The following is a 115,343-nucleotide window of genomic DNA, read 5'->3' as shown; positions in this document are numbered from 1 at the left end:
GTTAGAGAGTTGATTAGAACTGTCCTTGGTGTTTTGGTTGATGAAAAATTGACTACCGTTGGAATTTGGATTGGAAGAACGAGCCATGGCTAATGCACCACGGATATTGTAGAGATAAGACGAAATCTCTGTTTTAAAGCCACTTCCAGAGTCGATCTTAGAGTTTTTGCCTTTCCAAATGGACTCACCACCAGTCCCGTCTCCTTTAGGATCTCCTGTTTGAATCATGAAATCCTTAATGACACGGTGGAAAGTTACGCCGTTATAATAACCTTCTTTAGTGTGCGTTAAGAAATTTTCAACTGCAAGTGGAGCATATTTTGGAAAGAGCTTCAAGGAGATAATACCTTCAGTTGTGGTTATTTTCACTTCCGCTTCATCGTCAGCGACCTTGTCAGACAACTGTGGGAAATGAGCATTTTTATCGGTCAAAGCAGCTTTTTGCTCTTCTTTTTGTTTTTCAGCTGCTTTTGAGCTGGATTCGGAAGCAAGACTTGAGTCTACATAGTCATTTCCTCTGATAGCTCTTTGTAAATTGGTACAACCTGTCAAAAATAAACCAGCAGCCAGTCCTAAAATAAGTAATTTTTTCATAGATTTCCTTTCTGAATGTTGATCTATTCACATTTTACTATAAGTAAAAGCCTTTTTCAAATCTTTTGAGAGGTTGTCTCTGCTAACTGAAAGGCACTATCGGGCTATCTTTTTGATGTAAAGATAGCTCAATCGTTTTGAGTATGAAAACATTTTCTTATGAAAAGTTTTGTAAATTCGCTTACGAGAAAAAATTTTTTGTGCTAAAATAGCGTTTATCAACAAAGAAATGGAGTTTTTATGCCGAAGAATTTTAAGGAATTATTATTTTTTACAGCCCTTATGTGTAGCATGACGGTATTTGGAATGAGCATTTGGAACCTGTCCGTTGTAGGATATTTTTCATGGGCTCATCTAGCAATGGGATATGTTCCTGGATTGATTACCGCTTTTCTCTTAGACCTTCTTGTGGCAGGACCAGTTGTGAAGGGAGTTGCTTTTAAATTTTTAACAGAACGCCATAAACCTTGGCAGAAGATCCTCGTTGTTTCAGGCGTTATGGTTCTGATTATGGTTTCACTGATGTCTCTTTATGGTATGCTTTTTAACGGCGTGCCGCTTTCAGTAACCAATTACCTTGGAGCTTGGTTGACCAATTTTATTGTAGCTTTTCCCTTGAATTTTCTGATTGTTGGACCAATTTCTCGCTTTATTTTGGGTCAACTGCAACAGCAACTTTTTTAATCTTGCTGACGATGAATGTTTGACAATTGGTTCATGGAAATTCTTTATGATATTTATTTAATGGTAAAAAATTTATGTTATAATAGATTTATAAAGGAGGGACAGAGAATGGCTAAACGATTGACAAGAGATGTGCGAAATAAGAAAATTGCGGGTGTCTGTGCAGGTATAGCAAATTATTTTGACATTGATCCTACCATTGTACGACTGATCTGGGGAGTAGCATTTTTTGTATATGGAATCGGTCTAATCCCTTATTTGATTTTGTGGTTTGTCTTGCCAGAAGATGATGGGAATGATGATGTGATATGGAAGTAAGCAATGTTGTTTCAAAAGTGGAAGCATGGAGCTTCTGCTTTTTTCTTGCATTGGATTAGTGTTCAATTTGTGGTATAATAAAATTTATGGCAAGTAAGAAAAATAGTAAAAAAGGTCGGACAACGAGACGACCTACAAAAGCAGAAATGGAGCGGCAAAAAGCCATTCGGAGGATGCTTGCAACTTTCGGTATCGCTTTTTTGCTTCTTTTTGCAGCATTAAAATGGGGTGCCGTTGGAATCACTCTATATAACCTTATTCGATTGTTAGTAGGAAGTTTAGCCTATATGGCTATTATAGCCAGTCTCATTTATCTTTTCTTTTTTAAGTGGGTCAATAAGCATGAAGGGTATAAATCAGGCTTTTTCAGTATTTTTATTGGCTTGCTGCTTATGTTTCAAGCTTATTTTGTAAATGTTTTAAATTTAAAAGGACAGGTTCTAAGTACAACCTTGTCACGGATTTTAACGGATTTGACAGCTGTTAAAGTCAGTGCTTTTGCTGGTGGCGGTTTATTAGGAGCGACACTCTATACTCCTATAGCCTTTTTATTTTCAAATATTGGCACCTACTTTATCGGACTCCTCTTAATATTGCTAGGGGCGCTACTCATCAGTCCATATTCGATTTATGATATTTTTGAAAAATTAAGTGAAATCTATCATGCTTGGAGTGAGAAGCGAGAAGCAAAGCGTCAGCAACGTTTTATCGAAAAAGAAGAAAAAGCTGCGCAAGCAGCGATGAATGCTATTCAGGTAGAGCAAGACGAGCCACAAATTGATTCTGAAACGGGAGAAATTTTAGATGATGAGGTCTTAGCTCATACGCCGATTCAGTTTGAAGAAGCAGAGCCAGAAATTTATGATTATGATGAGAGTTTGTCTGAGAAACAACACAAAGAAGAGCAGCAAGATAACACAGATGAAGATGTTGAGGTTAATTTCACACCCAAAGAAAGTTTAGATTACAAACTTCCAACAATCAATTTGTTTGCGCCAGACAAGCCTAAAAATCAATCCAAAGAAAAGAAAATTGTCCGCGAAAATATCAAGATTTTGGAAGAAACATTTGCTAGTTTTGGCATTCGTGCTAGCGTTGAACGTGCTGAAATCGGACCGTCTGTGACTAAGTACGAGGTCAAGCCAGCTGTCGGAGTGCGGGTCAATCGCATTTCCAATCTGGCTGACGATTTAGCTCTGGCTTTGGCTGCCAAAGATGTGCGAATTGAGGCACCTATTCCGGGCAAATCTTTAGTCGGAATTGAAGTTCCGAATTCCGAGATTGCGACGGTTACTTTCCGTGAGCTTTGGGAGCAGTCTAAGACAGACGACAAGAAATTACTTGAAATTCCTTTAGGAAAAGCTGTCAATGGCTCTGTTCGGACATTTGATTTGGCAAAGATGCCTCATTTGCTGGTGGCAGGCTCGACTGGTTCTGGAAAATCCGTTGCAGTCAACGGCATTATTGCTAGTATTCTCATGAAAGCACGACCAGATGAAGTCAAGTTCATGATGGTTGATCCAAAAATGGTTGAATTGTCTATCTATAATGATATTCCTCACTTGCTGATCCCTGTTGTGACTAATCCGCGCAAGGCGAGCCGAGCTTTGCAAAAAGTGGTAGATGAAATGGAAAATCGCTATGAGCTATTTTCTAAGGTCGGTGCTCGCAATATTGCAGGTTACAATGCCAAAGTAGCCGAGTACAATGCCAGTCAACCAGAATATAAACAAATTCCTCTTCCCTTGATTGTGGTCATTGTGGATGAGTTGGCAGACCTTATGATGGTAGCCAGCAAAGAAGTGGAAGATGCCATTATTCGCTTGGGACAAAAAGCTCGAGCAGCTGGTATTCATATGATTTTGGCCACTCAGCGACCGTCTGTTGATGTTATCTCTGGGCTCATCAAGGCCAATGTTCCTTCGCGGATTGCTTTTGCTGTCTCTAGCGGAACTGATAGCCGAACGATTCTAGATGAAAATGGTGCCGAGAAACTCTTGGGACGTGGGGATATGCTCTTTAAGCCGATTGATGAAAATCATCCTGTCCGTCTGCAAGGATCATTTATTTCCGATGAAGATGTAGAGCGCATTGTCACTTTTGTTAAGAATCAAGCCGAAGCAGATTATGATGATAATTTTGACCCAGGCGAAGTATCTGAGAATGACATGGATTCAGGTAGTGAGAGTGAACAAGGAGATCCACTCTTTGAAGAAGCCAAGGCTTTAGTCATCGAGACGCAAAAAGCGAGTGCTTCAATGCTCCAACGTCGATTGTCTGTCGGGTTTAATCGTGCGACTCGGCTCATGGAAGAGCTAGAAGCTGCGGGTGTCATCGGTCCAGCAGAAGGCACCAAGCCAAGAAAAGTTTTATTGAATAACTAAAACTAAATAGGTGTGGTTTAAAAAATGTAACATCCTTTCCCAACAAATTTCTGTTGGGATTTTTTTGTAGCTGTTCTATTTTAAAGTTTTGTAGAAAAGGTATGAAAAATCTCATGTTTTCCAGTTTTATGACTTTTCTATGACCTAAGGATAACTTTTTTGATAGAATACTAATATGATTTGTGAATGGAGGCTATATGTCAGAACAGATATACACAGGGCTTAGCCAACAAGAGGTTGAAGAACGAATTCAAAAAGGCTTAGTCAATAAAGTAACAGTTAGCACGAAAAAAACAACTTGGCAAATCATTCAGTCGAATGTGTTTACTTATTTTAATTTTATATTTTTTGTCCTTGCTATGTTGCTAGTTATTGTACAATCATGGAATAATTTACTTTTTTTACCTATTGTTATTATCAATTCTTTGATTGGAATTGTTCAAGAGCTTAGAGCGCGCAAAATATTGAGCAACATGCAGTTACTTCATCACTATACAGCGATTGCAGTGCGAGACGGTAAAGAAATCCAACTAGAGACAAAAGATTTAGTACAAGATGATATCGTTCTTTTCTCGGCAGGGGACCAAATCTATGCAGATGCTAAGATTGTATCAGGTGAATTGAAAGTCAATGAATCACAGTTGACAGGAGAAGCGGATGAAATAGCAAAGCAAATAAGTGATACAGTTATGTCAGGCAGTTTTGTAGTATCTGGTAAAGCCTATGCTCGCTTGGAAAAAGTAGGTGATGAATCCTATATCAATCAACTGACGTTGAAAGCAAAAGAAGTCTCTGGAAAAGAAGAATCTGAAATGGTACGTTCGGTCAATAATTTGGTTAAAGTGATTGGATTTTTGATTATTCCTTTAGGGCTTCTTCTATTTTTCCAAAGTTATGTGACCAATCACGAAAGTTTTCAAGTTAGTATTGTCTCCACGGTAGGAGCTATTATTGGGATGATTCCAGAAGGGCTTTATCTTTTGATGACTCTAGCGCTGGCTTTGGGAGCAGCTAGTCTAGCAAGACAGCAGGTTCTATTAAACAGTATGAAGGGGATTGAGTCTCTTTCTCGTGTAGATGTTTTGTGTGTAGATAAGACAGGAACCATTACGGAAAATACGATGAAAGTTGCACAAGTACTCTCTGTTCAGCAAGACAAGAATGCTTCGCAGGAAGCTCTTAAACAATATCTGGCAGCAAGTCCAGATGAAAATGAAACGATTGCAGCGATTCGAGACTTTTTTGTTTCAGAAGTAGTAGAAAAGGCTTGGACCGTAGTGAAGACCCTTCCGTTTAGTTCAAAGACCAAGTTTGGTGCTATTTCTTTCAAAGAAGGCAATTTTATTTTAGGTGCTCCAGAGTTTGTATTAAAAGAAAAGCTGGAAGAATATCGCAGCTATTTTCAACAATATGCAGAAAGTGGATCAAGGGTTCTTGTTTTTGCTGAATCAAAAGATCAGCCATTTACAGGTGATTTGACTCAAACAGTAGAACCCCTACTCTTCATCTTATTAGAAAATCCAATTCGAGAAAATGCAGCCGAGACCTTTTCATATTTTGATGTTCAAGGTGTGGAAGTCAAAGTTATTTCAGGAGATAATCCTGTCACAGTTGCTGCAGTGGCTACCAAAGCAGAGATTCCTCATGCTGAAAATTATGTAGATGCGCAAAACTTGGATACTGATGAAAAAATCACTCAAGCAGTTGAAAAATATACGGTCTTTGGTCGAGTGACCCCTCAACAGAAACAAAAATTAGTTCAAGCACTTCAAGCTAATCAACATAAAGTTGCAATGACAGGTGACGGTGTAAATGATATTTTAGCAATGAAGACTGCAGATTGCAGCATTGCTATGGAGTCAGGCAACGGTGCTACCAAACAGATTGCACAAGTTGTTTTGCTGGATTCTGACTTTTCGCATATGCCGCATATTGTGACAGAAGGACGTAGGGTTGTCAATAACATTCAGCGTTCCGCTAGTTTATTTCTTGTGAAAAATATCTTTTCCATTTCACTAGCTATTTTGTCCAGTTTGTTTGCTTTTACCTATCCTTTGCAAGCATCACAAGTTTCCTTGATTAGTGCGTTCACTATTGGTATACCAGGATTTATGTTAGCTTTGGAGCCCAACAAGCAGCGCATTCGAGGGCGTTTCATCAGAACGGTTTTACAGAATGCGATACCAGCAGCTTTTGTTGATTTATTGGCCGTTTTGATTGTCATGGCTTGTGGTCGGATTTTTCGATTATCCACGCAAGAAGTTGCGACATCATCTGTTATCTTATTAGCAGTGGTTGGTTTCATTATCATCATCAAGCTTATTCAGCCGCTCAATCGAATGAAAACCATTGTCGTACTCTTTAACATCATCGGCTTGGTGATTTCGGGCTTGTTATTTCACTCTATCTTTTTGTTATCCAAAATCTCACCGATTACCATTATCCTCACAGTCATTCTTTCCTTAATGTTAGAATCACTCATGAGATTGTTTCAATTCATAACAAATAAGTTATTTGCTCTATTTGATAAGTTCTCAACAAAATATTAAATATAAAAATATCGGAAGCAGATGAGTCTGTCCGATATTTTTTATTATTTTGTTAAAAATAAGCCAATCGCCATGGCGAGGTAGAGAAAGAAGGTCAAAATAAAACCAGCTCGCCAGAAAAATTTAAAGAACTTAGGATAGTAAAAACTGCGTTTAACTCGAAGAAAGTAGACAGTAATGGCAATTGCTAAGGCAGAAAGGGCTAATGCTAATTCTGGCAAGAAACTGTGGTAGAAAGCTCTATCAGAGATGACATAGAATTCTAACACAAAAAGTGGAAAAGCCAAATCTGCAAAATTCAAGCCAAATCGTTTCAAGCGAAATAATTTAGTAATAATAATGGTTAAAATAATAGTTAAAAAGATAAATAAAATAGATGCGATTTTTAATAATGTCATACACATATTTTACCACAAAAATCGAGAAAAATAGAGAATTTTTTTAGTATTTTTTCTTGCAATTTAGTCGTTTTAGTGTATAATAGAAAGGTATGCAAGAAGCATACTTGTGGGAGGTAAAAATCTTATATTACCGCCAAAACCACAAAGGAGGATTTAAAGATGGCTAAAAAAGTCGAAAAACTTGTAAAATTGCAAATCCCTGCTGGTAAAGCTACTCCAGCTCCACCAGTTGGTCCTGCGCTTGGTCAAGCCGGTATCAACATCATGGGATTCACGAAAGAGTTCAACGCTCGTACAGCTGATCAAGCTGGTATGATTATCCCAGTTGTTATCTCAGTATATGAAGACAAATCATTTACTTTCGTAACAAAGACACCACCAGCTGCTGTTCTTTTGAAAAAAGCTGCAGGTGTTGAAAAAGGATCAGGTACACCAAACAAAACAAAAGTTGCAACAGTTACTCGTGCACAAGTACAAGAAATTGCTGAAACTAAGATGCCAGATTTGAACGCTGCAAACCTTGAGTCTGCAATGCGTATGATCGAAGGTACTGCTCGTTCTATGGGATTCACTGTTGTTGACTAATCAATAACACCCAAACCCGCAAGACTTCATCATTTCGAGAAGGACGTGGGAGATGAAAATCGATTGAACCACTTACAAGGAGAATAGAAAATGGCTAAAAAAAGCAAACAACTTCGTGCTGCTCTTGAAAAAATCGACAGCACAAAAGCATACAGTGTAGAAGAAGCTGTAGCACTTGCAAAAGAAACAAACTTTGCAAAATTTGACGCAACTGTAGAAGTTGCTTATAACTTGAACATTGATGTGAAAAAAGCGGATCAACAAATCCGTGGTGCAATGGTTCTTCCAAACGGAACTGGTAAAACTCAACGTGTGCTTGTTTTTGCACGTGGTGCAAAAGCAGAAGAAGCAAAAGCTGCTGGTGCAGACTTCGTTGGTGAAGATGACCTCGTTGCAAAAATCAACGGTGGCTGGCTTGACTTTGATGTTGTAATTGCTACACCTGATATGATGGCACTTGTCGGACGTCTTGGACGTATCCTTGGACCACGTAACTTGATGCCAAACCCTAAAACTGGTACTGTAACAATGGATGTTGCAAAAGCAGTTGAAGAGTCTAAAGGTGGTAAAATTACTTACCGTGCAGATCGTGCAGGTAACGTACAAGCTATCATTGGTAAAGTTTCATTTGACGCTGATAAGTTGGTTGAAAACTTCAAAGCATTCCACGATGTGATTGCAAAAGCTAAACCAGCTACAGTAAAAGGAACTTACATAACAAATCTTACTATCACCACTACTCAAGGTGTGGGTATTAAGGTTGATGTTAACTCACTTTAATTTAGAATCTAAAACTCTATCTTCGGATGGAGTTTTTCTTTTGCAAAATCAAAAGCGTTGGATTGATGAAATTCATCGCTTTTTTATGCTTTGGATTTTTTGGCGAATACATATGTGAAATAGTAAACGAAAACCGGTAATGTTATATTTTCTTACATATTTTTATAAAAACTATTGCATGAATTTTTGTAAAATTGTATAATATAAAATAATTATTCCTAGTGGGAGGTTTCTCATGCTAACATATAAATCTATATTATATCAAGATAAGCGAGAATATAGCTATATTGATCTCGAAAAAGCTGCATTAGATATGGGTGGAGACTTAGACAATCTTCCTTATTCTATTCGCATATTATTAGAAAGTCTTTTGCGAAAAGAAGATGGCGATGTTGTAAGAAAACATCACATAGAGAATCTAATGCACTATCAAGCTGTTAAACCGAGAGGTGAAGTGCCCTTTAAACCAAGTCGTGTTATTTTACAGGATTTTACGGGAGTACCAGTTGTTGTTGACTTGGCAAGTATGCGCGATGCAGTTGTAACAAATGGGGGAGATCCAGAACTTATCAATCCTGAAATTCCTGTGGATTTAGTCATTGACCATAGTGTGCAAGTTGATTGTTATGGCTGTGAGACTGCTTTAGAAGAAAATATAACAAAAGAATTTTCACGTAATAATGAGCGGTATGAATTTTTGAAATGGGCTGAGCAATCTTTTGATAATTATCGTGCAGTTCCACCTGCAACTGGGATTATTCACCAAGTTAATATTGAATTCCTTAGTGATGTTGTTATTGAAAAAGACGGCATGCTTTATCCAGATTCAATGTTTGGAACAGACAGTCATACAACAATGATCAATGGAATAGGGGTTCTTGGCTGGGGAGTTGGAGGAATTGAAGCAGAGGCTGCTATGTTGGGAGAAGCTTCTTATTTTCCAGTTCCAGAAGTGATTGGTGTACGCTTAGTTGGGAAATTGCCTAAGATTGCAACGGCAACTGACTTAGCTTTAAAAGTCACGCAACGATTACGACAAGAAAATGTAGTTGGAAAATTTGTAGAATACTTTGGGGAAGGACTAGCAACACTTAGTTTGGCAGACCGCGCAACAGTTTCAAATATGGCGCCAGAATATGGAGCAACTTGCGGTTACTTTCCTATTGATGAAGAGACCCTTCGTTATATGCGATTAACAAATCGGAAAGAAGAACATATTGCGTTAACGAGCCTCTATGCTCAAAAGAATCATCTATTTTATGATGAAAAAGTGGAGCCAATTTATTCAAAAATTGTTGAGATTGATTTGTCCACCATTGTTCCAAGTATTTCTGGTCCCAAACGGCCACAGGATTTAATTGAATTGACAAATGCTAAGCAAGAATTTCAAGCGAGTCTTATCCGAGAAGCTGGTGTTCGAGGTTTTGGTTTGCCAAGAGAGGAATTGAGGAAGACAGCGACGGTATTGTTTGATGATTATGAAGAAGAGATTAAAACGGGTCATGTCGCTATTGCAGCAATTACTAGTTGTACCAATACCTCCAACCCATATGTCTTAATGGCGGCAGGCTTAGTAGCTAAACATGCTGTGGAAAAAGGATTGCGTGTTTCAAAGACAGTCAAAACATCACTTGCACCAGGCAGTAAGGTTGTTACGGCCTATTTGAAGGAGAGTGGTCTCCAAGTCTATCTGGACAAATTAGGTTTTAATGTTGTTGGATATGGCTGCACCACTTGCATTGGCAATTCTGGAAATTTGTTACCAGAAGTGGCAAAAGCAATTACGGATACGGATTTACTTGCTAGTGCTGTCCTATCAGGTAATCGGAATTTTGAAGGACGAATCAATCCTTTGGTTAAAGCAAATTTTTTAGCTAGTCCGCCACTGGTGGTCGCTTATGCTTTAGCTGGGAATACAAATATTGATTTAACAAGTGAACCGCTTGGATATGATAGGAATGGACTACCTGTTTACTTCATGGATCTTATGCCAAATCATGATTTGGTAGCAGACTATGTACAAAAATACGTTACCAGTAGTTTGTTTAAAAAAGAGTATGAGCATGTTTTTACTGATAGTGAAAAATGGAATCAAATTCCAACAACAAAGTCGAAAATCTATCACTGGAATCAAGCCTCTACTTATATACAAAATCCTCCTTACTTTGATGGCTTGGAAGATGATACAAACATTCAACCGTTGAAAAATCTAGCTGTTTTAGCAAAATTTGGAGATACGATTACGACAGATCATATTTCTCCAGCAGGAAATATTGCTAGAAATAGTCCAGCAGCATCATATCTAGAGGAACATGGTGTAAGCTATCAAGACTTTAATTCTTATGGTAGTCGTCGTGGGAATCATGAAGTAATGATGAGAGGCACCTTTGCCAATATTCGGATAAAAAATGAACTAGCAGCTGGAAAACTTGGTGGTTATACAAAATATAAGGGTGAATTGATACCGATTTATGAAGCTGCTATGTGTTATAAGAAAGAAAAAGTGGATACGATTATTTTGGCAGGTCGCGATTATGGTATGGGTTCTAGTCGTGATTGGGCAGCTAAAGGAGCAAATCTTTTGGGTGTTAAAGTGGTTTTAGCTGAAAGTTTTGAAAGAATTCATCGTTCCAATTTAGTCATGATGGGCATTCTTCCTCTTCAATATTTGGACGGCGAAAATGCTCAAAATCTTGGATTAACTGGAAAAGAAACGTTTGATATTCAATTGCCGAAAGAGCCACAGGTAGGACAAGTCATAACGGTTATTGCAAAAGAAGGCGATCGAATTGCACGATTTAAAGCACGTCTTCGTTTTGATGCAGACGCGGATATTCGTTATTATGAAAATGGGGGAATTTTACCAATGGTGGTTAGAAAGAAATTGCAAGAGGTAAAACAATGACACAAAGCAATGGTTTAAAAGATACGATTGCCTGTGAGACTCGTATCAGTCAGATTATAGATGATACTCTTTCTTATGCAGGCTATAATATTTCCGAATTGATGGAGAATAATGCAAGTTTTGAAGAAGTTATTTACCTACTTTGGAATTTGCATTTACCAACTCAGATTGAATTGAAACATTTTGTGAACGATTTACGTGCCAACTATGCCATTAGTGATGCGGTGGAACAATGTATTCTCATCCAGTCGCGCAAGCATCTGCATCCAATGAGTGTATTGCGTTCTACAGTTAGTCTTTTAGGAGTCTATAATATCCATGCTGAAGAGACGTCTCTAGAAGCAACTTATGAACAAAGTATTCAATTGATGGCTAAGATTCCAACGATTATTGCAACATTTACAAGGTTGAGATCGGGGCAAACTCCGATTGAACCGAGAAAAGATTTAGGATTTGCAGCGAACTTTTTATATATGTTAAATGGGCAGGAACCATCAGAATTAGAAATTCGAGCTTTCAATCGTGCTTTGGTTCTTCATGCAGATCACGAGTTAAATGCTTCAACTTTTGCAGCGCGGGTCTGTGCTTCCACTTTAACCGATATTTATTCTTGTGTGACGGCGGCAATCGGCGCTTTAAAAGGGTCACTTCATGGAGGTGCCAATGAATGCGTCTTTGACATGTTAAAGGAAATTAAAGCAGAGGGAGATACGAATGCATATTTGGATCGAAAATTAGCCTCACATGAAAAAATCATGGGCTTTGGTCATCGTGTTTATAAAACACAGGATCCTCGTGAAAAATATTTGCGAGAAATGGCAGAGGAATTGACAAAAGGAACAGAAAAAGAAATTTGGTACCAGATTTCAGAAGAAATCGAACGTTATATGAAGCACACCAAGCATTTAATACCGAATGTAGATTTTTACTCAGCAACGGTTTATCATGTTTTAGGTATTGACAGTAGTATCTATACATTGATTTTTGCAATGAGTCGGGTGTCTGGCTGGATTGCCCACATTCAAGAACAGCGCAAAAATAATAAGTTGATTAGACCTCGCTCTCATTATGTTGGCGCTCAAAATTTACATTATATTCCTATTGGGAGGAGATAAAATGGCAGAAAGAATTCGTCTTGTGAATAAGAAGTTGCTAGTTCCAGATAATCCCATTATCCCTTATATCGAAGGTGATGGAATTGGGCATGACATTTGGAAAAATGCACAGCTTGTCTTGGATAAAGCGGTGGAGATAGCTTGTGGAAGCAGTAGAAAGATTTTTTGGAAAGAGATATTGGCGGGAGAAAAAGCCTTTCGTTTGACAGGAAAATGGTTGCCAGAAGAGACTTTAACGACAATCCAGCATCATTTAGTTGCGATTAAAGGTCCTCTTACAACTCCTGTTGGTGGTGGCATTCGGTCTTTAAATGTTGCCTTGCGTCAAGAACTAGATCTCTACGCTTGTGTACGTCCCGTAAGGTATTTTGCGGGCGTTCCTAGCCCACTACGACATCCTGAAAAGACGAATATGACAATTTTTCGTGAAAATACCGAAGATATTTATGCAGGAATTGAATGGGAAGGTGAGTCTGATGAGGCTCAACAAGTGATACAATTTTTACAAAAGGAAATGGGAATTGATAAAATTCGTTTTCCGAAGACGAGTGCTATTGGCATTAAACCAATTTCACGCCAAGGAAGTGAACGGTTGATTCGTGCAGCGATTCATTATGCTCTATCTGCCAATGTAAAAAACGTAACTCTGGTTCATAAAGGGAATATCCAAAAATTTACAGAAGGTGGTTTCAGAAAATGGGGCTATGAGCTTGCCGAGAAGGAGTTTGCAAAGGAATTAGCAGCTGGGCAATTGATTGTGACAGATGTGATTGCAGATAATTTTTTACAACAAATTCTATTAAATCCTGAAAAATTTCAAGTAGTAGCTTTGACAAATTTGAATGGGGATTATGTTAGTGATGCTCTGGCTGCTCAAGTCGGCGGAATTGGTATTGCTCCTGGAGCTAATATCAATTATGAAACAGGTCATGCTATTTTTGAAGCAACGCATGGAACGGCTCCTGACATTGCAGATCAAAATAAAGCAAATCCTTGTTCACTTTTGTTGTCTGCCTGCATGATGTTTGATTACATTGGGTGGTCCGAAGCTGCGCAAGTTATTATAAAAGCGATTGAAAAAGCGTTAGCACTTCAAAAGATGACAGATGATTTTGCTAGTCAGATAGAAGGTGTTCCTGCGCTTTCAACGAGTGATTTCACTCAGGTTTTATTAGATTTTTTAGCTTAGGTTCTGATTTTTACATATGAAACAAACGGCAAAGAAGCTGAGACAAAAGTTTCTGATTTCAATATTCGTTGCATAATGAATGAACGACACCATAGCTGGTTGCTCAAATAGCATAGCAAACTATCTTCTCCCTTTTATCGAAATTTTTATTTTTTAAAGAATTTGACTATATAAAAATCTCAAAATATGGTAAAATAGTACAGATAAAATAAGGAGAATAAAAATGGTAGCCCCGAAATATAAACGTATTTTAATCAAATTATCAGGTGAAGCTCTTGCTGGTGAGAAAGGTATTGGAATTAACATTTCAACCGTTCAAAAAATGGCAGAGGAAATCAAGGAAGTACATGATTTGGGTATTGAAATTGCCCTTGTTATCGGCGGTGGGAATCTCTGGCGTGGAGAGCCTGCGGCAGAAGCAGGAATGGATCGTGTGCAGGCTGATTACACAGGAATGTTAGGAACAGTCATGAATGCCTTGGTCATGGCGGATTCACTTCAACAAGTGGGTGTGGATACGCGAGTACAAACAGCGATTGCGATGCAGCAAGTAGCAGAACCTTATATTCGTGGACGCGCTCTGCGACACTTGGAAAAAGGACGTATCGTTATTTTCGGTGCTGGAGTTGGTTCTCCCTACTTCTCAACAGATACAACAGCTGCCCTTCGTGCGGCTGAGATTGAAGCTGATGCGATTCTTATGGCAAAAAATGGTGTAGACGGCGTTTATAACGCTGATCCGAAGAAAGATAAGACTGCGGTGAAATTTGATGAATTAACCCACCGTGACGTGATTAACAAAGGTCTTCGTATCATGGATTCAACGGCTTCAACTCTTTCAATGGATAATGACATTGACCTTGTTGTCTTTAATATGAACGAACCTGGTAATATCAAACGCGTTGTCTTTGGTGAGCAAATCGGAACAACCGTTTCAAATAATGTAGAAAAAGAAGAGGAATGATTTATGGCAAATGCAATTGTAGAAAAAGCGAAAGAAAGAATGACACAGTCACACCAAAGTTTGGCGCGTGAATTTGGCAGCATTCGTGCTGGTCGTGCGAACGCCAGCCTTTTGGATAGGATTTCAGTTGAGTACTACGGAGTGGAAACTCCGCTCAATCAAATCGCGTCTATCACGATTCCTGAAGCGCGTGTTCTTTTGGTGACGCCATTTGACAAATCTTCTATCAAAGATATTGAGCGCGCACTCAACGCTTCTGATCTTGGTATCACCCCTGCAAGCGATGGTACGGTTATTCGTTTGGTCATTCCTGCTTTGACAGAAGAAACTCGCCGTGACCTTGCTAAGGAAGTGAAGAAGGTCGGCGAAAATGCTAAAATTGCTATTCGTAATATCCGCCGTGACGCTATGGATGAAGCTAAAAAGCAAGAAAAAGCAAAAGAAATTACTGAAGATGAATTGAAAACACTTGAAAAAGATATTCAAAAAGTGACAGATGAGGCTGTTAAGCATATTGATGATATGACTGCCAGCAAGGAAAAAGAATTGATTGAAGTGTAAGCTTTTCTCTGTATGTAGTAAAAAATAGAAAGCAAGGAGGGGGGACGAAATCAGTCGTTTCCTAGAAACTTGATTTCGTCCCACTTCCGCAAAGTTGAGTAGGGCTGTAAAAGTTGATTGATTAACGAGTTAGAGCCCACTCAGCAGTGATTGATTAGGCACTAAAGTGCCAAATAATTGTGCATGGGAAACTCTAATTGACTAAAGTCAACATAGTTTCTCCAAATCACTGCGTCTTAGAATGATAACTATATAAACAAAGGAAGCTGAACACTTTTGTTCCAGCTTCTTCTTTTGAAGTAGGAAGAAAGTTTCATATCGGCTTCGAACGATAGAAAGATAAAAAATGAATACAAATCTTGCAACATTTATAACAGGTCTTGTAACCGATGAAAATGATCGTTTTTACTTTGTCCAAAAAGACGGGCAGACGTATGCTTTAGCTAAAAAAGAGGGGGAGCATCAGCTGGGCGAATCGGTCAAGGGCTTTGCTTACAGCGACATGAAGCAGAAACTTCGCTTGACGACTCTTGATGTAACAGCGACCCAGACGACTTTTGGCTGGGGAGCAGTGACGGATGTTCGTAAGGACTTAGGTGTTTTTGTTGATACAGGACTTCCAGATAAGCAAATTGTAGTGTCTCTCGACATTTTGCCAGAAATAAAAGAACTTTGGCCTAAAAAAGGCGACCGCCTCTATATTCGTTTGGATGTAGACAAAAAAGACCGCATTTGGGGGCTTTTGGCCTACCAAGAAGATTTCCAGGAATTAGCTCGTCCAGCCTATAATAACATGCAAAATCAAAATTGGCCGGCTATTGTTTATCGTTTGAAGTTATCTGGAACCTTTGTCTATTTGCCTGAAAATAACATGCTGGGCTTTATCCATCCCAGCGAGCGCTATGCTGAGCCGCGTCTGGGCCAGGTATTGGATGTGCGTGTCATTGGTTTTCGTGAGGTGGATAGGACTTTGAACCTTTCGCTCAAACCACGCTCTTTTGAAATGCTGGAAAATGATGCTCAGATGATCCTGACTTATCTGGAGACTAACGGTGGCTTCATGACCTTGAATGATAAGTCAGCTCCAGAGGATATTAAGGCGACTTTCGGCATTTCCAAGGGACAGTTTAAAAAAGCCCTGGGTGGCCTCATGAAAGCTGGTAAGATTAAACAGAACGCAACTGGGACGGAGTTGATTTGAGATACCAATTTGCTTTGCTTTCGAGATTTTTGGTAAAATAAAAAATATGAATCAAATAAACCTCATAAAAGGAGGCCGTTGTGTTAGCGATTGAAGAGATTAAAACAGTAAATCTGACAAATTTACCTAATCTGACAATTTTGACTGGTGATGATACAGGACAATTTGAATGGATGAAATCACAATTTTTACGTCAAATTCAATACGATGCTGCAGATTTAAATATGACTTACTTTGATATGAAAGAAGCCGTTTATCCAGATGTGGAGATTGATCTAGTGAGTTTGCCCTTCTTTTCTGAAGAGAAGATCGTCATTTTGGATCATTTTTTGGATGTGACAACAGCTAAAAAATGCTATTTGACGGATGATGAGCTAAAATCTTTTGAGCAATATTTGGAAAATCCTGCAGATACGACAAAATTAGTCATTTTTGCAGAAGGGAAGTTAGACAGTAAACGGCGAATTGTAAAATTGCTCAAGCGAGATGGTAAAATTTTTGAAGCAAGTGAGCCAAAAGAGCAGGAGCTGCGGGCATACTTTAGTAAGTTGGCTCAGGAACAAGGATTAGAATTTAGTTCACCAGTTTTCGAGGAATTGTTTGTCAAATCCGGCTTTGATTTTAGTGAAATTAGTAAAAACTTAGCTTTTTTAAAGGATTATAAAAAAGATGGCATCATTACAAGCGATGACATTGCTGAAGCAATTCCAAAAACTTTACAGGATAATATTTTTGATCTTACCCAGATGATTTTGCATCAAAAGGTAGATGCGGCAAGAAGCCTGGTGCGAGACTTGACATTGCAAGGTGAAGATGAAATCAAGCTGATTGCGATTATGTTGGGCCAGTTTCGTATATTTGCACAAGTGAAAATCCTCTTTGAAAATGGACGTAATGAAAGTCAGATTGTAGCAGACTTGTCCAGTTATTTAGGACGAAAGGTGAATCCTTTTCAAATCAAATATGCCTTACGTGACATGCACTCATTATCTTTAGAATTTTTGAAAAAGTCTCTATCTTGCTTGATTGAAACAGATTACCAAATCAAGTCTGGAGTTTATGAGAAGGGCTACCTCTTTGACTTGGCTTTATTAAAGATTGCTACCCACAACTTATAAGCAAATAAGTTGAAAATTTTGTAGGTCTACGTTATCATTTTCATATAAAATGAAAAAGGGGAACAAACCAATGGCAATTATTTTACCTGATTTACCTTATTCTTACGACGCTTTGGAACCATATATTGATGAAGAAACGATGCATTTACATCATGACAAACACCACAATACTTATGTCAATAATGTAAATGCGGCTCTGGCAAAACACCCTGAAATCGGTGAGGATTTGGAGCAACTTTTGTCAGATGTAGAAACCATTCCAGCGGATATTCGTCAAGCTGTTATCAATAACGGTGGTGGTCATCTCAACCACGCGCTTTTCTGGGAATTGATGACGCCAGAAAAGACAGAGCCGTCAGCAGCATTAGCAGCAGACCTTGAAGCAACATTTGGTTCATTTGAGGATTTCAAAGCAGCATTTACAACAGCTGCGACAAGTCGCTTTGGTTCAGGTTGGGCTTGGCTCGTGGTCAATCCAGACGGCAAATTGGAAGTTATGTCAACTGCTAACCAAGATACACCAATCTCTGAAGGAAAAACACCAATTTTGGGAATTGATGTTTGGGAACATGCCTACTATGTGAAATATCGTAATGTTCGCCCAGATTACATCAAAGCCTTCTTCTCAGTTATCAACTGGAATAAGGTTAATGAATTGTACGCAGCAGCAAAATAAGGTGTGCAATGAGATAGAAAAAACGAATCTGCTAAGGTTCGTTTTTTCTGTTATAGTAAAATAACCTATAAATTTCTTCCAAATAAAACCAGATTTGTTGTTTAAGGAATTTCAGAGAATGATCATTGGTTCGATCAATGACACCGAAAACAAGATAGTGATTTCTAAACAGCAGTTCATAATCAATATGCTCTCCAATAAGGATAATTTTTCCCATTTTATCATATTTCCGGATTGTTTCAATTCTTTTGGTGGCATCTTCAAATGAGAAAAATTTGGATTGTACTACAAAATAAGTAGTCGGGCGAAAAGTTCGCTGCGCAGGATGCGTCAATCGCAGCTTTATTTTAAAGAATTGATGGATTGTTCGAAGATAGAGAGCCGTAAAATAGAGAGAAATAGAGCTAATAAAAGAATAAGGTTGAATTTGAATCATTATTTTTCCTCCTGGTTTATATCCTACCATATCAAATGAAAGATAACTGAGCAAATCCTGAACGGTATGTATAATGTCCTGAACAGCATTTTTGAACCATTCAGGCCATTATACATACCGTTTAAGATTTTTGTAATTTATTTAAAAATATTTTGGGATAATCATATTATAACGATGAAAGGGCTTATTCTATCAGATGATTATTTTAGATAAATTTTTCAGTCCGTCAGCGACAGTGCTATTAAGACTAGAAAAATTTCAAAATTGGGGAAATAGCAATGCCACAGCACTGTTTATTCTTTTTTTATCACTCAGCTATTTATTTATCCATTCTATTCCCATATTAAGTATTCTACTAACCAGCTTTGCTTTTAGTATGATGATAAGTTATGTTTTAATAGATGTTTATCTCAAATTACGTGTCTACTATTACCTACGTAAAAAATAATCCGAGTTTATTTTAGAAAGGAAATCATTGTTGTGAATGTTAAGAAAACATTTGTTCCTCAAATAGATGCAAGAGATTGCGGTGTCGCTGCGCTTGCTTCCATTGCAAAATACTATGGTTCAGACTACTCTCTTGCACATCTGAGAGAACTTGCTAAGACAAGTAAAGAAGGGACAACGGCTCTTGGAATTGTTCAAGCAGCGCAAGAAATAGGTTTTGAGACACGACCGATTCAAGGGGATATGTCTTTGTTTGATATGGAAGCTATTCCCTATCCTTTTATCGTTCATGTTCAGAAAAAAGGTAAACTCCCACATTATTATGTTATCTATAAAAATACGAAAAAAGGTCTGCTAGTTGGAGATCCTGATCCAAGTGTAAAAATAACCAAGATCTCAAAAGAAACATTTGCAACAGAATGGACTGGTGTTGCTATTTTTTTAGCACCAGAACCTAGCTATAAACCACATAAGGATAAGAAAAATGGTTTGATAAGCTTAATTCCTCTTATTTTTAAACAGAAAATGCTGGTCACCTATATTGTTTTAGCTAGTTTGCTTGTGACACTCATCAATATTGTTGGATCTTACTACCTACAAGGAATTTTAGACGAATACATTCCAAATCAAATGAGATCAACTCTTGGAATAGTGTCTATTGGTCTGATTATTACTTATATTTTGCAGCAAATGATGAGTTTTTCCAGAGATTACTTATTGATTGTACTTAGTCAGCGGCTGACCATCGATGTGATTTTATCATATATTCGACACATTTTTGAATTACCGATGTCTTTTTTTGCTACGAGACGCACTGGAGAGATTATTTCTCGTTTTACAGATGCTAATTCCATTATTGATGCTCTCGCTTCTACAATACTTTCACTCTTTCTTGACCTTTCTATTTTGATAATAGTAGGAGGGGTATTATTATTACAGAATACCAACCTTTTCTTCCTCACTCTGCTTGCTATTCCTATCTATACGGTGATTATTTTTGCTTTTATAAAGCCTTTTGAAAAAATGAATCATGACGTCATGCAAAGCAATTCTATGGTAAATTCTGCTATTATCGAAGATATTAATGGCATTGAAACGATTAAATCTTTAACCAGCGAAGAAACTCGTTACCAAAAGATAGACAGCGAATTTGTAAATTATTTAGATAAATCTTTTACGCTTAGTAAATATTCCATTATGCAGACAGCTCTCAAACAAGGAGCACAATTTATTTTGAATGTTGTTATTCTATGGGTTGGAGCATCTCTGGCTATGTCTCAAAAAATTTCGATTGGACAGCTGATTACTTTTAATGCACTCCTTTCGTATTTTACAAGTCCACTTGAAAGTATCATCAATCTGCAAACTAAGCTGCAGTCGGCTAAGGTTGCTAACAAGCGGTTGAATGAAGTTTATCTGGTAGAATCCGAATTCAAAACCAAACAAGTCATTACAGAGAAAAATTTCTTGGCTGGTGACATTACTTTTCATGATGTTTCTTATAAATATGGCTTCGGACGAGATACGTTATCGGATATTAACTTAACAATAAAAACAGGAGATAAGGTGAGCTTAGTCGGCATCAGTGGTTCGGGAAAGACAACACTTGCCAAAATGATGGTTCATTTTTATGAGCCTTATAAAGGGCAAATCCGTCTTAATGGAAATGATCTTAAAATGATTGATAAGAAGACGCTTCGTCAATATATCAATTATTTACCACAACAAGCCTATATTTTTAGTGGTTTCATCTTAGCAAATCTTACATTAGGGACGAATCAAATATTTTCTCAAGAAGAGATTATTCGCGCTTGTGAAATTGCAGAAATTCGTTCGGATATTGAACAAATGCCTATGGGATATCAAACAGAATTGTCCGATGGAGCTGGTCTATCAGGTGGACAAAAGCAAAGAATTGCTCTAGCACGCGCCCTCTTAACAAAGTCACCAATTCTTATTCTTGATGAGGCAACGAGCGGATTGGATGTTTTAACTGAGAAAAAGGTCATTGACAATCTGATGGGCTTAAAAGACAAAACGATTATTTTTGTTGCTCATCGTCTCAGCATTTCAAAGCGGACAAATCAAGTGATTGTTCTTGATAAAGGACAGATTATTGAAACTGGTTCCCACACTAAATTGATGGAAAGAAAAGGTTTTTATCATCATTTATTTAGCAAATAAGGAGTGAATTATGAATCCCAATCTGTTTAAAAGTGCAGAATTTTATCATCGAAGATACCATAACTTTGCGACCGTTCTTATTCTTCCTTTGGTATTGTTCGTTCTATTTCTGGTTCTTTTTTCTTTTATCGGTCAAAAGGAAGTGACTATCAAATCTATCGGTGAAATTACACCAACGAAAGTCATTGCTATGATCCAATCAAGCAGCAATAATACGATTTTGATTAACCATTTAGCCGAAAATAAGGCAGTCGTAAAAGGAGAGTTGTTGATTCAATATGCAAAAAATATGGAAGTCTCTCAACAAACAGCTATTAAAACTCAACTTGCAACTTATCAACGACAAAAAGTTGGCATAGAAACACTCAAATCGAGTTTGCATCAAGGGATAAATCTTTTTTCGGGTGAAGATGAATTTGGCTATGCTAATACTTTTAACAATTTTATCAAGCAATCGCAGGATCTATCATTAGGAATTTCAAAAAGCAATATCGAAGTCAGTAAACAAGCTTCTTTGGCTCATAACACAATTGCTGCGATTGATCAGCAAATCAATGATTTAACAAAACAGATAAATGATTATCGTGAACTGCATCAGGTCATCTCGGAGAATGCTTCACATTTACCAAAGAGTAATCCACATCAGACAACATTCAACATGTATAAGAAACAGTATCAAGCTAATCCAGATACTTCCCTCACAAATCAGTATTTGTCTCAAATTGATACCAATATATCCAATTTAAACTCTTCCATTGCGAATCTAAAGATTCAAAAAGCTGGTACTGGAACTGCGGCGACTTATGACAATAGTCTTTCTACGAAAATCGAAGTACTCCGCACACAATTTATCCAAACGGCTGACCAACAGTTAGCAACCCTTATGACCCAAATCACTGATTTACAGAATCAATTGAATCAAGCAAATGTCCAGCTTCAAAACAATAGATTAGTCGCTCCCGAAACAGGTGTTCTGCATATTAGTGAAAAGTTAAAAGGGAACAACTTATTACCTAAAGGAACTGAAATTGCCCAAATCTATCCAGATATCACCAAAACAAACGAAGTCCTTATCGCTTATTATGTGCCTTCGACCTATATGACCAATTTAAAAAAAGGACAAACCACTCGTCTAACTTTAGAAAAAATTGGAAAGCAGTCCATCACCATTATCGGAAATATCAATAAAATTGATACTTCCGCTACTGAAACAAAACAAGGAAACCTTTTTAAAGTAACTGCCAAGGCTAAAATTTCTAAGTCCAATGGACAAGTGATCAAGTATGGTCTACAAGGAAGAGTAACTATTGTCATTGCGAAAAAATCATTCTTTGATTACTACAAAGACAAACTGTTGAACAATGTCGAATGACCGTTTAGGACGAAATCACTACCGTTTAAGATTTAACGATTCATTATTCAACAGTTGGGTTATAATAAATATATCAAAAAGGAGGTTCTATTATGGATAAAAAACAAACATTGGATCATTTTCATACACTTACAAGTCAAGAACTCGAACAAGTTGTCGGTGGCGGCTGGTTGGAAGACTTATTTAGTCCTTATTTAAAAAAGTATAAATTAGGCAAACTTGGACAACCTGATTTAGGATAACATAAAAACCATTACTGTACTTGATATTACAGCAATGGTTTTCTTTAATTCAGATGAATCTCAAGGACATGCTGGAAACGATAATTTTGACTAGCGCTAGTAAGAGAAACATTTGGATATCGATCCAGAATTGCTAAGACATTTGATAATCCAATTCCTCGCCCAGATCCTTTAGAACTAACTCCCGCATCAAAAATATAAGACATGTCTATATGCTCTTCTTTTATAGCATTTTCAATGGAGAATACCTGCTTGTTTTCTGACAAAACATAAGCAATCGTCATAGTTGGAGTGGCAGCTTCAATCGCATTATCACACAAAATGGAGACAATGGTGATAAAGTCAACTAATTCCATTCCTTGTGGACAAATATCTTCTGGAACCTCCAATGAAACGGATACATTATGCTCTTGAGCTTGTGCAAATTTAGCAGCTAGCAGGCTTTTTAAGGCATCGTTTTTGATATGGACTAACCGTCCAATATCATACTTGGGATTGCGAAAACGCTTATTGGAATCTTTCAAAACAGAATGATAGACATTCTTTACAATACCTATATCATTTTGCTCAATTCCTAATTTCAAGGTTGTTAAAATATTAGCGTAATCATGCCGAAAGCTCCGAACTTCTGTGTACAATTCCTCAATGTGATGACTGTAGTTTTCCAAGTTTTTTAACTGTAAATCTTTTTGAAGTATTAAATCACTTTGGATTCTCTCCCGTAAATGACGGTCTAAATAATTGGCAACACTCACAAAAAGGATAAGATAAAGAACTACTAAACTTTCTCTAAAATTTAGTGTCTGTAAGTTATTCTCATTTTCTAAATAAGATAGAACTTGAACAATAAGATGATAAATAATCATGCTGATATTTACAAAGATGATAATTTTCTTATCGTTGTGATTAATTTTTTGAGATTTTAATGTCTTAAAATTATATTGAATTAAACGCAAAAAAAGTAATACTATCAGCGTCGCCATAATTGAGGTGACAATCGGACCAAATAAACTTTTATTGAGTCTTTCTACACTAAAACTAAATAAAGGAGATATGAAAAAAATAATCAAGCGTTGAATTAAATTCCATAGTGTGATTGGAAAAAGTCCGTAAAAAATTTTTAACGTTTTGTTGTAAGATTTTCCAACAATCCAAGAAAAAATTAAAAAATAAGTTGGACCTATCAGATAAGAAAATAAATTATTTGGAATAAAAGAAAAAATTATACTATAAAATAAGTTAGCTAGAATTGCTATTAGATATGTTCTAGTTATTAATTTTTGTCCACTAATGTAGGAAAAAAGAAACAACAATAAAAACATGTCTACGATAATCAATGATAATTGCACCATAATATCATTCCCTCCGGTGCAGGGCTGCAATAGCTTCTGTTAGCCCTTTTATTTTTGATCTAGAAACAAGACAAGTAGCACCATTCTGGAAGTGAAGGATATGATTTACTTTATCCACTTGATGGACATTAGCTGGGTTAACAACAAAGGAACGATGACATTGGTAGAACCGTTTTTCTTTTTTTAACATATCTGAAAGATTGGCAGTAAATTCCGTACGCCCTCTATGTGTGTAAAGTACTAAACGGTGAGGGCGAGAGGAAGTTTCGATGTAAAGAATATCTTTAAACGGCACTTGTATTTGTGTATGAGGTGTTTCAAAGAGAAGAGAATCGTCTGCCAGGCCTTTGCCTGTTAGGTTTTCAGTATGTAGCAGCGCAGTTTCGATCCGTTTTTTAAAAGTTTCTTTTGATAACGATTTGTTAAGATAGTCAAGGGCGCCGACTTGCAGTTTAAACGCTGCCGGCATCAATTCAGAGTGACTGGTTACAAAGACAATAATGGCATAAGGATCTATCTCGCGTATCTTTTTGGCGACGTCTAAGCCCTTTTTTTCTTCAGTTTTGATTTCAATATCCAAAAAGAAAACCTGATGGCTTCCTTTCTCAGATATGGCTTCTAGTAATTGTTTAGGTTTTCCAAAAACTTCAAAATGGTGATATTGAAGACGATGTTTTTCGATAATTTTTTCAACAATAGTCTCCATATAATATTGTTGAGTAAGATCATCTTCTAAAATAAAAATATTCATTTTCATAATGTTCCCGATTGATAAAATATGTAAGAATTATGTGTAATTCTAGTATTCATTATATAAAAAGGATTGGAAGTTCACAAGAACAAAATATAAAAATATTCGATAGATTCAAAAAATAAACAAACTGATAACACTTTATAGCTATCAGCTTGTTTTTGCTTACTAAAAAAAGAAATGAAAATAAATCCAATTATAAATGATATACCAGATAGAGGCTATGAAAGTATATAAATTCCACAATACATGAAAGAGCATCTGAAGTCGGATGTTTTGACTATAACGGTAAAATAGAGATAATGCCAATCCACTTAAAAAGTAAAAACTGAGATTGACCCAGTCTCTCTGAAGTAAGATCATGTGTCCTAACGTAAATAGACTAGCAGAAAGCAAGACGTCTAAATAATAGTTTGAATTGGTAAAGAACCGAGACATGACATACCCTCGATAAAAAAGTTCTTCTATAATTGGACTAATCAATACCGTTATGAGAATACTACAAATATCAAAAATTTTTCCTCCACTCCAGATACCAACCTTACTGTAAAGTTTGGCATTCATAGTCGTTCGCGCCATATATTGCACCAAGTCTTTCCTTATGTCTGCCAATAAGAAAAAGATGAACAGTAAAGCAAGAAAAGCTACAATGTCGCGTTTATGGATTTTCTTCCTTTTAAAAATAGAGTGTAAATTTGCTCGTTTCAAGAGATAAAGAATGAAGAACAGCATTAATATCTCTTGAATCAACACCATAACACCAACTGCTGCCAAATTCCACTGAAACAAAATAGCAATATGAAGGGCTAAAGTTTCTGGAAAACCTGCCAGTAAAATAGTAAAAAGTATTATAAAAATGAGTGAAAATGCTAATTTCTTCATCGTATCTCCTATTTTGAGGTAACCTTATATTCTTATTCTACAAAATTTTTATAAAAGATTTCATTGAAATCCCAAATGATAGCTTTGGTGTCCTAAATGGTTAAAAATACGATTCAGGATGTCAGAAGTACCATTCAGGATTTATAAATTTATAAAATATATTATATGCTATACTAAATTTGTCAGGTTGCAACAGGACAAAAATATGAAAATAAAAAGGAGGTATTCATCATGAATACAAAATCACTCGAAAAATTTGAAGTACTGAACTCTGAAATGCTGGCAAGTGTTGAAGGGGGGGAAATAGGAGCTGGGGAAGCAGCACAGGCATTGGCTGTTTGCACAGTAGCAGGTGGAACGATAGGTAGTGTTTTTCCTGGAGTTGGAACTGCTGTAGGTGCTATTTTAGGGGCACAGTATTGTACAGGAGCTTGGGCAATTATTCGAGCTCATTAAGGAGGTTAAAAAGGAACAAATATGAAGAATACACAGAGAGTAATAATAACAATGCTGATATCTATTATATTAATTACTATAGTAGGAATGTATTTTAAGATTAGAGCGATTAACATACTAAAGCTTAGTCTTTCTAGTTTGGTATTAGAAATATTAATTCATTATTTTGCATACAAACAGAATAGACCTGAAATTACTTTATCAAAAACTTTTGATTTATACAAAAAGTTTGTTAAAAAAACATTGCTGATGTTTATTGTTATAATTACATTTGTTGGTTATAAAATTTTCTTCTCAGATATTCCTAATATTTTGTCCTTTTTCTATTGTCATATTATTGTTGTATTTTATACTGTTGGTTATATTTTGTATTTAAATAATAATATATTAAAAAATGAAAGAGAGTGAGAATTTTATGTTAAATCTAAAAGGTGAAGTTGTAAATGAGCTATCAGATGTTCAGCTTTCTGAAATTAGTGGTGGAGGTTCAGGATATTGTAAGCCTGTTATGGTAGGAGCAAACGGTTATGCATGTCGCTATAGTAATGGCCGATGGGATTATAAAGTTACTAAAGGAATATTTCAAGCAACTACAGATGTTATTGTTAAAGGCTGGGCAGAATATGGTCCGTGGATTCCAAGACATTAACAAGTCTTTTAAAAGCGAATATAAAAATTAGATTGTTTTAGGAGTAATATTATGGGAACTTTAAGATGGTTTGCTGGTGGGCAGGAAAGAAGAGAACGAGCAATTTTTCTTATCAACCAAATGTTTTCTGAATTTGATAGTAAAAACGCGAATCCACTATATCAAGTGCTGGATTCTTATCGAACAGAATTGAAGTTTGATGGAACATCTACACCTTATATATTGAATCGTATGAATATTGATATTTCTAAAGTACTTTTAAACAATAATATACGACTGTCAAGTACTGAATCAAGTCAGTTAAAGGAGCTGAGGGCTTTGTCTCATATTAGAATAATCTAGGTATTTGTGTGGATTGATAATTAGCTTCTATATAAGACCACTGAAAAGATTGGTACTGGACATGGTATAATAAAAGTGGACACAAAATTGTGTGGAAAATAGGATAGTAGCATATCAAGAAAGATTTTCGATAACATCTGGGAGGGTGTAAATGAAAGCGATTTATAAAAATAAAATAGCTGATGTTTGGAAAATTAGCAGAGAAGCTGAACAACCTGATTGGGTGAAAGAAGCGTTTGCTAAAAATTACTTGTATTGGTTGGATGATCATCTTCGGATTTTAATGGCTGGTCTGAATCCTTCTACTGTGGAGAATTTAAAAATTGGTACAGTTGGAACAATAGGCGGTGGATTTGCAGGTTATGGTATGTATGTGTTGGGCTATATTGGTGATTATTTGGATATAAGCAATCATCGGGTAGTTTCTCAAAAAACATTTGAAAAAGAATACCGTATTCTAGAGAGTTTGTAGATAAATAAATTGATTTTTCTGACCACTTTTATAGCATTTCTAAAAAGGCTCTAAGTTATAATTCACTTAGAGTCTTTGATTTTTAGCAGACTAATTTGGAACAATCACTATTCAAGACGTCAGAAGTACCATTCAGGATTTGCAGATTTATAAAATATGTCGTGTGCTATACTAAGTTTATTAAGTTGCAACAGGTTGAAATTATTAAAATAAAAAACAGGTATTCATCATGAAAACAAAAACATTGGAAAAATTTGAAGTACTGAACTCTGAAATGCTGGCACGTGTTGAAGGGGGAGGTTGTAATTGGGGTGATTTTGCAAAATCGGGTATTGCTGGTGGTGCGGGTAATGGATTGAGATTAGGAATCAAGACCATAACATGGCAAGGAGTAGTTGCAGGAGCTGTTGGGGGAGCTATTATTGGTAAAGTTGGTTATGGAGCTACTTGTTGGTGGTAAGTGAAATGGGGGAATAAATGTTTGATATAAAAAGTTTCGCACTAGGTTTTATCACTATGATGATATTAACTTGGTTAGATAAACCAATTATTTACTTTCTGGATAAATGTAAGAAAATCTCAAAAAAATAAGATGATGATAAAATTTTTACTAATTAGTTTATTATATTTACTGGTTCTCTTGATAATATATTTTGTAACTTCACATAAGAAATTTATTATCATTCTTTCATTTCTATCAGTATCCTATTTGTGGTATATTTTCGTTCATATTTTAAATATTTAAGAAAATTTATCATTTGATATTGAAAATTATCGACAGGAAGACAGCGCGTTTGATTTCCTGTTTCTTACTTTTTACCATTCAGGCTATCAGAGCTACCTTTTAGGATTTTCGAAGATGAAACTGAAATAGTTACCTTATACTGTAAATAGAACATAAAGGAGTTTAAAATGATGAAAAAACAATTATTAAAATCACTTTTATTTAGTTCGGTGTTATTGCTTGCTTTTGGAAATAACATAGTTTTTGCTGATGGGGTTCATAAAGAGGAACATCAACGCACAGCTATAACTGAAATAGTGTCTGAAGGTTCGACAGGAGCTGTTGTTAAAAATGACACAAATCAAGACTCAATTGCGACAGATACGAAACCTGTAAGGATGCCAGCGTCAAAGGAAGATACAGCTGTAGAAAAGGAAAACTTGACAAAGAATAAATCTGCTTCTACTTCAAACAAAACTTCTGCAGCAAATGGCATTCCAAATTCTCAAGACTCAAAAGAGGTTGATGTTGCTACTTATCGTGAGAATATAGCTGAACTTCCCAAGGCTACGATAAAAGATGTTTATTCAGCTTTTACTTCGGATAATAAAGAACATACGATTTATGTAGGACGGGAAACTTGTTATTTTTGTCGACAATTTTCTCCTGAACTAAAAAAGTTTAATCAATTAACAGGTGGAAAATTAGAATACTATAATACAGATGGTGAAGATTTTGATGAACATGCAAAAGAATTTTTATTTAATACAGTTGGTATTCCTGGTACCCCAACGATACTCTATCTTAAAAATGGTACATTAACTTCCGGTTGGGTCGGTGGAGGTATCACTGCTCAAGAACTCTATGATTATCTGTATTTTCATAAAGCACCGGCAGGCAAAAAGCAAGAAGATAACCCTCAACATCAAGAGAATAAAAATGATAAAAAAGTTAAACAAAGCCAAGCACCAGCTTCTATTGACTTAAAAAACAATGAGGAATCCTTACCAAAAGACGTTAGTGTCAGTTCAGAGTCAAATAAAGAAGATGCTAGGAATCAAAATTTAACGCCATTAACAAATAGGCAAATTAAATATACTCAAAATAACATGCAATTATCCAAAACTGGCATCAAAAAGAGTAAAGGATTATTCCGATTTGGGTTGGCAATGGCTCTTCTTACATTATCATTTTATCTAGGGATGAGAAAAGGATTGAATGATAGAAAATGCTATTGAATCATCATTAGTAAGAATTAAAAACGGATGATGATTCTGTGCACTCCATCTTGTCAAATGTTCATTCTTCCTATATAATGAGGTATATAAGTTAGGAGGAGTGCGTGAGTAGAAAGACAATGATTCTTTGTTTGATTGGTTGCTTTATAATGTGTGGTGTATTAGTATCAAGTGCTGTATACTTTGGCCAAGCTAGAAAGGCACATCCTACGAAAGTAGCTGCAAATTATCCTACCAGTCAAGAAAAGCCAAAAAATTCGTCAAAAGAGTCTAAATTAGTCACTCGTGTTTCGTCAAAGAGTATAGAAGAAAAGCAGAAAGTCATGGAATCTGATTTGCCTGTAATGGAAGCCTATGGTTTGTATTATGATTATGCTAATCTAAATTTGGTTCAAGTTGTAAAGGCTTATCTAGATGAGATGGGAATAGAGCATTCGCAGGTTGCATTTTCTTATAAGGACTTAACGAGTGGACAAATCTACGCTATGAATGAAACGCAACCGATGACAGCGGGCTCGACTTACAAATTGCCATTAAATATGTTGGTCGTTGATGAGGTAGAAAAAGGAAATTTATCAATGACCGAGCGGTTTGATATTACCCATACTCGCTATGAGTATATCGGTGAACATAATAACTATGTAGCAGCATTTAATGGGACCATGAGCATCCCTGAAATGCAGGAGTATTCCCTTCTTTATTCTGAAAATACGCCAGCTTATGCCTTAGCTGAGCGCTTAGGTGGCTTGGATAAAGCCTATACAATGTATCAGCGCTATGGAAAAGGCAAGGGGGAAGTTGAGACGATCAACCAACAAAATCAAACCACGACTGACTATTATATTCAGGTTTTGGATTACCTTTGGAAACATCAGGAAAAGTATAAAGATCTTTTGTATTATATCGGTGAATCTTTTCCAAACGAATACTATAAACGATATGTAAGAGACATTCCAATCTACCAAAAGCCAGGTTATGTTGCAGAGGCATTAAATGTAGATGCAGTTGTGTGTGAGGAAAAGCCTTATTTGATTGCCCTTTATACAGCAGGACTGGGAGGAACGACTTCAGAGAGTGATGAAATCAGTGGTGTTGGTATTACGCAAGTTGGACAATTGGCCTATGTCATCAATGAATGGCATCGAGTGAATATGAATTAAGATACGTATATTTATAGGGCGAAGGACACGTTGTAAAAAGAACAAATTTCAGAAAAATGTAAGGGCTCTCTTTAAGATTGAAGCCCTTTTGTGTTATAATAAGAGCAGAATGTAAAAAAAGGACCACAAGGATATCATGATTAACAAAGAGCATTATCGTTACATTAGAGAACATCCTGCTTTTAAAAATTTGCCAGTTGAATATTTTGATAAAATAGCTGTTGAGATTCAATTTCGCAAAGTGCCAAAAGGGCAAATTATTTTCTTTTCTGGAGATAAGCGAGAGCGACTTTTTTTGATTTATAAGGGCTATGTTCGGATTGAGCAGTATGATCAGACAGATTCGTTTAATTACATTGATTATGTGAAAGAAAATACCATGTTTCCTTATGGTGGCATGTTTGAAGATAAAGATTATCATTATTCTGGGATTTCTGTGACGGATTTAGAATACTTTTCGATTCCTGTTGACTTGTATGAATACTATTCCAAACAAATTATAGAGCAAATGTTATTCATTACGCATAAGTTATCAAATATTTTGCGTTTCCATGAATTACGCTTGCGAAATTCCGTTTTAGCGAGTGCGACAGAGCGAGTTATCCAAGCGATTTCAATTTTATGTATTGATTTTTGTCAAGATAGAGATGATATTCCTTTTGCCCTTAGTATGAAAGAATTAGCCAAGTTGGGGGCGACCACTCGTGAAACAGTTAATCAAGTGTTGAAAAAATTAACAGAAGAAAACATTATTCAATATAATCGAAAGAAACTCGTCTTTTTGAATAAAGAATACTTTTTAAAGTATTTTGAAGATATGTAGAAAAGAAGGACAGAATTGCAGTCCAAAAAGCAATTTTTGGTCCTTTTTTAATTTAGAAACCTAAACATTTAAAAATATCCTCAAAAACTTCATTTGTTTCTAAAAAATAATTATTCATAAAACCAATAAAATGCATAAAATATTTATAGAAAGCGTTTTATTTTGAAATAATATTAGAATTTATTTTAAAAAAAGCAAAGGATTTGGCATTTTAAATGTATAATTGATTGTGAAAGCGCAAACAAAAGATATTACAATATAACATGTAAATAGAACTTAAGGAAACTTAAGTCACAAAGAAAAAAGAGGAGGACATAAGATGTCTACACATCCTATTCATGTTTTCTCAGAAATAGGAAAACTGAAAAAAGTTATGCTACATCGTCCTGGTAAAGAGTTGGAAAACTTGATGCCAGACCATTTGGAACGTCTACTTTTTGACGATATTCCATTTTTGGAAGATGCTCAAAAAGAACACGATGCATTCGCAGACGCTCTACGTAAAGAAGGTATTGAAGTTCTTTACCTCGAAAAATTGACTGCTGAATCATTGACTTCTCCAGAAATTCGTAATGAATTTATTGAAGAATATCTGAATGAAGCAAATATTCGCGGAGCACAAACAAAAGTTGCTATCCGTGATATTCTTCATGGTATAGAAGATAATCTTGAATTGGTTGAAAAGACAATGGCTGGTTTCCAAAAAGCTGAACTGCCAGAAATTCCAGCAGACGCCAAAGGTTTGACGGATTTGGTAGAATCTGACTATCCATTTGCCATTGATCCAATGCCAAACCTTTACTTCACTCGTGACCCATTTGCAACAATTGGGAATGCTGTCTCACTGAATCACATGTATTCAGATACACGTAATCGTGAAACACTTTATGGTAAATACATTTTTAAACACCATCCAGTATATGGTGGCAATGTTGAATTGGTTTATAACCGTGAAGAAACAACTCGTATCGAAGGTGGAGATGAACTCGTTCTTTCTAAAGATGTTCTTGCAGTAGGTATTTCACAACGTACAGACGCAGCATCTATTGAAAAACTCTTGGTCAATATCTTTAAGAAGAATGTTGGCTTTAAGAAAGTGATTGCATTTGAATTTGCTAATAATCGTAAATTCATGCACTTAGATACGGTCTTCACAATGGTTGATTATGATAAATTCACTATTCATCCAGAAATTGAAGGCGATCTTCGCGTTTACTCTGTTACTTATGAAAATGAAAAACTTCATATTGCAGAAGAAAAAGGCGATTTGGCTGAATTGTTAGCTAAGAATCTTGGTATTGACAAAGTTCATTTGATTCGTTGCGGTGGCGGAAATGCTGTTGCAGCTGCTCGTGAACAATGGAACGACGGTTCAAACACCCTTACGATTGCACCAGGTGTAGTAGTGGTATATGACCGTAACGTTGTTACAAATAAGATTCTTGAAGAATACGGACTTCGTTTGATTAAGATTCGCGGAAGTGAATTGGTTCGCGGTCGTGGTGGACCTCGTTGTATGTCAATGCCGTTTGAACGTGAAGAACTTTAAGATTAGAAAGAGGAAATAATAGAATGACAAACTCAGTGTTCCAAGGACGCAGCTTCTTGGCAGAAAAAGATTTTACACGTGCAGAATTAGAATACCTTATTGGTTTAGCAGCTCACTTGAAAGATTTGAAGAAACGCAATATTGAACATCACTACTTAGCAGGTAAAAATATTGCTCTCTTGTTTGAAAAAACTTCAACTCGTACTCGTGCAGCTTTCACAACAGCAGCGATTGATCTTGGCGCTCATCCAGAATATTTAGGAGCTAATGACATTCAGCTTGGTAAGAAAGAATCTACTGAAGATACTGCTAAAGTATTGGGACGTATGTTTGACGGGATTGAATTCCGCGGATTCAGCCAACGCATGGTAGAAGAATTAGCAGAATTCTCAGGTGTTCCTGTATGGAATGGTTTGACAGACGAATGGCATCCAACTCAAATGTTAGCTGACTATTTGACAGTTCAAGAAAACTTTGGTCGTTTGGAAGGCTTGACTCTTGTCTATTGTGGTGATGGACGTAACAACGTTGCAAACAGCCTTCTTGTAACAGGTGCTATCCTCGGTGTGAATGTGCACATCTTCTCTCCAAAAGAACTCTTCCCTGCTGAAGAGATTGTGAAATTGGCAGAAGGATATGCAAAAGAAAGTGGCGCACATGTCTTAATCACTGACAATGCAGATGAAGCTGTTAAAGGTGCAGATGTCCTTTACACAGACGTTTGGGTATCTATGGGTGAAGAAGACAAATTTGCAGAACGTGTAGCCCTTTTGAAACCTTACCAAGTAAATATGGACTTGGTTAAGAAAGCTGACAATGAAGATTTGATTTTCTTACACTGCTTACCAGCTTTCCATGATACAAATACTGTCTATGGTAAAGACGTTGCTGAAAAATTCGGCGTTGAAGAAATGGAAGTAACTGACGAAGTATTCCGCAGCAAATACGCTCGCCAATTTGACCAAGCTGAAAACCGTATGCATACTATTAAAGCAGTTATGGCAGCAACTCTTGGTAACCTTTATATTCCAAAAGTATAATTTAAAACCAAAACCGTTTACCAACAGCTATGAGGGCTGCGACTAATAGCTTTAGTCCAGTCCTCATTTTTGATAGTGCTCGTGTTCATTTTAGTATGATGTTAATAGAGGAAAAAGGCGATAGAACAAACAACCATAATTACTGATGCAGTCACTCTCAGAGAAATGTAGTCTGAGACAATGCTATTCTAACCTCATTCCTACGTTTGTTGCAGCTGGATTCTATCTTGGACTACTAAAATGAAATTGAAACACTATAATGAGAAAACTCTAAGGAGGCTAATTATTTATGGCAAATCGGAAAATCGTTGTGGCTTTGGGAGGAAATGCCATCCTTTCATCTGATCCATCAGCTAAAGCACAACAAGAAGCATTAGCAGAAACAGCAAGTCATCTTGTAAAATTGATTAAAAATGGTGATGACTTGATTATCACTCATGGAAATGGACCGCAAGTTGGAAATCTTTTATTGCAACATTTAGCAGCAGATTCTGAAAAAAATCCAGCATTCCCGCTTGATTCGCTCGTTGCGATGACAGAAGGAAGTATCGGCTACTGGTTGCAAAATGCTCTTCAAAATGCTTTACGTGAAGAAGGGATTGAAAAAGAAGTTGCTTCTGTTGTGACACAAGTCGTGGTTGACAAAAACGACCCAGCTTTCACAAATTTGAGCAAACCAATCGGACCATTCTACACAGAGGAAGAAGCAAAAGCAGAAGCTGAAAAGAGTGGAGCTACTTTCAAAGAAGATGCTGGACGTGGCTGGAGAAAAGTAGTTGCTTCACCAAAACCAGTTGGAATCAAAGAAATTGAAACTATTCGTACACTCATCAATGCAGGACATGTCGTTGTGGCTGCTGGTGGTGGCGGCATTCCTGTTATCAAGGAAGACAATGGTCATCTTGCCGGCGTAGAAGCAGTAATTGACAAAGACTTTGCTTCACAATGTCTGGCTGAATTGGTCGAAGCAGATCTTTTCATTGTCTTGACAGGTGTTGACTATGTTTATGTGAACTACAATAAACCAGATCAAGCTAAGTTAGAGCGTGTTAATGTAGCTCAGCTTGAAGAATACATCAAGCAAGAACAGTTTGCACCAGGAAGTATGTTACCTAAAGTGCAAGCAGCTATTGCCTTTGTAAATGATCGACCAGAAGGCGAAGCTGTCATTACTTCTCTTGAAAACTTAGGTGCTTTAATTGAGTCTGAAAGCGGAACGATTATTGAAAAAGGATAACAGAGTGTTATCATTTATAAGTTTAAGACTGTAATAAAACTTTTTAAAACAATGTCGGTGTTTCCTATTTTTAGATTTGCTTTCTTTAAGTCTATTTTACTGTTGTAAAATGATAATTTTTTTGAAAATGACTAGTATTTTTCATTTGAATATGTTAAAATATAGTCAAAGGAAGCGCTTTCTGAAAATGGGATTCGGTTAAATTTTTACAATTTGTTACATTTAGGAGGAAAACAAATGAGTGAAAAAGCAAAAAAAGGGTTTAAGATGCCGTCATCTTATACCGTTTTGATGATTATCATTGCCATTATGGCAGTATTGACCTGGATTATTCCAGCTGGTCAATATGATGCTGATAAGTCTGGTAATCTAATTACAGGAACCTATAAGACTGTTGCTCAAAATCCACAAGGGATTTGGGATGTCTTAATGGCTCCGATTCGTGCTATGCTTGGGAAAGAACCAACATCAGCAGCAATTGATGTTGCCTTCTTTATTCTGATGGTTGGTGGTTTCCTTGGTGTTGTCAATGAAACAGGTGCCCTTGATGTAGGGATTGCTTCTATCGTGAAGAAGTACAAAGGCCGCGAAAAGATGTTGATTTTAGTCTTGATGCCTCTGTTTGCTCTTGGCGGATCCACTTATGGTATGGGTGAAGAAACCATGGCTTTCTATCCACTTCTTGTGCCAGTTATGATGGCAGTAGGATTTGATAGTTTGACCGCGGTAGCCATTATCCTTCTTGGTTCTCAAATTGGATGTTTGGCTTCTACTCTAAACCCATTTGCTACAGGTATAGCTTCTGCGACAGCAGGTGTAGGTACTGGTGACGGTATCGTTCTTCGGTTAATCTTCTTTGTTGTAATGACAGCACTTGGTACGTATTTCGTTTATCGTTATGCGGATAAGATTCAAAAAGATCCGACAAAATCTTTGGTTTACAGTCATCGTGAAGAAGATTTGAAGCACTTTAATGTAGATGCAGTTGCTAATGTAGAATCTACTCTTAGCAAGAAACAAAAACAAGTGTTGGTACTCTTTGTCTTGACCTTTGTTCTCATGATTATGAGTTTCATTCCATGGACAGACTTGAAGGTAACTATTTTTGAAAGTTTCAATAAATGGTTGATTGGACTTCCGTTCATTGGTAAGATTGTTGGTAGTTCAACATCTGCTTTGGGTACCTGGTACTTCCCAGAAGGGGCAATGCTCTTTATGGTAATGGGTATCATCATTGGTTTTGTTTACCGCATGAAAGAAAGCCGCTTTATCACTGTCTTTATCAATGGTGCGGCTGATCTTCTAAGTGTTGCGCTTATCGTAGCTGTTGCGCGTGGTATTCAAGTTATCATGAACGATGGTATGATTACGGCCACAATCCTTCACTGGGGTGAAGTAGGACTGAAAGGTCTATCATCTCAAGTATTTATCGTATTGACTTACATTTTCTATCTGCCAATGTCATTCCTTATCCCATCAACATCTGGTCTTGCCAGTGCAACAATGGGTATCATGGCACCTCTTGGAAAATTCGTCAACGTTCCAGCAAGCTTGATTATCACCGCTTACCAATCTGCTTCTGGTCTTTTGAACCTTGTTACTCCAACATCTGGTATCGTTATGGGGGCACTTGCTCTTGGACGTATTGATTTGGGTACTTGGTGGAAATTCGTTGCAAAATTGGTTGCAGGAATCTTTGTAGTAAGTATTCTACTTCTTATTTTAGGAACTTTCTTATAATAAGAAATTAATGAGGTGTTCTCTATGAAACAATTTTTAACCGAAAAAATTAAGTCTGATTATTTAGAATCGCTGAAAACGATCGTTTCCTACCCGTCAGTTCTTAATGAAGGGGAAAATGGAACACCTTTCGGACAATCTATTCAAAACGTCTTAGAAAAAACGCTAGAGATCACTAGGAGTTTAGGTTTTAAAACTTACATTGATCCTAAAGGCTATTATGGATATGCAGAAATCGGTCAGGGAGAAGAACTCCTGGCCGTTCTCTGCCATTTAGACGTTGTTCCAGCGGGAGATTTGTCCGATTGGGAAACTCCTCCATTTGAAGCAACTATAAAAGATGGTTGGATACATGGACGTGGGGTGCAAGATGATAAAGGTCCGTCCCTAGCTGCACTTTATGCTGTTAAAGCATTGATGGATGCAGGTGTGACATTTAACAAGCGGATTCGTTTCATCTATGGTACAGACGAAGAAACTCTGTGGCGCTGTATGGCTCGTTACAATGAGCTGGAGGAAACAGCGACGCTTGGTTTTGCACCGGATTCTTCTTTCCCGCTGACTTATGCTGAAAAAGGTTTGCTGCAGATTAAGTTACATGGTTCAGGTTCGCAAGAACTTGCTATTGAAGCAGGAGAAGCCTTTAATGTTGTACCTGCAAAAGCAAGCTATACGGGAAATTTAGCAGATTCATTAGAAGCTGAATTGAAAAAACAGGCTTTTGAATACGAACGAACTGCAGATACAGTAACAGTCATTGGTGTCCCTAAGCATTCAAAAGATGCAGCTGAGGGAGTGAATGCTATTGTACGTTTGGCAACAGGGCTAAATCCGCTTATTCAACACTCTGCCATTCAATTTATCGCTGAAGCAGTTAGGGAAGATGCTACAGGCAGCCGCTTGTTTGGTGAAATTTCAGATGAGCCTTCAGGAACCTTGTCCTTCAATATCTCTGGATTAACCATAAATCCAGACAAGTCTGAAATTCGGATTGACATGCGGATTCCAGTTCTTGCAGACAAAGATAAATTAGTACAGGAATTAAGCCAACTTGCTGAAGAATATCAATTGCGTTATGAAGAATTTGACTATCTTGCACCATTATATGTGCCGCTTGATAGTGAATTGGTCAGCACGTTAATGGCTGTCTATAAAGAAAAAACAAATGATAATAGTCCTGCTGTGTCCTCTGGTGGTGCTACATTTGCTCGCACCATGCCAAATTGCGTGGCCTTTGGCGCACTTTTCCCTGGTGCTTTGCAAACAGAACATCAAGCGAATGAACGAACTGTGATTGAGAATTTGTATAAAGCCATGGACATCTATGCTGAAACGATTTATCGCTTAGCTGGAAAATAGTTAGAAGAAAAAAGCTGAGAGTGGACAAAAATGTCCATTCTCAGCTTTTTCATACTTAAAAAGGTTATTCTTTACTAAAGAAGAACGGGGGTGCAAATTGTTTTAATTTGTTAAAACAGTCTTGTGCTTTTTGATTGTCCTCGCAGATAATCAAGCAGACATCATCACCGCAGACCGTTGCGACAATTTCGGAAAATTCTAGAGCATCTAAGATAGAGCCGAATGATTGTGCCAATCCAGGAAGAGTTTTCATGACAACTTGATGTTGAACAGGACGCAACATAATCAAGGCATCTTCCATATAGAGACGCAGGCGTTTTTCCCAGCGTGAAGGTGCCATGCTATTGATAATATAATAAGAAATATCTGCTTCGTGTACTTTTACTAAGTTCAAAGCTTTAATGTCTCGAGAAAGTGTGGATTGCGTCACTGTAACGCCATTTGCTGAAAGCAAATCTTGTAATTCTTGTTGTGTGTGAATTTTTTTCTCTAGGACAAGCGAGCGAATGAGTCGATGACGGCTTTCAATTTTATTCATATTTCACCTATTATTTTATAAACATAGCATCTCCAAAGCTGAAAAAGCGGTATTTTTCATCAATGGCATGCTGATAAGCAGAGAGCACTAATTCTCGACCTGCAAAGGCTGAAACGAGCATGACGAGAGTGGACTTTGGAAGGTGGAAATTGGTAGAAAAAGCATCTACGATTTTCCAATCGTAGCCAGGTTTAATAAAGATGTTGGTCCAACCAGAGTCAGCTTTGATTTCCCCGTTAAACTTTGAACCGATTGTCTCCAAAGTACGGATAGAAGTCGTTCCGACCGCTATAACACGTTTCCCGCTGGCTTTGACCTGTCGAAGCGTGTCAGCTGCTTCTTCAGACAGTGTATAGAATTCTGAATGCATCTCGTGTTCATCTACATTGTCTACAGAGACAGGACGGAAGGTTCCTAGACCAACATGAAGCGTCAGATAGACTAATTTCACACCTTTAGCTTCAATCTGAGCCAGCAGCTCTTTGGTAAAATGAAGCCCGGCAGTAGGAGCAGCCGCTGAGCCATTTTCTTTAGCATAAACAGTCTGATAGCGTTCACGGTCTTTTAATTTTTCATGAATATAAGGCGGCAAGGGCATTTCGCCCAGACTTTCAAGCACTTCCAAGAAAATCCCTTGGTAATGGAAACGTACAATTCGTCCGCCGTGTTCTAATTCTTCTAAGACAGTTGCTGTTAAGCGCCCGTCACCAAAAGATATAGCTGCTCCGACTTTTAAGCGCTTGGCGGGCTTAGCCAGTACTTCCCAATCATCTCCTGCGATGTTTTTCAACAGTAGTAATTCAACATGTCCGCCTGTTTCAGGCTTTTCACCATGAAGGCGTGCTGGCAAGACGCGCGTATCATTCATGACCAAAGCATCTCCAGGATGTAATTGATCAATAATCTCATCGAAGTGAGTATCTTCCAGTTGACCAGTTTCGTGATTTACGACCAAGAGGCGTGAAGCATCTCGTTTTTCTAAAGGGGTTTGTGCAATTAACTCTTCTGGTAAATGAAAGTCAAAATCAGCAGTATTCATACATTCTCCTTAAGCTGTAAATAAAATCCATAATGAATAACAAGAAGCGACAAGTGGTAGGAACATGAGTAAAATACCTAAAATCAGTAAGGCATAATGCCACATTCGCTTGGTGTTGAGAAAGATTGCAGTAATAAGAAAAGCAACTCCCATGAAAAATAAACAGAACAAATAGATTAACATTCTTCTATTATAGCACGATTTTTCTTGCAAACAAGCTCGGATTCTTTAAAAAGGGACAAATTCTCTTGACAAAAATTGGTCTATACCATATAATATAATTAAATAAGGAAAAGGAGTTTAGCGATGAGAATTATTCAAGTGGAAAATCAAGTAGACGGTGGTAGAGTAGCCTTTGAATTGTTAAAAGAAAAATTAGCTGAAGGAGCAAAAACGATAGGTTTGGCAACAGGAAGCAGTCCTTTGAGTTTTTATGAGCAAATTGTTGAAAGTGATCTTGATTTGTCAGGCTTAACCAGTGTGAATCTAGACGAGTACATAGGATTAAGTGGGGAAAATCCTCAGTCTTATCGTTATTTTATGCAAGAACATTTATTTAATCGAAAGCCTTTTAAAGAAAGCTTTTTACCAAATGGTGTTGCTGAAGACGCGGAAGCAGAAGTGAAACGCTACAACCAAATTTTGGTAGAGCATCCTGTTGATTTGCAAATTTTAGGAATTGGCACTAATGGTCATATTGGTTTTAATGAGCCGGGAACAAGTTTTGACAGTACGGTTCATGTAGTGGATTTGGAGCAATCAACTATTGAAGCGAATGCTCGTTTCTTTGATAAAATAGAAGATGTACCGACGCAAGCTTATTCAATGGGGATTCGGAATATTCTCGATGCAAAATCTATTATTTTATTTGCTTATGGTGCTTCAAAAGCTAAAGCGATTGCAGGAACAGTAGAAGGACCGATTACAGAAGAACTACCAGGAAGCGTCCTTCAAAAACATGAAGATGTTGTCATTATCGCAGATAAAGAAGCTTTAAGCATTTTGAAAAAATAAGAATCTATTTCCTATCTAATTTTTAGGTGGTTTTTTTGACATTTTGAAAAAAGTTCGTTATCTTATGGATAAAGTGTGCTATACTAGAAGATAAGTGAGAACTTAGGAGGATTCTAGTGAAAAAGCTGTTAGCTATTGTTTGTCTTTTTGTGTTGTATGTGGGAGTAACTGCTGCTCGTGCAGATGAGTTGGTTGATATGGCACAAAAAATGTATCCAAACGAGAAGATCAATCCAATCAATCGACCTAAATCGTCCTTGATTGTAGATGCTAATACGGGAAATATCCTTTGGCAAGACAATATTGATGAAGTTCGTGATCCTGCCAGTATGAGCAAATTGATGACCTTGTATTTAGTTTTTGAAGCAATTCAGCAAGGAAAGTTGAGCGAAAATACAGTTATCAAAGCGACACCACGTGATCAGGCTATTGCAAATATTTACGAGATTTCCAACAATAAAATAGTAGCCGGTGTAGATTATACTGTTTCTGAATTGATTACCATGACAGCAGTTCCTTCATCAAATGCAACGACAGTTATGTTGGCGAATTATCTATCAAACAATGATCCAGATACATTTTTGGACATGATGAATGCTAAGGCAAAAGAATTGGGTATGACCAATACAAAATGGTTCAATGCTAGCGGAGCTGCAGCTGTTTCTTTCAAAGGCTTGTATACTCCACAACGGTATGATAACAATGTAGCCAATCAGACAACGGCGCGCGATTTAGCCATTTTAGGGTACCATTTTGTCAAGAATTATCCAAATATTTTAAATTACACCAATAAACCAGTCGTAACGGTAAAAAAGGGAACGCCGTATGAAGAAACCTTTGAAACCTATAATTACTCACTTCCCGGTGCCAAATATGGCATTGAAGGCGTCGAAGGTTTAAAGACGGGGTCAAGTCCACGAGGAGCTTTTAATTACATCGCAACGATTAAGCGAGGGGAACAACGTTTGATTAGTGTTATCATGGGAGTTGGGAATTGGTCTGACCAAGACGGAGAATATTACCGCCATCCATTTGGCAATGCCTTGATTGAGAAAGCTTATGCTGATTATGAGTACAAAAAAATTTTCAAGGCTGGAGAACAAACAATCAATGGAAAAAGATATAACCTGTCAAAAGATTTCTATGCAACAGTGAAAAAAGGCACAGCAGCAAAAGCAGTTGTGGAAAATGACGTATTGAAAAATGATAATGGTTTGGAGCAACTTTCTTCGCTTATTTCAAACGGAGATAATGTCACAGAAGTAAAGAATACAGCAATTAAAAACAGTACAGCTAAATCAACTGTAAAAACTACAACAGCAAAATCTAGCGGAAAAAGTTTGAAGCAACTCTTTTTAGATTATCACATTCTGGTCGCAGTTCCGTTGCTTATTCTTTTGCTCATTGTCGTTTTTGAAGCAACGAAACGTAAGCAAAGAAGAAAACAGCGTACGACTAACGATACACAACTATCTCGTTGTCAGAAACGTTAATTACTCATTTGTAGAATAGAAAGCTCGATTGGTTGATCCAGTCGAGTTTTGTCACCTTTTTTAAGGGGAAGGAAAATCATGTTTAGGAAATTTCAAAATAGCTATTTTGCTTATTTTTTGATGTATGATTTTTATTTTTTATCGTATTCGCTTTTTTCGACTTTAATTTCAGTTTATATGTTGGATAAAGGCTATTCAGCTAGTCAGGTTTCGCTGGTTGTTTCCGCCTCGTTCTTTTCTTCAATGATTGTGCAGCCTATTATGGGTGTTTTAAATGATATGATTGGCATTAAAAAAGTAACCATTTATAGTTTCCTTCTGATTATTGTGGGAGCAATCTTTTTCATGCAAGCCAATAATCTCATGCTGTTGACAATTTGGTATAGTGCTGTTTTAATGTTGGTAAATGGTGTCAACCCTGTTATGGATGTGCTGGCGGCTCAAAGTCCTTATACTTATGGGAAAATCCGTATCTGGGGGACTTTTGGTTATGCAATGGGTTCGCAATTGGCAGGATTGATTTATAAATTCATCTCTCCTCAAGCGATTTTCATCGTGTTTATCGGCATGATGTGTGTGTGCATTCTTGGAGTGCTAGGGATTGATCCGAAACACGATCAACCTCGCAAAAAGACTAAACAAACGAAAAATGATTCCTATATTGGACAGATTTTTAAAAATAAAACATATTTGTTTTACCTCGTTATTGTAGCGCTCTATTCTGGAGTGGGAAATACAGGGCATACTTATATTCCTTCTATGTTAGAGCACAGCGGTTTAAGTGTCAATATGGCAACAACTGTGGTAGCTATTTCTGTGATTTGTGAGTCACCGTTGATTTTCTTTTCTTATCTTTTTATGGATAAGATTCCAATTAAAAAATTGCTCTACATTCCTTTGGGAATTTTGCTTTTACAGTATGTAATTTATGGGTTGGATTTGGGGCTTACCTCCAAGATTCTCTTGACTTTGATGTCTAAGCACGCCACAGGCATGTTGCTGATTATGGTGACTTTGAAGATTGTTGCTAACGTAGTAGATGAGAAATATCTGGTGACAGCCATTGCCCTTGTTCAAACATCCCGAAATTTGGGAACCATTCTTATCCAAAATATTGCAGGCGATTTGATAGACCAGTCTGGCTATGAAATGATGAGCTTTTTCTTAGCTGGTGTGATGATTGCTGTTATTATTCTTGTGGCATTTTTAAAAATTCCAGAGCGAAAGAATCAAAACTTATTTGGCTAAAGCAAGAGAAGTATAAAAAAGCTGGGACGAAAACCTTCAGTTTCATAGCATATTGTATAATAAAGCAATGACGAATTAGTTTCCGGATAAGGCTCATGAAACGAGTTTTAACGTTGTTTGCTTTTTAAGCTCAAAAGAGCACTTTTGACGAAAACATCGTTTGCGTCATTCCCCACTTTGACAGTCTGAGAGACTATTAAGTAACTTTACGGGTGAGACAGAATTAAAAAATTTCAAATTTTAGTTCTGTTTTACTCTTTTTTTACGAATAATTTAAGTAAAAGGGGAAAATAATCTATGTTAATGGCTTGTCAGGAAAACGGAAAAATGCTAAATGCTGTGGAAGATACGGTAAATCCGTTGGATAGGTTTCTCTGCCCGGCTTGTAAGGAAGCGGTGCGATTTAAGAATGGCAAGGTGATGCGATCGCATTTTGCTCATATTTCCTTGAAAAACTGCCATTTTTCTACGGAAAATGAAAGTGCAGAGCACCTAAATCTGAAAGCTGCTTTGTTTACTTGGGCTAGAAAATCCAATCATGCGATTCAAGTAGAAGCTTATTTACCAGAATTGCAGCAAATCGCAGATTTGTTAGTTGAAAAACAAATTGCGCTTGAAGTTCAGTGTAGCTCGCTTAGTCAAAAACGCTTAAAAGAGCGTACGGACAGTTATCGTCAGCATGGTTATCGCGTCCTTTGGCTCTTGGGAAAGAAACTTTGGCTGAAAAATACCTTGACCAATTTACAAAAGGACTTTCTCTATTTCAGTCAAAATATGGGCTTTCATCTGTGGGAATTGGACGAACAAAAACAGCTTTTGAGGCTTAAATACTTGATTCATGAAGATTTGCATGGCAAGGTTCAGTATAAGGAGAAAAGTTTTGCTTTTGGTAAAGGAAACCTTTTAGACATCTTTCGTCAGCCATTCTGCAAGCAGGAGATGACGAGTTTTCTGGCAAAAGAAGATAAAAATATTTGCCGTTATGTGCGCCAGCAGCTCTATTATCAGCAGCCCAAATGGATGAAATGGCAGGCAGAATTGTACCAAGCAGGTGATAATTTATTAATCAAAACAGCTAGTGACTTTTATCCGCAGGTTCAGCCTGTTCGTGCCAGCTCTTTCTGCCAGATTTTTCAAGACCTCACACCTTATTACCAGCAATTTTCAGCTTATTATGAAAAGGAAAAGAATAAAAATCTCCAAATTCTCTATCCTCCAGCTTTTTATGCAAAGATTTTTGGCAATATTTATGATAAAATAGGAAAGACGGAGGAAATTTTATGGCAAAACAAAGAAATGAAATTGAAGAAAAATACACTTGGAACCTAACAACGATTTTCCCAACAGATGAAGCTTTTGAGGCAGAGTTAAGTCAAGTTTCAAAAGAATTAAAAGAAGCCAGCAACTTAGCAGGTCACCTTTTGGATTCAGCTGACAGCCTCTTAAAAACAACAGAAATCCAATTGGACTTGATGCGTCGTATCGAAAAACTCTATTCCTATGCTCACATGAAAAATGACCAAGATACGCGCGTGGCAAAATATCAAGAATACCAAGCAAAAGGAATGACCATTTATAGCGAGTTCGGACAAGCCTTTGCTTTTTATGAGCCAGAATTTATGGCAATCACAGACGAGCAATATCAGACTTTCTTAGCTGAAAAGCCTGAATTGCAAATCTATCAGCACTTCTTTGATAAGTTGCTGCAAAAGAAACCTCACATCCTTTCTCAACGTGAAGAAGAATTGTTGGCAGGAGCTGGTGAAATTTTTAGTGCTGCAGGTGATACTTTTGGAATCTTGGACAATGCTGATATTGTCTTTCCAACTGTACACGACGAAGAAGGTAATGAAGTGCAATTAACGCACGGAAATTACATTAGTTTAGTGGAGTCGAAAAATCGTACAGTCCGCAAGGAAGCTTATGAAGCGCTTTACAGCGTCTATGAGCAATATCAACACACTTACGCCAAGACTCTCCAAACGAATGTTAAAGTTCATAATTACAATGCCAAAGTTCGTAATTTTTCTTCTGCGCGTGAAGCTGCTTTGTCTGCTAACTTTATTCCAGAAAGTGTTTATGATAGCTTAGTGTCTGCGGTCAACAAACACTTGCCACTCTTACATCGCTACATTGCCCTACGTGCAAAGATTTTAGGCCTTTCTGATTTGAAAATGTATGACCTCTATACACCATTGTCAGAAGCAGATTACAAATTTACTTATGAGGAAGCCTTGATGAAAGCAGAAGAAGTCTTAGCTATCCTTGGAGAAGATTATCTAGGTCGAGTAAAAGAAGCCTTTTCAGATCGTTGGATTGATGTTTATGAAAACCAAGGCAAGCGCTCTGGGGCTTATTCTGGTGGTTCTTACGATACCAATGCTTTTATGTTGCTCAACTGGCAAGATACGTTGGACAATCTTTTCACGCTGGTTCATGAAACAGGTCACAGTATGCATTCTAGCTATACTCGTGAAAATCAGCCATACGTTTACGGAGATTATTCTATTTTCTTAGCTGAGATTGCTTCTACGACCAATGAAAATATCCTGACGGAGAAATTATTGGAAGAAGTAGATGACGATCAAACCCGCTTTGCGATTCTGAATCATTTCTTGGACGGTTTCCGTGGAACTGTTTTCCGCCAAACTCAATTTGCCGAGTTTGAACATGCCATTCACAAAGCTGACCAAGAAGGTCAAGTCTTGACGAGTGAATTTTTGAATGATTTGTACGCAGATTTGAATGAAAAATATTATGGTTTGACGAAAGAAGACAACCCACAAATTCAATACGAATGGGCTCGCATTCCGCACTTCTACTATGATTACTATGTTTTTCAATACTCAACCGGTTTCTCAGCTGCTTCTGCCTTAGCAGATAAGATTGTCAACGGAACGCAAGAAGATAAAGAGAAGTATCTCAACTACTTGAAAGCAGGAAATTCTGATTATCCGCTGAATGTCATTAAAAAAGCTGGTGTAGATATGGAAAAAGAAGACTATCTCAATGCTGCCTTTGCAGTCTTTGAACGTCGTCTTGATGAATTTGAAGTACTCGTAGAAAAGTTAGGACTGGCATAAAATGGTCGAATCCTATAGTAAAAATGCTAATCACAATATGCGTCGTCCCGTTGTCAAAGAAGAAATCGTCGATTTTATGCGGACACGGCAAAAGCAAGTTTCGGGCTCTTTAAAAGAGCTCGAAACTTTTGCTCATGCAGAAAATATTCCCATTATTCCTCATGAAACAGTTGCTTATTTTCGTTTTCTATTAGAAACTTTACAGCCAGAAAAGATTTTGGAAATTGGAACAGCCATTGGCTTTTCAGCTCTTTTAATGGCAGAACATGCACCGCAGGCTCAAATCACAACGATTGATCGCAATCCAGAAATGATTGCTCTTGCCAAAGCAAACTTTTCTAAGTTTGATAAGCGCAGGCAAATTACATTGCTGGAAGGAGACGCAATGGATATTCTTCCTCATTTGAAAGATTGCTATGACTTTGTCTTTATGGACTCTGCTAAGTCCAAATACGTTGTCTTTCTGCCAGAAGTTCTGAAGCGCCTTTCTTCAGGAGGAATTATCATCATAGATGATGTTTTTCAAGGTGGAGATGTCACAAAGGAGATGAGTGAAGTGCGTCGAGGTCAACGAACGATTTATCGAGGGTTGCACCAATTATTTGATAAAACACTAGATCAACCTGACTTGACTGCAACTTTGTTGCCTCTTGGTGACGGCATTCTAATGATTAGAAAAGAATGAGATTCTTAATATTTTCCTAAACTTTCACAGTTTTTAGGAAAATTTAAGATATTAAATCTATTTTATGGTACAATAAGAAAGTGAATTAAAAAAAGGAGTTTTCATAATGAAGAAAAAAATTCTAGCAGGAGCTATTACGCTTTTGTCAGTTGTAACATTAGCGGCATGCTCGCAAGCTGGTGGTAAAGATATTATCACGATGAAAGGAAATACAATCACTGTCAATGATTTCTATAACAAAGTGAAAAATAATGCAGCCGCTCAACAAGTACTTCTCAATATGACCATTCAAGAAGTTTTTGAAAAGAGCTATGGTAAACATGTTACAGAAAAAGAAGTCAATGAAACGTTCAATAAGAGTAAGAGCACTTACGGAACTGCTTTCCAACAAGTATTGGCAAGAGCAGGATTGACGGAAGATACTTATCGTGAACAAATCAGAACCAATAAATTGGTCGAATATGCTGTCAAAAAAGCAGCTGAAAAAGAATTGACAGATGCAAATTATAAAAAAGCATACGAATCTTATACACCAGAAGTGACTGCTCAAATCATCAAAGTTGACAGTCAAGACAAGGCAAAGGAAGTGCTGGAGAAAGCAAAAGCCGAAGGTGCTGATTTCGGACAAATTGCCAAAGAAAATTCTACAGATAAGAAGACAAAAGATAAGGGTGGCGAAGTGAAGTTTGACTCGGCTTCAACAGATGTTCCAGATGCTGTTAAAAAGGCTGCTTTTGCTCTTGAAGCAAACGGTATTTCGGATGTTATCACCGTCAAATCATCAACTTATTCTTCAAGTTATTATATTGTGAAACTAAATAGTAAGTCTGAAAAATCAGCGAATTGGAAAGACTACAAGAAACAACTGAAAAATGTTATCTTGACACAAAAGCAAAATGATCGAACCTTTATCCAAAAAATTGTTGCCAAAGAATTACAAGCAGCCAATATTAAAGTGAAAGATCAAGCTTTCCAAAGTCTATTCTCACAATATGTCAAGTCAGATAGCAAATCAACATCTAGTTCGTCATCTTCATCAAAATAAGTTGACGAAAAGCTCATAAGTGAGTATAATAGGACTATTGAGAATTGATTTTTGACCTCTTAGCCCAGAGAATTGGCGGTGCTGCAAGCCATGTAAGAACAAAAATCATGCTACTCAAAGAAAAAAATTGCATACATAATGAGAATGACAAGTTCATTGAATGAAGGTGGTACCGCGGTTTTTCGCCCTTCGTCTAGTGGACTTGTCTTTTTGCGAGGGATCGTCATGAAGACCTATCTTGTAAAACAAAAATTTCGCTTTGGTGGTGAGAAGTTTGACATCAAAGACGATCGTGGAAACATTGATTATCAAGTAGAGGGGAGCTTTTTAAAAATTCCCAAAACCTTTACGATTTATGATGACAAGGGTGAAGTGGTCAGCCAAATTCAAAAGACTGTGCTAACAGTCTTACCTCAATTTGAAATTCAATTGCGCAATGGTTTGAGTTTTTATATCCGTAAAAAATTCACTTTTTTACGAGATAAATATGAATTTGACAACTTAGGTCTGCGCATCGAGGGGAATATCTGGGATTTAGAATTTCGTCTGCTGGATGCGCAGGGACAAGTGATTGCAGAGATTTCAAAAGAACTCTTGCACCTGATGTCCACTTATCAAGTTGTAGTTTATGAAGATGCCTATGCGGATTTAGTGATTTCATTGTGTGTGGCTATTGACTATGTAGAAGCTCTTGAAAGTAGTTCTTAAAACTCACATGGGCAATAGAAAAATCAGTTAGAGAAATGTTTTAAGGAGAAGAAAATGAAACAATTATCAAGTGCTCAAGTACGCCAAATGTGGCTAGATTTTTGGGCTTCAAAAGGTCATGCTGTCGAACCGTCTGTTAGTCTAGTACCAGTCAATGACCCGACCCTACTCTGGATTAACTCTGGCGTAGCAACATTAAAGAAATATTTCGACGGGACCATTATTCCAGAAAATCCACGGATTACCAATGCGCAGAAAGCGATTCGGACGAATGACATTGAAAATGTCGGAAAAACAGCACGTCATCATACTATGTTTGAAATGCTGGGGAATTTTTCTATTGGTGATTATTTCCGTGATGAAGCGATTGAATGGGCTTTTGAGCTCCTGACTAGTCCTGAGTGGTTTGATTTTCCAAAAGACAAGCTCTACATGACTTACTATCCAGATGATCATGATTCTTATAATCGTTGGATTTCAGTTGGTGTCGATCCAAGTCATTTGATTCCAATTGAAGACAATTTCTGGGAAATTGGTGCAGGACCTTCTGGACCAGATACAGAAATCTTCTTTGACCGTGGGGAAGCATTTGACCCTGAACATCAAGGAATTCGTTTGCTTGCAGAAGATATTGAAAATGATCGTTATATTGAAATTTGGAATATTGTTTTGTCCCAATTCAATGCTGATCCAGCTGTTCCAAGAAGTGAATACAAGGAGCTGCCTCACAAAAATATTGATACGGGTGCAGGTCTAGAGCGTCTTGTAGCTGTTATTCAAGGGGCAAAAACTAATTTTGAAACAGACCTCTTTATGCCGATTATTCGTGAAGTAGAGAAGTTATCCGGTAAGAATTACAATCCAGACGGTGACAATATGAGTTTCAAGGTCATTGCAGACCATATCCGCTCTCTGTCATTTGCTATTGGCGATGGTGCGCTTCCAGGAAATGAAGGACGTGGCTATGTTCTGCGTCGCTTGCTCCGTCGTGCTTCGATGCATGGTCAAAAATTAGGAATCAATGAGCCTTTCCTTTACAAACTTGTTCCAACTGTCGGAAAAATTATGGAAAGCTATTATCCAGAAGTGCTTGAAAAGCAAGATTTTATCGAAAAAATCATCAAAAGTGAAGAAGAGTCCTTTGCTCGCACGCTTCATTCCGGTCAACACTTTGCACAAAGCATTGTAGAAGAGTTAAAGGAAAAAGGACAGTCTGTTATTTCAGGAACGGATGTCTTTAAACTGTATGATACCTATGGTTTCCCAGTAGAATTGACCGAAGAAATTGCCGAAGAAGCTGGTATGACAGTAGACCGCGAAGGCTTTGAAGCTGCTATGAAAGAGCAGCAAGAACGCGCACGGGCTAGTGTTGTTAAAGGTGGATCTATGGGCATGCAAAATGAAACCTTGCAAAACATTACAGCTGAAAGCCACTTTAACTATGAAAAAGAGGCTTTATCTGCGAAGTTGGTTGCGATTGTGGCAGATGATAAAGAAGTAGAAGAAGTGACTTCTGGTAAGGCTTACCTCGTTTTTGCAGAAACGCCATTTTATGCTGAAATGGGCGGACAAGTAGCAGACCACGGACAAATCTTTGACCTTGCAGGCAATCTCGTTGCACAAGTCGTAGATGTTCAAAAAGCGCCAAACGGACAACCGCTCCATACGGTAGAAGTGGTAGCACCACTCGCATTAAACCAAGAGTATAAGCTTGAAATTGACCACAATCGTCGTCACCGTGTTATGAAGAATCACACAGCAACACACTTGCTTCATGCGGCTCTTCACAATGTTTTAGGCAAACACGCAACGCAAGCAGGCTCTCTCAATGAAGTAGAATTTCTTCGCTTTGACTTCACTCATTTCCAAGCAGTTACAGCAGAAGAACTACGTCGTATTGAGCAAGAAGTCAATGAAAAAATCTGGGAAGCGATTGACATCAAAACGATTGAAACAGACATTGATACGGCTAAAGAAATGGGAGCAATGGCTCTCTTTGGTGAAAAATATGGCAAAGAAGTTCGTGTGGTGACAATTGGAGATTACTCTATTGAGCTGTGTGGTGGTACTCACATGAAGAATACTTCTGAAATTGGTCTTTTCAAGATTGTCAAAGAAGAAGGAATCGGCTCAGGAACTCGTCGTATCCTCGCTGTGACGAGCAAAGAAGCATTTGAAGCTTACCGTGAGGAAGAAGATGCTTTGAAAGCTATTGCAACGACACTGAAAGTCCCACAAATGAAAGAAGTTTCGCGTAAGGTTGAAGCCTTGCAAGAACAACTTCGCCAATTGCAAAAAGAAAATGCTGAACTGAAAGAAAAAGCAGCAGCAGCTGCTTCAGGTGAAGTCTTCAAGAATGTTCAGGAAGCTAATGGACACAGCTTTATTGCCAGCCAAGTTTCTGTATCTGATGCGGGTGCTCTACGCACTTTTGCAGACACTTGGAAACAAAAAGACTATTCAGACGTTCTTGTCCTTGTGGCAGCCATTGGTGAGAAAGTGAATGTCCTTGTGGCTAGCAAGACAAAAGATATTCATGCTGGCAATTTAATCAAGGAACTTGCTCCAATCGTAAATGGTCGTGGTGGTGGTAAACCAGACATGGCTATGGCTGGAGGAAGCAACCAAGCAGCTATTCAAGAATTACTTACAGCTGTTCCTGAAAAAGTATAATGTCATATACTTTAAGTGAGATAGATCTGTGCTTGTCTCTACAAGGATTTCAAAAAATGAAATCTAAGAGAGTTGCATAAAAATCATACAAAAAACGAACAGTTTCGATATTCTGTTAGTCAGAACATCGGAATTATTCGTTTTTTTATTTGTACGATTAAGTTCTGGCGTTTTATAAATCCAAAAATAGCTTTCATATTTTTGATAGTTACAATTTTATAAAAATATGGTAAAATAGTTTTGGAGATAAAACGCTTTCATACAGCTAATTATGTTGCGATAAAAAGACAAATATTGCCAGTTAGCGTATGATTTTTTGTAAAAACTCACAAATTTATGACAAAGGAGATGATGTCGTTCAGTAGTACAGTTTAAGGTAACGGAAACATGCTTTTTAAAGAGAGAAAGGAGATTCTTATGGGACTCATTAAAGCAGGAATTGGTGCCGTAGGCGGCGTATTGGCTGACCAATGGAAAGAATTCTTTTACTGTGATGCCATGGACAAGTCCGTCATGGTGGTCAAAGGACAAAAGCAAGTATCTGGACGTTCATCTAATACGAAGGGCAGCGACAACATTATTTCGAATGGTTCTGGAATTGCTGTTGCAGACGGTCAGTGTATGATGATTGTTGAGCAGGGAAAAATTGTCGAAGTTTGTGCTGAGCCCGGTCAATTCACTTACGACACCTCTAGCGAGCCGAGCATTTTTACAGGTAATTTAGGTGATTCCATTAAGGAGACCTTCAAACAAATCGGAAAACGGTTCACTTATGGTGGTGATACAGGCAAAGATCAGCGTGTTTATTATTTCAATACAAAAGAGCTGATTGATAATAAGTTTGGCACTCCAAATCCGATTCCGTTTCGTGTGGTGGATTCAAAAATCGGCTTAGATGTGGATGTTTCTGTCCGTTGTTCTGGTGTTTATTCTTATAAGATTGCAGACCCACTTCTTTTCTATACCAATGTCTGTGGCAATGTTGAAAAAGAATATTTGCGTGAAGAATTAGAATCACAGCTAAAAACCGAATTTATCAGTGCCCTCCAACCAGCTTTCGCTGCATTATCTGATCTAGAATTGCGGCCAAATCAAATCGTTAGCCATAATACAGAACTCGAAAATGCTATGAATGAAGCACTCTCTAGCAAATGGGGCGAGCTTCGTGGTTTGAAAGTCATCAGTGTAGCTCTTGGTTCAGTAACTCTTCCAGACGAAGATGCTGAAATGATTAAGCAGGCTCAACGTGTGGCTATTATGAAGGACCCAACCATGGCAGCGGCTACCTTAGTCGGTGCACAGGCAGATGCTATGAAAGCAGCGGCTGAAAATCCAGGCGGTGCGATGACTGGCTTTATGGGAGTAGGAATGGCAGCGGGCGCAGGCGGTATGAATGCCCAAAATCTTTTTGCGATGGGACAAGAGCAGGCCGCTAGTCAGCAAACGCCAACAGCGAGTGCAGCCTCTCAAACCCAAACTACTACGGATAAATGGACTTGTCCAAATGGACATGAAGCTTCAGGTAAATTCTGTCCTGAATGCGGTTCACCAAAACCTGTGAGTGACAGCTGGACTTGTACTTGCGGCGCTGTAAATAAAGGTAAATTCTGTTCAAACTGTGGAAAACCTAAGCCAGAACCCCAACGTCAATACCGTTGCAGCAATTGTGGCTGGCAACCAGAAGATGCTTATAATCCACCTAAATTCTGCCCAGAATGTGGCAATGTATTTGATGAAAATGACCTTGTTTAAAACTTTTCTAACTATCTCATAGCTCGATGACAGTAGAAAGGAGGTCATCATGGCTGATTTACAAGAATATAAATGTCCAAATTGTGGTGGTGCTCTTGAATTTAATAGTTCAATCCAGAAAATGAAGTGCCCTTATTGTGATTCCGAATTGGATATGTCAAGTTTGAAGGAATTGGATGAACAATTAAAAACCCAGACTGATGAAAATATGACCTGGAGCACGCAGGCTGGTGGTGAATGGGATACGGGCGAGATTGATCAGCTATCAGTTTATGTCTGTAAATCTTGTGGTGGTGAAATTGTTGCTGACGAGTCAACAGCAGCCACTTCGTGTCCATTCTGCGATAATCCTGTTGTTATGATGGGACGCTTTGCTGGTGATTTAAAGCCAGATTATGTGATTCCATTCAAATTAGATAAAAAGGCAGCAAAGGCGAATCTGAACAAGCATCTCATGGGGAAACGCCTCTTGCCAAAAGTTTTTAAAGACCAAAATCATATTGATGAAGTAAAGGGGGTTTATGTTCCGTTCTGGCTTTTTGACACAGAAGCAGATGCGGATGTTCATTATAAAGCAAGCAGGATTAGAACATGGAGTGATAGTGAGTATGACTATACCGAAACAAGCTATTTTTCAGTTATTCGTTCCGGTCAGTTAGCGTTTGAACATATCCCGGTAGACGGTTCAAGTAAATTGGATGATCAATTAATGGAATCCATTGAACCCTTTGATTTTTCAGAAGCTGTTGATTTTCAGACAGCTTACCTAGCAGGATACCTAGCAGATAAATATGATGTCGGAGCCGAGGAGAGCATTACTCATGCTAACAGCCGTGTCAAGCAAAGCACGGAGGAAGCCTTTGAAGATACAGTTACGGGGTTTTCTACCGTTACCCCAGAATCTTCGAATATTCGCTTGATAAATGGTTCAACTAAGTATGTTCTCTATCCAGTTTGGCTCTTAAATACGACTTGGAAGGGCAAAAAGTTTGTCTTTGCGATGAATGGTCAGACTGGTAAATTCGTCGGAGATTTGCCCTTAGACAAGCAAGCTTATAGACGTTGGCTAATTGGACTGGGCGTGGCAGCAAGTTTAGTTAGTTATGCGGCTGTATGGATGATTCACTTACTGTAAGAAGGGAGGATGAGATTATGTTGAAGAAATTCATAACATTACTGACAACTCTTCTTCTCTCCTTTCTCATGATTGGGACTGTCTGTGCAGAAGAAACCAGCTATATTCGTGATGAAGTCTCAGCCTTTTCAAGCAAGGAAATAACAGAGATTAACAAAGCGGCTAAAGCTATTGAAGAACAATATCATTTTAAAGTTTACTTTTTAGCAGCAAAATCAGTAGGTGAAGATGGTATTTTGTCTTATGCTGAAAAGGTTTATCAAGAATCTGCAGGCACAGCTGAAGGTATTCTCCTTGCTGTTGATAAAGAAAAAAATGAATGGATCCTATATTATGCCGGAAACGCTAAAGAAAAGCTAGGAGCAAAGAGTGACGACATACTTTGGAAAGCTTTTGAGAGTGGGAAAAATATTTATAGCGGTGTTCGGTATTATCTCAATAAAGTAACCAAATTGCTCAATGCATCGGCCAATCCATTACTGGTAGATGAAGCGGACTTGCTGAAGCCGGATCAAGAAAAAACCTTGTTAGCAAAGCTCAAAGATGTTAGCAAACGCCAAAAATGCGATGTCGTTGTCGTGACCGTTAAGAGTCTGGAAGGAAAAAGTGCTCAAGACTTCGCAGATGACTACTTCGACTACAATGGCTACGGTCAAGGAAAAAATCATGATGGGTTGCTTTTCTTAATCAGTATGGCAGAACGGAAGTGGCATATTTCAACGACAGGCTACGGCATCACTGCTTTTACCGATGCTGGCTTAGACTACCTATCAAAGCAGTTCTTGCCTGATTTAAAAGATGGTGACTACAATGCTGCTTTTACAACCTACGCTGAGCAGTGTGATGAATTCCTCACTCAAGCACGAAAAGGGCAGCCTTATGATGTAAAAAATCTCCCTAAGGAGCCTTTAAGTTGGTACTGGATTCCTGGAGCATTGGCTATTGGCTTTGGTCTCGCCTTTCTCATTGTAACAGGAATGAAAGGTCAGCTCAAATCTGTCTATCATCAAACCGGAGCCACTGATTACATCAAGAAAAATAGTCTCCAGATTACCAATGCTCAAGAATTCTTCCTCTACTCAAATGTAGATAAGAAAGTAAAACCGGAGCCTAGCAGCTCCAGTGATTCTGGGGGTAGTAGCACACATACATCTTCATCAGACAGAAGTCACGGGGGCAGTGGTGGAAGTTTTTAGATGGATAATAGTGGAAGTTAAAAAAGGTCAGGATATTTATGCTGGCCTTTTTATTACACTTCATTTTACAACGGGGCGAATTTTAAAATTTTTAAACGATGTTGTCCACAATAATTTTATTTCTAGGAAAATTCAACGAAAAATTGAAAACGCTATCATTTTGCGGTATAATTATTTTAGGTAATTTATTGAATCTTATAATAAAACATATGAGAGGTACTGCAATGTTATCAATAAAAAATATTAGTAAGACATACGGTGAAAAGAATGTTTTGAAAGATATATCATGCTCACTCTCAGAAGGGGTCTATGGACTATTAGGAGCAAATGGATCTGGTAAGAGTACTCTGTTAAATATTATTTGTAAAGTTATTTCATCTGATTCAGGAGAAGTACTATGGGATAATAAACCCATAGTTACAGAGGAGTTTTATGCTTTATTAGGCTATTTACCACAAAATTTCACATACTATCCCGAGTTTACAGGTTATGAATTTATGAAATATTTGTCTTATTTAAAAGGAGTACCGCATCGCGAAATGAACGAGCAAGTTAGGAGCCTCTTGAGAATAGTTGGTTTATCAGAAGTAAAGGATAAAAAAATTTCAACTTATTCAGGTGGTATGAAACAGAGACTAGGGATTGCTCAAGCGCTCATTAATGATCCTAAGATTCTTGTTTTGGATGAACCGACAGTCGGTTTAGATCCACAAGAGCGCGTGAAATTTAGGAATCTTATCAGTTCTCTTTCTACGAATAAGATAGTTATATTATCTACGCATATCGTTTCAGATATTGAAAGTATAGCTAAGTATATATTGCTATTAAAAGATGGAGAATTTAGAGAAGTGGGAAGTCCTCAGGAACTTATTTCTTTGGTAAAAAATAAAGTATGGGAAATACCCCATGCAGAAACAGAGGATTTAAATATTTATAATGACTATACTATCGTAAATCAAAGAGTAAGTTCTAACGGCACAGTGCTAAGAATTATCAGTGACCAAAAGCCGACTATCAATGCTATAAAAATGGAGCCAAGTCTGGAAGATTTATACTTATATTATTTTAGGAAAGGATAAGTAAAATGTTATTGTTTGAAATAAAGAAATTGTTGAAAAAGACAAGTAGTTATGCTGGGTTAGTGGTAGCTGTACTTATCCTAGCTGGTCTGCTCTATGGCATTTTTCTAAACGGTCAACTTAGTGGATATTCCACCGATAAAATACGAGGAAGAGATTCCATTGCTTTAAATACAGAAATTGCAAATAAATATGCAGGTTCTTTATCCGATGATAAAATTGAATCGATTATTACGCAATCTGTAGAGAATAATGCTAAAAATACGAAATCAGGCTTTTTTGATATATTTTCATGGTATGTCTCAAAAGAATTTATACTTAATAATTCTTCTTATGACCGTGAATTGGAGAATTACAAAAAAAATGGAAGTTTCGACATTAAAAATGTGAAGTTAAAAAAAGTTGACGACTTAGGCCTAACGGTACCTTTGGATTCTATTAAATTAGGAAATTTTGCATCATGGAATCAGCTTTTTCAACTGTTGAGTGCGACTTTTATGTTAATTGGAATATTACTTATCTATATTTTATCTCCTGTATTTTCAGGAGATAAAATGAATGGGATTCTTCCGCTATTATTGACAACTAAATTTGGTAGGACTAAATTAACTTACTCCAAGGTAGGAGCAACGTTTTTAATTTTTTTGTCAAGCTTCATTTTAATTCATGGGCTTATATTTGCATTTTTTGCTTACTATTTTGGCCTAAGTGGTTGGGATACGAGTATTCAAATGAATTTTTATTGGAATTTGTATAGCTTACCTCTCTCATTGAATTTTATTCAATTGTATCTAGTTGTTCTAGTATATCATTTTATTGCTTTACTACTCGTAAGTTCGACAACGTCCTTTATCTCTTATTTCACTAAAAGTACATTTACAACTCTATCATTATCACTGGGCGTATTCTTTTTACCACAGTTATTGTTGCAGATATTCAAAGGTGGAATTGTAAATAAGCTATTAACTTTTTGTCCTATATCAAATATTAATACTGAGTCAATGTTACTTAAATTATCGGATTCAGAAACATTTCTTTTTTCAAATTTTTATTTAAATTTTTTCCTGATATTATCTTTGATGATATTTCTAACTATATTGTTTAATGCTATCATTATCAAAAAACAAAAAATACGGATTAATCTGTGAGGTGACGAAGATAATGAAACTATTTTTCAGGTTTATTATTTCTAAGTGGAAGAATATATTTCCTCATATTCTGCTCAATATTTTGAGAGAGTTTTTGCTGAAAAAGAGTGTAAAAGAAAGTCTGGCTATGATAGTTTTTGATCACTCTAGAACTAGCTATAAAACTAGACAGCAGAGAGATGTAGTCTTGATTGACTGTTGATTTTGTCTCAGATAGCCGATTTAGTTTTTTTGGAGCCAATTCCACTGCATAGAGCTGGAATGGCATAGAAAATGATGAAAATGGCTCCTAGCCAGAAGTTTGTCAATAAAGGATAAACGATAGAGATGCAGGTGAAACCAAGAGAACCAATGATAATCAAAGTGGATTCTACATAATTTTCTTCTATCTGTTTCACATCATTTTCCAAGTCAGAAAGAATATCTTCATTTGCCAGTTGATTTTCATACAAAAAAGTAGCAAACATCTTTCCTTTTATATTTGCATTGAAATCTGCAATGACTTTTGCATAGAAATAGCGTTTGCCTGCCAAACCTAAGACAATCAGCATATTTCCAAGAATTCCCAACATCAAGATTTGCCAGAGAATTCTTAAATTTTTCGTTTGAAAATTATCAATAATCATCCGAACGAGCGTTGGGTTTAAAACTGAATCAATCCATGTCAGCACGATAAACAGAAAGTAAATCGCTAGTAGTTTTTTGAAATAAATCGTTTCAGCATATTTGATAAGTCCTATCTAAAATACGAATATTTAAAAACTCTCAAAAAGCCGTTTGAGAGTTTTTAAGCGCGCCGTAGCAGTTTTTTAACCAAACTGAGAATTTTAAATTTTAATGGCTGTGGATAATAGTGGAAAGTGCCCATTTTACGAACAATGTAACCATTGAAGTTTTGTTTGAAACGGAGAACGCCGTCAGACCCGTCGAAAATTCCTGTAATGCCAAGAAAATTGTAAAAAGGAATGTTTCGCTTGAGAGCTTCTTTCATGACATATTCTTGGAGAAGTGCTGGGGCGTAGAATTTGTTAAATTCAGGATAGGAACCACTAAAGAGGTAGGTCGCTTCTTGTGGTGTATAGAGGAAGAGGCTGCCAGCAAGCACTTGGTCTTCCATTCCATATTTATCTATCAATTCTTGTGCTTCGGCCTTACGTGTTTCAAAGCTTTCAAATTGGCTAGATAATTCACGCAGTTGATTGTGCTTTTTCTCCGACTGAGGATTTTTTTCTAAATCCGCTTCTAATTTTTGAATTTTTTGTCTGAGTTTTTTTTGATCATTTTGCAGATGTTGCAGATAATCTTGAAAATTAAGCGTTGCAATCATAAAGTCTGCTTGATTGCCAAAAGCATCGTAGAAATCTTGGTAATAATCCAAAGGTTTGTCACTATATTCACGGCGCTCGGAAGTGGCAGAAGTGATTTCCTTGAAAATATTTAATTCATCTCGCTTCAATTTTTTTAATTGAATGCCGAAAGTATTGGCTTTTTTTACAGTCGATTTACCATTTTTGCTGAAGGATTTGAGCAGATCTTTTTCAGTTAGTTCAGTCAGGTCTTTGACATAGTGCCAATCAGGTTCGCCGCCTGGATAACCTGTCTGCAAGCCATCAAATTCATAACCTAAGTCTGTCAACTCTTTTATCAATTCTGTTTTTTCGGGCGAGGTCGGCTGGCCATTGCTGTCAAATGTTTGATAAGTTTCATAAGGTTTGATAATTAGCTCTAAAGCACCATTTTCTTTGGCGTAGGTCTTGAGTTCACGGTAAAAAGCTTGCAGGTCGTGAGGATTTGTTGAAACAGGACCGCAATTGATTTCCATGTGCAGTCCGCCTGTCATGGGCATACTGTAGAGCACGGCTGAAACGGTTAATTCACCGTGTTCATCTGTGTGACCGACATATTGGCAAGTAAAACCGCGTTTCGCTAAGAGCATTTCCATTTCTACTGTTTGCATAAAAGAACGTTGAGTGCAAGACGCGCTATGGTTTACAAATTCTTCCTGACTAAGTCGTTTGAATGTCATATGATTCCTTTCTTAGTGTTTGCTGCGGAATTTCTTTCTCAAAGTATAGGCAAGGTTAGAGAGATGATAGAGTGGATTGGTTGGCAAGTTAAACTCACCGACAAACTCTTCAATGGTTGGATTGAACTTGGACTTAAAGTGATAAAGTCCGCCGTCTAGATCGTTTTCAACTCCCCCCATATTTTGCCAATCGACGCCACGTTCAAAGGCGTGCTTTGCTGTTTCATACCAAGTGAGGAGAGCTGGCTGGTAGCGGCGGTATTCTTCATCCATTCCAGCATAGATATTTTCAGAAGTGGCACCATATTCGAGAACCAAAGTTCCAGAGAGAGGAACAATAGTTGCTCCCTGTGCTATTTTTTCTGACAAGAAATCCATTTCTTCTTGCAGTCGTTTTTGTTCTTGCTTATTGTTTTCAATTTTACCAGGTTTAGTTTTTTCAGTGAATTTGCTGGCTTCTTTTTCAGCTTTGGCTTTTTGAGCTTGAAGACTTTCTAGACGCTCATTTAGGTCAATGCTTGCAAGTGTGATATAGGAATGCTCTGGGTAAGTATCAAGGAGTTTTTGATAATAGTCCTTCCCCCGCAAGTGAATACTCTTTCGATTCTCGGTTTTTTTCATCAAAGCAGAGAAATCATCCAAAAGTTCTTTGCCACCAAACTGGACTTGAATGCCTTTGTTTCGTGCAGTGCGAATGGCTTGGCGTGTACTTTTTGATAAAAGTTCTTCGCTGAAATTATCCTTATAAATATTTGCTTGAAAACGTGGCTGAATCGTTTCATCAAGTGATTCTGTTCGCCCCACCCAAATAGCTCCCGCTTTCTGGAGATTTTGAATCACGTCAAGTGTTTCTTGCTGTTCTTTTCTGTTTTCTCCAATTTGAGCCTGCACGAGGAAAAGACTCGGATCAAACTTGATAAAAAGAGCTTTTTTAGTTTTAGCAAATTGTTTCAAGGAAGTCAGGACAAATTGCAGTAATTCTTGATTCTGATAATCCATAATAGGACCGCGAGGAATATAAAGCATAGTCATACCGAGCGGCAAAGGCTTGATGAGAATACTAGCAGAAGCCACTAATTGGTTATTTTTGTAAAAGCCAATTCGTTCATTGTCCCAATTATCTTTGACCTTTGCCCAAGAAGCACTTTGAAGCAAGTTGGTTTGAGAACTTTTCTTAACAAAATCATCGTGTTCTTGAGCAGATATTCCTATTTTATAAGTGTACATTAGTTTAAAACCCACTCTCTAATAGCGTATGCAACGCCGGATTCATCGTTTGATTTGGTGATATATTTGGCAATTTTCTTCAACTCGTCAGTCCCATTTTCCATTACAACAGGATTTCCCACAACTTCTAGCATCGCACGGTCATTTTCTTCATCACCAATTGCCATGGTTTCCTCTTTTGTCAATCCTAATTTTTCCGCTAGATGCACGACTGCAGCCCCTTTATTGACGGATTTTTTGACAATTTCTAAGTAAAAAGGTGCAGATTTTACGAGTGTATACTTGTCGTACAATTCTTTTGGAAGTTTGGCGATTGCTTGATCCAAAATTTCTGGTTCATCAATATACATGATTTTGACGATTTCTTTATCTACCATTTCTTCTGGGGTGCGGTAATAGACTGGCATATTGACCAGTCCGGCCTCGTAAACGGTATATTTTCCAATGTTACGGTTAGCAGTATAAATACCGTCCTTGGTGATAGCGTGCATGTGAACCCCTAATTTGCGACTGAGACATTCAATATCCAAATAATCATCGTAGGTTAGAGTTTCTTTGATATATTCTTCCCCTGTAACTGTATCTTGAACCAGCCCGCCATTGAAGGTAATGACATAATTACCTGGCTCGTTTAGGTGTAACTCTTCAAGCAAATTTCTCACTCCTGGAATGGGGCGTCCAGTTGCAATGACAATCTTTACTCCAGCAGCTTTGGCATCTTGTACAGCAGAAAAAACTTCTGGTGTGACTTCTCTTTTGGTGTTTAATAAGGTTCCGTCAATATCAACGGCAACTAGTTTAATACTCATGTTCGTGTGCTTCTCCATATATAAATTGGTCGTTTTTGATATACGACAAGAAAGTTTTACTATTTTCACTAAAAAGTCCAGCTTCTTTCAGCATTTCTTTTGGGAAATAGAAACGGTTGTCGCCGTGCCTTGTGCCTGCTAATGTTTCGACGATAGGGGATAAAGTGGACAACTCCGCGAGACTGCCATCCTTTTGGATAATTTCAATCTGAGTGCGTGGTTTTTCGACATCTGGACGATAAAAATCATAAGGTAGATCAAAATTGCGGTGAATAGCGGTATAGTAGTCAGGATCAAAACCGACTTCTGCAACCAAATCCCGCATAACATTCAGATTTTTTTCATTTTCCTTTGAAAAAATAATGGATTTAAAGACTTTGCGGTTGATGAAACGCTGTGCCAAGTCAGACAAAATCGTATCAGGGCTTGTCATCCAGACCTGAAAATAAGTATTCATCACGCCGTCATCCAGTGCTAAATAATCTTTCAAGGTCACTCGCTTTTCAAAGAAAGGAATGAGGTTGGGAGAAGAGAGTGCAAAATAGTCTTTCTGCTTTTCGTAGAGAAATTTAGCTCGCTTGAGCAAGTTTTGCAAGAGCACTTCCATTGCCCGACTAGCAGGATGAAAATAAACCTGCATATACATCTGGTAGCGACTAACGACATAGTCTTCCACGGCATGCATGCCGTTGCGCTTAAAAGCAATGCCATTTTCAACAGGACAAATAACGCGCAAAATCCGTGTTAAATCAAATTGTCCATAAGAAGCGCCTGTATAGTAGGAGTCTCGCAAGAGATAATCCATGCGATCGACATCAATCTGACTGGAAATAAGTTGCACCACCTGTTTGTTTGGATAGGTGTGGTTGATAACGCTGGCTACTTTTTCCGGAAAATCAGGCGAAACTTGAACCAGAACTTTGTTAATCTCAGTCTCTGGATTGGTGATAATCTGGCGTGTAATTTCCTCGTGGTCGGTATCAAAGAGACGCTCGAAAGTATGTGAATAAGCGCCGTGACCGACATCGTGCAAGAGGGCTGTTGCCATGACAAGTAAGCTTTCATGACAATCCCAAACCTCTGGATATTTTTCGTCAAAGATTTTTGTAATTCGTCTTGAAATTTCATATGCTCCGAGGCAATGCGAAAAACGGCTGTGCTCGCCTCCGTGAAAAGTATAGCCGGAAGTTCCTAACTGTTTAATGCGGCGCAGTCGTTGAAATTCTTTGGTGTTTATTAAATCATAGATGACTTGGTGATCCACATGAATGTAATTGTGGACGGGATCACGAAATACTTTTTCAATCATGGCTCTATTATACCACATCTCGTCTAGCAGTCCAAATAACAAAGTAATCTATAACCTCTGAAAATAGCGATTCAAACTTGCTGTTTTAATTCAAAAATTCTCCCATTCAGAGCTATGGTAAAATAAAAGTATAAGAAAAAATGGGAGAAATATTTTTGATTTTCTGCTAAAATGAAAAAAGAAATAGGAAGACGAGGAAATTTGAAGAGTGAAAATTAGAATCCAAAATCGAATTCAAATGGATGAGCAAGTGGAACAAATTGACCAAAGTTACGATGTAGATTGGACTCAAAAGGGCGCTTATCATTATTTATTGTTTAAAAATGAAGAAGGAGAGAAGGTTGTGCTGAAGTTTCATGATGAAGAACTAGTCATGACACGCTTCTCTACTCATAAATCTTTGATGCGGTTTATCAAAGGAGGAGAAGCCTTGATTGGAATTCCCACACCGGTCGGCATACAGCAATTTATCACAAAAACAAGTCATTACCAGGTTGATTTGAAAAAGCAGACACTTGAACTGCATTATCAATTGAGAACACCTGATGGCGGTCGAGCTTTTGCGGATTATCAAATGGAAATTTCGTGGAGGTAGAAAGTGATGGGAAGAATCCTTTTTAGTTTAGTAATAGCGGCTATTTTTATTCTCAGCAGATTTATTTGGTTTTTTATAACAAGACAAAGCTTAATATGTTCTTTGACCTAACAGGGACACTTGTCATAGCGATTATTTTATTTATTGCGTCTTATTCTTTGTTGGGTAAAATAGATAGAAATTGAACTTTTTTTGCTTGAAAAAATTGAAGAATTTGATATAATAAAAACACTCAAGGGAGTAGCTAGCGGGATATCCGTTACAAGGTCGTCAATACGAAAGCAATTTCCGGCCTTGTATGAAACAGCGAGACTTGTTGCAATAAACAGGTCTCTTTTTGTTTGTCAAAAAGGGATCAAAGGAGGAAATATTTTGTCAAAAGAACAAAAACGCCAAGCGTTTTATACGCAAGGTTCGGAGGAAGTTTTAAAAAATTTAGAAACTTCTGAGCAAGGTTTATCAAGCAATGAAGCCGCTAAGCGTTTAGACGAATACGGACGCAATGAACTGGATGAGGGAGAGAAAAAATCCCTTCTGATGAAATTCGTTGAGCAATTTAAGGATTTGATGATTCTTATTTTGCTGATTGCGGCTATTCTTTCGGTTGTGACTTCAGGTGGTGAAGATATTGCAGATGCGATTATTATCCTAGCTGTGGTCATTATTAATGCCATTTTTGGAGTTTACCAAGAAGGTAAGGCAGAAGAAGCAATTGAAGCACTCAAATCTATGTCTAGCCCAGCTGCGCGTGCGCTGCGTGACGGGCATGTGACAGAAGTAGACTCAAAAGAATTGGTCCCTGGAGACATCGTTATGCTGGAAGCAGGTGATGTGGTACCTGCTGACATGCGTCTTTTAGAAGCAAATTCTTTAAAAATTGAAGAAGCGGCTCTGACTGGCGAATCCGTTCCAGTTGAAAAACATCTGACTGTTGATGTAGCTGCTGATGCAGGTATTGGCGACCGTATCAATATGGCATTCCAAAATTCAAACGTTACGTATGGACGTGGAATGGGTGTCGTTGTCAATACAGGTATGTTTACAGAAGTCGGTCATATTGCTGGTATGCTCCAAAATGCTGATGAAACAGATACTCCACTCAAGCAAAATCTAAATGGTCTTTCAAAAGTGCTGACCTATGCGATTTTAATCATTGCAGCAATCACTTTTGTGGTCGGCGTATTTGTTCAAGGAAAAGACCCGCTGGGCGAATTGATGACATCAGTCGCACTTGCTGTGGCAGCAATTCCAGAAGGACTTCCTGCTATTGTGACCATTGTCTTGGCACTTGGCACACAAGTTTTGGCGAAGAGAAATTCCATTGTCAGAAAGCTTCCTGCAGTTGAGACGCTTGGCTCTACTGAAATTATTGCTTCTGATAAGACGGGAACCTTGACCATGAACAAGATGACGGTTGAAAAAGTCTTTTATGACGGCAGTTTGCATGAAGCAAAACAAGATATTGACCTCGGACTTGACTTGCCATTGTTACGCTCGGTTGTCCTTGCTAATGATACTAAAATCGATCAAGATGGAAAACTCATTGGAGATCCAACGGAAACAGCTTTTGTTCAGTATGCACTTGATAAAGGGTATGATGTCAAGGCCTTTTTGCAACAGTATCCTCGTGTAGCAGAGTTGCCGTTCGATTCTGAACGTAAGCTCATGTCAACCATTCATCCTTTGCCAGATGGTAAATTCTTGGTTGCTGTAAAAGGTGCGCCAGATCAACTTTTAAAACGTTGTGTGGCTCGTGACAAGGCAGGCGATATTGCGCCGATTGATGAGGCAACGACTCAGTTAATTAAGGAAAATAACTCAGGTATGGCTCATCAGGCTCTGCGTGTGTTAGCTGGTGCCTACAAAATTATTGATGAAATTCCAGAAAACTTAACGTCTGAAAATCTTGAAAATGATTTAATATTCACAGGTATGATTGGAATGATTGATCCTGAACGACCAGAAGCTGCTGAAGCTGTTCGAGTGGCTAAAGAAGCGGGTATCCGTCCGATTATGATTACGGGTGATCACCAAGACACAGCGGAAGCTATTGCTAAACGCCTTGGAATTATCAATGATGATAGTAAAGACCATGTCATGACTGGTGCTGAGCTTAATGAATTGTCAGATGAAGAGTTTGAAAAAGTTGTTTGTCAATATTCTGTCTATGCGCGTGTATCTCCTGAGCATAAGGTGCGGATTGTCAAAGCATGGCAACATCAAGGCAAGGTTGTTGCTATGACAGGTGACGGTGTAAATGATGCACCAGCTTTGAAGACAGCCGACATCGGTATCGGAATGGGGATTACAGGGACAGAAGTTTCGAAAGGTGCTTCTGACATGATTCTGGCTGATGATAATTTTGCAACGATTATCGTGGCTGTTGAGGAAGGACGGAAAGTCTTCTCTAACATTCAAAAGACCATTCAATATTTGCTTTCAGCCAATACAGCAGAAGTGTTGACGATTTTCCTTGCAACTCTTTTTGGCTGGGATGTGCTGCAGCCGGTTCATCTTCTCTGGATTAACCTTGTGACAGATACTTTCCCAGCTATTGCACTAGGGGTTGAGCCAGCTGAGCCGGGTGTGATGACGCATAAACCGCGTGGTCGTAAGTCTAGCTTTTTCTCAGGTGGTGTCATGAGTTCGATTATTTATCAAGGGCTTTTGCAAGGTGCTTTGGTACTCGGTGTTTATGCTTATGCTTTGATGAATCCAGTTCATGTTGGTGACATGAGAGCTATTCATGCGGATGCGTTGACCATGTCCTTTGCAACGCTTGGACTAATCCAGCTTTTCCATGCCTTTAATGTGAAATCTGTTTATCAATCACTTCTAACAGTTGGGCCATTCAAATCTAAAACTTTCAACTGGTCTATTCTTGTTTCATTCATTTTATTGGCTTCTACCATTTTGGTTGAGCCACTAGAAGGAATTTTCCATGTAACAAAATTAGACCTCTCACAATGGGCAGCCGTTCTCATTGGAAGTTTCTCCATGATTATCATCGTAGAAATTGTTAAATTTGTTCAACGTAAATTAGGCATGGATAAAAATGCCATTTAAGACAGAAAAGTCATCTTCGGGTGGCTTTTTTAATTGTCAAACTATAATAAAAAATTGCCGTGAATACGACAATTTTAAGTCCTTATTACAAGCCATAAATACGAACATCTGGATCTTGTTTCCAAAGTGGTTGAAGTCCAACAAAAACATCATTTTTGAACATATCACTTTGTAGATAATTTTGAGCGTGCTCAACAGAGTCAAAACCATGTAAAACTTGCACATCTTCTGTGCGAATAAGTAAGTTCTTGCTCACAGCCCCTTCGATAGTATCTAGAAATGGCTTGCGATAGTCATTATAAACTTTCGCTACGGCAGGACGACTTTCATCCGGAATATCTAGAGTGATTTGTAAATATGCTTTAACTTGAGACATAGTATTAAGTTCCCTTTCCTTTTATTTGAATTTATTATAAAATAGTGCTATTTTAAATGCAATATGTTACCAAATTAGTGAGTAACTAACTATAAGCAGAAATGCTAGATATTACAGATACTGTTCTCTCTAGAACTTTGAAAGAATTGATGCAAAATAATATGGTAGAAAGACGACAATATAATGAAATCCCTATGCGTGTTACTTATCAGTTAATAGAAAAAGCAGAGTCTGTGATACCAATTTTTGAAACGATATGTCAATGGTCAAAAAAGTATTTAGCACCTGATGATATTAATAATAGTATTTGTGGACAGTTTCCTAAACAGGATGGTGAGTTTTTCATCTTAGCCGAGGAATAAAATGGTAAGAATAAAAGATAGTTTACAGCAGAAGTTACTTGATCATCAAGTGCGTTATGAAAGGGAAGAAATTCTTTGGATGTTAGATTATATCGGTCATCCTGATTATAAAATACGAGATGAGTTAATTTTTGTTACTCTAGCTAGAGCCATACAAAAGCAACTATTTACAAAGGAACAGTTTGATTTTGTAGCGATTGAGGCTCTAAAACGACAGGGACTCTTGTATAAAAAAGAAGAGGTTGGTCAAGCGACTCTAACTCGATCTTTCACGGCTTTATTATTCGTTAATTTGCTACATGCGGATGCTAAGAAAAATTCACTTTATTTTAAAAGGCTCTCTAGTCAGCAAAGAATGGCTCTATTTGAACAAGGACTGTCTTATTTGTTGTACGAAAATGATAGGATTGGTTATTCTGAAGAATATGGTTGGGTGCATGCCTTTGCTCATGGCGCAGATCTTTTAGTTGAGATTATTTGTCACCCAGATTTTCCTATAATACGAGTAAATGAAGTTCTTCAAGTACTAGAAAAGATTTTTAAAAGAGTGAATTGGCGCTTTATCAGCGATGAGGACTGGCGTTTGGCACGGGTCATCTATCAGGCTATTTTAAATGAGAGACTCTCACAAACCAGAGTTGCAACTTGGTTAGCTTCACTTGATTTTCCACTAGAAAAACCAGTAGACTTTTTGCAATTTTCTAATGCTCGTTCATGCTTGTTAGAAGTTTATCTTCAGTTAGACAAAGAAAAAGCTCTCTCAGACGAGCTAAGAGAAGCTATTCAGTTGTTTTCGTACTAAATATCAAAAATGATAAGTGCATCTTCTAGTTCTTTTTGGAGGTGCTTTTTCTTATATGATTGGAAAAGAGATAAGTCTTTTACTGCATTATAGCGTTTGTGGAGACGGTACATTTGAGATATTTTGTATTGAGGATAATCCTCGAAGAATTGTTGGGTCAACTGCCATTCGCGGATGTAACCAAGAGGTCTTGTATGATAGCAGACACTGTCAATCATTCGAGCGGAGTGGCGGTGGTGAAGATGACCAAAGACAACACCTTTCACACCATATTTGACAAAGAGCTCATGAAAGGTCTGATTACCCAGAAAAGTATTAAAGCGCTGAAAATAAGGGTGATTGTAAAGAAAATCTTTGTGAGGAACAAAATGCATAGCTAGGATAATAGGATCATTCAGAGAAGTCAAAATTCTCTCAAGTTGTTCTAGGGTCTGTTGAGTGAGTATAGGGTCATCAGTGTTGCGGTTCAATCGTCTATCAAACCAGAAAAATTGCTTGGTTCGTTTGTGTTCTTCAGGTGTTTTTTCGGGGACGAAGCCATAGTCATACCAACCTGCTAGGCTAATAAACTGAGTCTGTCCAAATGATTGTACATTGAAATTGTGCTGTTGAATGTCGTCTTCAGTCATTCCTAGCATGTCATGATTGCCTAAATTGTAAGAAACGGAGAAGGATTTTTTGAGCTTTTGTAAAAAAGGCAAACTAATGTGTTCAAAATCATTAGACAGATCCCCTGCAAAGTGAATGTGGTCAACTTTTTTCTTTTTTAGTAAATCAATCAAAATGGTGATGTCTTCATCGGTAAATTGGTTTGAATCCAAATGAAGATCGCTCATAAATGCTAAATTTGTCATGCTCCTAGTGTAGCATATTTGAGGGACGATGAAAGAAATAAATTTTTCATCAAAAATCATAGGAAAGTTTAAGTCTTTTGGTGTAAAATAGAAGTAAGTGGAGGTCTACGAATGATAAAATTAGTAGCATTTGACATGGACGGTACATTTCTGCGCTCAGACAATACCTATGATGTGGAGCGCTTTGAGAAAATTTATCGACCATTGCAAGAAAAAGATATAAAAGTGGTCGTCATTTCAGGCAATCAATATGCCCAACTGGCTTCATTTTTTCCAAAACACCAGTCTGAATTGATAATCGTTTCAGAAAATGGAGCACTAATTTTTGAAGGTGATAAGCTATTACGAGAAGCAAAAATTGCTAGAACAGAGATTGAAAAAGTTTTAGATGTGCTTGTGTCAGAAGACTTAGAAAATGCAACAACTCTTTGCGGACTTCATTCTACTTATTTGCTCAAGTCAGCACCCAAACAGTACAAAGAAGAAATTGCAATTTATTACCATACTTTGAAAGAAATCTCTAATTTTCAGGATTTACCAGAAGATGATTTTGTCAAGTTAGCTTTATTGGTGCCAGAAGAAAAAACAGATCAACTCCTTGAAAAGCTAAATCAAGTTACTGGTCAACTCGTTCAGGCAGTTTCAAGTGGACATGGTTCGATTGATATCATCCAAAGAGGTGTTCATAAAGGCTCTGCTCTTGAATTCCTTAGTCAGCATTTTGGTATTGCACTACAGGAGATGATGGCTTTTGGGGACGGTGGAAATGACCTAGAAATGCTAGCTTATGTGGGTCACAGCTATGCGATGGCAATGCTCCTGAAAAGGTCAAGAAAACAGCAAAGTATCAAGCGCCAAGCAATCAAGAATCAGGCGTTTTAGAAGTTCTTGAACAAGAGATTGTAACATAACTCATTACATACGCATCATTTTGGTATATCTATCCTCTTAATATTTTTAGCCAGACGGCAACCTATCTAACAATCATGTAACAAAGAACGAAATTTCTTGATTCAGAATTAGAAATTTTATACAATAACTATTATTGGACTCTATCAGAAATTAGAAAAAAATACTGACTTGTGATATAATAAAACGATATGTGAAAAGAGGTAAGTATGGATATTTCAGAAATTCGTCAAAAAATTGACGCAAATCGTGAAAAATTAGCTTCTTTCAGGGGGTCTCTTTGACTTAGAAGGTCTGGAAGAAGAAATTGCAATCTTAGAAAATAAGATGACAGAACCTGATTTTTGGGATGATAATATTGCAGCGCAAAAAACATCTCAAGAATTAAACGAACTTAAGCAAACCTATGATAACTTCCAGCAAATGACTGATTTATTTGATGAATCAGAGATTTTGCTTGATTTTCTAGCGGAGGATGATTCTGTACAGGAAGAGTTGGAAGAAAAATTAGCAGAGTTGGAAACAAAAATGACCGGCTATGAAATGACACTCCTCTTGTCGGAACCTTATGATAATAACAATGCTATCCTTGAAATTCATCCAGGCTCTGGTGGAACAGAAGCCCAAGACTGGGGGGATATGTTGCTGCGGATGTATACACGCTTTGGCAATGCTCATGGTTTCAAGGTTGAAGTATTGGATTATCAAGCGGGAGATGAAGCAGGAATTAAATCTGTTACCTTGTCTTTTGAGGGTCCTCATGCCTATGGTTTGTTGAAGTCTGAAATGGGAGTTCATCGATTGGTACGCATTTCGCCATTTGACTCAGCTAAACGTCGTCACACTTCTTTTACTTCAGTGGAAGTCATGCCGGAGTTGGATGACACGATTGAAATTGAGGTGCGAGACGAAGACATCAAGATGGACACTTTCCGTTCCGGTGGTGCTGGCGGGCAAAATGTCAACAAAGTTTCAACCGGTGTTCGTTTAACCCACATACCAACGGGAATTGTGACACAATCCACTGTTGACCGCACACAATATGGAAACCGTGATCGGGCAATGAAATTGCTTCAAGCGAAACTCTACCAAATGGAGCAAGAAAAGAAAGCAGCTGAAGTGGATTCCTTAAAGGGAGACAAAAAAGAAATTTCTTGGGGAAGTCAAATCCGCTCTTATGTCTTTACTCCTTACACGATGGTCAAAGATCATCGGACAGGCTTTGAAGTCGCACAGGTCGACAAAGTCATGGACGGAGATATTGATGGCTTCATCGATGCCTACTTGAAATGGCGGTTAAACTAAACATTAAATTTACGAGAGTGGTGCAGACAATTGTAATTGCAATGCAATCATAGTTTCCTCTCCCACTCCCTCAACTATCTTACGAAAGGAACTCTTAACAATAAATGTCAATTATTGAAATGAGAGATGTTGTCAAAAAGTATGACAACGGGACAACAGCCCTGCGTGGTGTGTCCATTGAAGTAGAGCCAGGAGAATTCACCTATATTGTAGGTCCTTCTGGAGCAGGGAAATCAACTTTTATTCGATTATTGTATCGTGAAGTGAAAGTTGATAAGGGAAGTCTGCAAGTTGCTGGCTTTAATCTTGCTAAAATTAAAAAACGCGATATTCCAATGTTGCGTCGTAATGTTGGCGTCGTTTTCCAAGACTATAAGTTGCTACCCAAAAAGACAGTCTATGAAAATATCGCCTACGCTATGGAAGTTATTGGAGAACGCCGTCGGAATATCAAAAAGCGCGTTATGGAAGTGTTGGATTTGGTTGGTTTAAAACACAAAGTCCGTTCATTTCCAAATGAACTCTCAGGAGGGGAGCAGCAGCGAATTGCCATTGCTCGTGCGATTGTGAACAATCCTAAAGTTTTGATTGCCGATGAGCCGACAGGAAATTTGGACCCAGATAATTCGTGGGAAATCATGAATCTACTGGAGCGAATTAACCTTCAAGGAACAACTGTTTTAATGGCCACTCATAATAGCCAAATTGTAAATACTTTGCGTCACCGCGTTATTGCCATCGAAAATGGTCGTGTGGTGCGTGATGAAGCAAAAGGAGAGTACGGATACGATGAATAGTAGATTTTTAAGTCACCTGCTTGAATCGCTCAAAAGTTTGAAGCGAAATGGTTGGATGACAGTTGCTGCAGTCAGCTCCGTGATGATTACACTAGGGTTAGTCGCAATCTTTGTGTCAGTCATTTTAAACACGGCGAAGCTAGCAACAGATATTGAAAATAATGTGCGGGTTATGGTCTATATGCGACCAGATACAGCGGACAATGAAGAGACTATTACAAAAGAAGGTCAAACAGTCAAAAATGAGGACTACCATAAGGTATATGATGCCCTCAACAAAATGTCAAATGTGAAATCAGTAACATTTTCTAGCAAGCAAGAACAATTAAAGAAACTAACAGAAGTCATGGGTAAAGATTGGAAACTCTTTGAAGGAGATGCCAATCCCCTGCATGACGCTTATATTGTTGATACAACCGACCCCAAATACGTCACCTCTGTCGCAAACAATGCGAAGAAAGTGGAAGGGGTTTCTGAAGTAGAATACGGTGGAGCCAATACAAAACGTATTTTTGCGTTAGCTAATTTTATTCGTACATGGGGAATTGTAGGAGCGCTCCTCTTAGTCTTTATTGCTGTTTTCTTGATTTCAAATACTATTCGGATTACGATTATTTCACGTAGTCGTGAAATTCAAATTATGCGTCTGGTGGGAGCAAAAAACAGTTACATTCGAGGTCCGTTCTTGTTAGAAGGAGCTTGGATTGGCTTGCTTGGGGCAGTTGTTCCAGCTGGCTTGGTCTATTTTATTTACGAAATGGCCTATAAGTCATTTAATCCATCTCTTGCTAGTCAAAATCTTTCCATGATTGTACCAAAAACCTTTATTCCATTGATGATTTCCTTCCTTTTTGTAGTAGGAATTATCATCGGAGCATTTGGCTCGGTTCTCTCAATGAGACGATTCTTGAAAATTTAAAAAAGAAGTGATAATAAAAACCCTATTGAACCCTGACCCGAAAGTTAGACAGAAAAATCTAACTTTTGAGATGCAGTTCATTTAGGGCTTTTTTAATGCAAAAATGGATTAAACATTTTTTCATGGACAATGGTGGTTTGAGAACCATGCCCAGGATAAACGTCATAATCAGGCAAGGTCAGTAATTCGTTTTTGATGCTAGAAATGAGTTGTGCCATATTTCCAGTATAGAGGTCCGTTCGACCAATTGATTCGCAGAATAAAGCATCGCCAGTTAAAATAAAGTGCTCGTTAGGAAAGATGATTGAAACACCACCGATTGAATGTCCTGGTGTTGGTACGACGTAAAAATAAAAATCATCTAGACTGTAAGGACTATGATAGTCAAAAAAGACATCGGCAGGCTGGAGAATGATGTTATCAATATCTTGGTGGCGAGCTAGTCCAGATAGATTATACTCCGGAGTGTAAAGCCAAGTTGCTTCACTTTCAGAGACATAGACAGGTGGATGTCCAAAATGTTGACGAACTAAATCAACACTCATAATATGATCGTAATGAGTATGGGTCAGCAAAATAGCTGTAATTGGCTTATTGATTTCTTGGATTTTTGCTACAATTTTATCCCAGTCACTACCTGGATCAACTACGATAAGATGATGCTCATTTTCTAAATAATAAGTATTTTCGTATGCTTGAGCGTTTAAAGTTTTATGAATCGTTATCATGAGAACTCCTTTCACTTCATAGTTTAGCAAAAAATATGAAAAATGACATAAAAGAAATATCAAGCTATTTGTCAAGGGAAAATAAGGCATAAAACGTGATACGAAATAGTTGGATTTATGGTATAATTTTTCTAATATGACACAAGAAAAAAGAAAATATGCTGTGGTAGATTTAGAGGCAACGAGTGCCAGCAGCAACGCCAAGATTATTCAAGTCGGGATTGTGCTGATTGAAAATGGTCAGATTGTTAAAACTTATGAAACCGATGTGAATCCTCATGAGAAGCTGGATTCTCATATTTGCCAATTAACAGGATTGACAGACAAGCGATTGAGAAGGGCGCCAGACTTTTCTCAAGTAGCTCGTGAGATTTATGAGTTGATTGAGGATGCCATTTTTGTGGCTCATAATGTGAAATTTGATGCTAATTTATTAGCAGAAGCCCTCTTTTGGGAAGGATTTGAATTAGTGACTCCGAGGGTAGATACAGTAGAGCTTGCGCAAGTCTTTTTCCCAACGTTTGAAAAATACAATCTAGGAATATTATGTGAACAGTTAGACATTCCTTTGAAACATGCGCATACAGCGCTTGCAGATGCCTCAGCAACGGCTACATTATTTTTAAAAATACAAGAAAAAATCCAAAAACTTCCGAAAGAATTAGTGGAATATTTGTTGAAATTTTCGGATAGTTTGATTTACGAATCATGCTTAGCAATAGAAGATGCTTTTAACCAAATGTCGGACATAACTTGCCACGATTTGATGAAGTGGCAGGGGATTTTTCTTAGAAAAAGTAAAAAAATTAAAAAAGCGAGAAAACTATCCAAAAATTTCCAACACAACATCAATTTACTGGATTTAGAGGAGCGAAAAGAACAAGATGAGTTTGCGCATGATGTAGAACGAGCTTTAAAAAGTCAGCAGCCAAGTTTTTTACAAGCTCAGACAGGTTTAGGCAAGACCTATGGTTACTTGCTTCCGGCTTTGGTTCAAACGAGCAAGCAAATTTTGGTAACGGTTCCTACGAAAGTGTTGCAGGATCAGATTGTAGCAAATGAAGGACAGAACTTAGAACAAATTTTTCATATTTCTCTTCATAGCTTAAAAAGTCCTGCCAATTATTTGAAACTTGACTTCTTTTATGATAGTTTGCAACAAGTAGATGATAATCGTCTGGTCAATCGTTGCAAAATGTTACTTTTAGTTTGGCTCACAGAAACAGAATCTGGTGATTTGGATGAAATTGGTCAACGACATCGCTATCAGACCTACTTTCAACAGGTGCTTCATGATGGAAAATTGAGCAAAAAATCCCTCTTTTATGGTGCAGATTTTTGGCAAAAAGGTCAAGAAAAGTCCAAACGCAGTCGTGTATTAGTGACCAATCATGCTTATTTTTTGACGCGGCTAGAAGATGATAAATCTATAGTGGAGAATCGACTTTTGATTGTAGATGAAGCTCAGAAGTTGTTTTTAGCTTTGGAAAATCTCTCTCGAAAATTGCTCAATATGACAAAATGCTTGCAGCAGATTCAATCAGAACTTGAAACAACAGATACCATTTTGCAACATCGGTTAATAGAGGACATTCAATTTGAATTGACTCATGCGATGGAACAATTCCAACGTTACAAGAAAAATGAGCTAACGAAAGAAACCTGTTCCAAACTCCGACAAGATTTATCAGAGTTAGATCAAAGCTCTCTTTCTGACTTACGCACTATTTTTGCCACAAAATATGACCAGTTCTGGTTAAAAGAAGAGCAATTTGATGACTATCGAGTAACGATGTTGGAAGCTGCTTGCCTAGAAGTGCTAGATTTTAGAGCCTTGCTACCTGAAGAAGTGCAAGTCTTGTTCGTTTCAGCCACGCTTGAAATCAGTAAAAAAGTGCATTTAGCGCATTTACTTGGTTTTGAACATGCACCATTTTATCAGTTACCACAAAAGCAGAAACATCAGCAGAAAATATGGCTGGATAAGAATTTTCCAAATGTTGTAGACTTGGATGTGGACACTTATGCAGAATTGATTGTCAAATGGGTTCATAAATTAGCTACTCAGGAAGTTCCACTTCTCGTTTTATTTACATCGAAAGCGTTATTATTAGCTGTTTCAGAACGCTTACGCCTGCCTCACTTAGCCCAGTACAAGAATGGTGAAGCGGCTAATATTAAACGTCGTTTTGACAGAGGGGAAACGAGTATTTTACTAGGGGCTGGTAGTTTTTGGGAGGGAACGGATTTCTCCAGTCAGGAGCAAATGATTGAAGTTATTACACGGATTCCATTTGACAATCCGAGTGATTTCTTTACGCAGAAACTCAATCGCAAATTGCGGCAAGAAGGCAAGAATCCTTTTTATGATTATAGTTTACCTGTTGCGATTTTACGCCTAAAACAGGCTTTGGGACGTACAATTCGACATCAAGAGCAGCAGTCAGCAGTCGTCATTTTAGACAATCGCATGTTAACCAAACGTTACGGACGCCAAATTCAGACAGCCTTGGAAAAAATTGCTCCAATATCCGTCACAAGTATGAAAAAAATTCCAAAAGAAATCGAGCAATTTTTGAGGAAGAAATCTCCTTAACGTCAGCAGAGTAGAAGACTCAGTTAAAATGTAAACTGAGTTTTTTTGATAAAAGTACGAATTTCCTCCGCTGCTAGTTTTAAATTTTGTTATAATAGAAACACAAAGAAAGAAGGTTCGATATGTATCAAAAATATCTTTCAGGGATTGGCTTTGCTTTTGTACTAGCAGCAGTAGCTACTGTCTTGGGAAATTTCTTCCCCTTGATAGGTTCTAGTGTTTTTGCCATTCTTTTGGGAATTTTAGCTAATAATCTTTTTCAGATAAAGAAGACGTATCATGCTGGATTGGCCTATTCGGGTAAGAAATTACTACAGTATTCCATTATTTTACTGGGGTTTAGTATGTCCATTGGTCGGGTTTCTGCTACAGGCATCTCCTCTTTAAAAATTAGCATTTTAACTATACTGATTGCTTTTATTTCAGCTTATGTGGTAGGACGTCTGTTGGGAATGGGCAAAGTTCTAACCACTTTAATTGGATTTGGAACGGCTATTTGTGGTGGTTCTGCCATTGCAGCAGCTTCGCCGATTTTAGAAGCAAAAGATGAAGACATCGCTTTATCTATTTCAACAATTTTTTTCTTTAACATTTTAGCAGTTTTTATTTTCCCATTTTTGGGACATTTGATGCACATGAATGATGCGACATTTGGAACTTGGGCAGGAACAGCTATCAATGATACGTCATCTGTTGTAGCAGCGGGCTACACTTACAGTCAGTCAGCAGGAGATTTAGCAACGATTGTTAAGCTCAGTCGTGCTCTAATGATTGTACCAGCTTGTCTCATCTTTGCAGGAGTCCGATATGTACGCTCACAAAACAGTCATCAAAAAGTCGATTTAAAGAAAATTTTCCCTTGGTTTATTTTGTGGTTTGTTGTGGCGTCTATTGTTACTAGTGTTGGGATTTTTCCAAGTTCGCTCGTTCCTGCAACGAAGTTCTTGTCACAGTGGCTCATGGCAATGGCTCTTGCTGGAATTGGTGCAAGAGTATCCTTTGGGCAATTTAGAAAAGCAGGCGCAGCGCCGTTGTTGACAGGAGCATTTGCTTGGTTTGCAGTTGCTGTATCTAGCTTAATTATTCAATACTTTTTCTCGTAAAAGTGCTTTAAAAGTGACTGACATTTATTACGTATGTTGGAGGAGATATGCCTTATCAAAAACGCTCGATTGATTCACGAGTGGACTATAGTTTAATATTACCGGTATTTTGTTTGCTTTTTATTGGTGTTGTAGCCATTTATATCGCTGTTAGTCATGATTATCCAAAAAATGTTTGGCCAATTGTAGGGCAGCAGATTGCCTGGATTGCTCTAGGGACAGTTATCAGTCTGGTTATCATGCTATTCAATACAAAATTTCTTTGGCAAATCACGCCATACTTATATGTGTTCGGATTGGCATTGATGGTGCTACCACTTATTTTTTATAGTTCAGAATTAGTCGCTTCAACAGGAGCAAAAAACTGGGTGACTATAGGACATGTGACCTTGTTTCAACCATCTGAATTTATGAAAATTTCTTATATTCTGATGTTGTCACGAGTTGTTGTTAATTTTTTACAGTGCTATAAAGATAGAGAGCGAACGGTTCGATTGGACTTCTTCCTGATTTTTGAGTTAGCCCTTTATACCTTACCCGTTCTGATTTTATTGGCATTGCAGAGTGACCTAGGGACTGCATTAGTCTTTATCGCAATCTTTTCAGGAATTGTCCTCTTATCAGGTGTGTCTTGGAAAATCATTGTACCAGTTGTTTTGACCATTCTGGTTGTAGGCGGTGGCTTTTTACTTATCTTCATTTCAAAAGACGGGCGAGCTTTTTTGCACCAAATTGGGATGCCAACCTATCAGATCAACCGTATTTTGGCTTGGCTGAATCCGTTTGACTACGCTCAAACCACTACTTATCAACAGGCACAAGGTCAAATAGCAATTGGTAGTGGTGGTCTCTGGGGACAAGGGTTTAATGTATCCAATCTATTGGTTCCTGTGCGTGAAAGCGATATGATTTTTACGGTTATTGCAGAAGATTTTGGCTTTGTCGGCGCAACAGTTGTGATTGCCTTGTATTTGCTCTTGATCTATCGTATGCTAAAAATTACGCTGAAATCAAATAATCAATTTTATACATATATTTCAACTGGTTTCATCATGATGTTGCTCTTTCATATTTTTGAAAATATCGGAGCAGTGACGGGAATTTTGCCTTTGACAGGGATTCCACTTCCATTTATTTCGCAAGGGGGTTCCTCTATCATCAGTAATTTAATCGGGGTTGGACTCTTGCTTTCGATAAGCTATCAAAATAATCTCACAGATGAAAAAAAGATACGCTATCCTCAAAGACGTAAAAAAGTGGTTTTAAAACGATTAAAATAAAGGAGAAGAAAAATGATAAAAGTAGCTGTTATGTTAGCCAATGGCTTTGAAGAAATTGAAGCATTGACGGTTGTGGATGTTCTTCGCCGTGCAGGAATTCTATGTGACATGATTGGATTTGAAAAAGTGGTAACAGGTTCTCATGGTATTTCAGTTCAAGCAGATAAAGTTTGGGCTGGAAAGTTAGAGGATTATGACTTAGTGGTACTGCCGGGAGGAATGCCTGGTGCGACAAATTTGCGAGATGATGATCGTTTGATGTCAGCTCTACAAAAGATGCAAGAAGAAGGCAAGTGGATAGCAGCCATTTGCGCAGCACCAATCGCACTTAATCGGGCAGGAATTTTAAAGAACAAACAATTTACCTGTTATGATGGTATCGAGTCAGATATTGAAACTGGAACTTACATCAAACAAACTGTCGTTGTTGATGGGAAAGTGATTACCAGCCGAGGTCCCGCAACTGCTCTAACTTTTGCTTATGAGCTGGTTCATCAGTTAGGTGGAGACAGTGAGCAGCTTGCAACGGCGATGCTTTACAATGATGTCTATAGTGATTGATGTTCTATGATACTAAAACTTATTTGGAATGATCCAAGTAAGTTTTTTTATGAAAATTCATGTCTAAAATAGGCTTTCCTATCTGTTTTAACAGCCATTTTTTACAAAAATATGTTATAATAAAAGGTATGGATTATCAAGATTATATTTGGGATTTAGGGGGGACTCTCCTCAATAATTACGAGACGTCAACGGCTGCATTTGTAGAAACGTTAGCTAGTTTTGGGATTCAAGCTGCCCATGATGATGTTTACAAGGCGCTAAAGGTTTCAACTCCCTATGCAGTTGCTCAATTTGCGCCCAACATTCCTGCATTTTTACGAACTTATAAAGTGAATGAAGCAAGAGAGTTAGCTCATCCAGTATTATTTGAAGGTGCTGCAGATTTGCTCAAGAATATCGTTGCACAAGGAGGGCGTAATTTTCTGATTTCTCATCGGAATGATCAGGTTTTAGAGATTCTTGATAAAACAGGGATTTCAGGCTGCTTTACAGAAGTGGTGACTTCTAATCGTGGTTTTAAGAGAAAGCCAAATCCTGAGTCAATGCTGTATTTAAAAGATAAGTATCAGATTGAGAATGGGTTAGTCATCGGAGATCGCTCAATTGACACAGAAGCGGGTCAATCAGCTGGCTTTGCAACTTATCTCTTTGATGATATGGAAAATCTCAAGAAATTTATAAAAATATAGAAAAGGAATCGTATGTCAGAAGAAAATAAAGAACTACAAGCACAAGATTATGATGCCAGTCAAATTCAGGTTTTAGAAGGTTTGGAAGCTGTCCGAATGCGTCCAGGGATGTATATTGGCTCAACTTCAAAAGAAGGACTGCATCATCTTGTTTGGGAAATTGTAGATAACTCAATTGATGAGGCATTAGCTGGTTTTGCAACACATATTCAAGTATTTATTGAGAAAGATAATTCGATTACCGTTGTTGATGACGGTCGTGGAATCCCCGTGGATATTCAAGAAAAAACAGGTCGTCCTGCTGTGGAAACGGTCTTTACCATTCTTCACGCTGGAGGAAAGTTCGGCGGTGGCGGGTACAAGGTATCTGGAGGTTTGCATGGTGTCGGATCTTCCGTTGTTAATGCTCTTTCTACTCAGCTTGATGTTCGGGTTTACAAGAACGGTCAGATTCATTTTCAAGAATACCGTCGCGGGCACGTCGTAGCGGATCTGGAGATTATCGGCGAGACTGATCGCACAGGAACAACTGTTCATTTTACACCAGACCCAGAAATCTTCACAGAAACGGTTGAATTTGATTTTGAAAAATTAAATAAACGGGTGCAAGAACTAGCATTTTTGAATCGTGGTCTGCGAATTTCTATTACCGATAAACGCGAAGGCTTAGAACAAACAAAAGATTACCACTATGAAGGTGGGATTGCCAGCTACGTCCAGTATATCAATGAAAATAAAGATGTTATCTTTGAAAATCCAATTTATACAGACGGAGAAATGGATGATATTACTGTTGAAGTAGCTATGCAGTATACAACAGGCTATCACGAAACTGTCATGAGTTTTGCTAACAACATCCACACTCATGAAGGTGGGACTCACGAACAAGGCTTCCGTACAGCGCTCACACGTGTCATCAATGACTATGCCAAGAAAAATAAACTTTTGAAAGAAAATGAAGACAACCTGACTGGTGAAGATGTCCGTGAAGGATTAACAGCTGTTATCTCTGTAAAACATCCTAACCCACAGTTTGAAGGACAAACAAAGACGAAGCTTGGAAATAGTGAAGTTGTTAAAATTACCAATCGTCTCTTTAGCGAGGCCTTTTCGGATTTCCTTTTGGAAAATCCTGCGGTTGCTAAGAAAATCGTTGAAAAGGGAATTTTGGCGTCCAAGGCTCGGATTGCAGCTAAACGTGCACGTGAAGTGACCCGCAAGAAATCAGGTCTTGAAATTTCAAATCTACCTGGTAAATTGGCAGATTGCTCTTCTAATGATCCGCATGAAACAGAATTGTTTATCGTGGAAGGAGATTCGGCAGGTGGTTCAGCCAAGTCTGGTCGAAATCGGGAGTTTCAGGCTATTTTGCCAATTCGTGGTAAGATTTTAAATGTTGAAAAAGCCAGCATGGATAAAATTTTAGCCAATGAAGAAATTCGTAGTCTCTTTACCGCAATGGGAACAGGCTTTGGAGCGGATTTTGATGTGAGCAAGGCTCGCTATCAAAAATTAGTCATTATGACCGATGCCGATGTTGATGGTGCGCATATCCGAACCCTTCTTTTGACATTGATTTATCGTTATATGAAGCCTGTTTTAGAAGCGGGGTATGTCTATATTGCTCAACCGCCTATTTATGGTGTGAAAGTCGGCAGTGAAGTGAAAGAATACATCCAGCCCGGAGCCAATCAAGAAGAAGAGCTACAGTTGGCATTGGAGCGTTATTCTGAAGGGCGTTCTAAACCAAGTATTCAACGTTACAAAGGCTTGGGAGAAATGGACGACCACCAACTTTGGGAAACAACGATGAACCCAGAACATCGCTTAATGGCGCGTGTCTCAGTAGATGATGCAGCAGAAGCGGATAAGATTTTTGATATGCTAATGGGGGACCGTGTAGAACCTCGTCGTGAATTTATCGAAGAGAACGCCGTATATAGTACATTGGACGTTTAAAAAAATCTGAAAAAATTCACATTTACCAAGAAAATTATGATATAATAATCATGATTATTTTCAAGTAATATTTTGAAGGAGTTTTACATGTCTAACGGACTAATCATACTAATCATAGTGATAGCAGTTCTCTTGATTGTTGCTTACATAACTGCTGTCTTATTAAGAAAAAGAAATGATGCTTTACTTGCTAAGTTAGAAGATCGCAAAGAAGAACTTTATAATCTTCCTGTAAATGATGAAGTAGAAGCGGTTAAAAACATGCATTTGATTGGACAAAGTCAAGTGGCTTTTCGTGAATGGAATCAAAAATGGGTTGACCTTTCTTTAAATTCTTTTGCAGACATCGAAAACAACCTCTTTGAAACAGAAGGTTACAATAATTCGTTTCGGTTTCTAAAAGCAAAGCATGGTATTGATAAAATCGAGAGCCAAATTGACTTGATTGAAGAAGATATTACTGCTATTCGCAATGCACTTGCTGAATTAGAAAAGCAAGAATCTAAAAATAGTGGTCGTGTCTTGCATGCTTTGGATTTATTTGAAAAGTTGCAAGTGTCTGTGGCAAATGATACAGAAAGTTATGGCTCAGCACTTCCTGAGATTGAAAAACAATTAGAGAAAATTCAATCTGAATTCTCTCAATTTGTAACCTTGAATTCATCGGGAGACCCTGTTGAAGCAGCAGAAATTTTAGATAAAACAGAAGATCATATCCTTGCTTTAACGCATATTGTGGAAAAAATCCCAGAGCTTGTATCAGAATTAGATCAAAAGTTACCAGAACAGTTGGAAGATTTGGAGTCTGGTCATCGCAAATTACTGGAATCCGGTTATCACTTTATTGAAACTGATATTGAATCTCGCTTCCAACAGCTGCATACTAGTTTGAAACGTAACAGTGAAAACATTGCTAGTTTGGAATTAGACAATGCACAATATGAAAATACGCAAATCCAAGAAGAAATGGATGCTTTATATGACATGTTTAACCGTGAAATCAAGTCACATAAAGTAGTTGTCAAATTAGTCAATAGTTTACCAGGTTATTTAGGTCATACAAAAGAAAACAATCAAAATCTTTTGACAGAGATTGCTCGCCTTTCAAAATTGTATCTCTTGACAGAAAGCGATACAAATCATGTTCGCCGACTTCAAAGTGAACTTTCTAGCTTGGATGATGTTGTTTTAGAAGCAATTGAAGATTCTTCAGAAAGAAAACAGGCTTATTCTGTTCTTCAAGAAAACCTTGAAACCATTCAAAAACGAGTCAAAGAAATTGAAGATGAACAATTAGTACTGAGTGAAAAATTGGCTAAAATTGAAAAAGATGATGCCAATGCTCGACAAAAAGTTACTATTTATATAAACAAATTGCACACGATTAAGCGTTATATGGAAAAACGCAATTTGCCGGGTATTCCACGGAGCTTCCTGACCACTTTCTTTACTGCAAGTGATAACACAGAAGCTTTAGTAGCAGAATTGGAACAATATCGTGTCAATATCGAATCAGTAAACCGTATGCTAGAGATTTTGACAAATGATATGAATGAACTGGAAAATGAGACTTATCGGATTGTTGAAAATGCTACTTTGACAGAGCAATTGTTACAATATTCAAATCGCTATCGTTCATTTGATGAGGGAGTTCAAACTGCTTTCAACCGTGCACTAGAGATTTTTGAAAATGACTTTGATTATCAAGCATCGTTTGAGGAGATCTCGCAAGCATTGGATGTAGTAGAACCCGGTGTAACCAATCGTTTTGTTACATCGTATGAAAAAACACGAGAAAATATCCGATTTTAAACTAAAACAATAAAGAGGCAAGGTTTCATTCCCTTGCCTCTTTTTATTATGTTCTTTTCGTCAGTATCATGATGTTCGGTGTAAAATTGGAGACTAAAGCAGACAGTCATGCTCCCTAATACAATTACTTGCAAACGAATAGAATCTGGGAAGATGACATATAAGACAACAAAAAATCCCAACCATAGGCGATTGGGGTTAGTCTCTTAAGAAGAGATTAATGAGTAAAAGCAACACAAACACCTTCTGGAACAAAGAAATCATGTGATAATTCTGTTAATTTTCCTGTTTCTGTATCACGTTTGAAGACAGTCGCATTGTCTGAGTCTTGATGAGCTGCGATGATATACTGTTGATCTGGTGTAATATTAAAATCACGTGGATTTTTTCCATTAGTTGGTACGAATTCTACAAGTTCAAGTGTTCCGTCTCCTGCTACTTTGTAAATAGCGATTGAATTATGCCCGCGATTGGACCCGTAAAGGAAGCGACCGTCAGCAGATAAGCGAATAGCAGCTGTTCCATTAAATTCTGAAAAGTCATCTGGTAAAGTGGAGATGGTTTGCAGGCGTTCAAATTGACCATCACCATCATAAATTAAAACTTCAATAGTAGAGTTTAATTCACAAATAAGATAAGCAATTTTGTAGTGAGGGTGGAACACAATATGACGTGGGCCAGCGCCGGGTGTCGCATGATAAGTCTCTAATCGATTTAGGCGTCCATAATCACTAATTTCATATGTCACAACTTCATCAGTTCCTAAATCACACGTAACCAGATACTTATCGGGTGTTAAATCTGCAAAATGCACATGAGCAGCAGCTTGGTTTTCATGAGGACCGTAGCCGATATGAACATCAGAATCAACTAATTTAAGGCTACCATTTTCTTGTCGTCTATAAACTAATACTTGTCCTTTATGGTAGTTTGCCCCGTAGACAAGGCTTCTTGCTTCATCTACACTCACATAGCATAGAGGAGCACCTTCGGCCACAACGTGATTGAGCAACTGCCCGGCTTTATTAAAGGCTGCAATGCCTCCCTCACCGTGTTCAGTTCCGACAGAATATAGGTTCTGTTGCTTGTCAAAAGCTAAATAAGTAGGATTTGGCTCTTTTGCAATAAGTGTTAAATTTGCCAGTTCTCCTGTGCTAGTATCAAAATCAGCTTTGTAAATTCCTTCTGAGCTACGACGTGTATAAGTTCCAAAATAAACTGTTTGTGTCATCATTCACCTCGAAATATTTGATACTTTTATTATAACACAAAAATAGATGAAATGGTTTTCACAAATGAAAGCCGCTATCAGTTTTATGATGAAAAAATAGATAAAAAATAGATTCGAGATAGGATGGGAACAGATAACTTTGATACAATAAAAATAGATTTGCGGGTGGTTGTGCTAACAATTATGGTTGTCTGTTTGACTTCTGAAAAATGTTTAGTTTTTTGGAAGAAAGTTTTTATCCTGCATCACGGTTCAATCTTTGTAAGTTCACTATTTTGTTGTATAATAAAAGTAATCTTTACATTGATTAGCAGTCATTTAATTTTATATCTATATTTTAAGGAGTAAGAAATGCATAAGATTTTAGTAGTAGAAGATGACACTACGATTAATCAAGTGATTTGTGAATTTTTGAAAGAAAATCATTATGAGGTGACACCGGTTTTTGACGGGGCAGAAGCCCTACGTGAATTTGAGGAAAAATCGTTTGACCTCATCATTTTGGACGTTATGTTGCCCTCTATGAGCGGTCTGGATGTGTTGAAGGAAATCCGGAAGACGTCGCAGGTACCAGTTATGATGTTAACTGCACTAGATGATGAATATACTCAGCTGGTCAGCTTTAATCACCTTATCAGTGATTATGTTACCAAACCATTTTCGCCACTTATTTTGATGAAACGCATTGAAAATATTTTCCGGAGTACTGTGACAGAATCAGAGATTGTCGTTGGAGACTTACGTGTTTCAATTGACGATTGTACAGTTTATTGGCAAGAAGAGAAAATGTCTCCTACTAAAAAAGAATATGAAATTATCCAAGCTTTAGCTAAAAGAAAAAATCATTTGGTGACTCGGGATCAATTGATGAATACAATTTGGGGTTATAGCGAACTGGATAGTCGTGTATTGGACAATCATGTGAAGAATATTCGCAAAAAAATTCCAGGAATACCTCTTAAAACGATTACTGGTATGGGTTATCAACTTGGAGGAGAAGAAGAGTGAGAATTGCTAAAAAGCATTTTCTTTTGACAGGAACAATAATTTTTATTGTCGTGACAACGGTTTTAACAACACTCTATTTTGTGATGCCTGTTTATTATGAGCAAGTCAAGCATCGAGAAGCTAAAAGTGAGTTCTTTCAGATTGCTCAGCAAGTTCAAGGAAAACCGTCAGATGATATAGGAAAGCTTTTAAGTGACTACAATCGAAAGAATACACGCGTCTGGTTTAGTATATTAGATGCGAAAGGAAAACTTATTTATCCACATATTGATTTAGCTAATGAAAAGGGAGAATTCCAATTAACAATTTTACCTTCTGACATGAGTTTGAATAATCAAACTAAAAGTATGAGCAAGAAGATAAGAACGGCAGAAGGGACCACATTGACCTTACGTGGGGAATATTCGCTCCAACCAATATCGGATGCTACTTACGTGTTGTTAAGTCTTTATCCTTATATCTTATTCTTTTCGTTAACGTTAGGTGGTATAGTGGCTTTTCTTTATAGTCGATTTGCAACCAAACGCATTACAGATATTTCAGAGAGCACGCGAAAAATGGCAACTCTTTCTCCAGATGTGGCTTGTCCTGTCAAAGGGCGAGATGAAATTTCCACTCTCGCTCAAGATATTAACAGTCTGTATAACAATCTTTTGACAAGTATTGAAGCGCTGCGATTGGAAAATGAGAAAGTTGCTGAAAGTGAACGTGAGAAAGCAGAATTTCTACGGATGACTTCTCATGAGCTGAAAACGCCGATTACCAGCATGATGGGAATTGTGGATGGTATGATTTACGGTGTTGGTGACTTCAAAGATAAAGATAAATACCTGCATAAATGTCGTGAAATTTTGGAAGAGCAATCAAAACTTGTACAGTCTATCTTGGCAATTTCTAAGATTGAAATGCGAATAGAAGCTGAAGAAGAGGACTTTTCACTTAATCAGCTCTTGGAGGAAAACTTGAGCAGCTATAAAATGTTAGCTGATGTGAAAGGCTACCAATTTACTGTACAGTTAGAAGAGCTTCAAGTGCATGGCAACAAGACTTATTTGCTGAAAGCTATTAAAAATTTACTAGATAATGCTTTCCATTATACCTTAGCCGGCGGAGAGATTCTTTTAATGATTAAAGACAGTCAGTTAATCATTGAAAATGATGCGGAACATGTGTTGGATGAACAGCAAATCCAGCAAATATTTCAGCCATTTTATCGTCCGGATTACAGTCGTAACCGCAAAGATGGTGGAACAGGTCTGGGACTCTTTATCGTGCAACAGATTTTGGAAAATCATCATTTGCGCTATCGCTTTGAAGCTGTTGATGACAAACGAATGCGGTTTACAATTTTTTTCTCAGATAAAGAAAGCTAAAAGTGGGAATCCGTTCATGAATTGAATGGATGACCGCTTTTTGTGTTTGACTCGGGCGCAAGAAGGAAATTCATAAAGGACTACCCTTTCTTCAAGAATTTTTTAGTGAAAAATGCTACAATGAGATAAATAAAGAAAAGGATATCTGTATGGAACACAAAAAGAAGGATTTCAGCCTATCATGGTTTTTTCGGTGGTTTTTAGACAATAAGGCAATCACTGTTTTTTTGGTGACCTTATTGTTGGGGTTGAATATTTTTGTATTAAGCAAAATTAGTTTTATTTTTATTCCTGTTCTAGAATTTATCGGAGTTATCATGCTGCCGGTGATTTTAGCAGGGCTTTTATATTATCTCTTAAATCCAATTGTAGATTTTATGGAGAAACATAAGATCAATCGTTTGGTCGCGATTACGATTGTCTTTATCTTAATTGCTTTGCTCTCGATTTGGGGATTGGCTGTGGCAATTCCAAGTTTGCAGCATCAGATAGTTAGCTTTGCCAAGAATTTACCAGCTAATTTGCAAAAGTCGAATAAAATAATTCAGGATTTTTTGGAAAATCGAATTTCTGATGATGTCAAGCCTCAATTAGAAGAGATTGTGAATAATTTTTCAGTTCAAGTGACGACTTGGGCAAGTAATTTTTCATCGAAAGCAGTGAATTGGGTAAGCACATTGATTAGTACGGCTTCGCAAGTGATTGTAGCCATTATCATCATGCCTTTTATCCTTTTTTATCTTTTGCGAGATGGAAAAAACTTAAAATCTTATTTGACAAAATTCATGCCAACTAAGTTTCGTGAACCAGTCGGACAAATTTTGACAGATGTCAATACGCAGCTTGCCAATTACGTTCGTGGGCAAGTAACTGTAGCTATTATCGTAGCGATAATGTTCATCATTTTCTTTAAAGTAATCGGGCTTCGCTATGCAGTGACACTTGGGGTGACGGCAGGGATTTTAAATTTGATTCCTTATTTGGGAAGTTTTCTAGCTATGCTGCCGGCTCTTGTTCTGGGGTTAATTGCTGGACCAATTATGCTCTTGAAAGTCATTGTGGTCTTTATTGTAGAGCAAACGATTGAAGGGCGGTTTGTGTCGCCATTAATTCTCGGTAGCCAATTGAACATTCATCCAATCAATGTTCTTTTTGTCCTTTTGACAGCGGGATCTATGTTTGGTATCTGGGGCGTTTTACTGGGAATTCCCGTTTATGCGTCTGCAAAAGTTGTGATTGCTGCTATTTTTAATTGGTATAAGAAAGTCAGCGGCTTGTATGAAGAAGAATTGGTAGATGAAACAGGAGAAGAAATTGAACAACAGTAAGAAAATGGTCGCTTCTTTGCAAAAGCAGGATTTGGCGCATGCCAATAAATATTTTGAAAGAGCTCTAACAAATGATACAGAGGAAGAATTACTTGAATTAGCCGACTACTTAGAAAGTATCGGCTTTTTCCCTCAAGCGAAGCGAATTTATGAAAAATTAGCTCCTCATTATCCAGAAGCCTACATCAGTTTGGCGCAGATTGCTAGTGAAGACGGGCAAGTGGAAGAAGCGTTTGCTTATCTGGAAGAAATTACTTCTGATAGTGACTGGTATGTGACAGCACTCTTGGTCAAAGCTGATCTCTATCAAATGGAAGGCTTGCCAGATGTTGCAAGGGAAAAATTAGCCGAGGCAAAGCAATTGTCTGACGAGCCGTTAGTGACTTTTGGCTTGGCTGAAATAGATTTTGAATTGGGACATTTCAATCAAGCTATTAAAGAGTATGCTAGCTTAGACAATCGCCTGATTTATGAGCAGACGGGTGTTTCTACTTATCAGCGGATTGGTGTTTCCTATGCAAGTTTGGGAAAATTTGAAGTGGCGATTGAGTTTTTGGAAAAATCTTTAGAGATTGAATACGATGATGCTGTAGCCTTTGAATTAGCGACTATTTTATATGACCAGAAAGAATATCAAAAAGCTAATCTATACTTTAAGCAAATTGATACGATTTCACCGGAATTTGAAGGTTATGAGTATGGTTATGCTTTGTCGCTTCATGCAGAACATCAGACAGAAGAAGCATTACGCCTTACGCAGCAGGGTTTGTCGAAAAATCCATTTGATACGCGTCTTTTGTTGCTAGCTTCGCAGCTTTCTTATGAACTTCATGATGAGCAAAAGGCAGAAGATTACCTTTTGAAAGCAAAAGATAATGCGGAAGACTTGGAAGAAATTGCATTGCGTTTGTCTAATCTTTACTTAGAGCAAGAGCGTTTTGATGAAGTTTTGAAATTTGAGGAGCAAGATATAGACAATGTACTGACTAAGTGGAATATTGCGCGTGCCTATCAGGCTTTGGAACAGACAACAGCAGCTTTGGAGCGATATCGACTGTTGCTCTCGGATTTAAAGGAAAATCCAGAATTTTTAGAGCAATATATTTATCTACTTCGTGAAATGGGAGATTTTGAAGAAGCAAAACACCAAGCAGAGCATTATCTTCACTTGGTTCCAGATGATGTGGAGATGCAGGAATTGTACAATAGTTTGTAAAAAGAGTAACAAGCACAATCCTATAAGACGCATGGGAATTATGATATAATGATGAGCGTGATATTCAGGAAGGATGAAGAAAATGACTGAAAAATTTGGTGCGGATTTGATTGTGGATAGTTTAATCAATCACAAGGTGGATTATGTATTTGGAATTCCCGGTGCAAAGATTGACCGTGTGTTTGATACCTTAGAGGACAAAGGCCCACAACTTATCGTTGCTCGTCATGAACAAAATGCTGCTTTTATGGCGCAAGGAATTGGGCGGATTACAGGAGAGCCGGGTGTCGTGATTGCAACGAGTGGACCAGGTGCTTCAAACTTAGCAACGGGCTTGGTTACGGCGACCGCAGAGGGCGACCCAGTGCTGGCTTTGGCTGGTCAGGTCAAACGAGCTGATCTTCTCAAACGTGCACATCAGTCCATGGATAATGCTGCCCTGTTTAAGCCGATTACCAAGTATTCTGTCGAAGTGCAAGATGGCAATACTCTTTCAGAAATTATCGCCAATGCTTATCGTCATGCCAAATCAGGAATGCCGGGGGCAAGTTTTATCTCCATTCCACAGGATGTGGTGGATAGTCAGGTTCATGTGAAAGCAATTAAACCGCTGACGGATCCGCAGCTGGGTTCTAGTTCTGTGGCAGACATTAACTATCTAGCGCAAGCGATTAAAAATGCTGTGTTACCGGTTCTTCTCTTGGGAAATGGCGCTTCAAGTGCCAAAGTGACGGCTTCTATTCGTCAGTTATTGGAGCAAGTACAGTTGCCTGTTGTGGAAACATTCCAAGGGGCTGGGATTGTGTCTCGTGAATTGGAAGAAGCTACGTTCTTTGGACGTGTCGGACTGTTTCGCAATCAGCCGGGTGACATGCTTCTGAAAAAATCTGACCTAGTCATCGCTATCGGTTATGATCCGATTGAGTATGAAGCACGCAACTGGAATGCGGAAATTTCTGCCCGCGTCATTGTGATTGACGTAGAGCCAGCAGAGATTGATACTTACTTCCAACCGGAGCGAGAGCTGATTGGAGATATTGCAAATACTTTGGATTTATTGCTGCCAGCAATAAACGGCTATCAATTACCAGAAGGCTCGCGGGAATATCTGCAAGTGCTGCGAGATAAAATGGACGGTGATGTGAAATTTGACCGCAGCCAAACTGAAAAAGGTCGTCTGCACCCGCTGGATATTGTCGAAGTCTTGCAGGAAAATACGACAGACGACATGACGGTTACTGTAGATGTGGGTACGCATTATATTTGGATGGCGCGTTATTTCAAAAGCTATGAACCACGGCACTTGCTCTTTTCAAATGGGATGCAAACGCTAGGCGTGGCATTGCCTTGGGCAATCTCAGCAGCCTTGGTTCGTCCTAACACCAAGATTATTTCTGTGTCTGGAGACGGTGGCTTCCTCTTTTCGGCTCAGGAGCTAGAGACAGCGGTTCGCCTGCACTTGCCAATTGTTCATCTCATTTGGAACGATGGTCATTATAATATGGTGGAATTCCAAGAAGAAATGAAATATGGTCGTTCATCTGGAGTGGACTTTGGGCCTGTTGATTTTGTTAAATATGCAGAGAGTTTTGGTGCGAAAGGATTCCGAGCAACATCTCCAGCAGAATTAACACAGTTGCTCCAAAAAGCCTTAAAGGAAAATGGACCGGTTATCATTGATGTGCCAGTGGATTACAAGGACAGCAGTACACTAGGAGAAACGATTTTACCAGATGAGTTTTATTAAATTGAAACTGGGAAAGGGTTCAAGACTATTTCAAGAAAGTTCAATTTCTCATTTTCTTGTACGGTTGATGTGCAGTATTAGACAGTAAAAGGCTGGATGTGAGACCTGCTTTTTTCAAGGAAAGATAGTAAAAATTGCCTAGGAGGAGAAATGGAAAAGCTTGTAACATTATTTCACTACAATACTTTGGGGGCTTTGATGGCGGGGCTTTACAAGGGGACGATGACGATTGAAGAATTGCTTCAACATGGTGACTTAGGGATTGGTACTTTAGACTCTATTGACGGAGAGCTGATTGTGCTTGACGGCAAGGCCTATCAAGCCAAGGGGATAGGAGCAAGTCCTGAAGTGATAGAAGTTTCAATGGATATGACGGTTCCTTATGCTGCAGTGGCTTTCCACCGAGCAGAAGTGCGTTTTCGTCAGGACATTGAGCTGAGCGATGAAGCGTTGAAGAAGTGCATAGAGGCTAGTTATGTCGGGGAAAATCTTTTTCACTCAATTAAGATTCATGGTGAATTTAGCAGCATGCATGTGCGCATGGCTCCAAAAACCTCTCCGGGAAAGAAGTTCGCAGAAATCGCAGTTCATCAGCCTGAGTACCAGGTAGAACACATTTCGGGAACAATCGTTGGCTTTTGGACGCCAGAGCTGTTTCACGGTGTCAGCGTAGCTGGTTATCATCTTCATTTTCTATCTGATGCCCACCAATTCGGTGGACATGTCATGGATTTTGTCATGAAAAATGGAGAGGTTGAAATCGGAACGATTGCAGCATTGGAGCAGCGTTTTCCGGTTCAAGACCAAGATTTTCTCGCTGCCAAATTGAATGTGGCGGAGCTAAAAGAAGATATTGAGAAATCTGAATAAAAGGCGGCGGGGTAGGTTTAAGAGACTTACATACACCTTAAATAGTCTGAAATAGAATACAAAGGTTGGAATTCAGTTTCCAACCTTTTTTAGGTCTGTCGCCCCGGTCGACGGAGAGAATGAGACTTGGGTTAGCCTGTCGCCCCGATCGAAGAAGTGAACGAGAATTGGTTTAAGCTGTCATCCACATTGACGACCTGCTTGAGAACTGATTTACTCTGTCCGAAGGTCGGACAGCTTGCCTGAAAAGTAATTCACTCTGTCCGAGGGTCGGATAGCTTGCCTGAAAAGAGATTCATTCTGTCCGAGGGTCAGACAACTTGCCTGAAAAGAGGTTCACTCCGTCTGAGGGTCGGATAGATTGTCAGAAAAGTGCTTCACTCCGTCCGAGGGTCAGATAGTTTGCCTAAGAACTGCTTCACTCCGTCCGAGGGTCAGATAGTTTGCCTGAGAACTGATTCACTTCATCCGAGGGTCGGACAGCCTGCCTGAAAACTGGTTTGCTTCGTCCGAGGGTCGGACAGCTTGCCAGAAAAGTGGTTCACTTCGTCTGAGGGTCGGCCGTACGAAGAGTCGTCAGAAAAAGGTGCCGATTAGCGGACACCTTTACATTTTCATAGATTTGATTTTGGCTTCATCGGGAGTGACCCGCAGGGTCTTTTGTCCAGTATAGGTCACAAAACCGGGCTTGCCACCGGTTGGCTTATTGAGCTTTTTGACTTCAATCATATCCACCTGAACGAGATTGGACAATCTCGCCTTAGAAAAGTATGCTGCCAATTCCGCAGCATCTGTCTTGACCTCATCACTTGGTTGCAGATTGCCTGTGATGACCACATGACTGCCGGGAATATCCTTGGCATGAAACCAAAGTTCCTCTTTTTTAGCCATTTTAAAAGTCAACTCGTCATTTTGCAAGTTGTTTCGACCAACCAAAATAATCGTCTTACCGTCAGTTGCCAAGTATTTTTCTGGTTTCTTTCGTTTTTGAATTTTCTCACGCTGGCGTCGGCGAATAAAACCGGTCTGAATTAACTCTTCTCGAATTTCTGTAATTTCTGTGAGATTAGCTTGCGACAAAGCTGTTTCTACGCTCTCCAAATATTGAATGGTTTCTTTAGTTTCTTCAATCAGTCCCGTTAAATGCTTGACTGCTTCTTTCAGTTTTTGATATTTCTTAAAATAGCGCTGAGCATTTTGGTTAGGGGTCAAAGCTTTATCCAGCACAATAGTAATTTTCTCGCTTGTGTAGTAATTGTCCAGTTCTACTTGGTCTTGATTGTTGGGAACTTGGTGCAAAAAAGTAGTGAGGAGTTCTCCTTTTTGGCGAAATTCTTCAGCATTTTCAGTCGCGACTAATTCCTGCTCTTGTTTTTTTAATTTCTTGCGGTTTTTTTCTAATTCATTCTCCACTCGATGAATCAGTTCACTGGCTTGCTGATTAACACGATCGCGTTCCGCCTTGTCTTGATAGAAGTCGTCTAGCAGCTGCGATAAGCTCGGAAATTCTTTCTGACTATCCGCAAAAAGAATGGGCGCAAAGGATTTAGTTGTCAGATGAGCTTGCGTGGGACTGGCAAAGAAAGCACGGAAGGTTTTTAGTTTGTCGCTCGTTAAGCACTGACTGAGCTCGGTCGCTGTATCGCGCCCCAAGCCTTGAAATAAGTTTTGTAAAGAACGGGCCGACAAATCCTCTGTATGCAGAATTTCAAATAGCTTTTCATCAGAAATGGTAAACGGATTGCGGTTGCCTGTCTGAGGTGGAGCGACATAGGTTGAGCCCGGCAGAATCGTACGGTAACTATTTTGAGAAAAGCCGACATGTTTAATAGCTTCAATAATATTGCCGCTTGCCTTATCCATTAGGATGATATTGCTGTGCTTTCCCATGATTTCGATGATAAGAGTTGCTGCCACGCTATCTCCAATTTCATTTTTGTTGGAGACAGAGATTTCCAAAATTCGGTCATTGTCAATCTGTTCAATGCTTTCAATCGTAGCACCTTGCAGGTATTTCCGCATAACCATGATAAATGTGGTAGGCACTGCTGGATTTTCAAAGGCGGTATGGGTTAGTTGAATGCGACCAAAAACAGGGTGAGCGGATAAGAGTAATTTGTGATTTTGCCGCTTGCTGCGGATTTGCAGCACTAATTCCTGATCAAAAGGTTGGTTGATTTTTTGAATACGACCATATAGCAACTCTTGCCGCAATTCCTCTGTCATATGGTGTAAAAAAAATCCGTCAAAGGACATGTTTTTCTCTCCTTGAATGATACTAAAGAAAATTATAACAAAAAATAGCAAGAAAAGGTTGGAAAATTATTGTCAGAAAAGTTTGACAAAACACTTGACATTTGTTTCAGAAACATCTAAAATAATATCAAATTAGAAAAGTAATAAAATAGTTGTTGGCAGAGAGCTTGTGGTTGGTGAAAACAAGTAGCAGCGTTTTATGAAATTGGGCTAATGGATAGAAGTTGAATTTGAAACGATAAAAATTCGGTGAGCACACCTTACAGTGCAACTTGTTGTTAGACAAGATAGAGATGTGGGAGAAGTCTATTATTTTTCCCATAATTGAGGTGGCACCGCGATTTACGCCCTCACACAGGATGAACTGTGTGTGGGTTTTTCTTTTATTGTTTCATTTCCCTTAAAATGGAGGAAAAATATGTTTAAACGATGGCGACTCTGGCTTTTACTCGAATAAAAAATAGAAAAATATGAAATGGAGAACAGATATGAAAAACAAACGGTTAATGGGAATGATTGCTCTTTTAGTGGTATTAGTTGTCGGAGGCATTATTTATTCTAGTGTAAATGGCGAGAAAGCACCGAAGACAAACAATACAACCAAAACAGTAAAAGTTGGTGTGCTGCAATATGTCAGTCATCCGTCACTTGATTTGATTTATAAAGGGATTCAAGAAGGATTGGCGCAAGAAGGTTATAAAGGCAAGAAGATCAAAATTGACTTTATGAATGCAGAAGGTGACCAAAGTAAAGTGGCAACGATGAGCAAGCAATTAGTTGCCAATGGCAATGACGTGCTGATTGGAATCGCAACGCCTGCTGCTCAAGGTTTGGCTAGTGCAACGAAAGACAAGCCAATCGTCATGGGAGCAGTGACCGATCCAGTTGGGGCGAATTTAGTAAAGGATTTGAAAAAGCCGGGAGGCAACATTACAGGTGTGTCTGACCACAACCCAGCTCAACAGCAATTGGAGCTCATCAAACAATTAACACCGAATGTGAAAACAATCGGCGTCCTTTATTCAAGCAGTGAAGACAATTCAAAAACGCAGGTAGAAGAATTTACAGCTTTGGCTGAAAAAGCAGGCTATAAAGTGCTTCCTTATTCTGTACCTTCTACCAATGAGATTGCTTCAACCATGAATGTGATGACAGGAAAGGTAGATGCCATTTGGATTCCAATTGACAACACCATTGCTTCAGCTTTTTCAACAGTCGTTTCCAGCAATCAAACGGCTAAAAAACCAATCTATCCAAGTGCGACCGCTATGGTAGAAGAAGGTGGTCTGGGTTCAGTGGTTGTCGATCAAAAAGATCTTGGAGTGGCGACTGGAAAAATGACGGCGAAAATTTTGAAGGGCGCTAAACCAGCAGACACAGCTGTTGAAATCTTTGCTATTGGCAAATCAGTTGTGAACAAAAAAGTGGCTGCTCAGTTAGGAATAACAATTCCAGATGATGTTCTGAAAAAAGCAGGACAAGTCATTGAGTAATCCGATTATAAGAAACGATATTTTAAAAGTTAGGACAACAGTATGATACTTTCAATTGTCTCACAAGGACTTGTTTGGGCTATTTTAGGCTTGGGGATTTTTATGACTTTCCGCATTTTAAACTTCCCTGATATGACAACAGAGGGCTCTTTTCCATTGGGCGGAGCAGTAGCAGTTACGCTGATTAGTAAGGGAATCAATCCTTTTCTGGCAACTGCTGTTGCCATTCTGGCTGGCTGTCTGGCAGGCATGGTAACGGGACTTCTCTATACTAAGGGGAAAATTCCTACTCTCCTTTCGGGAATTTTAGTCATGACTTCCTGCCATTCTATTATGCTTATGTTAATGGGGCGGGCTAATCTTGGACTTCTTGGAACGAAGCAAATTCAGGACTTTCTACCGTTTTCTGGCGAATTAAACAATCTTCTGACAGGATTGATTTTTGTCAGTTTGGTAATAACTGCATTGCTCTTTTTCTTAGATACAAAATTGGGTCAAGCTTATATTGCTACGGGTGATAATCCTGATATGGCAAGGAGTTTTGGCATTCACACAGGACGAATGGAGTTAATGGGTCTGGTGCTGTCTAATGGTGTCATTGCCCTAGCTGGTGCCCTTATTGCTCAGCAGGAAGGCTATGCGGATGTCTCGCGCGGGATTGGTGTCATCGTTGTGGGACTTGCCAGTCTCATTATTGGAGAGGTGCTTTTTACCAGCCTGACATTGGCAGAACGCCTATTGACGATTGTCATCGGAGCTATTCTCTATCAATTCCTGATTTGGGGCGTGATTGCGCTTGGCTTTAATACCAGCTATCTTCGCCTTTATAGTGCGGTTATCTTGGCAATTTGTCTCATGATTCCGACTTTCAAAAATAAATTCTTTAAAGGAGTCAAGTTAAGCAAATGACAGCAATTGTAGAATTAAAAAACGCGACAAAAATTGTCAACACAGGTATTGAGGAAGAAAAAGTTATTTTAAATGATGTTTCACTGGATATTTTTGAGCATGACTTCATTACGATTTTAGGCGGAAATGGGGCAGGGAAATCCACGCTTTTCAATGTCATTGCAGGAACATTACCATTGACGAGTGGCAGCATTTATATTCTAGGTGAAAATGTGACCAGTTATTCACCAGAAAAACGGGCTAAGTATCTGTCACGCGTCTTTCAAGACCCAAAGATGGGAACAGCTCCGCGCATGACGGTGGCAGAAAACCTATTGATTGCTAAATTTCGTGGTGAAAAACGCCGTCTAGTGCCACGCCGTCTGAGCCATTATCGCAAAGAATTTCAGGAGACGATAGACAAAATTGGCAATGGTTTAGAAAAACACTTAGATACGCCGATTGAATTTCTCTCGGGTGGGCAAAGACAGGCTTTGAGTCTTTTAATGGCGACTCTCAAACGCCCTGAGCTGTTGCTTTTGGATGAACATACAGCAGCGCTTGACCCCAAAACCAGTGTGGCATTGATGAGTCTGACAGAAGAATTTGTGAATCGTGACCAACTGACTGCTCTCATGATTACCCACCATATGGAAGATGCTCTCAAATACGGCAATCGCTTGATCGTCATGAAAGACGGACAAATTATCCAAGACTTGCATCAAGAAGAGAAAGCGAAAATGACGATTGCGGATTATTACAGCTTATTTGAATAAAAAAATTCCAATCTCCTAGCTGAGGTTGGAATTTCTTTTTTGCGCTTCTCTGATAGTATTTGGAACCAGACGAATCCGCTTAATATCTGAAATACGAATAATCGTTGACATACTTTTCTGGAAGTTTTTGACAATCAATTGCTGGCGCTCTTTGTCATATTTGACAATATCACCCGTAAAACTTTTATCTGAAAAAATGACATGCACACCTGATTTTTTTTGCAAAGCTGTTTCAATCGTCTGCAAAATATTGGCGTTGTCTTCCTCTATCTCTTGTGTATCCTTTTTGTAATTGATAAATTCACTTGCTCGCTCTAAAATCATTTCGAGAAATTTTTTCATAGCTAAATTCTCCATAACTTGTTACAATATATTATATAACAAACTCGCTAAAAAAGTAAATTTTTTACGAATAAATCAAGAAAGAAGAAAAAGGAGACAAAAATGTCAGAATTCAAATTTGAGATAGAAGAAAAGTTATTGGTGTTATCAGAAAATGATAAAGGCTGGACGAAAGAGCTGAATCGTGTGAGCTTCAATGGTGCGCCAGCCAAATACGATATTCGTGGTTGGAGTCCTGACCATACAAAAATGGGGAAAGGGATTACACTTTCCAATGAAGAATTTCAAGTATTAGTGGATGCTTTTAAGGCTTAGTAAAGCGCAAATAGAATCAAGGTAAGAGAGTGAGAGACAGTCAATCTATAAATGGCGGCTATTGATGACTCTCTTTTTGTTGTAAAAAAAATAAGAAAATTTTACACAAAAACTTGAAAATCCGCTTTCAAAAGATTATACTATTAAATATAGAGAATCTATATATGCATATAGTAAACTTAGAATTTTAGGAGGTTTAGGATGCTTGAAATTCAAAATTTAGAAAAAAGTTTTGGGCAAAAACAAGTTCTATTTGGTGTTGATTTCAAAGCTGAATCAGGACAAATCCTTGGTCTGATTGGGAAGAACGGTGCTGGGAAAACAACGATTTTCCACAGCATTCTGCGTTTTTTAGAATACAGCGGAAACATTACATTTGATAAGCAACCAATTTCTCAGGAGACCTATCAGAAAATTGGTTATTTGCCAGAGGAGCGAAGTCTGATGCCTAAGTTGACTGTCTATGAGCAGGTGCGTTATTTGGCGAATTTAAAAGGTGTATCAAGTGCAGTTGTGAGAGAAAAATTGCCTCAGTGGATGGAACGATTGCAAGTTAAAGGAAAATTGACTGATAAAATCAAGAGCTTGTCTAAAGGGAATCAACAAAAGGTTCAGTTGATTATCACACTACTGCATGAACCAAACTTGATTATCCTAGACGAGCCATTTAGTGGTTTGGATCCTGTGAATACCGAGATTTTGAAACAGGTCATTATTGAGGAAAAAGAGCGTGGAGCAACGATTATTTTCTCTGACCATGTGATGACCAATGTGGAAGAATTGTGTGATGATGTTGTTATGATTCGTGATGGGAAAGTCATTTTGGATGGCAGCGTGCAGGAAGTTCGTAATCAATACGGCAAAACACGTCTCTTTGTGTCTAGCTCGCTGTCTCAAACGGAATTAGAAGCACTTCCTCACGTAAGTAAAGCCAATCTGACCAACCAAGGCACATGGCGATTGATATTAGATGACGAAGCAGCTGGTAAGGAATTGTTTGACTTGTTGACTAAAGGACAATATATTGAAACTTTTGACCAACAAGCTCCAACAATTGATGAAATCTTTAAGTTAGAATCAGGGGTGGAAGTATGAAACAGACTTTAATTGTTATCAAAGAAACCTATCTTCGTCATGTCAAGTCATGGAGTTTTGTCTTCATGGTTATTTCGCCTTTCATTTTTATCGGTCTGAGTATGGGAGTTGGTTATCTTTCCTCCATGTCAAGTAGTAATTCTAACCGTGTTGCAGTCGTAGTGGATAATCCTCAAGTCAAGGAAGTTTTGAAAGATACTAAGAATCTGGATTTTGATTATAAAGATGAAGCAGCAGCTAAGAAAGCTGTAAAAGATGGCGAGGTTGGCGGATATTTGCTAGTATCAGAAGAAGAGGGGCAAATCAAGGCAACTTATTTTGCAGATACGAGCATGAGTAGTGCTACAAAAATTGAAATTACACAGAAACTGATGCAGTTGCAACAGGTTGCAAATATTAGCCAAGCTAATTTATCAGCTAATCAAGTGAAGCTACTTTCAAGAGCTATTGATTTCAAAGAAAAGATTGATGAGAAGAAAGAAGCGAAGAAGACCACTCAAACGATTGTCGCAACAGCAATTGGTCTTGTACTTTATATGATTCTCATTGTTTACACAAGCTCAACTGCTCAAGAAATTGCAAGCGAAAAAGGAACAAAGATTATGGAGGTTATTTTCTCCAGTATCAAGGCATCTGAATATTTTTATGGTCGAATGGCTGGAATTTTTGCAGTTATCTTGACCCATGTCAGCATTTATGTAATCGGCGCTGTGCTGTTGCTTGCTTTTTCAGGCCAGATTTCTTTTGTAAAAGAATTCTTAGATGCCAATCCAAATCTGATGAAGCATTTGGGAGAAGCAATTTCCTTTAATACTATTGCTTTCATCACCTTGAGTGTCTTTATGTTTGTGGTCTTATCTGCCTTTTTAGGATCAATGGTGACGAGAATTGAAGACGTTGGGAAAGCTGTTCAGCCTGTTGTGATGCTGATTCTCCTTGGATTTTTGGGAGTGACGGCTCTTGGAAACGCTGGTGACACAATTTTGCTTAAAGTTGGTTCTTTTATTCCATTCATTTCGACTTTCTTTATGCCTTTCCGTGCCATTAACGGTTATGCAACTAGTCTAGAAGCCTGGATTTCGTTTGTCATTGCCTCTGTCTTTACCTTAGGAATGACAGTTTATATCGGTCGGATTTACTCCAGCTTAATTTTACAAACAGATGATATTGGCATTTGGAAGAGTTTCAAAAAAGCTTTAGCTTATCGTTAAAAATAGTTCTCCACAAGTATTCTTGTGGGGATTTTTTTCTTGAAAAAGTATGTAGTCAATCGCTGTTGAAAAACTTTAAAAATGATATAATAGGACTATATTTTGACAAAAAGGATGCTCATGAAATTACTTTATACTGATATTCGCAATCCCTTAACGAAGATTTTGGTGAAAGAAGCAGAGCGCTTGGCACAAGCAGGCAAGCGCATATTTTATATTGCACCTAACTCTCTTTCATTTGAAAAGGAGAGGGCTGTTTTGAGTCTTTTAGAAAACCACGCTTCGTTTGCTATTACAGTGACACGTTTTGCGCAGATGGCGCGTTATTTTGTCCTCAATGATGTGCAGCAAGGCAGACCATTAGACGATATTGGTTTGGGAATGCTCTTTTATAAGGTATTATCTGAAATGGAAGAGCATGATTTGCAGGTGTACGGAGGCATTCGGACGGATGTGCAGTTTATTCAGCAATTGGTTGAGCTTTATCATGAATTGCAAGCTGCTCAAATGACCTTTGCGGATTTAGACCATCTAGATGAGGATGAGAAAAAAGCAGATTTGATCAAGATTTTACAGCTAGTGACGCATCAGCTAAATCAGAGTGAATTTATTTCTGAGTCAAATATTATGGTCTTTGCCAATCATATTACAGCAGGTGATGTAGATAAAGAATTGCAAGGATTGGCTTTGGTCATTGACGGTTTTACACGTTTTTCAGCTGAAGAAGCTTATTTGATCGAGCTTTTGCATAGCAAGGGTGTGGAAATCATTATTGGTGTTTATGCCAGTGAGAAGGCATATCGTGCGACTTTTCGAGAGGGCAATCTCTATCAGGCTAGCGTGGATTTCTTGCGCCATTTGGCAAATGAGTATGAAGTGAAACCTGAATATAGACCCGCAACGCAGCCAGATGATGCTTTTGGGAACATTTCAAAACTGCTAGAAAGCCGTTATGATTTCTCAGATGTTGAGTTGGAATTGACGGAGCAAGACCGCTCGCATGTACAGATTTGGTCGACTGTCAATCAAAAAGAAGAACTGGAATATGTGGCGAAAAGCATTCGCCAGCGAGTTCATGATGGTGCTCGCTACAAAGATATTCGCTTACTTTTGGGAGATGTGGAAGCCTATCGTTTGCAGTTAAAGACGATTTTTGATCAGTATCAGATTCCTTTTTATTTGGGGCGAAGCGAGTCCATGGCACATCACCCTTTGGTGCAGTTTATTGAAGCGTTAGTGCGTTTAAAACGCTATAATTTTCGGACAGAAGATTTGCTCAATCTTGTAAAAACAGGTCTTTATGGTCATTTAAAGCAAGAAGAACTAGACTTATTTGAGCAATATATTCGCTTTGCAGATGTAAAAGGGATTAGTAAATTTTCTAAAGATTTTACTCACAATCAGCATCAAAAATTTGACCTGATTCACATCAATCAATTAAGAAAAAAAATAGTCACTCCGCTTTTGGAATTTTTTAAATCTCGCAGTCAAACAGCGACAGGTCTGCTCCAGAAATTTCATCAATTTTTGACAGTGATTGCTTTTTCTCAGAATTTTGCTGGTTTGGTAGATTCTACGAACCCGCAAGATCAAGAACGGCAAGAAGAAGTTTGGAAAGCTTTTTGTCATGTTTTGGAACAATTTGCCAGTGTCTTTTCAGCCAGCAAGGTCAAGCTAGATGATTTTCTGACTCTAGTGCAGTCAGGAATGCTGTTATCCAACTATCGAACTATTCCAGCAACAGTAGATGTCGTGACCATTCAGTCTTATGACTTGATCGAGCCTTTGTCAAGTCCTTTTGTCTATGCTGTTGGTTTGACCCAAGACTATTTTCCAAAAAATTCCCAAAATAAGAGCCTTTTGTCAGACGAAGACCGACTACGATTAAATGAAGCGACTGATGCGCATTCGGAATTGCTGATTGCTGCTCAGGAAAATCTCCAGAAAAATCGTTTTGTTGCCTTGTCGCTTTTGAATGCTGCAACAGAGAGGCTTGTCCTCTCCACTCCTCAGATTGTCAATGAAATAGAGAACAACATTTCTCCATATTTGTTAGAATTGCATGAACAACCAATTGGGCTGCCGATTGAAGTGAAGCGTTCGCAGGCAACGAGTGATGATATTGGAACTTATCGAGCTCTGCTGGCGAGGGTTATTGAGTTGAATCAAGGTGATATTGATAAAGAGCGCTCTTTGACGGAGAAAGAACAGACTTTTTGGTCAGTAGCTGTGCGGGTTCTGCGCAAAAAATTGGAAAGCGAAGGTATTTCGATTCCTAATGTAACGTCAAGCCTTGAAACAGAAACCTTGTCAACGCAGACATTGCAAGCTCTTTATCCGCCTCATCAGGCATTTCTACTGTCGACTTCAGCTTTGACAGAATTCTACCGCAATCAATATGCTTATTTTTTGAAGTATGTCTTGGCTTTGCAGGAAGAAATGACGATTCACCCAGATGTGCGCAGTCATGGAAATTTCCTGCATCGTGTGTTTGAAAAAGTCATGCAAGAGCAGTCTAGTGAGCCATTTGATAATCGCCTAGAAAAAGCCATTCAAGAAACCAGTCAGGAGGCAGAATTTAAAACTCTTTATACAGAAAATGCAGAAGCCTTGTTTGCTCACGAAGTCTTGCTGGACACAGCGCGTGCGACAGGACAGGTTTTAGAGAGAAATGAATTGGTAGAAACCATTCAAGAAGAAGCTGTTTTCGGTCAAGAAGAAACAAATGTTCTAACCTTGTCAGACGGACGCAACCTTCAAATTCGAGGGAAAGTTGACCGGATTGACCGTTTGAAGATAGATGGCAGTCTAGGCGTTGTTGACTATAAATCAAGCGATACGAATTTTGATTTTCAGAAATTTTTCAATGGCTTAAATTCTCAATTACCTACCTATCTAGCAGCTCTGAAACAAGAGTCGTGGATGAATGAAGAAGCGCATGCTTTTGGCGCCATGTATTTGCAGATGACCAATCCACTTGTGCCTTTAGCCAAGACGAAATCGCAAGGCGACGCTATCAAAGAAGCAATGAAGAACCTAGAATACAAAGGTCTGTTCTTGTCTGAGCAGGCTCGTCAGCTGAATGCTTTGTACGATAAAAAGAAAGTGAATCTGTTGAGTCAAGAGGAGTTGGAGACATTGTTGGCTTATAATGCACTCTTGTATCGCCGTGCTGCTGAGCAGATTTTGGCAGGGCATTTTTACATCAATCCTTATACGGAGAATGGCAAAAGTATTGCACCTTTTGTGGAGCAGTACAAGTCCATTACGGGATTTGAAGCAAATCTTCATCTCTCTAGCGCCCGCCATTTGGTTAAGTTAGATAGTCACCCGACAGGTGAAAAGAAGCGTCAAGCATGGATAGAAAAGATGAAGGAGGAGTTAGAAAAATGAGACAGATTCCATTTTTGAGTCAGGAAGAAATCTATGCTTTGCAGGATCAAGAAGCACAGTCTGACAAAGCTCAAAAACGTACACCAGAGCAAATCGAAGCCATTTACTCCTCCGGTCAAAATATCCTTGTATCTGCTTCTGCAGGCTCAGGAAAAACCTTTGTTATGGTGCAGCGGATTATTGACCAAATTCTGCGGGGAGTTCGCATTGACCAGCTCTTTATTTCGACTTTTACCGTTAAAGCAGCCAGTGAATTAAAAGAGCGCTTGGAGAAAGAGTTATCCAAGGTCTTGAAGGCAACAGATGATGAGGAGCTCAAACAGCACTTGGCGCAGCAATTAGCCGATATTCCGAATGCCGACATTGGAACCATGGACTCTTTTACCCAAAAGGTCCTCAATAAATATGGTTATCTCCTAGAATTGGCGCCAAATTTTCGCATTTTGCAAAATGCGAGTGAGCAGTTATTGCTACAAAACGAAGTTTTTGAGCAAGTTTTTGAAGACTTCTATCAATCTGATCAGGCAACTTTGTTTAAAAAATTAGTCAAAAATTTTACAGGTCAGAGGAAAGATTTGCTTGGTTTTCGAGAGCAGGTTTATAAGATTTATGCTTTTTTGCAATCCACCAGTAGCCCAATTGAATACTTAGAACAAGATTTCTTGAAAGCTTACGATCATGCGGATTTCCAAGAAGAAAAAGCGCAACTTTTAGCACAAACAAAAGAAGCCCTCTTTGATTTAGAAGATTTTTTTAGCTATCATTTGGTTCATGAAGCCAAGGAATTTCCCAAAGCAAAATACCTTGAAAATGTGCAGAGCGTACTTGATTGTCTGGCAAGTTTACAAGGACAATCCTCTGAGGAAGCCTATCTCACAACGCTCAATAACATTGTAGAAATATCGCGTGCCAGCAATGGAAAAGCCTTGACGAACAGCGGACGAAAAGAAGAATTAAAAGAAATTATTAACGCCTATAACGAAAAACGCAAAGAAAAAATTCAAGTTTTACGAGATTTGGCAGATCAATTTTATCGCTTTGAATTTCAAGTGACCTATCATGAGGAAGCCAAGGAAATCTTGCTTGTCTTGCAGCAATTTATGAAATCGTTTGTGACAAGCTATCTACAACGGAAAAAAGAAGAAAATGCGTTTGAATTTGCAGATATCAATCATTTTGCCATTCAGATTTTAGAAGAATTTCCTGATGTGCGCCACTTTTATCGGACAAAATACCATGAAGTCATGGTGGATGAGTATCAAGATACCAACCACACGCAAGAGCGGATGCTAGAACTGTTATCAAATGGGGGTAATCGCTTTATGGTGGGGGATATTAAGCAGTCTATTTATCGTTTTCGTCAGGCTGATCCGCAGATTTTTAATGAGAAATTTAAAACCTATCAAGACGATAGCCAGCAAGGGAAATTGATTGTTTTGAAGGAAAATTTCCGCAGTCATGTGGAAGTCTTGGAAGCCACGAATGATGTTTTCAAACGTCTCATGGATGAGGAAGTGGGAGAAATTGATTATAATGAAACGCATTATCTGGTAGCTGGAAATCCTGCTAAAAAAGCACCAAATCCACAATATCAGACGGAATTTCTCATTTATGACGGAACGCTTGAGACGGATAATGAGGAGAATGACAAGGATGTTTCTTCTGTTTCTGCAGGAGAAGTAGCGCTGGTCATTAAGGAAATTATCCGTCTGCACAATGAGGAAAATGTCCCATTTGAAGATATGACATTGCTAACGGCTTCGCGGACGCGCAACGATGTGATTTTATCTGAGTTTGCCAAATACGGTATCCCAGTCGTTTCAGACGGTGGCGAGGATAATTATTTGCAATCTGTAGAAGTTATGGTGATGTTGGATACCCTGCGTACGATTAACAATCCGCTCAATGATTATGCTTTGGTGGCACTTCTAAAGTCACCAATGTTCACCTTTACTGAGGATGAATTGGCTCGTTTGGCCTTGCAAAAAAAGGTGACAGAAGCTACTTATGTTACTCATCAGGAAAATCTCTATGAGAAATTGAAAAATTCTCTGAGTGGGAACGGTCAACATCCCGAACTCATCACACCTCCTCTTTTAAAGAAAATCCAGCAGTTTCAAGAAATACTGCTGGATTGGCGAGAGTTTGCAAAAATAAATTCGCTCTATGATTTGCTTTGGAAAATTTATCAAGACCGCTTTTATTATGACTATGTAGGAGCCCTACCAAATGGAGCAGGGCGTCAAGCGAATCTCTACGCTCTTACTTTGCGAGCAAATGACTACGAAAAGATGAGTTTTAAGGGCTTGTCGCGTTTTATTGGGATGATTGATAAGATCTTAGAAACTCAAAATGATTTGGCGAGTGTCGTCGTTGCGGCTCCGAAGCATGCAGTCCGCTTGATGACAGTTCATAAGAGCAAAGGTTTGGAATTTAAATATGTCTTTTTGCTTAATATGGATAAAGTCTTCAATCGTAAGGATAGTAGTTCTGCTTTGATTATCAGTCGTCAAAATGGCGTCGGCATCAAGTATGTCGCGGACGTAGTGGTAGACGCTGCTGATGAGTTAGCGCCTAATCATGTTCGCTTGTCTATTGATACTCTTCCTTATGTGCAAAATGAGCGTGAGATTCATTTGGCAAGTATTTCTGAGCAAATGCGTCTGCTCTATGTTGCTATGACGCGGGCAGAAAGAAAGCTGTATCTGGTTGGCAAAGGTCGTCAAGAAAGCCTGGAGAAAAAGACCTTCCCTGCTCCTGAAAATGGTCGTTTAGCAGCCTCCATTAGGCAAACTATGACAAGTTTTCAAGACTGGATTTGGGCTTTACAGACAGTCTTTGAGAAAGACGATTTAGCTTTTTCAACACAATTTGTGACGGATAGCGATTTAACAAGTGAGAAAATAGGTCAGTTAAAGCTGAAGGAACGGATTGTCGAGGAGAACTTAGCGCACAATCGCCAGTCTGAGGATATTCGCAGGGCTTTGGATATTTTGGAAAATGTGGACAGGCTAAATACTCAGTATCGAGCAGCCATCCATTTGCCAAGTGTTCGGACACCGAGCCAAATCAAGAAATTTTATGAACCGGTCATGGATACAGACGGTGTTGAGATTATGGAGAAAAAAACTCCAGATTTTATTGGAAAAACTTCTTTTGAACTACCTGACTTTGCTAAAAAAGCCCCTGTTACAGGAGCGCAAATCGGTAGTGCTGTCCATGAACTGATGCAGCGTATTCCTTTAAATCAACTGCCTACAATAGCTATTTTAAAGGAAATATTGGCTCAGGTTCAGGCAGAAGAAACTGTCAAAAAGAAGATTGATTTGCAAAAGATAGCTAGTTTCTTTGAGACAGAGCTTGGTCAACTACTCTTAAAGCAGGCTGACAAAGTTTATCGTGAAGCTCCTTTTGCTATGTTAAAGCAAGATCAAGCGAGCGGACAGGATTTTGTAGTCCGTGGAATTTTGGACGGTTATCTCCTACTGGCTGATCGTATCGTTCTCTTTGATTATAAGACAGATCAATATACAAATCCAAGTGAATTAGTGGAGCGCTACCAAGCGCAATTATCACTTTATGCTGAAGCTCTTTGTCGTTCGTATGGTATTGAAAAAATAGAAAAATATCTAGTGCTGCTAGGTGGAGTTCAACTTCAAGTAGTAAAAGTAGACTAGATAGGATTTTTAGAGAATTGGGCTGATGAATGCTCCCAATTCTTTTTTACAAAAATAGAATCCTCTATTTCCGAATATTTGAGTTGTAAAAAAATAAAAAAGTTCACAAATTAGATAATTTTTTAGAAAAAATCATTGAAAATTTCAGAAAAATACGGTAAAATAGTATGTAACCAGACGATGGAGGAATGATATTTGAAATTATATCCTGTTGTTGCAATTCAATCTTATAAACTAAATCAAAAGGCGGCTTTGTGCGGTCTTTTTTGTAAAGCTGTCTAGACCTTTATGAAAATTTTCATTTAAAAAAGTTTACTCTTTTATCGACTATTTAGTAGGAATGGAATGAAAAGTTTAAAATTTTAACAAAATCTAGTTATTTTTGCTAATAGTGGGCATTATTTGAAGAAATGTTCGGTTTTGAGAATTTTTTGTAATAATAATGGAAATTTACTTGAAAAGCAATAGGAAAAATAGTAAAATAGAATCATAGAAAACGCTTACAAAACGAGGTGAAAAAATGGATAGACAAGAAGCATTGAGAACTTTTACCACAGGTGAAAATTTCCATTTGCAGCACTATTTGGGGGCTCATCAAGATGAAGTAGATGGGCAAAGTGGCTATACATTTCGTGTATGGGCACCGAATGCTCAGAGTGTGCATCTGATTGGAGACTTTACCGACTGGTATGAAAATCAAATCCCTATGGCACGTAATGAAGGTGGCGTATGGGAAGTGTTTACGGATTTACCTAAGGAAGGAGACATTTACAAATACAACATCAAACGAAGTAGCGGGCAAGAAATTTTGAAAATTGATCCGCTGGCAGTTTATTTTGAAAAACGTCCTGGTACAGGTGCAGTAATTCGGACGATTCCAGAAAAGAAATGGAAAGATGGTCTATGGTTAGCTCGCAGAAAACGTTGGGGATTTTTCTCACGTCCAGTGAATATTTACGAAGCTCATGCAGGTTCCTGGAAGAAAAATGAGGATGGTAGCCCGTATTCATTTGCTCAATTAAAAGATGAACTGATTCCTTATTTGGTTAAAATGAATTATACTCATGTGGAATTCATGCCACTAATGGCGCATCCACTTGGATTGAGCTGGGGTTATCAGCTAATGGGATATTTTGCACTTGAGCACACGTATGGAACGCCTGAAGAGTTTCGTGATTTTGTTGAAGAATGTCATGTCAATAATATCGGAGTTATCGTTGACTGGGTGCCGGGTCATTTTACTATCAATGATGATGCCTTGGCTTATTATGACGGTACACCTACGTTTGAATATCAGGATCATGACCGTGCCCATAATTACGGCTGGGGCGCTCTTAACTTTGACTTAGGAAAGAATGAAGTGCAGTCTTTCTTGATTTCTAGTATCAAGTTTTGGATTGACTTTTATCACTTAGACGGAATCCGTGTGGATGCTGTTAGCAACATGCTCTACCTAGATTATGATAGTGGTCCATGGCAACCAAATATTGACGGGGGCAATCGCAACTACGAAGGCTATTACTTCCTTCAACGCTTGAACACGGTTATCAAACTGGCTCATCCAGATGTCATGATGATTGCAGAGGAAAGCACGAGTGATACAAAGATTACAGGTATGGCAGAAATGGGTGGTCTTGGATTTGACTACAAGTGGAACATGGGCTGGATGAATGACATTCTGCGCTTCTACGAAGAAGACCCAATTTACCGCAAGTATGATTTTAATCTAGTAACCTTTAGTTTTATGTATGCTTTCTCTGAAAACTTCTTACTGCCATTCTCTCATGACGAAGTGGTACATGGTAAGAAGAGTCTCATGCATAAGATGTGGGGAGATCGCTATAATCAATTTGCTGGTCTGCGAAATCTTTATACTTATCAAATATGTCACCCAGGGAAGAAATTACTATTTATGGGCAGCGAATGGGGACAATTCTTAGAATGGAAATGCGAAGAATCTTTAGAATGGCGTGATTTGGCTGATAATATGAATGCCAAGATGCAGCATTTCACTTCTCAGCTCAATCAGCTTTATAAAGAAAATCGCGTTTTGTGGGAAAATGACTTGAGTTGGGACGGTTTAGAGATTATTGATGCGGATAATACAGATCAAAGTGTACTTTCCTTTATTCGGAAAAATGACAAGGGAGATATGTTAGTTTGCGTCTTTAATATGGCTCCGGTAGAACGCAAAGACTTTACCATTGGTGTTCCGGTAGCAGCCATATATGAAGAAATTTGGAATACGGAATTAGAAGAATGGGGAGGTGTGTGGAAAGAACACAATCAAACAGTTCAGTCTCAAGAAGGCTTGTGGAAGGATTATCCTCAGACGTTGACCTTTACTTTGCCAGCATTAGGGGCAAGTATTTGGAAAATTAAACGTCGTGTGAAATCAGCAAATGGAAGTAAGAAGTCCAAAAAGGAGTAACAGATGAAGAATGAAATGCTAGCTTTGATTCTTGCCGGTGGGCAAGGAACACGCCTTGGAAAACTCACTCAAAGTATTGCCAAACCAGCAGTACAATTTGGTGGACGCTACCGTATCATTGACTTTGCTTTGTCCAATTGTGCCAATTCAGGAATTCATAATGTTGGTGTCATTACTCAATACCAACCATTAGCTTTGAATAGTCATATTGGGAATGGTTCTAGTTGGGGACTGGATGGTATTAACACAGGAGTTTCTATTCTCCAGCCGTATTCAGCAAGTGAAGGAAATCGTTGGTTTGAAGGAACTAGTCATGCGATTTATCAAAATATTGATTATATTGATACTATCAATCCTGAGTATGTCTTGATTTTGTCTGGTGACCACATTTACAAAATGGACTACGATGATATGCTTCAGTTTCACAAGGATAACAATGCCAGCTTAACAGTAGCTGTTCTAGATGTCCCTCTGAAAGAAGCCAGTCGTTTTGGTATCATGAATACTGATGCTAATAATCGCATTGTCGAATTTGAAGAAAAACCAGCTGAACCTAAGTCTACTAAGGCTTCTATGGGGATTTATATCTTTGACTGGAAACGCCTGCGTAATATGCTGGTAGCTGCTGAAAAGAGCAATGTAGATATGTCTGACTTCGGTAAGAATGTTATTCCAAATTATCTTGAATCCGGCGAAAGTGTCTATGCTTATGAATTTAAGGGATATTGGAAAGATGTTGGAACGATTGAATCACTTTGGGAAGCCAATATGGAATATATTGATCCAAACAATGCTTTAGATAGCCGAGATCGTCAATGGAAAATTTATTCACGTAACTTGATTTCCCCACCAAACTTCCTTGGAGAAAATGCTCATGTAGAAGATTCTTTGGTTGTGGACGGCTGTTTGGTAGACGGAACAGTTAAACATTCGATTCTTTCTACGGAAGCTCAAGTGCGTAAAGATGCAGTTGTAGAAGATTCTGTGATTATGAGTGGTGCTATCATTGGTCAAGGTGCAAAAATCAAACGTGCTATTATCGGTGAAGGAGCTATCATTTCTGATGGTGTAGAAATTGATGGGACAGACGAAGTACAAGTTATCGGATACAATGAGAAAGTGGGGGTACCATCAGATGAAGATTGATAAATATTCAGCAATTTTAGGAAATACAGTTGGATTTCATGATATGTCTACTTTGACAAATCATCGTCCAGTTGCCAGTTTGCCGTTTGGTGGGAAATATCGTTTAATTGACTTTCCGTTGTCTAGCCTGGCCAATGCAGGGATTCGGAGCGTCTTTGGCATTTTCCAACGAGATAATATTAGTTCTGTCTTTGACCATATCCGTTCTGGACGTGAATGGGGGCTGTCTACTCTTTTGAGTCACTACTATCTTGGTATTTATAATACGCGCGTAGAAAGTTCTACTGTTGGTAAAGAATACTACGAGCAATTATTGACCTACTTAAAACGTTCAGGCAGCGATCAAACGGTAGCATTGAACTGTGATGTTTTGGTGAACATCGACTTGAACCAAGTCTTCCACTTACATGGTACAACTGCTCAACCGATCACAGTTGTCTATAAAAAATTACCAAAAAAAGGAATTTCCGAAGTCAATGCTGTTTTGGAAATTGATGAAACAGATCATGTGAAAAATCACCATCTTTTTGATGATAAAAAAGATCAGGATTTGTACAACATGTCAACGGATATCTTTGTTGTGGATACACCTTGGCTGATTGAAAAGTTAGAAATAGAAGCACAAAAAGAATTTCCTCAAAAATTACGTTATGTTTTACGTGATTTAGCTGCTCAGGAAAAAGCGTTTGCTTATGAATATACGGGTTATTTAGCAAATATTCATTCTGTCACTTCGTACTTCAATGCCAATATTGATATGCTTGATTCACAAAAATTCTATTCCCTTTTCTCTCCAAATCAAAAGATTTATACGAAAGTAAAAAACGAAGAGCCAACTTATTATGCAGTCGGTTCTAAGGTTTCAAATGCTCAATTTGCTTCTGGCAGTATTATTGAAGGAGAAGTGAGTGGTTCTGTCATTTCTCGTAATACTCGTATTAAAAAAGGAAGTCGTGTAAAAAACAGTATTCTTTTCCCACGTGTCCTTATTGGCGAAAATGCTGTTGTAGACTATGCAATCTTAGATAAGGGTGTTGAGATTGCTGAGAATGTGACCGTTCGAGGAACAGTTGATAACCCAGTTGTTCTTAAAAAAGGCGAAAAAGTGACAGAGGATAGAATTCAATGAAAATTTTATTTGTAGCAGCAGAAGGTGCACCTTTTTCTAAAACAGGAGGATTGGGAGACGTCATTGGCGCTCTCCCTAAATCTCTTGTGAAAGCTGGTCATGAAGTGGGTGTCATTCTTCCATACTATGATATGGTGGATAAAAAGTTTGGCGACCAAATGGAAGACTTGTTCCATTTTGAAGTGAAGGTCGGTTGGCGTGGTCAATATGTAGGCGTGAAACGTACAGTTTTAAACGGTGTTACCTTCTACTTTATAGACAATCAATACTATTTCTTCCGCGGACATGTTTATGGCGATTTTGATGACGGCGAACGCTTTGCCTATTTCCAAATGGCAGCTGTTGAGTTAATGGAGAGAGTGGATTTTATTCCAGATGTTCTCCATGTGCATGATTATCATACAGCGATGATTCCATTTTTGGTGAAAGAAAAATACCATTGGATTCAAGCTTATCATGGTATTCGGACTGTGTTAACCATTCACAATTTAGAATTTCAAGGGCAATTTTCTGATGGCATGCTCTGGGATTTGTTTGGAGTAGGCTATGAGCGTTATGCAGACGGTACCTTGCGTTGGAATAACTGCTTGAATTGGATGAAAGCAGGGATTTTGTATGCAGATCGGGTGACAACCGTATCACCAAGCTATGCGCATGAAATCATGACCCCAGAATTTGGCTGTGGTTTGGATCAAATTTTACGAATGGAATCTGGTAAAGTATCAGGTATTGTCAATGGAATCGATACAGATATTTATAATCCAGAAACGGACAATTTGCTGGAGTACCATTTTAATAAGGATGACTTATCTGGTAAGTTGGCAAATAAGCGTGCTTTGCAGGAAAAAGTTGGTTTGCTTGTGCGAGACGATGTGCCTTTGGTAGGAATTGTATCTCGTTTAACTTGGCAAAAAGGCTTTGATTTGGTTGTGGATCAGTTGCACAATTTATTGCAAGATGATGTACAAATCGTTCTTTTAGGTACAGGAGACCCGTCTTTTGAGCAATCCTTTGCTTGGTTTGGTCAAGCTTATCCAGAAAAATTATCTGCCAACATCACTTTTGATGTGAAATTAGCGCAAGAAATTTATGCAGCTTGTGATATGTTCTTAATGCCAAGTCGCTTTGAGCCATGTGGATTGTCCCAAATGATGGCCATGCGTTATGGAACCTTACCTCTCGTACATGAAGTTGGTGGCTTGCGTGACACCGTTCAACCGTATAATGCCTACGAAGGAACAGGAACTGGATTTAGCTTTAATAATTTCTCAGGCTACTGGCTGAAATGGACGTTTGATATGGCTGTCAGTCTCTATCATAACGATAAAGAAGCATGGCAGTCGCTTCAAAAGCAAGCTATGGAGCGTGATTTCTCATGGGACACCGCTAGTCAGGCCTATAGCCATTTGTACCAATCTCTTTATTCATAGAAGGGAGTTTGCTATTCAGAAATGGAACTAACAAAAGAACAGTTTCTTCAAGATTTTAAAGATATTTTACATGAAGAACAGTTAATTAAGGTAGAAGATGCCACTCCGACAGAGCTGTTTCAAACCTTAGCACGTACGATTCGCAAATACATCACTCCTATGTGGTTGGAACGACGAAACAAACTAGTAGAAGACAAGCAAAAAATTGCTTATTACTTTTCGATTGAATTTCTGCCTGGGCGAATGCTGGAAACCAATTTACTAAATCTTGGAATCCTCGATGTTGTCAAAGAAGGCTTTGACGAATTAGGTGTTGATTTTACGGCTGTCAAACAGGCTGAGCACGATATGGCGTTAGGAAATGGCGGTCTTGGTCGTCTTGCAGCAGCTTTTATGGATTCACTTGCAATCACAGGCTATCCGGGATTTGGCAATGGAATCCGCTATCGCTACGGACTTTTCAAACAAAAAATTGTAAATGGATATCAAGTCGAATTGCCGGATGATTGGTTTGGTAGTCTAGGAAACGTCTGGGAAACGCGGAAAGATCATGATGTTGTAGATGTTAAAATCTTTGGAAATGTCT

The 115,343-nt window shown here is 38.2% G+C and carries 98 protein-coding genes and 1 other annotated feature (2 of these 99 cut by a window edge); of the genes, 79 read left to right on the top strand and 19 right to left on the bottom strand.

What is annotated here, in order from left to right; all coding sequences use genetic code 11:
- A protein-coding gene (locus tag IYQ23_RS02155; RefSeq protein WP_037606309.1) for a peptidylprolyl isomerase crosses the window boundary here: on the bottom strand, positions 1-594 show its 5' portion. The gene continues 210 nt to the left of window position 1, outside the view; 594 of the gene's 804 nt are visible here — the first part of the coding sequence; its start codon is at positions 592-594; its stop codon lies off the left edge, out of view.
- Positions 595-834: 240 nt separating this feature from the next.
- Between IYQ23_RS02155 and IYQ23_RS02150 the strand changes: the two genes are divergently transcribed.
- From IYQ23_RS02150 to IYQ23_RS02135, 4 genes are all read left to right on the top strand, one after another.
- Complete coding sequence (locus IYQ23_RS02150; protein ID WP_195673932.1) at positions 835-1,278, top strand: DUF2798 domain-containing protein; 444 nt, start codon at positions 835-837, stop codon at positions 1,276-1,278.
- A gap of 108 nt (positions 1,279-1,386) precedes the next feature.
- Positions 1,387-1,596, top strand: coding sequence for a PspC domain-containing protein (locus IYQ23_RS02145; protein ID WP_022525195.1), 210 nt, complete (start codon positions 1,387-1,389; stop codon positions 1,594-1,596).
- An 86-nt stretch (positions 1,597-1,682) separates the two neighbouring features.
- On the top strand, positions 1,683-3,980 hold the full coding sequence (locus tag IYQ23_RS02140; RefSeq protein WP_195673931.1) for a DNA translocase FtsK: 2,298 nt from the start codon (positions 1,683-1,685) through the stop codon (positions 3,978-3,980).
- Between the two features lie 197 nt (positions 3,981-4,177).
- Positions 4,178-6,529, top strand: coding sequence for an HAD-IC family P-type ATPase (locus IYQ23_RS02135; RefSeq protein ID WP_195673930.1), 2,352 nt, complete (start codon positions 4,178-4,180; stop codon positions 6,527-6,529).
- A 44-nt stretch (positions 6,530-6,573) separates the two neighbouring features.
- Here IYQ23_RS02135 and IYQ23_RS02130 read toward each other — a convergent pair whose 3' ends face one another.
- Positions 6,574-6,927, bottom strand: a complete 354-nt coding sequence (locus tag IYQ23_RS02130; protein ID WP_018543434.1) for a DUF3397 family protein — start codon at positions 6,925-6,927, stop codon at positions 6,574-6,576.
- Positions 6,928-7,089: 162 nt separating this feature from the next.
- Between IYQ23_RS02130 and rplK the strand changes: the two genes are divergently transcribed.
- From rplK to IYQ23_RS02080, 10 genes are all read left to right on the top strand, one after another.
- Positions 7,090-7,515, top strand: a complete 426-nt coding sequence (rplK, locus tag IYQ23_RS02125; RefSeq protein ID WP_003025466.1) for a 50S ribosomal protein L11 — start codon at positions 7,090-7,092, stop codon at positions 7,513-7,515.
- 90 nt (positions 7,516-7,605) lie between these two features.
- Positions 7,606-8,295 (top strand): 50S ribosomal protein L1, encoded by a 690-nt coding sequence (rplA, locus tag IYQ23_RS02120; RefSeq protein WP_003025463.1) that lies wholly within the window; start codon positions 7,606-7,608, stop codon positions 8,293-8,295.
- Between the two features lie 235 nt (positions 8,296-8,530).
- Positions 8,531-11,200 (top strand): aconitate hydratase AcnA, encoded by a 2,670-nt coding sequence (gene acnA, locus IYQ23_RS02115; protein WP_195673929.1) that lies wholly within the window; start codon positions 8,531-8,533, stop codon positions 11,198-11,200.
- Positions 11,197-12,315: a citrate synthase gene (locus IYQ23_RS02110; RefSeq protein ID WP_003025458.1), complete on the top strand. Its 1,119-nt coding sequence runs from the start codon at positions 11,197-11,199 to the stop codon at positions 12,313-12,315. The genes acnA and IYQ23_RS02110 overlap by 4 nt, the downstream gene beginning before the upstream one ends.
- On the top strand, positions 12,302-13,504 hold the full coding sequence (gene icd, locus IYQ23_RS02105) for an NADP-dependent isocitrate dehydrogenase (protein ID WP_195673955.1): 1,203 nt from the start codon (positions 12,302-12,304) through the stop codon (positions 13,502-13,504). The genes IYQ23_RS02110 and icd overlap by 14 nt, the downstream gene beginning before the upstream one ends.
- A 223-nt stretch (positions 13,505-13,727) precedes the next feature.
- Entirely contained in the window at positions 13,728-14,468 is a 741-nt protein-coding gene (pyrH, locus tag IYQ23_RS02100) for a UMP kinase (protein ID WP_003025453.1), read from the top strand.
- Positions 14,469-14,471: 3 nt separating this feature from the next.
- A complete protein-coding gene (gene frr, locus IYQ23_RS02095) occupies positions 14,472-15,029 on the top strand; it encodes a ribosome recycling factor (protein ID WP_003034284.1) in 558 nt (185 codons plus the stop codon).
- A gap of 346 nt (positions 15,030-15,375) precedes the next feature.
- On the top strand, positions 15,376-16,230 hold the full coding sequence (gene cvfB, locus IYQ23_RS02090; protein ID WP_195673928.1) for an RNA-binding virulence regulatory protein CvfB: 855 nt from the start codon (positions 15,376-15,378) through the stop codon (positions 16,228-16,230).
- Positions 16,231-16,310: 80 nt separating this feature from the next.
- On the top strand, positions 16,311-17,348 hold the full coding sequence (gene holA / locus IYQ23_RS02085) for a DNA polymerase III subunit delta (RefSeq protein WP_195673927.1): 1,038 nt from the start codon (positions 16,311-16,313) through the stop codon (positions 17,346-17,348).
- A gap of 70 nt (positions 17,349-17,418) precedes the next feature.
- Positions 17,419-18,024 (top strand): superoxide dismutase, encoded by a 606-nt coding sequence (locus IYQ23_RS02080; protein WP_195673926.1) that lies wholly within the window; start codon positions 17,419-17,421, stop codon positions 18,022-18,024.
- A 31-nt stretch (positions 18,025-18,055) separates the two neighbouring features.
- Here the strand turns inward: IYQ23_RS02080 and IYQ23_RS02075 are convergent, their stop codons facing one another.
- Positions 18,056-18,460, bottom strand: coding sequence for a hypothetical protein (locus IYQ23_RS02075; protein WP_195673925.1), 405 nt, complete (start codon positions 18,458-18,460; stop codon positions 18,056-18,058).
- A 480-nt stretch (positions 18,461-18,940) separates the two neighbouring features.
- Here IYQ23_RS02075 and IYQ23_RS02070 point away from each other — a divergent pair, with 480 nt between their 5' ends.
- The 3 genes from IYQ23_RS02070 to IYQ23_RS02060 all read left to right on the top strand — a co-directional run bounded on the left by IYQ23_RS02070 (position 18,941) and on the right by IYQ23_RS02060 (position 22,705).
- Complete coding sequence (locus tag IYQ23_RS02070; protein ID WP_195673924.1) at positions 18,941-21,091, top strand: peptide cleavage/export ABC transporter; 2,151 nt, start codon at positions 18,941-18,943, stop codon at positions 21,089-21,091.
- A gap of 10 nt (positions 21,092-21,101) precedes the next feature.
- The gene (locus IYQ23_RS02065) at positions 21,102-22,463 is read left to right on the top strand and encodes a bacteriocin secretion accessory protein (protein WP_021001448.1); all 1,362 of its coding nucleotides are present in this window, start codon (positions 21,102-21,104) and stop codon (positions 22,461-22,463) included.
- 92 nt (positions 22,464-22,555) lie between these two features.
- Positions 22,556-22,705, top strand: coding sequence for a ComC/BlpC family leader-containing pheromone/bacteriocin (locus IYQ23_RS02060; RefSeq protein WP_003025431.1), 150 nt, complete (start codon positions 22,556-22,558; stop codon positions 22,703-22,705).
- A 44-nt stretch (positions 22,706-22,749) separates the two neighbouring features.
- On the opposite strand, the gene IYQ23_RS02055 is transcribed toward IYQ23_RS02060, so the two are convergent.
- The 3 genes from IYQ23_RS02055 to IYQ23_RS02045 form a co-directional block, all read right to left on the bottom strand.
- Positions 22,750-24,057 carry a sensor histidine kinase gene (locus IYQ23_RS02055; RefSeq protein WP_003025428.1) on the bottom strand — a complete coding sequence of 436 codons (1,308 nt, stop codon included), beginning with the start codon at positions 24,055-24,057 and terminating at the stop codon, positions 22,750-22,752.
- A gap of 4 nt (positions 24,058-24,061) precedes the next feature.
- Positions 24,062-24,808 (bottom strand): response regulator transcription factor, encoded by a 747-nt coding sequence (locus tag IYQ23_RS02050; RefSeq protein WP_195673954.1) that lies wholly within the window; start codon positions 24,806-24,808, stop codon positions 24,062-24,064.
- 168 nt (positions 24,809-24,976) lie between these two features.
- Positions 24,977-25,690 (bottom strand): CPBP family intramembrane glutamic endopeptidase, encoded by a 714-nt coding sequence (locus IYQ23_RS02045; RefSeq protein ID WP_195673923.1) that lies wholly within the window; start codon positions 25,688-25,690, stop codon positions 24,977-24,979.
- Between the two features lie 231 nt (positions 25,691-25,921).
- On the opposite strand from IYQ23_RS02045, the gene IYQ23_RS02040 reads away from it, so the two are divergent.
- The 14 genes from IYQ23_RS02040 (at position 25,922) to IYQ23_RS01975 (ending at position 38,479) form a co-directional block, all read left to right on the top strand.
- A complete protein-coding gene (locus IYQ23_RS02040; RefSeq protein ID WP_195673922.1) occupies positions 25,922-26,146 on the top strand; it encodes a Blp family class II bacteriocin in 225 nt (74 codons plus the stop codon).
- Positions 26,147-26,233: 87 nt separating this feature from the next.
- On the top strand, positions 26,234-26,554 hold the full coding sequence (locus tag IYQ23_RS02035) for a hypothetical protein (protein ID WP_195673953.1): 321 nt from the start codon (positions 26,234-26,236) through the stop codon (positions 26,552-26,554).
- Between the two features lie 7 nt (positions 26,555-26,561).
- Positions 26,562-26,795 (top strand): garvicin Q family class II bacteriocin, encoded by a 234-nt coding sequence (locus IYQ23_RS02030; RefSeq protein WP_003025420.1) that lies wholly within the window; start codon positions 26,562-26,564, stop codon positions 26,793-26,795.
- A 51-nt stretch (positions 26,796-26,846) separates the two neighbouring features.
- Positions 26,847-27,137 (top strand): bacteriocin immunity protein, encoded by a 291-nt coding sequence (locus IYQ23_RS02025; RefSeq protein ID WP_003025419.1) that lies wholly within the window; start codon positions 26,847-26,849, stop codon positions 27,135-27,137.
- Positions 27,138-27,288: 151 nt separating this feature from the next.
- Positions 27,289-27,609, top strand: coding sequence for a hypothetical protein (locus tag IYQ23_RS02020; RefSeq protein WP_003025418.1), 321 nt, complete (start codon positions 27,289-27,291; stop codon positions 27,607-27,609).
- 229 nt (positions 27,610-27,838) lie between these two features.
- Positions 27,839-28,069 carry a Blp family class II bacteriocin gene (locus IYQ23_RS02015; RefSeq protein WP_021001454.1) on the top strand — a complete coding sequence of 77 codons (231 nt, stop codon included), beginning with the start codon at positions 27,839-27,841 and terminating at the stop codon, positions 28,067-28,069.
- Between the two features lie 452 nt (positions 28,070-28,521).
- Positions 28,522-29,571 (top strand): thioredoxin family protein, encoded by a 1,050-nt coding sequence (locus tag IYQ23_RS02010; protein ID WP_195673921.1) that lies wholly within the window; start codon positions 28,522-28,524, stop codon positions 29,569-29,571.
- A 104-nt stretch (positions 29,572-29,675) separates the two neighbouring features.
- Positions 29,676-30,731, top strand: a complete 1,056-nt coding sequence (locus IYQ23_RS02005) for a serine hydrolase (RefSeq protein ID WP_080655058.1) — start codon at positions 29,676-29,678, stop codon at positions 30,729-30,731.
- Between the two features lie 136 nt (positions 30,732-30,867).
- Positions 30,868-31,554, top strand: coding sequence for a Crp/Fnr family transcriptional regulator (locus IYQ23_RS02000; protein WP_003025412.1), 687 nt, complete (start codon positions 30,868-30,870; stop codon positions 31,552-31,554).
- A gap of 319 nt (positions 31,555-31,873) precedes the next feature.
- Positions 31,874-33,103 carry an arginine deiminase gene (gene arcA / locus IYQ23_RS01995; protein WP_195673920.1) on the top strand — a complete coding sequence of 410 codons (1,230 nt, stop codon included), beginning with the start codon at positions 31,874-31,876 and terminating at the stop codon, positions 33,101-33,103.
- A 23-nt stretch (positions 33,104-33,126) separates the two neighbouring features.
- Positions 33,127-34,143, top strand: coding sequence for an ornithine carbamoyltransferase (gene argF, locus IYQ23_RS01990; protein WP_021001458.1), 1,017 nt, complete (start codon positions 33,127-33,129; stop codon positions 34,141-34,143).
- Between the two features lie 289 nt (positions 34,144-34,432).
- Positions 34,433-35,380, top strand: a complete 948-nt coding sequence (arcC, locus tag IYQ23_RS01985; protein ID WP_003025409.1) for a carbamate kinase — start codon at positions 34,433-34,435, stop codon at positions 35,378-35,380.
- Positions 35,381-35,617: 237 nt separating this feature from the next.
- Positions 35,618-37,120, top strand: a complete 1,503-nt coding sequence (locus IYQ23_RS01980) for a YfcC family protein (protein ID WP_003025406.1) — start codon at positions 35,618-35,620, stop codon at positions 37,118-37,120.
- A 24-nt stretch (positions 37,121-37,144) separates the two neighbouring features.
- Complete coding sequence (locus tag IYQ23_RS01975; protein ID WP_195673919.1) at positions 37,145-38,479, top strand: dipeptidase; 1,335 nt, start codon at positions 37,145-37,147, stop codon at positions 38,477-38,479.
- 64 nt (positions 38,480-38,543) lie between these two features.
- Here the strand turns inward: IYQ23_RS01975 and IYQ23_RS01970 are convergent, their stop codons facing one another.
- The gene (locus IYQ23_RS01970; RefSeq protein ID WP_003031885.1) at positions 38,544-39,017 is read right to left on the bottom strand and encodes an arginine repressor; all 474 of its coding nucleotides are present in this window, start codon (positions 39,015-39,017) and stop codon (positions 38,544-38,546) included.
- A gap of 10 nt (positions 39,018-39,027) precedes the next feature.
- On the bottom strand, positions 39,028-40,056 hold the full coding sequence (gene queA, locus IYQ23_RS01965; protein ID WP_106384633.1) for a tRNA preQ1(34) S-adenosylmethionine ribosyltransferase-isomerase QueA: 1,029 nt from the start codon (positions 40,054-40,056) through the stop codon (positions 39,028-39,030).
- 306 nt (positions 40,057-40,362) lie between these two features.
- Between queA and IYQ23_RS01960 the strand changes: the two genes are divergently transcribed.
- The 14 genes from IYQ23_RS01960 to IYQ23_RS01895 all read left to right on the top strand — a co-directional run bounded on the left by IYQ23_RS01960 (position 40,363) and on the right by IYQ23_RS01895 (position 58,315).
- Entirely contained in the window at positions 40,363-41,070 is a 708-nt protein-coding gene (locus tag IYQ23_RS01960) for a glucosamine-6-phosphate deaminase (RefSeq protein ID WP_195673918.1), read from the top strand.
- A 116-nt stretch (positions 41,071-41,186) separates the two neighbouring features.
- Entirely contained in the window at positions 41,187-42,563 is a 1,377-nt protein-coding gene (locus IYQ23_RS01955) for a DUF1958 domain-containing protein (protein ID WP_195673917.1), read from the top strand.
- Positions 42,564-42,641: 78 nt separating this feature from the next.
- Complete coding sequence (locus IYQ23_RS01950; protein WP_195673916.1) at positions 42,642-43,811, top strand: MFS transporter; 1,170 nt, start codon at positions 42,642-42,644, stop codon at positions 43,809-43,811.
- A gap of 297 nt (positions 43,812-44,108) precedes the next feature.
- On the top strand, positions 44,109-45,140 hold the full coding sequence (locus IYQ23_RS01945; protein ID WP_195672952.1) for a competence protein CoiA: 1,032 nt from the start codon (positions 44,109-44,111) through the stop codon (positions 45,138-45,140).
- Positions 45,092-46,894, top strand: coding sequence for an oligoendopeptidase F (gene pepF / locus IYQ23_RS01940; protein WP_195673915.1), 1,803 nt, complete (start codon positions 45,092-45,094; stop codon positions 46,892-46,894). The genes IYQ23_RS01945 and pepF overlap by 49 nt, the downstream gene beginning before the upstream one ends.
- A 1-nt stretch (position 46,895) precedes the next feature.
- Positions 46,896-47,579: an O-methyltransferase gene (locus IYQ23_RS01935; protein ID WP_195673914.1), complete on the top strand. Its 684-nt coding sequence runs from the start codon at positions 46,896-46,898 to the stop codon at positions 47,577-47,579.
- Between the two features lie 106 nt (positions 47,580-47,685).
- The gene (gene prsA / locus IYQ23_RS01930) at positions 47,686-48,624 is read left to right on the top strand and encodes a peptidylprolyl isomerase PrsA (protein ID WP_195673913.1); all 939 of its coding nucleotides are present in this window, start codon (positions 47,686-47,688) and stop codon (positions 48,622-48,624) included.
- Positions 48,625-48,762: 138 nt separating this feature from the next.
- A complete protein-coding gene (locus tag IYQ23_RS01925) occupies positions 48,763-49,332 on the top strand; it encodes an LURP-one-related/scramblase family protein (protein ID WP_195673912.1) in 570 nt (189 codons plus the stop codon).
- A gap of 54 nt (positions 49,333-49,386) precedes the next feature.
- Positions 49,387-52,005 (top strand): alanine--tRNA ligase, encoded by a 2,619-nt coding sequence (gene alaS, locus IYQ23_RS01920; protein WP_195673911.1) that lies wholly within the window; start codon positions 49,387-49,389, stop codon positions 52,003-52,005.
- 417 nt (positions 52,006-52,422) lie between these two features.
- Positions 52,423-53,757 (top strand): SPFH domain-containing protein, encoded by a 1,335-nt coding sequence (locus IYQ23_RS01915; RefSeq protein ID WP_195673910.1) that lies wholly within the window; start codon positions 52,423-52,425, stop codon positions 53,755-53,757.
- Between the two features lie 49 nt (positions 53,758-53,806).
- A complete protein-coding gene (locus IYQ23_RS01910) occupies positions 53,807-54,892 on the top strand; it encodes a zinc finger domain, LSD1 subclass (protein WP_049517320.1) in 1,086 nt (361 codons plus the stop codon).
- 17 nt (positions 54,893-54,909) lie between these two features.
- A complete protein-coding gene (locus IYQ23_RS01905) occupies positions 54,910-56,088 on the top strand; it encodes a TPM domain-containing protein (protein ID WP_174721203.1) in 1,179 nt (392 codons plus the stop codon).
- A gap of 224 nt (positions 56,089-56,312) precedes the next feature.
- A complete protein-coding gene (locus IYQ23_RS01900; protein ID WP_195673952.1) occupies positions 56,313-57,167 on the top strand; it encodes an ABC transporter ATP-binding protein in 855 nt (284 codons plus the stop codon).
- 5 nt (positions 57,168-57,172) lie between these two features.
- Positions 57,173-58,315: an ABC transporter permease subunit gene (locus IYQ23_RS01895; protein WP_070668177.1), complete on the top strand. Its 1,143-nt coding sequence runs from the start codon at positions 57,173-57,175 to the stop codon at positions 58,313-58,315.
- A gap of 209 nt (positions 58,316-58,524) precedes the next feature.
- Here IYQ23_RS01895 and IYQ23_RS01890 read toward each other — a convergent pair whose 3' ends face one another.
- The 5 genes from IYQ23_RS01890 to IYQ23_RS01870 all read right to left on the bottom strand — a co-directional run bounded on the left by IYQ23_RS01890 (position 58,525) and on the right by IYQ23_RS01870 (position 63,686).
- Positions 58,525-58,986: an ABC transporter ATP-binding protein gene (locus IYQ23_RS01890; RefSeq protein WP_229311893.1), complete on the bottom strand. Its 462-nt coding sequence runs from the start codon at positions 58,984-58,986 to the stop codon at positions 58,525-58,527.
- Positions 58,987-59,102: 116 nt separating this feature from the next.
- Positions 59,103-60,341: an aminoacyltransferase gene (locus IYQ23_RS01885; protein WP_195673909.1), complete on the bottom strand. Its 1,239-nt coding sequence runs from the start codon at positions 60,339-60,341 to the stop codon at positions 59,103-59,105.
- A 12-nt stretch (positions 60,342-60,353) separates the two neighbouring features.
- Entirely contained in the window at positions 60,354-61,568 is a 1,215-nt protein-coding gene (locus IYQ23_RS01880; protein ID WP_195673908.1) for an aminoacyltransferase, read from the bottom strand.
- Positions 61,568-62,377 (bottom strand): sugar-phosphatase, encoded by an 810-nt coding sequence (yidA, locus tag IYQ23_RS01875; protein ID WP_024051939.1) that lies wholly within the window; start codon positions 62,375-62,377, stop codon positions 61,568-61,570. Before yidA ends, IYQ23_RS01880 begins: the two co-directional genes overlap by 1 nt.
- Entirely contained in the window at positions 62,367-63,686 is a 1,320-nt protein-coding gene (locus IYQ23_RS01870; RefSeq protein ID WP_022526787.1) for an HD domain-containing protein, read from the bottom strand. The genes yidA and IYQ23_RS01870 overlap by 11 nt, the downstream gene beginning before the upstream one ends.
- A 208-nt stretch (positions 63,687-63,894) precedes the next feature.
- On the opposite strand from IYQ23_RS01870, the gene IYQ23_RS01865 reads away from it, so the two are divergent.
- Positions 63,895-64,281 (top strand): DUF1934 domain-containing protein, encoded by a 387-nt coding sequence (locus IYQ23_RS01865; protein WP_106384651.1) that lies wholly within the window; start codon positions 63,895-63,897, stop codon positions 64,279-64,281.
- 372 nt (positions 64,282-64,653) lie between these two features.
- Complete coding sequence (locus IYQ23_RS01860; RefSeq protein WP_195673907.1) at positions 64,654-67,347, top strand: cation-translocating P-type ATPase; 2,694 nt, start codon at positions 64,654-64,656, stop codon at positions 67,345-67,347.
- An 85-nt stretch (positions 67,348-67,432) separates the two neighbouring features.
- On the opposite strand, the gene IYQ23_RS01855 is transcribed toward IYQ23_RS01860, so the two are convergent.
- Complete coding sequence (locus IYQ23_RS01855; protein ID WP_126466619.1) at positions 67,433-67,723, bottom strand: hypothetical protein; 291 nt, start codon at positions 67,721-67,723, stop codon at positions 67,433-67,435.
- 101 nt (positions 67,724-67,824) lie between these two features.
- On the opposite strand from IYQ23_RS01855, the gene IYQ23_RS01850 reads away from it, so the two are divergent.
- Both IYQ23_RS01850 and IYQ23_RS01845 read left to right on the top strand, forming a co-directional pair.
- Entirely contained in the window at positions 67,825-68,085 is a 261-nt protein-coding gene (locus IYQ23_RS01850; RefSeq protein ID WP_223350875.1) for a winged helix-turn-helix transcriptional regulator, read from the top strand.
- A 1-nt stretch (position 68,086) separates the two neighbouring features.
- Complete coding sequence (locus IYQ23_RS01845; protein WP_229311892.1) at positions 68,087-68,887, top strand: DUF2785 domain-containing protein; 801 nt, start codon at positions 68,087-68,089, stop codon at positions 68,885-68,887.
- Here the strand turns inward: IYQ23_RS01845 and IYQ23_RS01840 are convergent.
- Complete coding sequence (locus IYQ23_RS01840) at positions 68,884-69,741, bottom strand: metallophosphoesterase (RefSeq protein WP_195673906.1); 858 nt, start codon at positions 69,739-69,741, stop codon at positions 68,884-68,886. The genes IYQ23_RS01845 and IYQ23_RS01840 overlap by 4 nt on opposite strands.
- Before the next feature lie 111 nt (positions 69,742-69,852).
- Here IYQ23_RS01840 and IYQ23_RS01835 point away from each other — a divergent pair, with 111 nt between their 5' ends.
- From IYQ23_RS01835 to ftsX, 4 genes are all read left to right on the top strand, one after another.
- The gene (locus IYQ23_RS01835) at positions 69,853-70,623 is read left to right on the top strand and encodes a Cof-type HAD-IIB family hydrolase (protein WP_229311891.1); all 771 of its coding nucleotides are present in this window, start codon (positions 69,853-69,855) and stop codon (positions 70,621-70,623) included.
- A gap of 236 nt (positions 70,624-70,859) precedes the next feature.
- Positions 70,860-71,955 (top strand): peptide chain release factor 2 gene (prfB, locus tag IYQ23_RS01830; RefSeq protein WP_195673905.1). Its coding sequence is split into 2 segments (ribosomal slippage): positions 70,860-70,931 and positions 70,933-71,955, totalling 1,095 coding nucleotides; the frame shifts between segments, so codons are not numbered across the junction.
- A 104-nt stretch (positions 71,956-72,059) separates the two neighbouring features.
- Positions 72,060-72,752 carry a cell division ATP-binding protein FtsE gene (ftsE, locus tag IYQ23_RS01825; protein WP_003025346.1) on the top strand — a complete coding sequence of 231 codons (693 nt, stop codon included), beginning with the start codon at positions 72,060-72,062 and terminating at the stop codon, positions 72,750-72,752.
- Entirely contained in the window at positions 72,745-73,671 is a 927-nt protein-coding gene (gene ftsX / locus IYQ23_RS01820) for a permease-like cell division protein FtsX (protein WP_003037328.1), read from the top strand. Before ftsE ends, ftsX begins: the two co-directional genes overlap by 8 nt.
- Before the next feature lie 92 nt (positions 73,672-73,763).
- Here ftsX and IYQ23_RS01815 read toward each other — a convergent pair whose 3' ends face one another.
- Positions 73,764-74,399 (bottom strand): MBL fold metallo-hydrolase, encoded by a 636-nt coding sequence (locus IYQ23_RS01815; RefSeq protein WP_195673904.1) that lies wholly within the window; start codon positions 74,397-74,399, stop codon positions 73,764-73,766.
- Between the two features lie 136 nt (positions 74,400-74,535).
- Here IYQ23_RS01815 and IYQ23_RS01810 point away from each other — a divergent pair, with 136 nt between their 5' ends.
- The 7 genes from IYQ23_RS01810 to ezrA all read left to right on the top strand — a co-directional run bounded on the left by IYQ23_RS01810 (position 74,536) and on the right by ezrA (position 84,402).
- The gene (locus tag IYQ23_RS01810; protein WP_195673903.1) at positions 74,536-76,995 is read left to right on the top strand and encodes a bifunctional DnaQ family exonuclease/ATP-dependent helicase; all 2,460 of its coding nucleotides are present in this window, start codon (positions 74,536-74,538) and stop codon (positions 76,993-76,995) included.
- A 122-nt stretch (positions 76,996-77,117) separates the two neighbouring features.
- Positions 77,118-78,098 (top strand): YeiH family protein, encoded by a 981-nt coding sequence (locus IYQ23_RS01805; protein ID WP_106384657.1) that lies wholly within the window; start codon positions 77,118-77,120, stop codon positions 78,096-78,098.
- Between the two features lie 47 nt (positions 78,099-78,145).
- Entirely contained in the window at positions 78,146-79,378 is a 1,233-nt protein-coding gene (locus IYQ23_RS01800; RefSeq protein ID WP_195673902.1) for an FtsW/RodA/SpoVE family cell cycle protein, read from the top strand.
- Between the two features lie 12 nt (positions 79,379-79,390).
- A complete protein-coding gene (locus IYQ23_RS01795; RefSeq protein WP_195673901.1) occupies positions 79,391-79,939 on the top strand; it encodes a DJ-1 family glyoxalase III in 549 nt (182 codons plus the stop codon).
- A 128-nt stretch (positions 79,940-80,067) separates the two neighbouring features.
- Entirely contained in the window at positions 80,068-80,631 is a 564-nt protein-coding gene (locus IYQ23_RS01790) for an HAD-IA family hydrolase (protein WP_195673900.1), read from the top strand.
- 12 nt (positions 80,632-80,643) lie between these two features.
- Complete coding sequence (gyrB, locus tag IYQ23_RS01785) at positions 80,644-82,590, top strand: DNA topoisomerase (ATP-hydrolyzing) subunit B (protein WP_003025329.1); 1,947 nt, start codon at positions 80,644-80,646, stop codon at positions 82,588-82,590.
- 87 nt (positions 82,591-82,677) lie between these two features.
- Positions 82,678-84,402 (top strand): septation ring formation regulator EzrA, encoded by a 1,725-nt coding sequence (gene ezrA, locus IYQ23_RS01780; protein WP_117644647.1) that lies wholly within the window; start codon positions 82,678-82,680, stop codon positions 84,400-84,402.
- A gap of 217 nt (positions 84,403-84,619) precedes the next feature.
- Here ezrA and IYQ23_RS01775 read toward each other — a convergent pair whose 3' ends face one another.
- Positions 84,620-85,633 (bottom strand): lactonase family protein, encoded by a 1,014-nt coding sequence (locus tag IYQ23_RS01775; protein ID WP_195673899.1) that lies wholly within the window; start codon positions 85,631-85,633, stop codon positions 84,620-84,622.
- 351 nt (positions 85,634-85,984) lie between these two features.
- Here IYQ23_RS01775 and IYQ23_RS01770 point away from each other — a divergent pair, with 351 nt between their 5' ends.
- The 6 genes from IYQ23_RS01770 to budA all read left to right on the top strand — a co-directional run bounded on the left by IYQ23_RS01770 (position 85,985) and on the right by budA (position 93,175).
- A complete protein-coding gene (locus IYQ23_RS01770; protein WP_003025323.1) occupies positions 85,985-86,641 on the top strand; it encodes a response regulator transcription factor in 657 nt (218 codons plus the stop codon).
- Positions 86,638-88,014: a sensor histidine kinase gene (locus IYQ23_RS01765; protein ID WP_003025321.1), complete on the top strand. Its 1,377-nt coding sequence runs from the start codon at positions 86,638-86,640 to the stop codon at positions 88,012-88,014. The genes IYQ23_RS01770 and IYQ23_RS01765 overlap by 4 nt, the downstream gene beginning before the upstream one ends.
- A gap of 149 nt (positions 88,015-88,163) precedes the next feature.
- On the top strand, positions 88,164-89,342 hold the full coding sequence (locus tag IYQ23_RS01760; protein ID WP_195673898.1) for an AI-2E family transporter: 1,179 nt from the start codon (positions 88,164-88,166) through the stop codon (positions 89,340-89,342).
- Positions 89,329-90,558, top strand: a complete 1,230-nt coding sequence (locus tag IYQ23_RS01755) for a tetratricopeptide repeat protein (protein ID WP_195673950.1) — start codon at positions 89,329-89,331, stop codon at positions 90,556-90,558. The genes IYQ23_RS01760 and IYQ23_RS01755 overlap by 14 nt, the downstream gene beginning before the upstream one ends.
- Positions 90,559-90,640: 82 nt before the next feature.
- Entirely contained in the window at positions 90,641-92,305 is a 1,665-nt protein-coding gene (alsS, locus tag IYQ23_RS01750; protein ID WP_080553204.1) for an acetolactate synthase AlsS, read from the top strand.
- 150 nt (positions 92,306-92,455) lie between these two features.
- Complete coding sequence (gene budA, locus IYQ23_RS01745) at positions 92,456-93,175, top strand: acetolactate decarboxylase (RefSeq protein ID WP_070496619.1); 720 nt, start codon at positions 92,456-92,458, stop codon at positions 93,173-93,175.
- 606 nt (positions 93,176-93,781) lie between these two features.
- Here the strand turns inward: budA and fbp62 are convergent.
- A complete protein-coding gene (gene fbp62 / locus IYQ23_RS01740; protein WP_195673897.1) occupies positions 93,782-95,431 on the bottom strand; it encodes an Rqc2 family fibronectin-binding protein Fbp62 in 1,650 nt (549 codons plus the stop codon).
- Between the two features lie 118 nt (positions 95,432-95,549).
- Positions 95,550-95,786: a binding site (T-box leader), on the top strand.
- 133 nt (positions 95,787-95,919) lie between these two features.
- Between fbp62 and trpX the strand changes: the two genes are divergently transcribed.
- From trpX to IYQ23_RS01725, 3 genes are read left to right on the top strand one after another with little or no spacing between them, the layout of a single operon-like run.
- Entirely contained in the window at positions 95,920-96,924 is a 1,005-nt protein-coding gene (gene trpX, locus IYQ23_RS01735) for a tryptophan ABC transporter substrate-binding protein (RefSeq protein ID WP_195673896.1), read from the top strand.
- 42 nt (positions 96,925-96,966) lie between these two features.
- The gene (locus IYQ23_RS01730; protein WP_174721440.1) at positions 96,967-97,833 is read left to right on the top strand and encodes an ABC transporter permease; all 867 of its coding nucleotides are present in this window, start codon (positions 96,967-96,969) and stop codon (positions 97,831-97,833) included.
- The gene (locus IYQ23_RS01725) at positions 97,830-98,588 is read left to right on the top strand and encodes an ABC transporter ATP-binding protein (RefSeq protein ID WP_174721439.1); all 759 of its coding nucleotides are present in this window, start codon (positions 97,830-97,832) and stop codon (positions 98,586-98,588) included. The genes IYQ23_RS01730 and IYQ23_RS01725 overlap by 4 nt, the downstream gene beginning before the upstream one ends.
- A gap of 15 nt (positions 98,589-98,603) precedes the next feature.
- Here the strand turns inward: IYQ23_RS01725 and IYQ23_RS01720 are convergent, their stop codons facing one another.
- Positions 98,604-98,945: a hypothetical protein gene (locus IYQ23_RS01720; RefSeq protein ID WP_003028044.1), complete on the bottom strand. Its 342-nt coding sequence runs from the start codon at positions 98,943-98,945 to the stop codon at positions 98,604-98,606.
- Positions 98,946-99,032: 87 nt separating this feature from the next.
- Between IYQ23_RS01720 and IYQ23_RS01715 the strand changes: the two genes are divergently transcribed.
- The 10 genes from IYQ23_RS01715 to IYQ23_RS01670 all read left to right on the top strand — a co-directional run.
- Positions 99,033-99,245: a YdbC family protein gene (locus tag IYQ23_RS01715; protein WP_195673895.1), complete on the top strand. Its 213-nt coding sequence runs from the start codon at positions 99,033-99,035 to the stop codon at positions 99,243-99,245.
- Between the two features lie 201 nt (positions 99,246-99,446).
- On the top strand, positions 99,447-100,340 hold the full coding sequence (locus IYQ23_RS01710) for an ABC transporter ATP-binding protein (RefSeq protein WP_049516767.1): 894 nt from the start codon (positions 99,447-99,449) through the stop codon (positions 100,338-100,340).
- Complete coding sequence (locus tag IYQ23_RS01705) at positions 100,337-101,551, top strand: ABC transporter permease (RefSeq protein WP_195673894.1); 1,215 nt, start codon at positions 100,337-100,339, stop codon at positions 101,549-101,551. Before IYQ23_RS01710 ends, IYQ23_RS01705 begins: the two co-directional genes overlap by 4 nt.
- Positions 101,552-101,671: 120 nt before the next feature.
- Positions 101,672-104,944, top strand: coding sequence for an ATP-dependent nuclease subunit B (gene rexB, locus IYQ23_RS01700; protein ID WP_195673893.1), 3,273 nt, complete (start codon positions 101,672-101,674; stop codon positions 104,942-104,944).
- Positions 104,941-108,621, top strand: coding sequence for a helicase-exonuclease AddAB subunit AddA (addA, locus tag IYQ23_RS01695; RefSeq protein ID WP_195673892.1), 3,681 nt, complete (start codon positions 104,941-104,943; stop codon positions 108,619-108,621). Before rexB ends, addA begins: the two co-directional genes overlap by 4 nt.
- Positions 108,622-109,141: 520 nt before the next feature.
- On the top strand, positions 109,142-111,052 hold the full coding sequence (gene glgB, locus IYQ23_RS01690) for a 1,4-alpha-glucan branching protein GlgB (protein WP_022526692.1): 1,911 nt from the start codon (positions 109,142-109,144) through the stop codon (positions 111,050-111,052).
- 3 nt (positions 111,053-111,055) lie between these two features.
- Complete coding sequence (locus IYQ23_RS01685; RefSeq protein WP_195673891.1) at positions 111,056-112,198, top strand: glucose-1-phosphate adenylyltransferase; 1,143 nt, start codon at positions 111,056-111,058, stop codon at positions 112,196-112,198.
- On the top strand, positions 112,188-113,327 hold the full coding sequence (glgD, locus tag IYQ23_RS01680) for a glucose-1-phosphate adenylyltransferase subunit GlgD (protein WP_003030501.1): 1,140 nt from the start codon (positions 112,188-112,190) through the stop codon (positions 113,325-113,327). Before IYQ23_RS01685 ends, glgD begins: the two co-directional genes overlap by 11 nt.
- Complete coding sequence (gene glgA, locus IYQ23_RS01675) at positions 113,324-114,757, top strand: glycogen synthase GlgA (RefSeq protein WP_003030475.1); 1,434 nt, start codon at positions 113,324-113,326, stop codon at positions 114,755-114,757. The genes glgD and glgA overlap by 4 nt, the downstream gene beginning before the upstream one ends.
- 21 nt (positions 114,758-114,778) lie before the next feature.
- Positions 114,779-115,343: the beginning of a glycogen/starch/alpha-glucan phosphorylase gene (locus IYQ23_RS01670; protein ID WP_195673890.1), read on the top strand. It continues 1,832 nt past the right edge of the window; the window shows 565 of its 2,397 coding nt (coding positions 1-565); it begins with the start codon at positions 114,779-114,781; the stop codon falls past the right edge of the window.

Source organism: Streptococcus sp. HF-100 (genome assembly GCF_015594635.1).
GTDB lineage: Bacteria > Bacillota > Bacilli > Lactobacillales > Streptococcaceae > Streptococcus > Streptococcus vaginalis.
The sequence above is the reverse complement of the archived record's forward strand: the minus strand, read 5'-3'. Positions and strand labels throughout refer to the sequence as shown.

Excerpts from the sequence above, each read along its gene's own strand:
- IYQ23_RS02150 (WP_195673932.1), top strand. The coding sequence starts at position 835 with ATGCCGAAGAATTTTAAGGAATTATTATTTTTTACAGCCCTTATGTGT.
- IYQ23_RS02145 (WP_022525195.1), top strand. The coding sequence starts at position 1,387 with ATGGCTAAACGATTGACAAGAGATGTGCGAAATAAGAAAATTGCGGGT.
- IYQ23_RS02140 (WP_195673931.1), top strand. The coding sequence starts at position 1,683 with ATGGCAAGTAAGAAAAATAGTAAAAAAGGTCGGACAACGAGACGACCT.
- IYQ23_RS02135 (WP_195673930.1), top strand. The coding sequence starts at position 4,178 with ATGTCAGAACAGATATACACAGGGCTTAGCCAACAAGAGGTTGAAGAA.
- IYQ23_RS02130 (WP_018543434.1), bottom strand. The coding sequence starts at position 6,927 with ATGACATTATTAAAAATCGCATCTATTTTATTTATCTTTTTAACTATT.
- rplK (WP_003025466.1), top strand. The coding sequence starts at position 7,090 with ATGGCTAAAAAAGTCGAAAAACTTGTAAAATTGCAAATCCCTGCTGGT.
- rplA (WP_003025463.1), top strand. The coding sequence starts at position 7,606 with ATGGCTAAAAAAAGCAAACAACTTCGTGCTGCTCTTGAAAAAATCGAC.
- acnA (WP_195673929.1), top strand. The coding sequence starts at position 8,531 with ATGCTAACATATAAATCTATATTATATCAAGATAAGCGAGAATATAGC.
- IYQ23_RS02110 (WP_003025458.1), top strand. The coding sequence starts at position 11,197 with ATGACACAAAGCAATGGTTTAAAAGATACGATTGCCTGTGAGACTCGT.
- pyrH (WP_003025453.1), top strand. The coding sequence starts at position 13,728 with ATGGTAGCCCCGAAATATAAACGTATTTTAATCAAATTATCAGGTGAA.
- frr (WP_003034284.1), top strand. The coding sequence starts at position 14,472 with ATGGCAAATGCAATTGTAGAAAAAGCGAAAGAAAGAATGACACAGTCA.
- cvfB (WP_195673928.1), top strand. The coding sequence starts at position 15,376 with ATGAATACAAATCTTGCAACATTTATAACAGGTCTTGTAACCGATGAA.
- IYQ23_RS02080 (WP_195673926.1), top strand. The coding sequence starts at position 17,419 with ATGGCAATTATTTTACCTGATTTACCTTATTCTTACGACGCTTTGGAA.
- IYQ23_RS02075 (WP_195673925.1), bottom strand. The coding sequence starts at position 18,460 with ATGATTCAAATTCAACCTTATTCTTTTATTAGCTCTATTTCTCTCTAT.
- IYQ23_RS02065 (WP_021001448.1), top strand. The coding sequence starts at position 21,102 with ATGAATCCCAATCTGTTTAAAAGTGCAGAATTTTATCATCGAAGATAC.
- IYQ23_RS02060 (WP_003025431.1), top strand. The coding sequence starts at position 22,556 with ATGGATAAAAAACAAACATTGGATCATTTTCATACACTTACAAGTCAA.
- IYQ23_RS02055 (WP_003025428.1), bottom strand. The coding sequence starts at position 24,057 with ATGGTGCAATTATCATTGATTATCGTAGACATGTTTTTATTGTTGTTT.
- IYQ23_RS02050 (WP_195673954.1), bottom strand. The coding sequence starts at position 24,808 with ATGAATATTTTTATTTTAGAAGATGATCTTACTCAACAATATTATATG.
- IYQ23_RS02045 (WP_195673923.1), bottom strand. The coding sequence starts at position 25,690 with ATGAAGAAATTAGCATTTTCACTCATTTTTATAATACTTTTTACTATT.
- IYQ23_RS02040 (WP_195673922.1), top strand. The coding sequence starts at position 25,922 with ATGAATACAAAATCACTCGAAAAATTTGAAGTACTGAACTCTGAAATG.
- IYQ23_RS02035 (WP_195673953.1), top strand. The coding sequence starts at position 26,234 with ATGTATTTTAAGATTAGAGCGATTAACATACTAAAGCTTAGTCTTTCT.
- IYQ23_RS02030 (WP_003025420.1), top strand. The coding sequence starts at position 26,562 with ATGTTAAATCTAAAAGGTGAAGTTGTAAATGAGCTATCAGATGTTCAG.
- IYQ23_RS02025 (WP_003025419.1), top strand. The coding sequence starts at position 26,847 with ATGGGAACTTTAAGATGGTTTGCTGGTGGGCAGGAAAGAAGAGAACGA.
- IYQ23_RS02020 (WP_003025418.1), top strand. The coding sequence starts at position 27,289 with ATGAAAGCGATTTATAAAAATAAAATAGCTGATGTTTGGAAAATTAGC.
- IYQ23_RS02015 (WP_021001454.1), top strand. The coding sequence starts at position 27,839 with ATGAAAACAAAAACATTGGAAAAATTTGAAGTACTGAACTCTGAAATG.
- IYQ23_RS02010 (WP_195673921.1), top strand. The coding sequence starts at position 28,522 with ATGATGAAAAAACAATTATTAAAATCACTTTTATTTAGTTCGGTGTTA.
- IYQ23_RS02000 (WP_003025412.1), top strand. The coding sequence starts at position 30,868 with ATGATTAACAAAGAGCATTATCGTTACATTAGAGAACATCCTGCTTTT.
- arcA (WP_195673920.1), top strand. The coding sequence starts at position 31,874 with ATGTCTACACATCCTATTCATGTTTTCTCAGAAATAGGAAAACTGAAA.
- argF (WP_021001458.1), top strand. The coding sequence starts at position 33,127 with ATGACAAACTCAGTGTTCCAAGGACGCAGCTTCTTGGCAGAAAAAGAT.
- arcC (WP_003025409.1), top strand. The coding sequence starts at position 34,433 with ATGGCAAATCGGAAAATCGTTGTGGCTTTGGGAGGAAATGCCATCCTT.
- IYQ23_RS01980 (WP_003025406.1), top strand. The coding sequence starts at position 35,618 with ATGAGTGAAAAAGCAAAAAAAGGGTTTAAGATGCCGTCATCTTATACC.
- IYQ23_RS01975 (WP_195673919.1), top strand. The coding sequence starts at position 37,145 with ATGAAACAATTTTTAACCGAAAAAATTAAGTCTGATTATTTAGAATCG.
- IYQ23_RS01970 (WP_003031885.1), bottom strand. The coding sequence starts at position 39,017 with ATGAATAAAATTGAAAGCCGTCATCGACTCATTCGCTCGCTTGTCCTA.
- queA (WP_106384633.1), bottom strand. The coding sequence starts at position 40,056 with ATGAATACTGCTGATTTTGACTTTCATTTACCAGAAGAGTTAATTGCA.
- IYQ23_RS01960 (WP_195673918.1), top strand. The coding sequence starts at position 40,363 with ATGAGAATTATTCAAGTGGAAAATCAAGTAGACGGTGGTAGAGTAGCC.
- IYQ23_RS01950 (WP_195673916.1), top strand. The coding sequence starts at position 42,642 with ATGTTTAGGAAATTTCAAAATAGCTATTTTGCTTATTTTTTGATGTAT.
- IYQ23_RS01945 (WP_195672952.1), top strand. The coding sequence starts at position 44,109 with ATGTTAATGGCTTGTCAGGAAAACGGAAAAATGCTAAATGCTGTGGAA.
- pepF (WP_195673915.1), top strand. The coding sequence starts at position 45,092 with ATGGCAAAACAAAGAAATGAAATTGAAGAAAAATACACTTGGAACCTA.
- IYQ23_RS01935 (WP_195673914.1), top strand. The coding sequence starts at position 46,896 with ATGGTCGAATCCTATAGTAAAAATGCTAATCACAATATGCGTCGTCCC.
- prsA (WP_195673913.1), top strand. The coding sequence starts at position 47,686 with ATGAAGAAAAAAATTCTAGCAGGAGCTATTACGCTTTTGTCAGTTGTA.
- IYQ23_RS01925 (WP_195673912.1), top strand. The coding sequence starts at position 48,763 with ATGAGAATGACAAGTTCATTGAATGAAGGTGGTACCGCGGTTTTTCGC.
- alaS (WP_195673911.1), top strand. The coding sequence starts at position 49,387 with ATGAAACAATTATCAAGTGCTCAAGTACGCCAAATGTGGCTAGATTTT.
- IYQ23_RS01915 (WP_195673910.1), top strand. The coding sequence starts at position 52,423 with ATGGGACTCATTAAAGCAGGAATTGGTGCCGTAGGCGGCGTATTGGCT.
- IYQ23_RS01910 (WP_049517320.1), top strand. The coding sequence starts at position 53,807 with ATGGCTGATTTACAAGAATATAAATGTCCAAATTGTGGTGGTGCTCTT.
- IYQ23_RS01905 (WP_174721203.1), top strand. The coding sequence starts at position 54,910 with ATGTTGAAGAAATTCATAACATTACTGACAACTCTTCTTCTCTCCTTT.
- IYQ23_RS01900 (WP_195673952.1), top strand. The coding sequence starts at position 56,313 with ATGTTATCAATAAAAAATATTAGTAAGACATACGGTGAAAAGAATGTT.
- IYQ23_RS01895 (WP_070668177.1), top strand. The coding sequence starts at position 57,173 with ATGTTATTGTTTGAAATAAAGAAATTGTTGAAAAAGACAAGTAGTTAT.
- IYQ23_RS01885 (WP_195673909.1), bottom strand. The coding sequence starts at position 60,341 with ATGACATTCAAACGACTTAGTCAGGAAGAATTTGTAAACCATAGCGCG.
- IYQ23_RS01880 (WP_195673908.1), bottom strand. The coding sequence starts at position 61,568 with ATGTACACTTATAAAATAGGAATATCTGCTCAAGAACACGATGATTTT.
- yidA (WP_024051939.1), bottom strand. The coding sequence starts at position 62,377 with ATGAGTATTAAACTAGTTGCCGTTGATATTGACGGAACCTTATTAAAC.
- IYQ23_RS01870 (WP_022526787.1), bottom strand. The coding sequence starts at position 63,686 with ATGATTGAAAAAGTATTTCGTGATCCCGTCCACAATTACATTCATGTG.
- IYQ23_RS01855 (WP_126466619.1), bottom strand. The coding sequence starts at position 67,723 with ATGTCTCAAGTTAAAGCATATTTACAAATCACTCTAGATATTCCGGAT.
- IYQ23_RS01850 (WP_223350875.1), top strand. The coding sequence starts at position 67,825 with ATGCTAGATATTACAGATACTGTTCTCTCTAGAACTTTGAAAGAATTG.
- IYQ23_RS01845 (WP_229311892.1), top strand. The coding sequence starts at position 68,087 with ATGGTAAGAATAAAAGATAGTTTACAGCAGAAGTTACTTGATCATCAA.
- IYQ23_RS01840 (WP_195673906.1), bottom strand. The coding sequence starts at position 69,741 with ATGACAAATTTAGCATTTATGAGCGATCTTCATTTGGATTCAAACCAA.
- IYQ23_RS01835 (WP_229311891.1), top strand. The coding sequence starts at position 69,853 with ATGATAAAATTAGTAGCATTTGACATGGACGGTACATTTCTGCGCTCA.
- ftsE (WP_003025346.1), top strand. The coding sequence starts at position 72,060 with ATGTCAATTATTGAAATGAGAGATGTTGTCAAAAAGTATGACAACGGG.
- ftsX (WP_003037328.1), top strand. The coding sequence starts at position 72,745 with ATGAATAGTAGATTTTTAAGTCACCTGCTTGAATCGCTCAAAAGTTTG.
- IYQ23_RS01815 (WP_195673904.1), bottom strand. The coding sequence starts at position 74,399 with ATGATAACGATTCATAAAACTTTAAACGCTCAAGCATACGAAAATACT.
- IYQ23_RS01810 (WP_195673903.1), top strand. The coding sequence starts at position 74,536 with ATGACACAAGAAAAAAGAAAATATGCTGTGGTAGATTTAGAGGCAACG.
- IYQ23_RS01805 (WP_106384657.1), top strand. The coding sequence starts at position 77,118 with ATGTATCAAAAATATCTTTCAGGGATTGGCTTTGCTTTTGTACTAGCA.
- IYQ23_RS01800 (WP_195673902.1), top strand. The coding sequence starts at position 78,146 with ATGCCTTATCAAAAACGCTCGATTGATTCACGAGTGGACTATAGTTTA.
- IYQ23_RS01795 (WP_195673901.1), top strand. The coding sequence starts at position 79,391 with ATGATAAAAGTAGCTGTTATGTTAGCCAATGGCTTTGAAGAAATTGAA.
- IYQ23_RS01790 (WP_195673900.1), top strand. The coding sequence starts at position 80,068 with ATGGATTATCAAGATTATATTTGGGATTTAGGGGGGACTCTCCTCAAT.
- gyrB (WP_003025329.1), top strand. The coding sequence starts at position 80,644 with ATGTCAGAAGAAAATAAAGAACTACAAGCACAAGATTATGATGCCAGT.
- ezrA (WP_117644647.1), top strand. The coding sequence starts at position 82,678 with ATGTCTAACGGACTAATCATACTAATCATAGTGATAGCAGTTCTCTTG.
- IYQ23_RS01775 (WP_195673899.1), bottom strand. The coding sequence starts at position 85,633 with ATGACACAAACAGTTTATTTTGGAACTTATACACGTCGTAGCTCAGAA.
- IYQ23_RS01770 (WP_003025323.1), top strand. The coding sequence starts at position 85,985 with ATGCATAAGATTTTAGTAGTAGAAGATGACACTACGATTAATCAAGTG.
- IYQ23_RS01760 (WP_195673898.1), top strand. The coding sequence starts at position 88,164 with ATGGAACACAAAAAGAAGGATTTCAGCCTATCATGGTTTTTTCGGTGG.
- alsS (WP_080553204.1), top strand. The coding sequence starts at position 90,641 with ATGACTGAAAAATTTGGTGCGGATTTGATTGTGGATAGTTTAATCAAT.
- budA (WP_070496619.1), top strand. The coding sequence starts at position 92,456 with ATGGAAAAGCTTGTAACATTATTTCACTACAATACTTTGGGGGCTTTG.
- fbp62 (WP_195673897.1), bottom strand. The coding sequence starts at position 95,431 with ATGTCCTTTGACGGATTTTTTTTACACCATATGACAGAGGAATTGCGG.
- trpX (WP_195673896.1), top strand. The coding sequence starts at position 95,920 with ATGAAAAACAAACGGTTAATGGGAATGATTGCTCTTTTAGTGGTATTA.
- IYQ23_RS01730 (WP_174721440.1), top strand. The coding sequence starts at position 96,967 with ATGATACTTTCAATTGTCTCACAAGGACTTGTTTGGGCTATTTTAGGC.
- IYQ23_RS01725 (WP_174721439.1), top strand. The coding sequence starts at position 97,830 with ATGACAGCAATTGTAGAATTAAAAAACGCGACAAAAATTGTCAACACA.
- IYQ23_RS01720 (WP_003028044.1), bottom strand. The coding sequence starts at position 98,945 with ATGGAGAATTTAGCTATGAAAAAATTTCTCGAAATGATTTTAGAGCGA.
- IYQ23_RS01715 (WP_195673895.1), top strand. The coding sequence starts at position 99,033 with ATGTCAGAATTCAAATTTGAGATAGAAGAAAAGTTATTGGTGTTATCA.
- IYQ23_RS01710 (WP_049516767.1), top strand. The coding sequence starts at position 99,447 with ATGCTTGAAATTCAAAATTTAGAAAAAAGTTTTGGGCAAAAACAAGTT.
- IYQ23_RS01705 (WP_195673894.1), top strand. The coding sequence starts at position 100,337 with ATGAAACAGACTTTAATTGTTATCAAAGAAACCTATCTTCGTCATGTC.
- rexB (WP_195673893.1), top strand. The coding sequence starts at position 101,672 with ATGAAATTACTTTATACTGATATTCGCAATCCCTTAACGAAGATTTTG.
- addA (WP_195673892.1), top strand. The coding sequence starts at position 104,941 with ATGAGACAGATTCCATTTTTGAGTCAGGAAGAAATCTATGCTTTGCAG.
- glgB (WP_022526692.1), top strand. The coding sequence starts at position 109,142 with ATGGATAGACAAGAAGCATTGAGAACTTTTACCACAGGTGAAAATTTC.
- IYQ23_RS01685 (WP_195673891.1), top strand. The coding sequence starts at position 111,056 with ATGAAGAATGAAATGCTAGCTTTGATTCTTGCCGGTGGGCAAGGAACA.
- glgD (WP_003030501.1), top strand. The coding sequence starts at position 112,188 with ATGAAGATTGATAAATATTCAGCAATTTTAGGAAATACAGTTGGATTT.
- glgA (WP_003030475.1), top strand. The coding sequence starts at position 113,324 with ATGAAAATTTTATTTGTAGCAGCAGAAGGTGCACCTTTTTCTAAAACA.